103 protein-coding genes and 1 pseudogene (2 of these 104 cut by a window edge) are annotated in these 115,019 nt (G+C 70.8%); 62 read left to right on the top strand and 42 right to left on the bottom strand.

Annotated features, from left to right (window positions below):
• Both ACWD26_RS07080 and pgi read left to right on the top strand, forming a co-directional pair.
• Positions 1-661 (top strand): annotated as a pseudogene (locus ACWD26_RS07080) (MFS transporter); it begins 569 nt to the left of the window's first position.
• A gap of 70 nt (positions 662-731) precedes the next feature.
• Complete coding sequence (pgi, locus tag ACWD26_RS07075; RefSeq protein ID WP_451267062.1) at positions 732-2,387, top strand: glucose-6-phosphate isomerase; 1,656 nt, start codon at positions 732-734, stop codon at positions 2,385-2,387.
• Positions 2,388-2,442: 55 nt separating this feature from the next.
• Here the strand turns inward: pgi and fabG are convergent, their stop codons facing one another.
• From fabG to ACWD26_RS07005, 14 genes are all read right to left on the bottom strand, one after another.
• The gene (gene fabG, locus ACWD26_RS07070; RefSeq protein WP_451267060.1) at positions 2,443-3,159 is read right to left on the bottom strand and encodes a 3-oxoacyl-ACP reductase FabG; all 717 of its coding nucleotides are present in this window, start codon (positions 3,157-3,159) and stop codon (positions 2,443-2,445) included.
• Positions 3,156-4,775, bottom strand: a complete 1,620-nt coding sequence (locus ACWD26_RS07065) for an MFS transporter (protein ID WP_451267059.1) — start codon at positions 4,773-4,775, stop codon at positions 3,156-3,158. The genes fabG and ACWD26_RS07065 overlap by 4 nt, the downstream gene beginning before the upstream one ends.
• Entirely contained in the window at positions 4,772-6,268 is a 1,497-nt protein-coding gene (locus tag ACWD26_RS07060; protein WP_451267057.1) for a class-II fumarase/aspartase family protein, read from the bottom strand. The genes ACWD26_RS07065 and ACWD26_RS07060 overlap by 4 nt, the downstream gene beginning before the upstream one ends.
• Entirely contained in the window at positions 6,259-8,436 is a 2,178-nt protein-coding gene (locus tag ACWD26_RS07055; protein ID WP_451267055.1) for an FAD/NAD(P)-binding protein, read from the bottom strand. The genes ACWD26_RS07060 and ACWD26_RS07055 overlap by 10 nt, the downstream gene beginning before the upstream one ends.
• Positions 8,433-9,353: an NAD-dependent epimerase/dehydratase family protein gene (locus ACWD26_RS07050; protein WP_451267054.1), complete on the bottom strand. Its 921-nt coding sequence runs from the start codon at positions 9,351-9,353 to the stop codon at positions 8,433-8,435. Before ACWD26_RS07050 ends, ACWD26_RS07055 begins: the two co-directional genes overlap by 4 nt.
• A 3-nt stretch (positions 9,354-9,356) precedes the next feature.
• Entirely contained in the window at positions 9,357-9,911 is a 555-nt protein-coding gene (locus ACWD26_RS07045) for a hypothetical protein (protein ID WP_451267052.1), read from the bottom strand.
• Positions 9,908-11,629: a class I adenylate-forming enzyme family protein gene (locus tag ACWD26_RS07040; RefSeq protein ID WP_451267050.1), complete on the bottom strand. Its 1,722-nt coding sequence runs from the start codon at positions 11,627-11,629 to the stop codon at positions 9,908-9,910. Before ACWD26_RS07040 ends, ACWD26_RS07045 begins: the two co-directional genes overlap by 4 nt.
• Positions 11,616-12,563 carry a hypothetical protein gene (locus tag ACWD26_RS07035; protein ID WP_451267048.1) on the bottom strand — a complete coding sequence of 316 codons (948 nt, stop codon included), beginning with the start codon at positions 12,561-12,563 and terminating at the stop codon, positions 11,616-11,618. Before ACWD26_RS07035 ends, ACWD26_RS07040 begins: the two co-directional genes overlap by 14 nt.
• Positions 12,560-13,984: a beta-ketoacyl-[acyl-carrier-protein] synthase family protein gene (locus ACWD26_RS07030; protein ID WP_451267409.1), complete on the bottom strand. Its 1,425-nt coding sequence runs from the start codon at positions 13,982-13,984 to the stop codon at positions 12,560-12,562. Before ACWD26_RS07030 ends, ACWD26_RS07035 begins: the two co-directional genes overlap by 4 nt.
• A complete protein-coding gene (locus tag ACWD26_RS07025) occupies positions 13,974-14,315 on the bottom strand; it encodes an acyl carrier protein (protein ID WP_451267046.1) in 342 nt (113 codons plus the stop codon). The genes ACWD26_RS07030 and ACWD26_RS07025 overlap by 11 nt, the downstream gene beginning before the upstream one ends.
• Positions 14,312-14,587 carry an acyl carrier protein gene (locus tag ACWD26_RS07020; RefSeq protein ID WP_451267044.1) on the bottom strand — a complete coding sequence of 92 codons (276 nt, stop codon included), beginning with the start codon at positions 14,585-14,587 and terminating at the stop codon, positions 14,312-14,314. Before ACWD26_RS07020 ends, ACWD26_RS07025 begins: the two co-directional genes overlap by 4 nt.
• A gap of 72 nt (positions 14,588-14,659) precedes the next feature.
• Entirely contained in the window at positions 14,660-16,072 is a 1,413-nt protein-coding gene (locus ACWD26_RS07015; protein ID WP_451267042.1) for a class I adenylate-forming enzyme family protein, read from the bottom strand.
• A gap of 6 nt (positions 16,073-16,078) precedes the next feature.
• Positions 16,079-17,293 (bottom strand): 3-dehydroquinate synthase II family protein, encoded by a 1,215-nt coding sequence (locus ACWD26_RS07010; RefSeq protein ID WP_451267040.1) that lies wholly within the window; start codon positions 17,291-17,293, stop codon positions 16,079-16,081.
• Positions 17,290-18,129 (bottom strand): class I fructose-bisphosphate aldolase family protein, encoded by an 840-nt coding sequence (locus ACWD26_RS07005; RefSeq protein ID WP_451267038.1) that lies wholly within the window; start codon positions 18,127-18,129, stop codon positions 17,290-17,292. The genes ACWD26_RS07010 and ACWD26_RS07005 overlap by 4 nt, the downstream gene beginning before the upstream one ends.
• 506 nt (positions 18,130-18,635) lie before the next feature.
• Between ACWD26_RS07005 and ACWD26_RS07000 the strand changes: the two genes are divergently transcribed.
• Entirely contained in the window at positions 18,636-20,024 is a 1,389-nt protein-coding gene (locus tag ACWD26_RS07000; protein WP_451267036.1) for an MFS transporter, read from the top strand.
• 178 nt (positions 20,025-20,202) lie between these two features.
• Here the strand turns inward: ACWD26_RS07000 and pgl are convergent, their stop codons facing one another.
• Genes pgl through tkt form a run of 5 tightly spaced genes read right to left on the bottom strand, consistent with a single transcriptional unit; the run spans position 20,203 to position 27,060 of the window.
• Entirely contained in the window at positions 20,203-20,985 is a 783-nt protein-coding gene (gene pgl, locus ACWD26_RS06995) for a 6-phosphogluconolactonase (RefSeq protein WP_451267034.1), read from the bottom strand.
• The gene (gene opcA, locus ACWD26_RS06990; protein WP_451267032.1) at positions 20,982-22,295 is read right to left on the bottom strand and encodes a glucose-6-phosphate dehydrogenase assembly protein OpcA; all 1,314 of its coding nucleotides are present in this window, start codon (positions 22,293-22,295) and stop codon (positions 20,982-20,984) included. Before opcA ends, pgl begins: the two co-directional genes overlap by 4 nt.
• Complete coding sequence (gene zwf, locus ACWD26_RS06985) at positions 22,292-23,815, bottom strand: glucose-6-phosphate dehydrogenase (protein ID WP_451267030.1); 1,524 nt, start codon at positions 23,813-23,815, stop codon at positions 22,292-22,294. Before zwf ends, opcA begins: the two co-directional genes overlap by 4 nt.
• A gap of 5 nt (positions 23,816-23,820) precedes the next feature.
• Complete coding sequence (gene tal / locus ACWD26_RS06980; RefSeq protein WP_451267028.1) at positions 23,821-24,939, bottom strand: transaldolase; 1,119 nt, start codon at positions 24,937-24,939, stop codon at positions 23,821-23,823.
• A gap of 33 nt (positions 24,940-24,972) precedes the next feature.
• Entirely contained in the window at positions 24,973-27,060 is a 2,088-nt protein-coding gene (tkt, locus tag ACWD26_RS06975) for a transketolase (RefSeq protein ID WP_451267026.1), read from the bottom strand.
• Between the two features lie 374 nt (positions 27,061-27,434).
• Here tkt and ACWD26_RS06970 point away from each other — a divergent pair, with 374 nt between their 5' ends.
• The 4 genes from ACWD26_RS06970 (at position 27,435) to ACWD26_RS06955 (ending at position 30,869) form a co-directional block, all read left to right on the top strand.
• The gene (locus ACWD26_RS06970; RefSeq protein ID WP_451267024.1) at positions 27,435-28,391 is read left to right on the top strand and encodes a heme o synthase; all 957 of its coding nucleotides are present in this window, start codon (positions 27,435-27,437) and stop codon (positions 28,389-28,391) included.
• 174 nt (positions 28,392-28,565) lie between these two features.
• Positions 28,566-28,919: a hypothetical protein gene (locus ACWD26_RS06965; RefSeq protein WP_451267022.1), complete on the top strand. Its 354-nt coding sequence runs from the start codon at positions 28,566-28,568 to the stop codon at positions 28,917-28,919.
• A 57-nt stretch (positions 28,920-28,976) separates the two neighbouring features.
• Positions 28,977-30,083: an amidohydrolase family protein gene (locus ACWD26_RS06960; protein ID WP_451267020.1), complete on the top strand. Its 1,107-nt coding sequence runs from the start codon at positions 28,977-28,979 to the stop codon at positions 30,081-30,083.
• A gap of 18 nt (positions 30,084-30,101) precedes the next feature.
• Positions 30,102-30,869, top strand: coding sequence for a nucleotidyltransferase (locus tag ACWD26_RS06955; RefSeq protein ID WP_451267018.1), 768 nt, complete (start codon positions 30,102-30,104; stop codon positions 30,867-30,869).
• A gap of 1 nt (position 30,870) precedes the next feature.
• Here the strand turns inward: ACWD26_RS06955 and ACWD26_RS06950 are convergent, their stop codons facing one another.
• The 4 genes from ACWD26_RS06950 to ACWD26_RS06935 are packed head-to-tail and all read right to left on the bottom strand — an operon-like array spanning position 30,871 to position 34,485.
• The gene (locus ACWD26_RS06950; protein WP_451267016.1) at positions 30,871-31,881 is read right to left on the bottom strand and encodes a COX15/CtaA family protein; all 1,011 of its coding nucleotides are present in this window, start codon (positions 31,879-31,881) and stop codon (positions 30,871-30,873) included.
• A 60-nt stretch (positions 31,882-31,941) separates the two neighbouring features.
• On the bottom strand, positions 31,942-32,721 hold the full coding sequence (locus ACWD26_RS06945) for an ABC transporter permease (RefSeq protein ID WP_451267014.1): 780 nt from the start codon (positions 32,719-32,721) through the stop codon (positions 31,942-31,944).
• Complete coding sequence (locus ACWD26_RS06940) at positions 32,718-33,641, bottom strand: ABC transporter ATP-binding protein (RefSeq protein WP_451267012.1); 924 nt, start codon at positions 33,639-33,641, stop codon at positions 32,718-32,720. The genes ACWD26_RS06945 and ACWD26_RS06940 overlap by 4 nt, the downstream gene beginning before the upstream one ends.
• 10 nt (positions 33,642-33,651) lie before the next feature.
• Entirely contained in the window at positions 33,652-34,485 is an 834-nt protein-coding gene (locus ACWD26_RS06935) for an aminoglycoside N(3)-acetyltransferase (protein ID WP_451267010.1), read from the bottom strand.
• A 161-nt stretch (positions 34,486-34,646) separates the two neighbouring features.
• Between ACWD26_RS06935 and ACWD26_RS06930 the strand changes: the two genes are divergently transcribed.
• From ACWD26_RS06930 to ACWD26_RS06895, 8 genes are all read left to right on the top strand, one after another.
• A complete protein-coding gene (locus ACWD26_RS06930) occupies positions 34,647-35,378 on the top strand; it encodes a helix-turn-helix transcriptional regulator (protein ID WP_451267008.1) in 732 nt (243 codons plus the stop codon).
• Positions 35,375-36,799 carry a Fe-S cluster assembly protein SufB gene (sufB, locus tag ACWD26_RS06925; protein WP_033527159.1) on the top strand — a complete coding sequence of 475 codons (1,425 nt, stop codon included), beginning with the start codon at positions 35,375-35,377 and terminating at the stop codon, positions 36,797-36,799. The genes ACWD26_RS06930 and sufB overlap by 4 nt, the downstream gene beginning before the upstream one ends.
• Before the next feature lie 61 nt (positions 36,800-36,860).
• Positions 36,861-38,042, top strand: a complete 1,182-nt coding sequence (gene sufD / locus ACWD26_RS06920; protein WP_451267006.1) for a Fe-S cluster assembly protein SufD — start codon at positions 36,861-36,863, stop codon at positions 38,040-38,042.
• Positions 38,042-38,359 (top strand): bifunctional 3-phenylpropionate/cinnamic acid dioxygenase ferredoxin subunit, encoded by a 318-nt coding sequence (locus ACWD26_RS06915; protein ID WP_389430390.1) that lies wholly within the window; start codon positions 38,042-38,044, stop codon positions 38,357-38,359. Before sufD ends, ACWD26_RS06915 begins: the two co-directional genes overlap by 1 nt.
• Positions 38,360-38,366: 7 nt before the next feature.
• A complete protein-coding gene (gene sufC, locus ACWD26_RS06910; protein ID WP_086799345.1) occupies positions 38,367-39,131 on the top strand; it encodes a Fe-S cluster assembly ATPase SufC in 765 nt (254 codons plus the stop codon).
• Entirely contained in the window at positions 39,128-40,384 is a 1,257-nt protein-coding gene (locus ACWD26_RS06905) for a cysteine desulfurase (RefSeq protein ID WP_451267003.1), read from the top strand. The genes sufC and ACWD26_RS06905 overlap by 4 nt, the downstream gene beginning before the upstream one ends.
• 16 nt (positions 40,385-40,400) lie before the next feature.
• Positions 40,401-40,865 carry a Fe-S cluster assembly sulfur transfer protein SufU gene (sufU, locus tag ACWD26_RS06900; RefSeq protein WP_451267001.1) on the top strand — a complete coding sequence of 155 codons (465 nt, stop codon included), beginning with the start codon at positions 40,401-40,403 and terminating at the stop codon, positions 40,863-40,865.
• Positions 40,862-41,194 (top strand): metal-sulfur cluster assembly factor, encoded by a 333-nt coding sequence (locus tag ACWD26_RS06895; protein ID WP_020130530.1) that lies wholly within the window; start codon positions 40,862-40,864, stop codon positions 41,192-41,194. Before sufU ends, ACWD26_RS06895 begins: the two co-directional genes overlap by 4 nt.
• A 73-nt stretch (positions 41,195-41,267) precedes the next feature.
• Here the strand turns inward: ACWD26_RS06895 and ACWD26_RS06890 are convergent, their stop codons facing one another.
• Entirely contained in the window at positions 41,268-42,191 is a 924-nt protein-coding gene (locus tag ACWD26_RS06890; RefSeq protein ID WP_451266999.1) for an AbfB domain-containing protein, read from the bottom strand.
• A 294-nt stretch (positions 42,192-42,485) separates the two neighbouring features.
• Between ACWD26_RS06890 and ACWD26_RS06885 the strand changes: the two genes are divergently transcribed.
• The 8 genes from ACWD26_RS06885 (at position 42,486) to ACWD26_RS06850 (ending at position 48,527) form a co-directional block, all read left to right on the top strand.
• A complete protein-coding gene (locus ACWD26_RS06885; protein ID WP_451266997.1) occupies positions 42,486-42,806 on the top strand; it encodes a DMT family transporter in 321 nt (106 codons plus the stop codon).
• Positions 42,806-43,342 (top strand): TetR/AcrR family transcriptional regulator, encoded by a 537-nt coding sequence (locus tag ACWD26_RS06880; protein WP_451266995.1) that lies wholly within the window; start codon positions 42,806-42,808, stop codon positions 43,340-43,342. The genes ACWD26_RS06885 and ACWD26_RS06880 overlap by 1 nt, the downstream gene beginning before the upstream one ends.
• Before the next feature lie 122 nt (positions 43,343-43,464).
• A complete protein-coding gene (locus ACWD26_RS06875; protein WP_451266993.1) occupies positions 43,465-44,067 on the top strand; it encodes an RNA polymerase sigma factor in 603 nt (200 codons plus the stop codon).
• Position 44,068: 1 nt separating this feature from the next.
• A complete protein-coding gene (locus ACWD26_RS06870) occupies positions 44,069-45,070 on the top strand; it encodes a CU044_5270 family protein (RefSeq protein ID WP_451266991.1) in 1,002 nt (333 codons plus the stop codon).
• Positions 45,071-45,251: 181 nt separating this feature from the next.
• Positions 45,252-46,241, top strand: a complete 990-nt coding sequence (dapD, locus tag ACWD26_RS06865) for a 2,3,4,5-tetrahydropyridine-2,6-dicarboxylate N-succinyltransferase (protein WP_451266989.1) — start codon at positions 45,252-45,254, stop codon at positions 46,239-46,241.
• Between the two features lie 104 nt (positions 46,242-46,345).
• Complete coding sequence (locus tag ACWD26_RS06860) at positions 46,346-46,570, top strand: hypothetical protein (protein ID WP_451266987.1); 225 nt, start codon at positions 46,346-46,348, stop codon at positions 46,568-46,570.
• Between the two features lie 167 nt (positions 46,571-46,737).
• The gene (locus ACWD26_RS06855; protein ID WP_451266985.1) at positions 46,738-47,295 is read left to right on the top strand and encodes a SigE family RNA polymerase sigma factor; all 558 of its coding nucleotides are present in this window, start codon (positions 46,738-46,740) and stop codon (positions 47,293-47,295) included.
• The gene (locus ACWD26_RS06850) at positions 47,292-48,527 is read left to right on the top strand and encodes a WD40 repeat domain-containing protein (RefSeq protein WP_451266984.1); all 1,236 of its coding nucleotides are present in this window, start codon (positions 47,292-47,294) and stop codon (positions 48,525-48,527) included. Before ACWD26_RS06855 ends, ACWD26_RS06850 begins: the two co-directional genes overlap by 4 nt.
• Before the next feature lie 17 nt (positions 48,528-48,544).
• Here the strand turns inward: ACWD26_RS06850 and dapA are convergent, their stop codons facing one another.
• On the bottom strand, positions 48,545-49,444 hold the full coding sequence (gene dapA, locus ACWD26_RS06845; RefSeq protein WP_451266982.1) for a 4-hydroxy-tetrahydrodipicolinate synthase: 900 nt from the start codon (positions 49,442-49,444) through the stop codon (positions 48,545-48,547).
• A 385-nt stretch (positions 49,445-49,829) separates the two neighbouring features.
• Between dapA and ACWD26_RS06840 the strand changes: the two genes are divergently transcribed.
• The 3 genes from ACWD26_RS06840 to ACWD26_RS06830 are packed head-to-tail and all read left to right on the top strand — an operon-like array spanning position 49,830 to position 51,752.
• Positions 49,830-50,291 carry a phage holin family protein gene (locus ACWD26_RS06840; protein WP_451266980.1) on the top strand — a complete coding sequence of 154 codons (462 nt, stop codon included), beginning with the start codon at positions 49,830-49,832 and terminating at the stop codon, positions 50,289-50,291.
• Positions 50,288-50,551 carry a DUF3618 domain-containing protein gene (locus tag ACWD26_RS06835; RefSeq protein ID WP_451266978.1) on the top strand — a complete coding sequence of 88 codons (264 nt, stop codon included), beginning with the start codon at positions 50,288-50,290 and terminating at the stop codon, positions 50,549-50,551. Before ACWD26_RS06840 ends, ACWD26_RS06835 begins: the two co-directional genes overlap by 4 nt.
• 25 nt (positions 50,552-50,576) lie before the next feature.
• Entirely contained in the window at positions 50,577-51,752 is a 1,176-nt protein-coding gene (locus ACWD26_RS06830) for an amidinotransferase (RefSeq protein ID WP_451266976.1), read from the top strand.
• 112 nt (positions 51,753-51,864) lie between these two features.
• Here ACWD26_RS06830 and ACWD26_RS06825 read toward each other — a convergent pair whose 3' ends face one another.
• Positions 51,865-52,959 carry a YihY/virulence factor BrkB family protein gene (locus ACWD26_RS06825; protein WP_451266974.1) on the bottom strand — a complete coding sequence of 365 codons (1,095 nt, stop codon included), beginning with the start codon at positions 52,957-52,959 and terminating at the stop codon, positions 51,865-51,867.
• A 115-nt stretch (positions 52,960-53,074) separates the two neighbouring features.
• On the opposite strand from ACWD26_RS06825, the gene ACWD26_RS06820 reads away from it, so the two are divergent.
• The 3 genes from ACWD26_RS06820 (at position 53,075) to ACWD26_RS06810 (ending at position 55,243) form a co-directional block, all read left to right on the top strand.
• Entirely contained in the window at positions 53,075-53,782 is a 708-nt protein-coding gene (locus ACWD26_RS06820) for an antibiotic biosynthesis monooxygenase (RefSeq protein WP_451266972.1), read from the top strand.
• Positions 53,783-53,853: 71 nt separating this feature from the next.
• Complete coding sequence (locus tag ACWD26_RS06815) at positions 53,854-54,483, top strand: ArsR/SmtB family transcription factor (protein WP_451266970.1); 630 nt, start codon at positions 53,854-53,856, stop codon at positions 54,481-54,483.
• A gap of 16 nt (positions 54,484-54,499) precedes the next feature.
• Positions 54,500-55,243 carry an SRPBCC family protein gene (locus ACWD26_RS06810; RefSeq protein ID WP_451266968.1) on the top strand — a complete coding sequence of 248 codons (744 nt, stop codon included), beginning with the start codon at positions 54,500-54,502 and terminating at the stop codon, positions 55,241-55,243.
• A gap of 16 nt (positions 55,244-55,259) precedes the next feature.
• Here ACWD26_RS06810 and ACWD26_RS06805 read toward each other — a convergent pair whose 3' ends face one another.
• Positions 55,260-57,083, bottom strand: coding sequence for an endonuclease/exonuclease/phosphatase family protein (locus tag ACWD26_RS06805; RefSeq protein WP_451266966.1), 1,824 nt, complete (start codon positions 57,081-57,083; stop codon positions 55,260-55,262).
• A 485-nt stretch (positions 57,084-57,568) separates the two neighbouring features.
• Here ACWD26_RS06805 and ACWD26_RS06800 point away from each other — a divergent pair, with 485 nt between their 5' ends.
• From ACWD26_RS06800 to ACWD26_RS06780, 5 genes are all read left to right on the top strand, one after another.
• Positions 57,569-59,035: a hypothetical protein gene (locus tag ACWD26_RS06800; RefSeq protein WP_451266964.1), complete on the top strand. Its 1,467-nt coding sequence runs from the start codon at positions 57,569-57,571 to the stop codon at positions 59,033-59,035.
• 344 nt (positions 59,036-59,379) lie between these two features.
• Positions 59,380-60,858, top strand: a complete 1,479-nt coding sequence (locus ACWD26_RS06795) for an alkaline phosphatase PhoX (protein ID WP_451266962.1) — start codon at positions 59,380-59,382, stop codon at positions 60,856-60,858.
• 467 nt (positions 60,859-61,325) lie between these two features.
• Positions 61,326-62,909 carry a TROVE domain-containing protein gene (locus tag ACWD26_RS06790; RefSeq protein ID WP_451266960.1) on the top strand — a complete coding sequence of 528 codons (1,584 nt, stop codon included), beginning with the start codon at positions 61,326-61,328 and terminating at the stop codon, positions 62,907-62,909.
• Between the two features lie 121 nt (positions 62,910-63,030).
• Entirely contained in the window at positions 63,031-63,696 is a 666-nt protein-coding gene (locus ACWD26_RS06785) for a GntR family transcriptional regulator (RefSeq protein WP_451266958.1), read from the top strand.
• Between the two features lie 101 nt (positions 63,697-63,797).
• Entirely contained in the window at positions 63,798-64,817 is a 1,020-nt protein-coding gene (locus tag ACWD26_RS06780) for a 1-aminocyclopropane-1-carboxylate deaminase (protein WP_451266956.1), read from the top strand.
• Between the two features lie 274 nt (positions 64,818-65,091).
• Here ACWD26_RS06780 and ACWD26_RS06775 read toward each other — a convergent pair whose 3' ends face one another.
• The 8 genes from ACWD26_RS06775 to ACWD26_RS06740 form a co-directional block, all read right to left on the bottom strand.
• A complete protein-coding gene (locus ACWD26_RS06775) occupies positions 65,092-66,321 on the bottom strand; it encodes a TerD family protein (protein WP_451267407.1) in 1,230 nt (409 codons plus the stop codon).
• 110 nt (positions 66,322-66,431) lie between these two features.
• The gene (locus ACWD26_RS06770) at positions 66,432-67,316 is read right to left on the bottom strand and encodes a hypothetical protein (RefSeq protein ID WP_451266954.1); all 885 of its coding nucleotides are present in this window, start codon (positions 67,314-67,316) and stop codon (positions 66,432-66,434) included.
• A gap of 512 nt (positions 67,317-67,828) precedes the next feature.
• On the bottom strand, positions 67,829-68,818 hold the full coding sequence (locus ACWD26_RS06765) for a zinc-dependent alcohol dehydrogenase family protein (protein WP_451266952.1): 990 nt from the start codon (positions 68,816-68,818) through the stop codon (positions 67,829-67,831).
• Positions 68,815-69,675 (bottom strand): carbohydrate ABC transporter permease, encoded by an 861-nt coding sequence (locus ACWD26_RS06760; protein ID WP_451266950.1) that lies wholly within the window; start codon positions 69,673-69,675, stop codon positions 68,815-68,817. Before ACWD26_RS06760 ends, ACWD26_RS06765 begins: the two co-directional genes overlap by 4 nt.
• Positions 69,672-70,610, bottom strand: a complete 939-nt coding sequence (locus ACWD26_RS06755; protein ID WP_451266948.1) for a carbohydrate ABC transporter permease — start codon at positions 70,608-70,610, stop codon at positions 69,672-69,674. Before ACWD26_RS06755 ends, ACWD26_RS06760 begins: the two co-directional genes overlap by 4 nt.
• Positions 70,607-71,974 (bottom strand): ABC transporter substrate-binding protein, encoded by a 1,368-nt coding sequence (locus ACWD26_RS06750; protein WP_451266946.1) that lies wholly within the window; start codon positions 71,972-71,974, stop codon positions 70,607-70,609. The genes ACWD26_RS06755 and ACWD26_RS06750 overlap by 4 nt, the downstream gene beginning before the upstream one ends.
• A 78-nt stretch (positions 71,975-72,052) precedes the next feature.
• Positions 72,053-72,823, bottom strand: coding sequence for a DeoR/GlpR family DNA-binding transcription regulator (locus ACWD26_RS06745; protein WP_451266944.1), 771 nt, complete (start codon positions 72,821-72,823; stop codon positions 72,053-72,055).
• A gap of 294 nt (positions 72,824-73,117) precedes the next feature.
• Positions 73,118-73,927: an NAD-dependent epimerase/dehydratase family protein gene (locus ACWD26_RS06740; protein ID WP_451266941.1), complete on the bottom strand. Its 810-nt coding sequence runs from the start codon at positions 73,925-73,927 to the stop codon at positions 73,118-73,120.
• Positions 73,928-74,172: 245 nt separating this feature from the next.
• On the opposite strand from ACWD26_RS06740, the gene ACWD26_RS06735 reads away from it, so the two are divergent.
• On the top strand, positions 74,173-75,123 hold the full coding sequence (locus tag ACWD26_RS06735; protein WP_451266939.1) for a 5-dehydro-4-deoxyglucarate dehydratase: 951 nt from the start codon (positions 74,173-74,175) through the stop codon (positions 75,121-75,123).
• Positions 75,120-76,286: a hypothetical protein gene (locus ACWD26_RS06730; RefSeq protein ID WP_451266937.1), complete on the top strand. Its 1,167-nt coding sequence runs from the start codon at positions 75,120-75,122 to the stop codon at positions 76,284-76,286. Before ACWD26_RS06735 ends, ACWD26_RS06730 begins: the two co-directional genes overlap by 4 nt.
• Positions 76,287-76,345: 59 nt before the next feature.
• On the opposite strand, the gene ACWD26_RS06725 is transcribed toward ACWD26_RS06730, so the two are convergent.
• Complete coding sequence (locus tag ACWD26_RS06725; protein ID WP_451266935.1) at positions 76,346-77,569, bottom strand: MFS transporter; 1,224 nt, start codon at positions 77,567-77,569, stop codon at positions 76,346-76,348.
• 185 nt (positions 77,570-77,754) lie between these two features.
• On the opposite strand from ACWD26_RS06725, the gene ACWD26_RS06720 reads away from it, so the two are divergent.
• The 19 genes from ACWD26_RS06720 (at position 77,755) to ACWD26_RS06630 (ending at position 100,235) form a co-directional block, all read left to right on the top strand.
• A complete protein-coding gene (locus ACWD26_RS06720) occupies positions 77,755-78,348 on the top strand; it encodes a TIGR03086 family metal-binding protein (RefSeq protein ID WP_451267405.1) in 594 nt (197 codons plus the stop codon).
• Positions 78,349-78,457: 109 nt separating this feature from the next.
• Positions 78,458-79,207, top strand: coding sequence for an MBL fold metallo-hydrolase (locus ACWD26_RS06715; protein WP_451266933.1), 750 nt, complete (start codon positions 78,458-78,460; stop codon positions 79,205-79,207).
• A 171-nt stretch (positions 79,208-79,378) separates the two neighbouring features.
• Positions 79,379-80,050, top strand: coding sequence for a GntR family transcriptional regulator (locus ACWD26_RS06710; protein WP_451266931.1), 672 nt, complete (start codon positions 79,379-79,381; stop codon positions 80,048-80,050).
• A 158-nt stretch (positions 80,051-80,208) separates the two neighbouring features.
• Positions 80,209-81,120 carry a dihydrodipicolinate synthase family protein gene (locus ACWD26_RS06705; protein ID WP_451266929.1) on the top strand — a complete coding sequence of 304 codons (912 nt, stop codon included), beginning with the start codon at positions 80,209-80,211 and terminating at the stop codon, positions 81,118-81,120.
• Positions 81,121-81,197: 77 nt separating this feature from the next.
• Positions 81,198-82,919: an L-arabinonate dehydratase gene (gene araD / locus ACWD26_RS06700; protein ID WP_451267403.1), complete on the top strand. Its 1,722-nt coding sequence runs from the start codon at positions 81,198-81,200 to the stop codon at positions 82,917-82,919.
• Positions 82,920-83,112: 193 nt separating this feature from the next.
• Positions 83,113-84,069: a carbohydrate ABC transporter permease gene (locus ACWD26_RS06695; RefSeq protein WP_451266927.1), complete on the top strand. Its 957-nt coding sequence runs from the start codon at positions 83,113-83,115 to the stop codon at positions 84,067-84,069.
• Positions 84,066-84,968, top strand: a complete 903-nt coding sequence (locus ACWD26_RS06690; RefSeq protein ID WP_451266925.1) for a carbohydrate ABC transporter permease — start codon at positions 84,066-84,068, stop codon at positions 84,966-84,968. The genes ACWD26_RS06695 and ACWD26_RS06690 overlap by 4 nt, the downstream gene beginning before the upstream one ends.
• Complete coding sequence (locus ACWD26_RS06685) at positions 84,965-86,281, top strand: pectate lyase family protein (RefSeq protein WP_451266923.1); 1,317 nt, start codon at positions 84,965-84,967, stop codon at positions 86,279-86,281. The genes ACWD26_RS06690 and ACWD26_RS06685 overlap by 4 nt, the downstream gene beginning before the upstream one ends.
• A 5-nt stretch (positions 86,282-86,286) precedes the next feature.
• Complete coding sequence (locus ACWD26_RS06680) at positions 86,287-87,486, top strand: Gfo/Idh/MocA family protein (RefSeq protein ID WP_451267401.1); 1,200 nt, start codon at positions 86,287-86,289, stop codon at positions 87,484-87,486.
• Positions 87,486-88,331, top strand: a complete 846-nt coding sequence (locus tag ACWD26_RS06675; RefSeq protein ID WP_451266921.1) for a DUF6807 domain-containing protein — start codon at positions 87,486-87,488, stop codon at positions 88,329-88,331. The genes ACWD26_RS06680 and ACWD26_RS06675 overlap by 1 nt, the downstream gene beginning before the upstream one ends.
• Before the next feature lie 53 nt (positions 88,332-88,384).
• Positions 88,385-89,956 (top strand): family 43 glycosylhydrolase, encoded by a 1,572-nt coding sequence (locus tag ACWD26_RS06670; RefSeq protein ID WP_451267399.1) that lies wholly within the window; start codon positions 88,385-88,387, stop codon positions 89,954-89,956.
• 32 nt (positions 89,957-89,988) lie between these two features.
• On the top strand, positions 89,989-92,001 hold the full coding sequence (locus ACWD26_RS06665; protein WP_451266919.1) for a pectinesterase family protein: 2,013 nt from the start codon (positions 89,989-89,991) through the stop codon (positions 91,999-92,001).
• A gap of 76 nt (positions 92,002-92,077) precedes the next feature.
• A complete protein-coding gene (locus ACWD26_RS06660; RefSeq protein ID WP_451266917.1) occupies positions 92,078-93,424 on the top strand; it encodes an ABC transporter substrate-binding protein in 1,347 nt (448 codons plus the stop codon).
• A 137-nt stretch (positions 93,425-93,561) separates the two neighbouring features.
• Positions 93,562-94,368 carry a rhamnogalacturonan acetylesterase gene (locus ACWD26_RS06655; protein WP_451266915.1) on the top strand — a complete coding sequence of 269 codons (807 nt, stop codon included), beginning with the start codon at positions 93,562-93,564 and terminating at the stop codon, positions 94,366-94,368.
• A 119-nt stretch (positions 94,369-94,487) separates the two neighbouring features.
• The gene (locus ACWD26_RS06650) at positions 94,488-95,795 is read left to right on the top strand and encodes a pectate lyase family protein (RefSeq protein ID WP_451266913.1); all 1,308 of its coding nucleotides are present in this window, start codon (positions 94,488-94,490) and stop codon (positions 95,793-95,795) included.
• Positions 95,795-96,913, top strand: coding sequence for a pectinesterase family protein (locus tag ACWD26_RS06645; RefSeq protein WP_451266911.1), 1,119 nt, complete (start codon positions 95,795-95,797; stop codon positions 96,911-96,913). The genes ACWD26_RS06650 and ACWD26_RS06645 overlap by 1 nt, the downstream gene beginning before the upstream one ends.
• A 1-nt stretch (position 96,914) precedes the next feature.
• Entirely contained in the window at positions 96,915-97,943 is a 1,029-nt protein-coding gene (locus tag ACWD26_RS06640) for a pectinesterase family protein (RefSeq protein WP_451266909.1), read from the top strand.
• On the top strand, positions 97,930-99,087 hold the full coding sequence (locus ACWD26_RS06635) for a dienelactone hydrolase family protein (protein ID WP_451266907.1): 1,158 nt from the start codon (positions 97,930-97,932) through the stop codon (positions 99,085-99,087). The genes ACWD26_RS06640 and ACWD26_RS06635 overlap by 14 nt, the downstream gene beginning before the upstream one ends.
• 35 nt (positions 99,088-99,122) lie before the next feature.
• Positions 99,123-100,235 (top strand): right-handed parallel beta-helix repeat-containing protein, encoded by a 1,113-nt coding sequence (locus ACWD26_RS06630; protein WP_451266905.1) that lies wholly within the window; start codon positions 99,123-99,125, stop codon positions 100,233-100,235.
• A 5-nt stretch (positions 100,236-100,240) separates the two neighbouring features.
• Here the strand turns inward: ACWD26_RS06630 and ACWD26_RS06625 are convergent, their stop codons facing one another.
• On the bottom strand, positions 100,241-102,454 hold the full coding sequence (locus tag ACWD26_RS06625) for a family 43 glycosylhydrolase (RefSeq protein ID WP_451266903.1): 2,214 nt from the start codon (positions 102,452-102,454) through the stop codon (positions 100,241-100,243).
• A gap of 248 nt (positions 102,455-102,702) precedes the next feature.
• Here ACWD26_RS06625 and ACWD26_RS06620 point away from each other — a divergent pair, with 248 nt between their 5' ends.
• Positions 102,703-103,857, top strand: coding sequence for a right-handed parallel beta-helix repeat-containing protein (locus ACWD26_RS06620; RefSeq protein ID WP_451266901.1), 1,155 nt, complete (start codon positions 102,703-102,705; stop codon positions 103,855-103,857).
• Positions 103,858-104,175: 318 nt separating this feature from the next.
• On the opposite strand, the gene ACWD26_RS06615 is transcribed toward ACWD26_RS06620, so the two are convergent.
• From ACWD26_RS06615 to ACWD26_RS06605, 3 genes are all read right to left on the bottom strand, one after another.
• Positions 104,176-105,006 carry a pectate lyase gene (locus ACWD26_RS06615; RefSeq protein WP_451266899.1) on the bottom strand — a complete coding sequence of 277 codons (831 nt, stop codon included), beginning with the start codon at positions 105,004-105,006 and terminating at the stop codon, positions 104,176-104,178.
• Positions 105,007-105,090: 84 nt separating this feature from the next.
• Entirely contained in the window at positions 105,091-105,963 is an 873-nt protein-coding gene (locus ACWD26_RS06610; RefSeq protein ID WP_451266897.1) for a hypothetical protein, read from the bottom strand.
• Positions 105,960-106,565, bottom strand: a complete 606-nt coding sequence (locus tag ACWD26_RS06605) for a SigE family RNA polymerase sigma factor (protein WP_451266895.1) — start codon at positions 106,563-106,565, stop codon at positions 105,960-105,962. The genes ACWD26_RS06610 and ACWD26_RS06605 overlap by 4 nt, the downstream gene beginning before the upstream one ends.
• Before the next feature lie 269 nt (positions 106,566-106,834).
• Here ACWD26_RS06605 and ACWD26_RS06600 point away from each other — a divergent pair, with 269 nt between their 5' ends.
• Positions 106,835-108,286 carry an NCS2 family permease gene (locus tag ACWD26_RS06600; RefSeq protein ID WP_451266893.1) on the top strand — a complete coding sequence of 484 codons (1,452 nt, stop codon included), beginning with the start codon at positions 106,835-106,837 and terminating at the stop codon, positions 108,284-108,286.
• 75 nt (positions 108,287-108,361) lie between these two features.
• On the opposite strand, the gene ACWD26_RS06595 is transcribed toward ACWD26_RS06600, so the two are convergent.
• Positions 108,362-109,813 carry a peptidoglycan D,D-transpeptidase FtsI family protein gene (locus ACWD26_RS06595; protein WP_451266891.1) on the bottom strand — a complete coding sequence of 484 codons (1,452 nt, stop codon included), beginning with the start codon at positions 109,811-109,813 and terminating at the stop codon, positions 108,362-108,364.
• Positions 109,814-109,918: 105 nt separating this feature from the next.
• Complete coding sequence (locus tag ACWD26_RS06590; RefSeq protein WP_451266889.1) at positions 109,919-110,692, bottom strand: IclR family transcriptional regulator; 774 nt, start codon at positions 110,690-110,692, stop codon at positions 109,919-109,921.
• A 135-nt stretch (positions 110,693-110,827) separates the two neighbouring features.
• On the opposite strand from ACWD26_RS06590, the gene ACWD26_RS06585 reads away from it, so the two are divergent.
• From ACWD26_RS06585 to ACWD26_RS06565, 5 genes are all read left to right on the top strand, one after another.
• Complete coding sequence (locus tag ACWD26_RS06585) at positions 110,828-112,357, top strand: aldehyde dehydrogenase (NADP(+)) (RefSeq protein WP_451266887.1); 1,530 nt, start codon at positions 110,828-110,830, stop codon at positions 112,355-112,357.
• A gap of 127 nt (positions 112,358-112,484) precedes the next feature.
• A complete protein-coding gene (locus ACWD26_RS06580; RefSeq protein ID WP_451266885.1) occupies positions 112,485-113,093 on the top strand; it encodes a DUF1349 domain-containing protein in 609 nt (202 codons plus the stop codon).
• 217 nt (positions 113,094-113,310) lie between these two features.
• Entirely contained in the window at positions 113,311-113,835 is a 525-nt protein-coding gene (locus tag ACWD26_RS06575) for an N-acetyltransferase family protein (protein ID WP_451266883.1), read from the top strand.
• 79 nt (positions 113,836-113,914) lie between these two features.
• Positions 113,915-114,631: a DsbA family oxidoreductase gene (locus tag ACWD26_RS06570; RefSeq protein ID WP_451266881.1), complete on the top strand. Its 717-nt coding sequence runs from the start codon at positions 113,915-113,917 to the stop codon at positions 114,629-114,631.
• Between the two features lie 115 nt (positions 114,632-114,746).
• Positions 114,747-115,019 carry the 5' end (the start) of an aminotransferase class V-fold PLP-dependent enzyme gene (locus tag ACWD26_RS06565; RefSeq protein WP_451266879.1) on the top strand. The gene runs 777 nt beyond the window's last position, so the window shows 273 of its 1,050 coding nt (coding positions 1-273); its start codon is at positions 114,747-114,749; its stop codon lies beyond the right edge, outside the window.

Genomic DNA, 115,019 nt, shown 5'->3' with positions numbered 1-115,019 from the left:
CCCAGAGCCGCGGGCAGCACCCTGCGAGCAGAGACCGCCGCCGGGCTGCGGACGCTGTGGGGGGGACAAGGCGCTGCGCGGGCTGTGCGCCGCCACCGCGCTGTGCAATGTCGGCATGGGCGCCCTCATCGCCACGCTGGTGCTGCTGGTGACCGGCTGGCTGGACGCGGGCAACGCCGGGTTCGCGGCGGCGATGACCGCGTACACGGTCGGCAGCCTCGCCGGGGGAGTGGTGAACGGGCGGCTGGTGGCCCGCGCCGGCCAGGTGCGTGCCGTGCTGCTGGCCGGCGGGGTGCAGATCGGGGCGCTGCTCCTGATGGGCTCGGTGCGGAACCTCGCGGCGCTCGTGGTGAGCCTGGCCGTCTTCGGGGCCATGGGGATGGTGTGGAACGTCAACACCACGACCCTGATGCAACAGCGCGCCCCCGCCGCCATGCTCGGTCGCGTCAGCTCCGCCTTCCGGACCCTCGGCGTGGCCGGGGCACCCCTGGGGGCCCTGCTGGGCGGAGTCGTCGCCACGGCCTGGGGCCTGAACACCCCGGCGCTCCTCGCCGCGGCCTTCTTCGTCCTGTCCGTCACCGCGCTGATACCGGCGCTCAGGACGGACGTATCTGTTGTTGAGCCGGACGACGACACGGCGACAGCTCGTGTTCCGTCGTGATCAATTAGGTTGGGACCGGCAGCGGGGCAAGGTACGCAGGACCAGGTAGGAAAGAAGGCTGAAGTCCGAGATGAACGCAGAAAGCCGTACCAGGCTCAACCAGACGCCCGAGTGGACCGCGCTGGCCGAGCACCGGGAGCAGTTGGGGGATGTGCGACTGCGCGAGCTGTTCGCGGCCGACCCCGGGCGCGGTGCCGGGTACACGCTGGAGGTCGGCGATCTGCACGTCGACTACTCCAAGCACCTGGTCACCGACGAGACGCTGCGACTGCTGCGCGAGCTGGCCGCCGCGACCGACGTGTTCGGGCTGCGGGACGCCATGTTCCGCGGCGAGAAGATCAACACCACCGAGGACCGCGCCGTCCTGCACACCGCGCTGCGCGCCCCGCGTGACGCGGTGATCGAGGTCGACGGCGAGAACGTGGTGCCGGGTGTCCACGAGGTGCTCGACAAGATGGCCGGCTTCGCCGAGCGCGTTCGCTCCGGGGAGTGGACCGGGCACACGGGCCGGCGCATCAAGAACGTCGTCAACGTCGGCATCGGCGGCTCCGACCTGGGCCCGGCGATGGCGTACGAGGTGCTGCGCTCCTACACCGACCGCGACCTGACCGTCCGCTTCGTGTCGAACGTGGACGGGGCGGACCTGCACGAGGCGGTACGGGACCTGGACGCGGCGGAGACGCTGTTCGTCATCGCATCCAAGACGTTCACCACGATCGAGACGATCACCAACGCGACCTCCGCGCGCGACTGGCTGCTCACCGAACTGAAGGCCGGATCCGAGGCCGTCGCCAAGCACTTCGTGGCGCTGTCGACGAACGCGGAGAAGGTGTCGGACTTCGGTATCGACACGGCCAACATGTTCGAGTTCTGGGACTGGGTCGGCGGGCGGTACTCGTACGACTCGGCGATCGGGCTCTCGCTGATGATCGCTATCGGCCCCGACCGTTTCCGGGAGATGCTCGACGGGTTCCGTATCGTCGACGAGCACTTCCGTACGGCGCCCGCCGAATCCAATGTGCCGTTGCTGCTGGGCCTGTTGGGCATCTGGTACGGCAACTTCCATGACGCGCAGTCGCACGCGGTGCTGCCGTACAGCCACTACCTGTCCAAGTTCACGGCCTACCTGCAGCAGTTGGACATGGAGTCCAACGGCAAGTACGTGGGCCGGGACGGCGTGCCGGTGGAGTGGCAGACCGGGCCGGTGGTGTGGGGCACGCCGGGGACGAACGGGCAGCACGCGTACTACCAGCTGATCCACCAGGGCACGAAGCTGATCCCGGCGGACTTCATCGGCTTTGCCGAGCCGGTCGTCGAGCTCGGCGACCGGTTCAAGGCCCAGCACGATCTGCTGATGGCCAACTTCTTCGCGCAGACCCAGGCGCTGGCCTTCGGCAAGACCCCGGACGAGGTGCGGGCGGAGGGGGTCCCGGAGGAGCTGGTGCCGCACAAGACGTTCAAGGGGAACCACCCGACGACCACGATCCTGGCGAAGGAGCTGACCCCGTCGGTGCTGGGCCAGCTGATCGCGCTGTACGAGCACAAGGTGTTCGTCCAGGGCGCCGTCTGGAACATCGACTCCTTCGACCAGTGGGGCGTCGAGCTGGGCAAGGTCCTCGCCAAGCGCGTCGAGCCGGCGCTGACGGAGGGGGCCGAGGTGCCGGGGCTCGACGAGTCCACGAAGGCGCTGGTCGCCAAGTACCGGGAGCTGCGCGGGCGTAAGTAGCTGTGCGGGGTGGGGAAGCGGGCGGCCGCGCGACGTCCGCTTCCCCACCCGGGCTTCAGTGGCCCAGCCCGGCGCCGCCGTCGACCGGGATGACGGCGCCGCGGATGTAGCCGGCGCCGGCGAGGAAGACGACCGCGTCGGCGACCTCCTCGGGGGTGCCCAGGCGCCCGGCGGGGGTGGCCCGCAGCAGCTCGCGTCGCTGTTCCGGCGTGAGGGCGCGGCTCATGTCGGTCTCGGTGAGGCCGGGGGCGACGACGTTGCAGGTGATGTCGCGGGGACCGAGTTCCTGGGTCAGGGACCGGGCGAAGCCGACGAGGCCGGCCTTCGCCGCCGCGTAGTTGGTCTGGCCGGGGGCGCCGTGCAGGGCGGCCGTGGAGGAGATCAGCACGATACGGCCGTGGCCCGCGCGGAGCATGCCGCGCACCGCGCGCTGGGCGACGCGGAAGGCGCCGGTGAGGTTGGTGTCGATGACGGAGGTGAAGTCCGCCTCGGTCATCCGCACCAGCAGCCGGTCGTGAGTGGCGCCCGCGCCCGCGACCAGGACGGTGACCGGGCCGTGGGCCGCCTCGGCCTCCTTGAAGGCCCGGTCGACCTGTTGACCGTCCGTCACATCGCACCGTACGGCGAGGAATCCGTCGGAGGCGGGCGGCTCGGCACCGCGGTAGGTCACCGTGACCTGGTCCCCGGCCGCCGCGAAACGGCGGGCTATGGCCAGTCCGATGCCCCTGTTCCCGCCGGTGACGAAGACCGAGCGGGCCGTCGCCTGTGTCATCGTGCGTTCCCTTCCCCTGCCGGGTCCAACGGCCGTGTGTGCTGAGGTGAGCGTGTCCGTTCGTGGCTGTCGGGTGCCGCCCGGGTGCGCAGACCCACGACGGCCACGGCGAAACCGACGAAGGCCAGGGCGGCGACGGAGAGAGTGGCGGCGTACATGGCGTCGAGGAAGGCGCGGTCGGCCGTGGACGCCAGTTCGGGCACACGCAGGGAGTCGGCCAGTGAGCGGGCGGCTTCGGCGGAGGTGCGGACCTGCTCCTCGGCGGCCGGCGACAGGCCCCGCGCGGTGCCGGGCAGTTCGGCGTCGGCCATCCGGTCCCGGTAGACGGCGGACAGGATCGAGCCGGCCATCGCCACGCCGAGGGTGCCGCCGACCTGCCGGGTGACGCTGTTGACGGCGGAGCCGGCGCCCGCGAGCTGTGGGGGCACCCCGCGCATCATCACGGCGGTGACCGGGGTGCCGACCAGGCCCATGCCGAAGCCCTGGATCCACAGCAGCGCGGCGACGACCCACAGGGGGGTGCGCCCGTCGAGCCAGGCGTAGGCGACGTAGGTGGCGGCGGTGGCGAGGACGCCGGAGGCGACCGTCCAGCGGGCCGACAGCCGGCGGGCCAGCGCCGGAGAGGCCTGGCTGCCCAGGACGATGCCGACCGCGGCGGCGATCATGACGGTGCCCGCGTCGGCGGGGGAGAGGCCGCGAGGGCCCTGGAGATAGAAGGCCGCGTAGAACAGGTGACCGGCCAGCGCCATGAAGGCGATCAGCAGGACCACGCTCCCGGCCGTGAAGCCGGGCTGCCGGAAGAGCCGCAGATCCAGGCTGGGCGTCGCGGAGCGGCGCTGACCGGCGACGAAGACGGCCAGCACGACACCGCCGAGGACCAGCGGCAACAGCACGTGCGGGCCGTACCAGGTGCTGCCGCCGCCGAGCTCGATGACGCCGTAGACCACGCTGCCCAGCCCGAGCACCGACAGGGCGAGGCCCGGCAGATCGAGGACCCGGCGGCGGGAACCGCCCAGGTTCGGGACCACGGCCACGACCGCCAGCAGACACAGGGCGACGATCGGCACGTTGACCAGGAACACCGAGCCCCACCAGAAGTGGCTGAGCAGCGCCCCGCCGACGACCGGGCCGACGGCCACGCCGAGACCGCTCGACGAGCTCCAGATGGCGATCGCCCGGGTGCGCTTCTCCTCCGGGGTGCTCTGCACGATGACCGTCAGCGTCGCCGGCATCAGCAGTCCGCTGCCCGCGCCCATGAAGGCCCGCGCCACGATCAGCCACGCCGGGCTGTCCACGAACGCGCCCGCGCCGGAGGCCGCACCGATCAGCGCGAGCCCGGCGAGGAGTGTGTTCCGGGGGCCGTAGCGGTCGGCCAGCGCACCGCCCGCGAAGAGGGTGCCGGCGACGACCAGGGTGTAGGCGCTCGCCACCCACTCCAGTTCGCCGGGGGTCGCGCCCAGGCCCTTCACCGGGTCGGCGAGCGTGGTGACGGCGACATTGAGGATCGAGGTGTCCAGCCAGATCAGCATCTGCGCGCAGACCACGACCAGGAGGACGGGCCAGGAGCGCGTGGGTGCGGCGGACGCCTCTTCGGCCGGCCGGCTCACGGTGCTCATCGGGTGCCTCCGTCGTTCTCGCCGCCGCGCACGGCGGCCTCGTGAGCGCGTCCGTCCTCGCGTCCGCACACGTCTTCGTATCTGTGGAGAGCCCGGTCGATCAGCGCGTCGGCCGCGCCCGTGTAGCGGGCGGGGTCGAGCAGTTCCGACAGCCGGGCGGGGCCGAACCGGGCCGACAGCCCGGGAGCGGCGGTCAGCACCTCGCTCAGGGGGCGGCCGGTGTCGGCGGCCTCGGCCGAGGCGGTGGTCAGGAGCTTCTTCGCGTGGACCTTGCCGAGCACCGGGGCCAGAGCCACGGCCAGACGTTCGGTGACGATGGCGCCGCCGGTCAGTTCGAGGTTGGCCCGCATGCGCGTCGGGTGGACGATCAGGCCCTCCGCGAGTTCGACGGCGGTGTGCGAGGCGCCGCCCGCCAGCCGCAGCGCCTCCCGCAGCGGCTGCCACTCCGCGTGCCAGGCGCCGGCGGGCCGTTCGTCCTCGGCGAGCAGACACTGGGCCAGGACGAGGGCGTGCGCGGGGACCTGCCGCGCGGCCGACACGATCAGGGTGGCCAGGGCGGGGTTCCGTTTCTGCGGCATGGCCGAGGAGGCCCCGCGACCGGCACCCGTCGGCTCGGACACCTCACCGATCTCGGTACGGGACAACGTCTGCACATCCAGCGCGAACTTCCCGAGCGCGCCGGTGACGAGCTGGAGAACGGCCCCGAGTTCGGCGACCGGGGTACGGACGGTGTGCCAGGGGAGGCAGGGTTCGGCGAGGCCGAGGGCCGCGGAGAAGGGGCCGAGCAGTTCCAGCCCGCCTTCGTCGGCGGCGTCGCTGTCCCTTACGGCCACGTTTCCGCGGTCCACCACCGCGTACTCCCGATACGCGGCCAACGTCCCACCCGCTCCCCCCAACTGGGCCGGAAGCCCCGACGCCACCGCCCGCACCCGGACCGCCGCGTCGACGACCGACTCCAGCCATCCCGCGGCCTTCAGACCGAAGGTCGTCGGCACCGCGTGCTGGGCCAGGGTCCGTCCGGCCATCACGGTGTGACGGTGGCTGTCGGCCAGCGCGGCGAAGGCCGCACCGACCCGTGAGAGGTCCCGGCCGATCAGGTCGAGCACACGACGGCCGATCACCATGGCCGCCGAGTCCAGAACGTCCTGACTGGTGGACCCCCGGTGCACATACTCGGCCGCGGCCGGATCCTTCGCGGCGACGACCTCCGTGAAGACCGTCACCAGGGCGACCACCGGGTTGGCGGCGGCCCGGGCCGCGTGGGCCAGGGCGACCAGGTCCAGCCGTTCCGCACGGGCCGCCGCGGCGATCGTCTCCACCGCGCCGGCCGGTGTCAGCCCCACGGCGTGCTGGGCGCGTGCCAGCGCCACCTCGACGTCCAGCATGGCCTGCAGCCAGGCCTCGTCGGTCACCTCGGCCGCCACGGGCGTGCCCGCCCACGTGGGGGCGAGCAGGCCCGCGTCGGTGCCCACGGACATGGCGTTCACACGCATCTACTCCCTGTGCCTGATGTCTGACGCGCCGTCGGAACGACGGCGACCCCGTGGGCCCCGGGCTCCGCCCGAACGGCGGCGGTCTCGTGGTCCCCCGGCTCCGCCCGGAGCCCCAGCGCCGCCCGTGCGATCGCGTCCGAGTCCTCCAGCGTCACCGAGCCGACGCCGGGCCTGACACCGACCGCCGTCACCCAGCGGACGCCTTCCACCGGCACTCCGAAGGCGAACCGGCGTGGGTGCGGCCGGCCCGCCGCGTCCACCAGCCGGGGAGCGCCCTCGGTCACCGCCAGTCCGCCCGGCTCGTACACCGCGTCGCCGCCCGGCTCGTACACCGCGTCGCCGCCCGGCTCGTGCACCGCGTCGGCGCCCGGCTCGTACACCGCGTCGCCGCCCAGCCGGTACGGGCCGCACGCGCCGGCCGCGAGCAGCCCCCGCAGCAGCGGGTCGGCGCTCCGCCGCAGATCCACGGCGGGCAGCCGAGCCTCGATCAGGGCGTCGACCCGGACCGGCGGCTCGTCCACCAGCTCCGCGTCGACGAGGAAACCGCCCCGACCCGCTCCCTCGCGGCCGCCCTCGCCGGTGCGTTCGCCGCCGGGTGCCCAGGCCCGTACCCGCATCCCCGGGCCGAGCACATGCAGGACGTCCGCCTCGATCAGCGCAATCAACTGCTCGATACGGAAGGCGGGCGGGCCGATCGAGGTGAAGGCGTTCAACGGGGTGTACCAGCCGTCGAGTTCGGCGCGGTAGGACTCGCCGGAGACTCCGCCGTGGTCGACGACGAGCCGGATCTCGTTGCGCAGGTCCCGCAGGGCGTCCAGCGCGGCCTTCAGCGGCCCGTTCACGTTGCCGCGGCGGGCCTCGGTGACATCCCGCCGCAGATACGCCAGCAGCCACCGCCGGAAGCCGGCGCGGTCGGTGAACGTCCGCTCGCCGTAGGGCCGTTCGATCCGCGCCCAGTCCCACCGCTCACCGGGCGGGACGGCGTGACGGTCGAGCAGGGCGGCCTCCTCGCACACACCCGCCAGGCACGACCGTACGAACTCCTCGGCGGCCCCCGGGCCCCGGGCGGCGCGGATCCACGCCTCGTGGTAGACGGTCCGCACCTCGCGGTCGATCAGCGGCCAGAGGTCGTGGCGGAAGCCGAGAGGGCGTCCGGCGGTCACCCGGCCCCGCAGTGCGGCGATGACGTCCGGGGTCAGGAAGCGTGGCTCGTGGCGGCCGAGCGCGCCCTTCTCGTTCTCGCCCCGGGCGTGGTACGGGATGCCGCGCCGCGAACCGGCGTACAGCACGGGCTCGTTGCCGCTCGGGAGGTAGACGAGGCCGGACTCACCCTCCTTGAACGTGCCGCCGCGGCCCTCGGTGAGGAGGGCCAGGCAGTCGAAGAAGTTCAGGCCCAGCCCGCGCAGGGCGACCGGTGTGCCCGGCGCGATTCCGCTCAGGTCGGCGTCGGCCGGGTTGGCGGGGGCGAGGTAGGTGAGGCCGTGGCGCTCGGCGAAGGAGCACAGCGCGCGTTCCTCCGGGGACGGGACCAGCGCGCCGTGGCCGAGGGCCAGCACGACCGCGTCCAGATCGGCCAGACGGTCACCGTTCGCCAAGATCACGGTCTGGGAGCCGCCCTGGGCGACCTCGTCGACGTCGGCGTCGATGCCCATGCCCATGCCCATGCCGATGCCCATGCCGATGTCGTCGTGCAGCGCGACCGCCGTCGTCGCGTGCGTGTGGACTGTCACATGGGCTGGGGCAGTGCGTAAGAGGTGTCGGAAGATCCACTCCAGGTAATGGCCGTGGAACGCGCGGGTCGGATAGGTGTCGGGGCCGAGCCGCCGGGCCTCGTCCCGGGCCCGCGCGGGAAGCGCCTGGTCGATGGCCCCGTCGCGGACCGCGCACGCCCACTCGTACAGGCTGGGCCCCGGCACCGAAGGCCCCGCGCAGGCCACGCTGTCGTCGGTGAACAGGGTCACCTGGGAGGCGACCGTGTTCATCAGCAGCTGGCCCGGCTGGTCCGTACGCCAGACCGCCCCCGCACCCGGCGGATACGGATCGACCAGGTGCACCTCGACCGGCCGCACGACCCCGCCCGCGTTGGCACAGATCCGCTCCAGCACGGAGAGCCCGCGCGGGCCGGCGCCGACCACACAGACGGCGAGGGCACCGTCGGGGGTGGTCATTCCCGGCCCAGCCCGTCGCGCCAGCTCGGTCTCGTCGGCTTCCAGCCCAGCGCCGTACGGGCCCGGTCGTTGGCGGCGCCGTGCGCGGAGGTGAGCTGGTGGGCCATGAACCAGCCGAGGAGACGGGGCGCGAGAGCCGCCGGAACAGTACGCGGGGACGGGCCGGCGAGCATCCGCGCGAAGTGGGGCAGCCACTGCGCCGCGGGGGCCGGGTCGTCGTCCGTCACATGGAACACCCCGGTGGCGTCGGACTCGACGGCCGCCACAGCGGCTCCCACGGCGTCCTCGATGTGCAGGAACGACGTGATCCCCGAGCCACCGCCGGGCAGCGGGAGCCGTCCGGCCAGCACGGACTCGGCGGTCCCGCCGGTGCGGGCGTACGCGGTGCGGGGGCCGTACAGGGTGCCGTAGCGCAGCACCACGCCCTCCAGGCCGCCGCTCGTCACCAGCCGCTCCAACTCGGCGACGGCCCGTACCGTCGAGGCCCAGCCGGGGTCGGGGGCGTCGACGTACAGGGGCGCGTCCTCGTCGAGGACCGGTTCGCCGGCCGGGGCGGCGGCGAAGGCGATGGACTGGGCGACCAGCCGCCGCGCACCGGCCGCGCGGGCCGCCTCGATCAGATGGGCGGTGCCCTCGGTGCGCAGCCGCGCGGTGAGGCCGAACGCGCCCGGCGGGTCGTCGCGCAGCAGCCGCAGGGCCGACATCTGGTGGACGACCACCTCGGGCCGGGCGGCCGACACCGCCGACAGCACGGCCGCACGGTCGAGGGCGTCGGCGACCACGATCTCGTCCGCCTCGGGAGCCCGGGCCCGCGACCCCTGCCGTACCAGGGCACTCACCTGGTGGCCCCGCTCCCGCAGTGCGCCCACCAGCGGATGCCCGACCGCTCCGGTGGCCCCGGCGACAAGTACGCGCACGGCTCAGCCCTCCGCACCGTCGGCGACGGGTGCGGCGACCCGCATGAGCAGGCGGCACGCCTTGTCGCCGTCGCGCAGACAGCTCTCGGCCCGGTTCTCGGTCAGGGACACACCGAGCCCCTCGGACCAGCCGGCGTGGATGCCGGTGCACGGGCAGCGGTAGTCCTCCAGCGAACCCGCCATCCGGACCATGGTGACCGCGAAGTTCCGCCTCAGGGTGAGGACGATCAGATCGTCGTCCTCGACCTCGGTGGAGGCGTTGCGCAGCTCCGGCGGGAACATCCGGTCGCCGCACTCGTCGTAGCGGCGGCGCAGTTCCTCCAGGTCCTTGCGGCTGTCGCCGGTGTCCGGGAGCGGGCCGTACAGCCGCGCGACCCGCTGTCCGACGTGCAGGGCGACCTTCCGCATCGCCTCCGCGTTGATCTCGTTCGCGGCCTCCTGCCCGAACCGCGCGGCCACGCCCTGGTACCAGTTGGCGTCGTGCTGCCACCACAGCCGGTACGCCTCACTCGCCCGGGCGCGGTGGTTGACGCCGTCGGCGTCGGTGTGCGTGCTCATGCGTGCTGCTCCTTGGCGGCGATCGTGTCGGCCGTATCGGCGGCGAACCGGTCGCGCATCACTCGTTTCAGAACCTTGCCGGTGGCGCCCTTGGCCACGTCGTCGGGCTTCATCCGCAGGGCGCGGGTCACCGGCGGGAACCCGGCGGCCGTCAGCACGGCGTTGACCCGCTCGGTCCACTCCTCGTCGCCCTCATCGCCGAACTCATCGCTGTCCTCGCCCCCGCTGTCGTCCGCGAGCTGGAGCAGCGCGTACGCCTCGGCCTCGCCGTCGCCGTCCCAGTCCGCGCGTACGCCCTCGGGGGCGACCCCGACCACCGTGCAGTCGGCCAGTCCGGGCAGCTCCGCCAGGAGCAGTTCCTCGGTGCGGGTGCTGAAGACGATGCCGGCCGGGGTGCGGATGGCGTCCGGGGCCCGGTCGAGGTGGTAGAAGTTGCCGTCCTCGTCCTGGTGGGCGAGGTCACCGGTGAGCCAGTAGCCGCCGAGCCGCATCCGGTTCCAGGTCAGCGAGTCGTTCCAGTAACCAGGCGTCAGCGTGGGCGACTTGAGGCCCAGGCGGCCGATCTGCCCGGGCGGCAGCGGGGTGCCGTCCTCGGCCAGCACCGCGGCCTCGGCGAAGCTGATCGGCTTGCCCACGCAGCGGGAGTAGGCCGAGGTGTCCTTGGTGTGCCGGTTGTGGAAGACCGAGTAGCCCGCCTCCGACGAACCGAGCCCGTCCACGAAGACCGATCCCTCGACCCGGACGCGGCTGAGGTCCCGCCGGATCTCAAGACGGCTCCCGTGCCGCACGAGCGCCCGGATGTGCGCCTCGTGCGCCGCGTCCCCGGTGTTGAACCACACCTGCACGCTGGACAGGTCACGCGCCGTCAGATCCTCCGCCGCCATCTCGCCGAAGGTCCCGGCGAACGCCAGCACGGTCGTCGGCCGGAACTCCTCGACGGCGTCCAGCACATCCGTGCCGCGCTGGCTGGAGAGCAGCTTGATGTCGGTGCGCAGCAGCAGGCAGTACAGCAGGGTCGCCACCATCGCGTTGTGGGCGCCCGGCAGGCCCACCAGCGTGCGCTCCATGTCGGCGCCGGTGGAGAACCGCAGCCGGTGCAGTTGGGCGTACATCAGCGTCCGGTGCGTGTGCGGCACACCCTTGGGCAGCCCCGTGGTGCCGGACGAGTGGGAGATGAGCACGGGGTCGGTCGGGTCGTGCCGGTACGGGTACGACGGCGGAAGCGACGCGCGGTCCTGCGGCCGGATGTCGTCGGCGGTCACGCGGAAGCCGAGCCCGAGTCCGCTGTCGTGCCCGGTCAGCACCTCGTGGTGCGCCGCGTCCGTAAAGGCGCCCACCGCGCCCTGCCGGCGGATGTACTCCCGGGCGATCTCCGGCGCCAGATTGCCGTTGACGAACGACGGGATGGCGCCGAGCGACGTCAGCGCCAGGAAGTTCACCGCGAACTCGGCCGCGGAGTGGGAGTGGATGGCCACCGGGTCGCGCGGGCGCACGCCCCCGGCCGCGTACCAGCCCGCGTACGCCTCGACCACCTCGTACAGCTCCCCGAGCGTCAGTACGTTAGGTCGGCTGCCGTCCGGTGCCCGCCAGGTGCCGTCGGTCCGCAACACCGGCTCGTCGAGCGGGCGTTCGTACGCGCGCAGCCGTCGCAGGATGTTTCCGGCGCCGAGTTCGGTGTCGGAGCAGATCCGCGCCCGCTCCTGCCTACTGATGAGCATGGGTCTCCGTCTCGTTTCTTTCCGGGAGCCGTTCGGCACCGAGGAGGAAGGCCGTCGTGCGCGGTGCGGTGACCAGGAGGTGGGTGCCGCCGTCCTGCAGCAGGCGCCGGTGGGCGGCGGCCAGGTCGAACAGGCCCTGGACGCTGCCGGGGTGCGGGGCGCGGGGTGCGGCTTCGCCGTCGGCCTCCGCGCACCGCACGGTGACGGGGGCTCCGGTATCGGGGCGGGCGAGCAGGACCGCCACCGCCAGGGCGGCGGACTCGGGGAGGTCCGGGACCGGGAGGGCGCCGTCGGCGGAGAGTTCCCGGTGGACGGCGGCCAGCCGTTCGCCGCCGCCCAGCTCCACGCCGGCCACCAGGACCTGGTCCAGCTCCGGGTCCTCCAGGAGCAGATCCGCCATGGCCAGCAGCTCGGTCACCGGGTCGTCGAGGGTGGAGAGACTGAACATCTGCCCGGTGATCCCGAACTCCCGGCTGATGTGCCCCAGCACGGAGTTGGCGGTGGCCTGCATGAAGAGCAACGGGTTGTGGACCCGCCCGGAGACCACCCGCCGGCTCGCCAGATCGGCCGTGGTGGTGTCCCCCATCAGACTCGCCAGCGCGACGGCCGTACGGGAGCCGTCCCCAGGCCGCTCGGTCAGACACCGCGCGGCCACCTCGTACGCCAGCGGACTGAACGCCGACTCCACGAACCCGGGCAGCCGCGGCAGCGGGATGTCGCCCTCCCGCCCGGTCCCGTGGGTGGCGGTGGCGGTGGCGAGGACGCCGAGGGGAGAACGGAGGGGGGCCTTCTCCTTCGCCTCCACCGCGGCCTTGGGCGTGTTCTCCACCGCGGCCTTCGGCGTGTTCTCCGTCGCGGCCTTCAGCGTGTTCTCCGTCGTGTTCCCCGACTTGTTTCCCGTCGTGTTCCCCGACTTGTTGTCCGTCGTCGTCACGGCCGCTCCAGGACGAGTGCGGTGTTGGCGCCCCCGAAGGCGGCGTTGATGGTCAGGGCCCGGTGGAGGTCGGCCTCGCGAGGCTGGTTCGGTACGTAGTCCAGGTCGCACTCCGGGTCCGCCCGGGTGTAGCCGGCGGTGGGCGGCAGTACCCCGTCCATGAGGGCCAGCATGGTGATCACGAACTCCACGACACCGGCCGCCTCCAGAAGATGGCCGGTGGTGCTCTTGGTGGAGCTGACCGGTATCGACCCGGCCCGCTCGGGGAAGGCGGCGCGCAGCCCTCGGGTCTCGGCACCGTCGTTGTACTTGGTGCCGGTGCCATGGGCGTTGACATAGCCGAGGCTCGACCCGGCCGGGTCCCCGGCCAGCCGCAGCGCCTGCCGGGCCGCGCGGGCCAGGCCGACGCCCTCCGGGTGCGGCTGGGCGATGTGGTGGGCGTCGGTGGCCGCGCCCCAGCCGATCACGTTCGCCAGCGGCCGGGCCCCGCGCCGCCGCGCGTGCTCGGCGGACTCCAGTACGACGGCCGCGACGCCGTCGCCGAGCAGCAGTCCGCTGCGGTCGGCGCTGAACGGCCGCACCATCCCGTCACGGGACAGCGCCCGCCCCGAGTCGAACTTCCCGAACGTCTCCTCCTCCACCAGATAGCCGCCCGCGCACACCGCCACGTCGATCCGCCCGGAGGAGATCAGCCGACACGCGTGGATGATCGCGGCGGCGGAGGCGACACACGCGTTGGTGAAGGTCAGCCGGGGCCCGGTCAGCCCCAGGCCTCCGGCCAGCGTCTCGGCGAGGTACGCGGGCACGGCATCGGCGAGCCGGGCCGCTGCCACGAGGGCCGAGCCGGTGCGGAGCGCGTGCCCCGGACCGGCGCCCGCGAGCCCTCCGGCCTCCGCGAGCCCTCCGGCCTCCGCGAGCCCTCCGGCCTCGCCGAGCCGCCTGACCTGTACCTTGTGCGACCCGTCGCCGGAAGCGAACGGTGCCGGCGGCGCCGACGGCAACGGCTTCCGCCGTACGTCAGCCACCGCGCGCTGCGCGGCCGCCCCGTCCTGGGACGCGACGGCGCCACCGCTCCCGGAGGCCTCCGGCCGTGCCGTCGCGTCCCGCCAGTACCGCGTGATGCTCGTGCAGTCGCCCGCGATGCCCAGCAGTACCGCCGCCTCGGTGCCCGGCGGCAGTCCCGCCATGTCGAGGGCCTCTGTGCCGCACCGGGCCAGGGCGTGGCGCAGGGCCCAGTCCTCGATCGCGTCGGGGCCGTCGGGTTCGGCGCCGGCCATGGGCGTGCGGTACGGGCCGGTGTCGAAGCGGGTCGTGGGGGCGAAGGAGGGGACGCCCGCGAAGACACCGCGCCGGAGGGCGTCCGCGCCCGTGCCGAAGGCGGTGCGCACCCCGAACCCGGTCACCGTCACCTCACCGGTCAACGCGGTCACCCCCCTCCACCGCGGCGGCCCCGGCCCCGCTCAGGAACTCGGTGAGCCGCCGGAGCGAGGTCAGCCGTGCGATGTCCTCGTCGCCGGGCTCCACGACCAGGCCGTACCGCTCCTCCACCACATGCAGCAGCCACACCAGCCCGAGGGAGTCCAGGACCAGTTCGGCGTCCTCACCGAGGTCGTCGGGGATCCCGGGGAAGATCTTGCGGTCGGAAAGCAGTTCTCGGACGGTGTCGACGGTGATGACGGACGGCGCGGAGGCTTCCGTGACGGATGACGCGGTGGCTTCCCCGACCGACGGCGCGGAGGCTTCCGCGCTCATGCCTTCGCCCCGCGCCCGACGACCTCGGCGACGAGGCCGCCGAGGGTCAGGGAGGCCAGGGGCTCGATGTCGGTGTCCGGGATCTCCACGCCGAACCGCGACTCCAGCCGCAGCGTCAGCTCGATCAGGCTCAGGGAGTCCAGCTCCAGCCCGCCGACGGTCACCGGACTCTCGTCCGTGATGCCGTCGCGGCTCAGCAGGATGTTCATCTCGTCGATGACCGTGGTCAGGACGAACTCACGGATCTCGTCTTCCAGTACTGACGTGCTCATGATTCTCAGGGCTCCCGTGAAAGATTCAGTGCAAAGGTGTCCGCGCCCCGAGGAGCGCGGGGAACCGCGCGTTCAGCCGGCCGCACGCTCACGCAAGGTGGTCGCCTGGCGGACCAGCTTCCCGTTCGAGGTGCGGGGCAGGGACTCCAGCACCCGGACCACGCGGGGCAGCTTGTAGTCGGCCAGCCGCTCCCGGCACCAGCGCAGCAGCTCCTCCGCCGACGGGCGCTCGGCCCCGGCGGCGACAGCCACGTACGCCTCGGTCAGGTCCTCGTGGACCAGGACGGCCTGTTCGACGGCCGGGTGCGCGCGGAGTACGTGCTCGACCTCGGTGAGGTCGACCTTGAGGCCGCCGATGACGACGAGGGAGTCGGCGCGGCCGCGCACGGTGACCGTTCCGTCGGCGTCCACGGAGGCCCGGTCGCGGGTGTGCAGCCAGCCGTCCGTGTACTGGGTGCCGCCCGAGTCGAAGAGGTACGGCGACTCGGCGAGCGCGACGTCCAGTTCGCCCTTGTGCTCCCGGACCACGACACCCGGCGCGGGCCGGCCGACCGAGGGACGGAGTGTGCCGCCGACGTCGATGGCGACGATGCCGGTCTCGGTGGTGCCGTAGGCCTCGCCGACCCCGACGCCGTACCGTTCGGCGAACCGCGCGGCGACCTCCGGGGGCATCAGTTCGCCGCCGGAGACGGCGGTCCGCAGGTCGGGCAGGGCGGGGGGATCGATGGCGGCGGCGAGCAGTTCGTAGTGCATCGGTACCCCGAACAGCGTGGTGATCCGGTGGTCGGCAGAGGTCCGCAGGATGTCGCGGGCCGTGACCCGGGGCGCGAAGACGACGGAGACACCGGCCGCGAGCGAGTGCAGCAGCCCACCGAGGAGTCCGAAGCTGTGAGCCGTGGAGCTGAGCAGCAGCAGCCGGTCGCCCTCGCCCGGCATACCGGGGACCGCGCCGAACGCCTCGACCTCGGCGGCGATCGACCCGGCGGTCCTGCCGATCACCTTCGGCCGCCCGGTGGATCCCGAGCTGAACTGGACCAGCCGGTGTCCGCCCGTGGCCGGCCGCCCGGCCCTGCGGCACTCGGTGGCGACCTCGTACTCGGGCCGGAAGCCGAACGCCGCCCGGACGTTGGAGCCGGCCCGGACCATGAACTGCGGCCGGCAGGTGGCACAGAGGGCGTCCACCTCGGCGGGCTTCAGCCGGAAGTCGAAGAGCATCACCTGCGCGCCCAGCCGCCACAGCGCGAGCAGCACCTCGACCTGGGTGAAACTGGGCGGAGTCCGCAGTCCCACCGTGCTGCCGGGACCGATGTCGTAACCGGCGAACACGGCGGCCTGCTTGGCCACCCGCTCCCGCAACTCACCGCGCGTGACGGTCTCCTGCTGGTGCGTCAGATAGGGCAGGCCGTCGTCCCGCGCGTCGAACAGCCGCTGGACCAGGACACCCATCCCGTCCTCGCCGGCCGAGGCCGCCACGAGTTCGCCCATGAGGTCTCAGACCTCCTTGCAGAACTCGCCGATGGGCAGGCCCACATGGCGCTTGTCCTGGGCCAGATAACCGAGCAGCTCGTCGCCGGTCTGCAACTCGGTGACGTTGAGGACCTTGCCGCCCGGCCCGAGCACCCGTACGTGCCAGTCGTCCTGCACGGTCAGGCTGACCAGCCGCCCGTCCTCCGCGTGCGTCCGGATCTCCAGCAGCGGCCGTGACTCCAGCTTGGCCCGTCCGACCACCACGCGCCGGGTGCGCCCGTCGGCGCCGACCGCGAGCAGCGCGCTGCCGGAACCGACCTCGCTGAGGTAGTTGGTGCGGTTGTCGGGGCCCAGCGTGTACGAGTGCAGGGCACCGGCGTTGACCCGGAACGGCCGGGTCGGCATGTACGGCAGCGGGTGGGTCTCACTGCAGCAGAGCACGAAACCGGAGGAGTACGAGCCGACCAGGATGCCCTCGTCCTCCTCGAAGTGCGAGCAGGTGTCCACACAGACCCGGTCACCCAGCCCGACGTGCCGGATGCTCTCGACGGTCAGGGTGGACAGTTCCAGCTGCGGGGTCGTCGCCTCCAGCAGCCGGGCCAGCGCGAACACCTCGTCGGCGCTGCGCGGCGCGTACAGGATGCCGTCCGAGCCGCGTTCGAGGACGTCGAAGACGATGGCCGCCTCCTCCAGGTCCCCGACGACGGTCACCAGCTTGCCCTCGGCCGACTCGGCCGCCGCGAGCACGATCTCCAGCGGGATCTTCGTCGGGTCGGCGAAGTGGATCACCGTGTACGGCAGTGCCATCGCGCCCGCGCACGAGAGCTGAAGGGTGCGGTCGTCCCGTACGTCGACGAAGCCGGTGACGGGCGCAGCCGCGACCGGCGCACCGCCGGCGGCCCGGTTCTCCGCGGCGAGGGCGTCCAGCTCCTCCTGGGTGGTGAACTTCCGCAGCAGGAGGTCGATTCCGGCGCCGGCCAGGGCCTTGCCCTCGGGTTTGGCGTCGGCCGAGGCCTTGACCTCCCTGACTTCCTTGGCCTCCTTGTCGGCGGACTTCTTCGCGGGCGTGGCGGCCGGGGCTCCGCCGGCCAGCACCCGGGTCACGGTCGGAGGGAGCGTCCCCAGCAACTCGGCGTCGGCGGAAACCACCCCGGCCATCCGGGCGTGGACGGCCGCGTCCACCACCGCCTGGAGTTGCGGACGGGGGACTTCACGGAGATCGATCCACGCGAACCTCATGCGACACCTGCCACGATCGTCGAGTAGTGGGTATGGGGGGTAGGGGTAGCCATGCTCATGTCATCGGTGATTCCGTCGCCGCCGCCGTGCACCACCGCGGCGAGCCGGGAGACCAGGGAGGCGGGGGAGGGCGAGGAGAAGATCCGGCGGCCGACGGCCAGACCTTGGCAGCCCGCGGCCATCACGGCCTTGCCGTACTCGATGAGGTCGGAGCCGTCCGGTGGGCCGCCGGCCGCGAGGACGGGGATGGGGCTGTGGGCCACCACCTCGGCCATCCGGTCGAGCGGCAGGGCGACGGAGGTCTTCACCATGTCGGCGCCGAGGTCGGCGGCGACGTTCACGATGTGCGCGAGGAGCGCGGGATCGTGCGGGTTCTCGATCCGGGGGCCGCGCGGGTAGACCATCGCGATCAGCGGCATGCCCCAGGTGTCGCAGGAACGGGCCACCGCTCCCAGGTCGGCGAGCTGCCGGCCCTCGGTGTCCGAGCCGATGTTCACATGGACGCTGACCGCGTCCGCGCCGAGCGCCACGGCCTCCTCGACATCGCCGACCAGCACCTTCGCGTCCACATCGGCGGAACAGGCCGTACTGGCGCTGAGATGCACCACCAGCGCGCAGCCCTTGAGGACGTCCGGGTCGAGAGTGCGGGCCCGCCCTTTGTGGACGATGATCCCGTCGGCCCCACCGGCCACCAGTGCCCTCAGCAAATCTTCCCACTGTCCCGGAGGGGCGACCGGGCCGTCCGAGACGCTGTGGTCGAGCGGAATGAGCAAGTGCCGGTCGTCACCGGCCAGCGAAAGTCTTCTCCAACGTAATGGCTTGCCAGTTTTCAGCATGGGCAAAGCGCCTCCCCGGCTCTGAGGCCGCATTTCAGAAAATCGAACCGCGGCAACCCGGCTGCGGTCTCCATGTCCGAAAAACGATGGTCGTAAAACTTTCAAGTTCTGCCGGAGGTCAGCCTTCCGTGGGTGATCGGGTGTTGGCAAGCCGTGACCGTCAGCAAATTTTTATGCGGACAAAGGTATGAATATTGACAGCGGTTTGACAGGAACCACCGGGTTGACGCCGTGGAGGGATGGTGTTCGTGCCGTATTTTGCCGACCTGTCCCCACGCATAGCGTGATCGCACGCTTTAGTGCCGTTGTGTGGGTAAAGCGGGCGCTTTTCTTCCGTCGAAAGCATTCGGTGAAGTCGTCGGGGCATTCTTTCCGGGGCTTCCTTGTGGGAATCGAATTTCCCGGCCTAGGGTGACAGCGGCACTCCGGTTCGTGTTTCATGCGTGGCCGTCCCCCTCTGGGCCCGGACCATTCGTGTCCGGGCGTACCGGAAGTGAGCCCCCCCCATGCCCGAATCCCCGTCCAAGACCGTCACCGAGGCCGTGGGCGCCAGACCGGTCGCCTTACCCTCGTCACCGGCCGAGCCCGGAAAGGCGCCCAAGGTCGCCGCCGCCAGCCTCATCGGCACCACGATCGAGTACTACGACTTCGCCGTGTACGGCACGGCCTCCGCGCTCGTCCTGGGGCCGGCCTTCTTCCCCTCGGGCAACGCGACGGTCTCCTCCCTCGCCGCGTTCCTCACCTTCGCCGCAGCCTTCCTCTCCCGCCCCCTCGGCGTGGTGCTCTTCGGCACGATCGGCGACCGGCTGGGCCGCCGGAACGCCCTGGTCGCGTCCCTGCTGCTGATGGGCGTCGCAACGGTCGGCGTCGGCCTGCTGCCGACCTACGAGACCGCCGGACTCCTCGCCCCCGTGCTCCTGGTGACCCTCCGTCTGCTGCAAGGCGTCAGCATGGGCGGCGAGTGGGGTGGCGCGGTGCTCCTGGCCGCCGAGCACGCCCCACCCGGGCGCCGCGCGCTGTACGCGGCCGTCCCGAACGTGGGCCCCTCGCTCGGCTTCCTGCTCTCCAGCGCCGTCATCCTGCCCACCCTCAACATCGTGGGCCGCGACGGCTTCACCGACTGGGCCTGGCGCGTGCCGTTCCTGCTGAGCACGGTGCTCGTGGTGGTCGGGCTGTGGGTGCGTACGACGGTGTCGGAATCGCCGGTGTTCGACGCGGAGGTCCGCCGTACGACGACGGGCTCGGCGACGGCGTCCCGGGCGTACCCGGCGTCCCCGGTGTCGCGCTTCCCGCTCGGCACGCTCATCGCGCGGCACCCCGGCCGGCTGCTGCTCGGCACCGGGGCGGCGATCGGTGGCTCGGCCGTCTACTACCTGACGATCGTCTACAGCCTGTCCTACGGGCCGAAGGAACTCGGCATCCCGCAGAACACGATGCTCACCGCCGCGAGCGTCGGGGCGGCGGCAGGAATCGCCATCACGCTGCCCGTCGCCAGGCTCGCCGACCGGGTCGGACGCCGTCCTCTGATGCTGGCGGGCGCGGCTGGCTGCGTCGTCTGGGCCGTCCCCATGTACGCGTCCCTCAGCACGGGCAATGCCCTCGTCATCACCGGCGCGTACACCATCGGCCTCATGCTGCTCGCCCTGATGTTCTCCCCGGTGGCGGCGTTCCTCGCGGAGCTGTTCCCCGCGAGGCTGCGCTACACCGGCGCGTCGGCGGCGTTCATCCTCGCCAACACCCTGGGCGGGGGCTTCGCTCCGCTGGTCGCGACGTGGCTGAACAGCCAGTGGTCGTCGCCGCTGGTGCTCGGCTTCTACACGGGTGGGTTGTGCCTGGTCAGTCTGCTGTGTCTGTTGGCGCTGCCGGAGACCCGTGAGGACGACTTCGACGCCTAAAGGCTCGGGGATACCCGTTGGTTGGCGGGTGCGGGTGGGATGTGGTTGCTCGCGCAGTTCCCCGCGCCCCTGAAAGGCAGGGGGCTGCGCCCCCGCCTTTCAGCGGCCCGCAGGGCCGTGCAGGGGCGCGGGGAACTGCGCGACCAGCCCCCACCCACCCGCACCCGAAATCAATCCCTCAGGGCGAAGCCGGCGGATACAGCGAGCGCGGCAACTGCGACGCCGCTGCCGCGTCCAGCAGCCACAACGTCCGGGACCTGCCCTGCGCCCCCGCCGCCGGGGCCTGGATCTCACCGGCCCCGGACAGCGCGATGGCCGCGGCCCGTGCCTTGTCCTCACCGGCCGCGAGCAGCCACACCTCCCGCGCCGCCCGGATCGCCGGCAGCGTCAGCGTGACCCGCGTCGGCGGCGGCTTCGGCGCGCCATGCACCCCCACCACCGTCCGCTCGGTCTCCCGCACGGCCGGCAACTCGGGGAAGAGCGACGCCACATGGGTGTCCGGTCCCACCCCGAGCATCAGCACGTCGAACGTCGGCACCGAGCCGTGGTTCTCGGGCACCGCCGCCCGCGCCAGCTCCTCCGCGTACGCCGCGGCCGCCGCGTCGACATCGGTACCCCACGGCCCGTCCGACGCGGGCATGGCGTGCACCCGCTTCGGATCCACCGGCACCGAGTCCAGCAAGGCCTCCCGGGCCTGGGTGACATTGCGCTCCGGGTCGCCCTCGGGCAGGAACCGCTCGTCGCCCCACCACAGATCCAGCCGGCCCCAGTCGATCGCGTCCCGGGCGGGCGCCGCCGCCAGCGCGGCGAGCAGACCGTTGCCGTTGCGACCCCCCGTGAGGACGATCGAGGCGTGGCCCCGTGAGGCCTGCGCGTCCACGACCTTGGTGATCAGCCGAGCCGCCGCGGCCTGGGCCATCAGCTCCTTGTCGTGGTGCACGACCAACTGCGGCGTACTCATGGCGTGGTCGCCTTCTTCGCGGGCGGCATCTGCGCAGGAGTGGGCCGCTCGGCGTCACCGTCACCGTCACCGGCGGAACCGGCGGAACTGCCGGAACCGGCCGACCCCGACGGAGCCGCGGGCGGCAACGCCGGCGCGGCCGTCCGCGCCGGAGCGACGGCCGAACCGGGCTCGAAGCGGGAAGCCGATGCCGAACCAGAAGCGGACGCCGAAGCCGAGGAAGCCCCCGAAGCGGACGCCGAAGCCGAGGAAGCCCCCGAGGCGGACGCCGAACCCGAAGCGACCCCCGGCGCATCGGCCCCGCCGGCCGTCGCCGTCGCCGTCGCCGCCGTCAGCGCACTCCCCGACGTACTACCTGACACGCTCCCCGGCGCACTCCCCAACGCACCCCCCAACCGATCCACCCCGAACCGCAGCGCCGACGCATACGTGTCGTCCGGGTCGAGCCGCCGCAGCTCCTCCGCCAGCAGCTCGGACGTCTCGCGGCGCTTCAACGCCACTGCCCGGTCCGGCTGGTCCTCCAGCGTGAGAAGGGCGAGGCCGCCGTTGGGCCGGTACAGCCGGATGGGACCGGTGCTCGTCAGCATCCGCACCTCGTTGAGGCCGGGCCCGGACGACACCCCACGCCGTACATGCACATGGAGCCGGTCCGCCAGCCACATCGCCAGCAGCTCCACGCTCGGATTGTGCTGCTCGCCGTGCACCTCGGCGGAGATGACCTCGCACTCCACCTGGTCCAGCGCGGCGGCCAGCATCGAACGCCAGGGCGTGATGCGGGTCCACGCCAGATCCGTGTCGCCCGGCTCGTAGTTGTCGGCGCGGGTGCGCAGCTCCTCGATGGGCTTCTCGGCGGCGTAGCTGTCGGTGACCCGGCGCTGGGCGAGCGCGCCCAGCGGATCGCGGGCCGGGTCGAGCGGCGCGTTGACCGGCCACCACACCACGACGGGCGCGTCCGGCAGCAGCAGCGGAAGCACGACCGACTGGGCGTGGTCCGCGACCTCCCCGTACAGCCGCAGCACCACCGTCTCGCCGGTGCCGGCGTCCGCGCCCACCCGTACCTCGGCGTCGAGGCGGGACTTCGTACGGTCGCGCGGTGAGCGGGAGACGCGCTTGATCACCACGATCGTGCGCGAGGGGTGCTCTCGGGAGGCGTCGTTGGCGGACTTGAGCGCGTCGTACGCGTTCTCCTCGTCCGTCACGATGACCAGCGTGAGCACCATGCCGACGGCCGGGGTGCCTATCGCCCGGCGGGCCTTCACCAGCGCCTTGTTGATCTTGCTGGCCGTGGTGTCCGTGAGGTCTGTCTTCATGGCCGGCGCCAGCTCCGTCCGTCTCGTTCGAGCATCTGGTCCGCCTCGACGGGGCCCCAGGTGCCCGCCTGGTACTGCGCGGGCCTGCCGTGCTTGTCCCAGTACTCCTCGATCGGGTCGAGGATCTTCCAGGACAGCTCGACCTCCTCGGTGCGCGGGAAGAGGTTCGAGTCGCCGAGGAGGACGTCCAGGATGAGACGTTCGTACGCCTCGGGCGAGGACTCGGTGAAGGACTCGCCGTAGGCGAAGTCCATCGACACGTCCCGGATCTCCATCGAGGTGCCCGGCACCTTCGAACCGAAGCGGACCGTCACGCCCTCGTCCGGCTGGACGCGGATGACGATCGCGTTCTGGCCCAGCTCCTCGGTGGCGGTGGAGTCGAAGGGGGAGTGCGGGGCGCGCTGGAAGACGACCGCGATCTCGGTGACCCGGCGGCCGAGGCGCTTGCCCGTCCGCAGATAGAAGGGGACGCCCGCCCAGCGGCGGTTGTCGACCTCGACCTTGATCGCCGCGTACGTGTCGGTCTTCGACTTGCGGTCGATGCCGTCCTCTTCGAGGTAGCCGATGACCTTCTCGCCGCCCTGCCAGCCGGCCGCGTACTGCGCGAACACGGTGTCCCGGCCCAGGTCCTTCGGCAGCTTCACCGCGCCGAGCACCTTCGTCTTCTCGGCGGCGAGCGCGTCCGCGTCGAAGGAGGCGGGCTCCTCCATCGCGGTCAGCGCCATCAGCTGCAGCAGGTGGTTCTGGATGACGTCACGGGCGGCGCCGATACCGTCGTAGTAGCCCGCCCGGCCGCCGATGCCGATGTCCTCGGCCATCGTGATCTGCACGTGGTCGACGAAGGACCGGTTCCAGATCGGCTCGAACATCGTGTTGGCGAAGCGGAGCGCCAGGATGTTCTGGACGGTCTCCTTGCCCAGGTAGTGGTCGATGCGGAAGACCTGGTCCGGGGCGAAGACCTCCTCCACGGTCGCGTTGAGCTCCTCGGCCGACTCCAGATTGTGGCCGAAGGGCTTCTCGATGACCGCGCGCCGCCAGGAACCGCTCGACTGGTCCGCCAGACCGTGCTTCTTCAGCTGTTGGATGACGACCGGGAAGGCGGACGGCGGCACGGAGAGGTAGAAGGCGAAGTTGCCGCCGGTGCCCTGCGCCTTGTCCAGCTCCTCGATGGTGTCGCGCAGCCGCTCGAACGACTCGTCGTCGTCGAACGTGCCCTGGACGAACCGCATGCCCTGGATGAGCTGTTGCCAGACCTCCTCGCGGAAGGGCGTCCGGGCGTGCTCCTTGACCGCGTCGTGCACCTCCTGCGCGAAGTCCTCGTTCGCCCACTCACGGCGGGCGAAGCCGACGAGCGAGAAGCCCGGCGGCAGCAGTCCGCGGTTGGCGAGGTCGTACACGGCAGGCATCAGCTTTTTGCGTGACAGATCGCCTGTGACACCGAAGATGACCAGGCCCGACGGCCCCGCGATACGCGGGAGCCGTCGGTCCGCGGCGTCACGCAGCGGATTGCTGCTCGACAAGGTGTTCAGCCCTCCGAGGGTGCGAGGCGCTGAAGCTCCGCCTCGGTCGACTTGAGCAGGTCGTTCCAGGACGCCTCGAACTTCTCGACGCCCTCGTCCTCCAGCAGCTGGACGACCTCGTCGTACGAGATCCCGAGCTTCTCGACCGCGTCCAGCTCGGCGCGCGCCTGCTCGTACGTCCCGGCGACCGCGTTGCCGCGGATCTCACCGCTCTCGGCGGTGGCCTCCAGCGTGGCCTCCGGCATGGTGTTCACCGTGTTCGGCGCCACCAGCTCGTCGACGTACAGCGTGCTCTTGTACGCCGGGTCCTTCACACCGGTCGAGGCCCACAGCGGACGCTGCTTGTTGGCGCCCGCGCTCTCCAGGGCGCTCCAGCGGTCGCTCGCGAAGACCTCCTCGTACGCCTGGTAGGCGAGACGGGCGTTGGCGACACCGGCCTTGCCGCGGGCGGCCTTGGCCTCGTCGGTGCCGAGCGCGTCGAGACGCTTGTCGATCTCGGTGTCCACGCGGGACACGAAGAAGGACGCCACCGAGTGGATCTTCGACAGGTCCAGGCCGCGCTCCTTGGCCTTCTCCAGACCGGCCAGGTAGGCGTCCATGACCTGGCGGTAGCGCTCCAGCGAGAAGATCAGCGTGACGTTGACGCTGATACCGAGGCCGATGACCTCGGTGATGGCCGGCAGGCCGCCCATCGTCGCCGGGATCTTGATCAGCGTGTTGGGCCGGTCCACCAGCCAGGCCAGCTGCTTGGCCTCGGCGACCGTCGCCTTGGTGTTGTGCGCCAGGCGCGGGTCGACCTCGATGGAGACCCGGCCGTCCTGGCCGCCGGTCGCGTCGAACACCGGGCGCAGGATGTCGGCAGCGTCACGGACGTCCGCCGTCGTGATCATGCGGATGGCCTCTTCGACGGTGACCTTGCGGGCGGCGAGGTCGGAGACCTGCTGCTCGTAGCCGTCACCGCTGCTGATGGCCTTCTGGAAGATCGACGGGTTGGTGGTGACGCCCACGACGTGCTGCTGGTCGATCAGCTCGGCGAGGTTGCCGGACGTGATGCGCTTGCGCGACAGGTCGTCCAGCCAGATCGCGACGCCCTCCTCGGAGAGGCGCTTGAGTGCGTCTGTCATGGAATTACATCTCCTACGTGTCGTTTGTAAGCGTCAGCGCTGGGCAGCCGCGAGAGATTCCTGCGCGACCGCGGCCACGTTCTCGGCAGTGAAGCCGAACTCGCGGAAAAGGACCTTGCCGTCGGCCGAAGCGCCGAAGTGCTCCAGCGAAACGATGCGACCGGCGTCACCCACGTACCGGTGCCACGTCAGACCGATACCGGCCTCGACCGCGACACGCGCCTTGACGGACGGCGGAAGAACGCTGTCCCGGTACCCCTGGTCCTGCTCCTCGAACCACTCCACGGACGGCATGGACACCACCCGGGTGGGCACGCCCTGCGCCTGAAGCCGCTCGCGGGCCTCGACGGCCACGTGCACCTCGGAACCGGTGGCGATGAGAATGACCTGAGCGTCGCCGCCGTCGGCGTCGAACAGGACGTAACCACCCTTGGCGGCATCCTCGTTGGCCTCGTACGTCGGCACACCCTGACGCGTCAGCGCCAGACCGTGCGGGGCGCCCTTGCCGAACTCCTTGGTCCAGCGCTTGAGGATCTCGCGCCAGGCGATGGCGGTCTCGTTGGCGTCGGCCGGACGGACCACGTTCAGACCCGGGATGGCCCGCAGGGAGGCCAGGTGCTCCACCGGCTGGTGGGTCGGGCCGTCCTCGCCGAGACCGATGGAGTCGTGCGTCCACACGTACGTCACCGGCAGGTGCATCAGGGCCGACAGACGCACGGCGTTGCGCATGTAGTCGGAGAACACCAGGAACGTGCCGCCGTAGATACGGGTGTTGCCGTGCAGCGCGATGCCGTTCATCTCCGCGGCCATGGCGTGCTCACGGATACCGAAGTGGATCGTGCGGCCGTACGGGTCCGCCTCCGGCAGCGGGTTGTCCGCCGGCAGGAACGAACTCGTCTTGTCGATGGTGGTGTTGTTGGAGCCGGCGAGGTCGGCGGAGCCGCCCCACAGCTCGGGAATGACCGCGCCGAGCGCCTGCAGTACCTTGCCGGACGCGGCACGGGTGGCGACACCCTTGCCCGTCTCGAACTCCGGCAGGTGCGACTCCCAGCCCTCGGGCAGCTCGCCCGCGCTGATCCGGTCGAACTCGGCGGCGCGCTCGGCGTTGCCGTCGCGCCACTCCTGGAGCTGCTTGTCCCAGGCGGCCCGCGCCTCACGGCCACGCTCGCCGAGGGCACGCGTGTGCTCGATGACCTCGTCGGCGACCTCGAAGTCCTTCTCCGGGTCGAAGCCGAGGACCCGCTTGGTGGCGGCGACCTCGTCCGCGCCGAGCGCCGAGCCGTGCGCGGCCTCGGTGTTCTGCGCGTTCGGGGCGGGCCAGGCGATGATCGAGCGCATCGCGATGAACGACGGCTTGTCCGTGACGGCCTTCGCGGCCTCGATCGCCTCGAACAGCGCGGCCGGGTCGAGGTCGCCGTTCTCCTTCGGCTCGACGCGCTGCACATGCCAGCCGTACGCCTCGTACCGCTTGCACACGTCCTCGGAGACGGCCGTCTCGGTGTCACCCTCGATGGAGATGTGGTTGTCGTCCCACAGCAGCACGAGGTTGCCGAGCTTCTGGTGACCGGCCAGCGAGGACGCCTCGGCGGAGATGCCCTCCTGGAGGCAGCCGTCACCGGCGATCGCGAAGACATGGTGGTCGAACGGCGACTCGCCCTGCGGGGTCTCCGGGTCGAACAGACCGCGCTCGTAACGGGCGGCCATCGCCATGCCCACGGCGTTGGCGACACCCTGGCCCAGCGGCCCGGTCGTCGTCTCGACGCCCTTGGTGTGCCCGTACTCGGGGTGGCCCGGGGTCTTCGAACCCCAGGTGCGGAAGGCCTTCAGGTCCTCCAGCTCCAGGCCGAAGCCGCCCAGGTACAGCTGGATGTAGAGGGTCAAGGAGGAGTGGCCCGCGGACAGGACGAACCGGTCACGGCCCACCCAGTCGGGGTCGGCGGGGTCGTGGCGCATCACCTTCTGGAAGAGGGTGTACGCGGCGGGCGCGAGGCTCATCGCCGTACCCGGATGGCCGTTGCCAACCTTCTGTACGGCGTCGGCGGCCAGGACTCGGGCGGTGTCGACGGCCCGCTGGTCCAATTCGGTCCACGCGAGGTCTGTAGTGGTCGGCTTGGTGCTCACCCTGGGTCAGGGCTCCTCTCCACATGTCTCGTGCCGGTGTTCTTCACGGCACCGGCCGTTGTCGAGCCTACCCCCGTAGGAACGCGCGTTTTTTCGAGTCATTCCAGACTGCCGGGACTGTGTCCGGGCCGCCTCCCGACCGGCCATTCCGCATGGTGAGACCTGGGGGTTCCGCTGTTCGACATCTGAATACGGAGCCGCTCATCCGACTGCTCAACCGAAGTGTGTTCGGCTCGGCGCGGGGGCCCTGCCAACACGACCCGACCCCCTTGAAAGGCTGGCTCTGGGCAACGTCTACAGTGGCGTGGTACGCGCGAGCCGTCACGGGGAGTTCCCAACCGGAGGCTTGCTGGGAGTCTCTGTCAGGGGTGTGCGTGACGGCCGTCGAATCCCGTCCACCGGGAGTGCTTGGCGCGAGCAGCACGAGCAGCAGCCGGGGTCAGCGGCCGATCGGGGCCCGAGTCAAGGCGTTCGTGGCGCTCACGAAGCCGCGGATCATCGAACTGCTGCTGATCACCACGGTCCCGGTGATGTTCCTCGCGGAGCAGGGCGTCCCGGACCTCTGGCTGGTGCTCGCCACCTGCGTCGGCGGGTACCTCTCCGCGGGCGGCGCCAACGCGCTCAACATGTACATCGACCGCGACATCGACGCGCTCATGGAGCGCACCTCCCAGCGCCCTCTGGTCACCGGCATGGTCACCCCGCGTGAGGGCCTGGTCTTCGGCATCACCCTCGCGGTCATCGCCACGCTCTGGTTCGGCGTCCTCGTCAACTGGCTGTCGGCCTGGCTGTCGCTCGGGGCGCTCCTCTTCTACGTCGTCGTCTACACGATGATCCTCAAACGACGTACCTCCCAGAACATCGTCTGGGGCGGCATCGCCGGCTGCATGCCGGTCCTGATCGGCTGGTCCGCCGTCACGAACTCGATGTCGTGGGCGGCCGTCGTCCTCTTCCTCGTCATCTTCTTCTGGACCCCGCCGCACTACTGGCCCCTGTCCATGAAGGTGAAGGACGACTACGCCCGCGTGGGCGTCCCCATGCTCCCGGTCATCGCCTCCAACAAGGTCGTGGCCCGCCAGATCGTCCTCTACAGCTGGGTGATGGTCGCGGTCTCCCTGATGCTGACCCCGCTCGGCTACACGGGCTGGTTCTACACGACGGTCGCCCTGGTGACCGGCGGCTGGTGGCTCTGGGAGGCCCACGCCCTCCAGACCCGGGCGAAGAACGGCGCGACCGGCGGCAAGCTGAAGGAAATGCGCCTCTTCCACTGGTCGATCACCTACGTCTCCCTGCTGTTCGTGGCGGTGGCGGTGGACCCGTTCCTGCGCTGAGGCCGCGCCCGTAAGGGGCGCGGGGCTGTGTCTGACTTGCGGCTCCGCCGCGTGGGCGCGAGCAACCACGACGCCCCTGAAGGCACCCACTCGCCGCAACCGGCAACGGCGAGTGGCCAAGCCCACTGACCCCACCACCCCCGCGCGGCCCTACCCCTCGGTAGCATCCTGCCCATGGCAGACACCAAGCAGGTAGACGAGGCCAAGGCCGCCGCGAAGGCCGACCGCAGGGCGGCCAAGCTGGCGAAGCAGATCGGCGCTTTCGCGAAGGCACACCGCGGTGCCGAGGCCCAGGTCGCCTACATCGGCCAGCTCGGAGCACGGATCGTGCTCGTGGGCGGGGACGGCGGCTGGGGCGACCTCGTGGCCCCCACCTACGCCATCGCCGAGGAGGCCGTGAAGAAGGCCGGCGTCACCGTCCACGAGGACTTCGACGGGGAGTTCGCCGCCAAGGTGAGGACCGGCCCGTACGAGTGGACACGGATGGCCGGAATCCAGGTCGGCGGCCCCAGCAACAGCAACACCTGAGCCCGGCTCACCCGTTAGGCCTGTGGGAGCACACAGGTCCAGTCGCGGGAGTGCCGGATGATCGAAACGCCGTCCCTCGTGGACCAGTACTGCCACGGCGTACTGAGAACGGAACTGGGCCTCGGCACCTTCGAGGCCCACCTCGCCCGGAGCGAGGGCCCACCGGCGCCCGGCACCACCTTCTTCGACACCCAGACGGGCTTCGCCGTACGCCGCTGGTGCCCGCCCCTGCTGGGCCTGGAACCGCACTGCCCGCCCGCCCGCTATCTCGCCCGGCGCCGCGAACTGGGCGTACTGGAGGCGGGTCGCAGACTCCTGCGGGGCAGCGGCATCACCACCTACCTCGTCGACACCGGACTGCCCGGCGACCTCACCGGCCCGGGCGAGATGGCCTCCACGGGGGACGCGGACGCCCACGAGATCGTCCGCCTGGAACTCCTCGCCGAACAGGTCGCCGACACCTCCGGCACGGTCGAGTCCTTCCTGGCCAACCTCGCCGAGTCGGTGCACGCGGCGGCCGCCAACGCCGTCGCCTTCGCCTCGGTCGCGGGCGTACGGCACGGTCTGGCGCTCGCGCCCGAACCACCCGGCCCGGGAGAGGTGCGAGGCGCCGTCGGCCGCTGGCTCGCGCACCGGCCGGTCGGCGGGACGCTCACCGACCCGGTCCTGCTGCGCCATCTGCTGTGGATCGCCGTCGCCTCGGGCCGTCCCCTCCAGCTCCACGCCGGCCTCGGCGAACCGGGCCTGCGGATCGACCGCACCGACCCCGTCCTGCTCACCGACTTCGCCCGCGCCACGGCCGGCCTCGGCACCGACCTGGTCCTGCTGCACGGCTACCCGTACCACCGGCACGCGGCCCACCTCGCGGGCGTCTTCCCGCACGTCTACGCCGACCTGGGCGCAGAACTCGTCCGCACCGGCGCCGGGGCCACCGCCGTACTCGCCGAGGTCCTGGAACTCGCCCCCTTCGGCAAGCTCCTCTTCTCCAGCGGCGCCCACGGCCTGCCCGAGCTGCATGTGGTCGGGGCCCGGCTCTTCCAGGAGGCGCTGGCACGGGTGCTGGGGACCTGGGTGGCGGAGGGCGCCTGGTCACCGGCGGACGCGCAGCGCGTGGCCGGACTGATCGCGGCGGGGAACGCGCGGCGGGTGTACGGGCTGGAGTGAGCTGTGGAGACTGAGCGCATGACACCTGGCAACGCGACCGTCGGCTTACTCGGCCCGGACACCGACACCGAGGCCCTGGTCGAACGCTTCCTGGACGGACTCGGGGAACTCGCCCCGCTCGCCGTCTGGGCCCACGGCTCCCTGGGCGGGGGCGACTACCAGGAAGGCCGCAGCGACCTGGACCTGATCGCGGTCCTGGACGGTCCGGTCACGGCCCGGACGGCCTGGCGGGTGGCACGGCTCCACGCCCGTCTGCGCCACGAGCCGCTGGCGCCCCTGCTGCACTGCACCTATCTCACCCCCGGCACGGCGGACGACGCCGACCGCAAGCACCTCACCTGGGCACACGCGCACCTGTTCCGCCGTACGGTCACCCCCGTCACCCGGCGCGAACTGCACACCTTCGGCGTCGTCCTGCACGGCGAACCGCCCGAGGCGCTGCTCCCGCCGGTGTCGGACATCGAACTGGACGCCTTCGTCGTCCGCGATCAGCAGGAGTTCTGGCGCCCGGCGGTCGACAAGGCACACCTCTGGGAGCAGGACGTCTGGGTCAGCCTCGGCCTGCTCACCTTCGCCCGGGCCACCGCCACCCTGCGCGAGGGCCGTCTGATCACCAAGCGCGAGGCCCTGGACCTGCTGCCCGCGCTGGGGGCGCCCGCCGAGGTGGTCGAGGACATCAGGGGGCGCCGGTACGGAAAACCGACGGGGAAGGTGCCCCGCAGAGGCGAGCTGACCAGGGCGTACCTCGGCCCGGCGATCGACGGCCTCGTGGCGGCGTGCGGCTGACTCAGCCGTGTGCCGCGACCGGTGTCTCCGCCGCCGGAGCGGGCACGTCCACCTCGTCCGCCGGCCGCTCCCGCAGGGACAGCAGGACCCGGAGGGTGGCGATCCACACCAGGCAGGAGCCGAACATGTGGGCGCCGACCAGGATCTCGGGGAGGTCGGTGAAGTACTGGACGTAGCCGACGGCACCCTGCGCGAGGAGGATCAGGAACAGGTCGCGGGTGCGGTCCAGCGTCCCGCGTGGAGCGGCGACGGCCTTGAGGACGAACCACAGGGCGAAGGCCAGCGTCACCACGATCCAGGCCAGCACGGCGTGCAGCTTGGTGACGTTCTCCCAGTTCAGCGGGATGCGATAAACCTTGCTGGAGTCACCGGCGTGCGGGCCGGCGCCGGTGACGACCGTGCCCACCGCGATCAGCAGCAGCGTGACACCCACCAGGACCCACACCAGCTGCCGCACCGCCTGGCCGACCAGCGGACGCGGGGCGGAGTCGCTTTCACCGGTGCGGTGCCACATCACGGCGGCGACGGCGATGAGCAGCGTGGAGAGCATGAAGTGCGCGGCCACCGTGTACGGGTTGAGGCCGACCAGCACGACGATGCCGCCGAGCACCGCGTTGCTCATGACGACCCAGAACTGCGCCCAGCCCAGCCTGGTGAGGCCGCGCCGGTACGGCTTCTGGGAGCGCGCCGCGATGATCGCCCAGCCGACCGCCGCGCACAGCACGTACGTCAGCAGGCGGTTGCCGAACTCGATGTAGCCGTGCACGCCCATCGCGCGGGTGGCGGTGAGCGAGTCGTCGGTGCACTTGGGCCAGGTCGGGCAGCCAAGGCCCGACCCGGTGAGCCGTACGGCCCCGCCGGTCACCACGATGACCACCGCCATGACGAGGGCGGCGAGCGCCGCGCGCCGGACCGTTCTGGGGTCCGGGGTCCAGCGTTCGGCGATGAAGGCGAGCGGGTTGCGCGCAGCGGAGACGAGGTCGTCGCGGGTCACTTTCGGCACGCGCACCATGGTAGGCCCGCCGCTTGTGCACGCGTTCACGAGGGGTGCGACTCCGGCTGTGACCTGCGGTTACTCCCAGCGGAAGAACCGGGCGGCCGCGCCCAGCCCGAGCACCGCCCACACGGCGAGGATCCCGAGGTCGCCCCACGGCATCCCGGCGCCGTGCTGGAGGACGTCCCGCAGGCCCTCCGACAGGGCTGAGATCGGCAGCAGCCCGAGCACGCTCTGCGCAGCGTCCGGGAACTTGTCCAGCGGGACGACGACGCCACCGCCGACGAGCAGCAGCAGGAACACCAGGTTCGCCGCCGCCAGCGTCGCCTCCGCCTTCAGCGTGCCCGCCATCAGCAGCCCGAGACCCGAGAAGGCCGCCGTGCCGAGGACGAGGAGGAGCAGCACGGCCAAAGGGTTGCCGTGGGGGGACCAGCCCATCGCGAAGGCGATCACCGTGAGCAGGGCGACCTGCAGGACCTCCGTGACCAGCACGGACAGGGTCTTCGCGGTCATCAGGCCCCAGCGCGGCAGCGGCGAGACCGCCAGCCGCTTCAGGACGCCGTAGCGGCGCTCGAAGCCGGTGGCGATGGCCTGCCCGGTGAACGCCGTCGACATCACGGCGAGCGCGAGGATGCCGGGCGCCAGGAAGTCGACGGCCTTCCCCTCGCCCGTGTCGACGATGTCCACCGAGCCGAACAGCACCAGCAGCAGCGTCGGAATGACGACCGTCAGGAGCAGCTGCTCGCCGTTGCGCAGCAGCATCTTCGTCTCCAGGGCCGCCTGAACCCCGATCATGCGGGGCAGGGGGGCGGCGCCCGGCTTCGGCGCGTACGTACCGGTGGGTGTACCGGTGCTCATGAGCGCAACTCCTTGCCGGTCAACTCGAGAAAGACGTCTTCGAGGGTGTGCCGCTCCACCGAGATCCTGTCCGGCATCACCCCGTGCTGGGCGCACCAGGAGGTGACGGTCGCGAGGAGCTGCGGGTCGATCTTGCCGGTCACCCGGTAGACACCGGGCGTCAGTTCGATGGCGGTGGAGTCCGCCGGGAGGGCCTTCAGCAGGGACGCCACGTCGAGGGCCGGGCGCCCGGTGAAGCGCAGGGTGTTCTCGGCGCCCCCCCGGCACAGCTCCTCGGGCGAGCCCTGGGCCATGACCTTGCCGCCGTCGATGATCGCCACGTCGTCCGCGAGCTGTTCGGCCTCGTCCATGTAGTGCGTGGTGAGGATGACCGAGACACCGTCCCCGCGCAGGTCCCGTACGAGGTCCCAGGTCGCCCGGCGGGCCTGCGGGTCGAGGCCGGCGGTCGGCTCGTCGAGGAAGACCAGCTCGGGGCGACCGACCACGGCCATCGCGAGGGCGAGCCGCTGCTGCTGGCCGCCGGAGAGCCGCCGGTAGGTCGTACGGCCGCAGGAGCCGAGGCCCAGACGTTCGATGAGGGCGTCCACGTCGAGGGGGTGGGCGTGCAGCTTGGCCACGTGCCGCAGCATCTCGTCGGCGCGGGCACCGGAGTAGACCCCGCCGGACTGGAGCATCACGCCGATCCTGGGCCGCAGGGCCGCGGCCTCGCGGACCGGGTCGAGGCCGAGGACCGACACCGAGCCGGAGTCCGGCTTCCGGTAGCCCTCGCAGGTCTCGATCGTGGTCGTCTTGCCCGCGCCGTTGGGGCCGAGCACGGCGGTGACGCCCACGCGGGCCGTCAGGTCGAGGCCGTCCACCGCGGTCTTGTCGCCGTACCTCTTCACCAGGGCCCGGACCTGGACCACGGGGTCGCTTCGCATGGGCCCGAGTCTAGGTACGCGGCCGGGTGCCGAGAGGGGCGGGTCCGGAGATCTCCTCCTCACGGGGACGGTGCGTCGGGAGCCAGCGCTCGGCGTACGCCACCGCGTCGGCCACCGGGAACAGTCGTACGTCCGCCGCGCCCACCCTGGCCCGCGTGATCCCGTGGTCGCGCTCGAAGTCGTACCCCAGCTCGTCGAAGCGGTCCGAGTCGATCGACACCTCGGTCACCACCTCCCAGCCGTCGGGGCCGGGGCGGCCGACCTGGACCAGCGGCGCGGGGATCCGGTACTCGGCGAGGTGGAAGCTGGTGCACGAGTCGTACCCCGCGCCGAGCAGGAGCACCCGGGCGCCCGCCTTCTCCAGCCGGGCCAGGGGGCTGCGCTCGCCGAGGCGGCAGTCGGGGGCGTGGTCCGCGAGGATCGCCGCCGCGCCCGGGCCGACCCCCGCGAAGGACGTCTGCGGGTGCGCGCTGCGCAGGGCGCCCGGCCAGGTCCGTACCGTCTCCGGGATGACACCGACCCCCCGGGTGGGCGTGGTGCGCGGGTCGTAGGCGGGCATGGTCGTCCGGATCAGCTCCCACCACTCCTCGGGCACCGGCGGGTACGCCCACAGCGCCGGGTCCGAGAGCTGGCCGGTCTGGCTCGGGACGACCAGGGTGCCGTCCGGACCGAGGGCGTCGAGCAGCGCCTGGACGACCGTGACGGCGCCTCCCGAGACCCAGCCCAGCGCGCTGAGCGAGGAGTGCACGAGGAGGGTCTCGCCGGGCTCGACACCGACGGCGCGCAGGTCCGCCGCCAAGCCGGCGCGGGTGACAAGAGGGCCGGTGGGAGGGGTTGTCGACATGGTGTGGCAGTCTTCCGGAGCCGCCTGCGCCGCGCCACCCGTTTGATCGATCAATGATCGTTCTCGCAGGTCATCTTAGGTATGCCTAAGTGATGTACGGCACCGCTCACCCGTCCGGACGCGGCTTGCCCAGCTCTGAGGAATTACGCAACAATGGCGTTGTGAAAAACGTTGGCGAGGCTCCGCAGGAGGAACTCGCGACCGGGGAGCGGTCCACACGCAACCGGGTCGCGCGGTCCATCCTGTCCCACGGCCCGTCCACCGTGGCCGACCTCGCCGGGCGTCTGGGGCTGACCCAGGCGGCCGTCCGCCGGCACCTAGACGCACTGGTCGCCGACGATGTCGTGCAACCCCGCGAGCAGCGTGTCTACGGCGCGCGCACGCGCGGACGCCCGGCCAAGGTGTTCGCCCTGACGGACTGCGGGCGGGACGCCTTCGACCAGTCGTACGACAAGCTCGCGATGGACGCGCTCCGCTGGATCGCGGAACAGGAGGGCGGGGAGCAGGCGGTCGCCGCCTTCGCCCGCGCCCGGATCGCCGCCCAGGCCGGCACCTACCGCGCGGCCGTGGAGTCGGCGGCCCCCGAACAGCGGACTGAAGCCCTGGCCAAGGCCTTGAGTGTCGACGGGTACGCTGCAACGGCGCGCAGCGCCCCCCACCCCCACCAGGGTGAGCAGCTCTGCCAGCACCACTGCCCGGTAGCCCATGTCGCCGAGCGGTTCCCGCAGCTCTGCGAGGCCGAGACCGAGCTCTTCGCCGAACTGCTCGGTACGCACGTCCAGCGGCTGGCCACCATCGCCCACGGCGACGGCGTCTGCACGACGTTCATCCCCAGAATTCCCAAGACAGCCACCAACGCATCCGCAAGCACCGCCGGGAGGAACCCCGCATGACGCTCCCCATCGAGGAGACTGCCCACCCCGAACTCGAGGGTCTGGGCAACTACGAATACGGCTGGGCCGACTCCGACGTGGCCGGTGCCTCTGCCAAGCGTGGTATCAACGAGGACGTCGTCCGCGACATCTCCGCGAAGAAGAACGAGCCGGAGTGGATGACCAAGCTCCGTCTCAAGGGCCTGCGGCTCTTCGAGAAGAAGCCCATGCCGAACTGGGGCTCGGACCTGTCGGGCATCGACTTCGACAACATCAAGTACTTCGTGCGCTCCACGGAGAAGCAGGCGGAGTCCTGGGAGGACCTGCCCGAGGACATCAAGAACACGTACGACAAGCTCGGCATCCCCGAGGCGGAGAAGCAGCGCCTCGTCGCCGGTGTCGCGGCCCAGTACGAGTCCGAGGTCGTCTACCACCAGATCCGTGAGGACCTGGAGGAGCAGGGCGTCATCTTCCTGGACACCGACACGGCCCTGAAGGAGCACCCGGAGCTCTTCAAGGAGTACTTCGGCACGGTCATCCCGGTCGGCGACAACAAGTTCGCGTCGCTGAACACCGCGGTGTGGTCCGGCGGCTCCTTCATCTACGTGCCGAAGGGCGTGCACGTGGAGATCCCGCTCCAGGCCTACTTCCGTATCAACACGGAGAACATGGGCCAGTTCGAGCGGACGCTGATCATCGTCGACGAGGACGCCTACGTCCACTACGTCGAGGGCTGTACGGCGCCGATCTACAAGTCGGACTCCCTGCACTCCGCGGTGGTCGAGATCATCGTGAAGAAGGGCGCCCGCTGCCGCTACACGACCATCCAGAACTGGTCGAACAACGTCTACAACCTGGTCACCAAGCGCGCCGTGGCGTACGAGGGCGCGACCATGGAGTGGATCGACGGCAACATCGGCTCCAAGGTCACCATGAAGTACCCGGCCGTCTACCTGATGGGCGAGCACGCCAAGGGCGAGACCCTCTCCATCGCGTTCGCGGGCGAGGGCCAGCACCAGGACGCCGGCTCCAAGATGGTCCACATGGCGCCGAACACCTCCTCCAACATCGTCTCGAAGTCCGTGGCGCGTGGTGGCGGTCGTACGTCCTACCGCGGTCTCGTCGAGATCGGTGAGGGCGCCGCCGGATCCAAGTCGAACGTGCTGTGCGACGCGCTGCTCGTCGACACGATCTCCCGCTCGGACACGTACCCGTACGTCGACGTCCGCGAGGACGACGTGTCCATGGGCCACGAGGCGACCGTCTCCAAGGTCTCCGAGGACCAGCTCTTCTACCTGATGAGCCGTGGTCTGAGCGAGTTCGAGGCGATGGCGATGATCGTGCGCGGCTTCGTCGAGCCGATCGCGAAGGAACTGCCCATGGAGTACGCCCTCGAGCTCAACCGGCTGATCGAGCTGCAGATGGAAGGCGCGGTCGGCTAAGGCCCGCACTCCACCACCAGCTAGAGAAATCTGACGTAGGAAAGAGAGCAGACCGACAGCCATGGCTGAGGCTCAGAACATCCCCGTGGGGTCCACCACCGCGGGCCAGATCGCGGTGGCCGCCGAGTCGACCGTCGCCACGCGCATGAGCGCGCCCCCGTCGTTCGACGTGGCGGACTTCCCGGTCCCGCACGGTCGCGAGGAGGAGTGGCGGTTCACCCCGCTGGAGCGGCTGCGCGGACTGCACGACGGCACCGCCGTCGCCACCGGCGAGGGCCTGAAGGTCGCCGTCGAGGCGCCCGAGGGCGTCACGGTCGAGACCGTCGACCGCGACGACGCGCGCCTCGGCAGGGCGGGTGCCCCCGTGGACCGCGTCGCCGCCCAGGCCTACTCGGCGTTCGAGAAGGCCGGTGTGATCACCGTCCCCAAGGAGACGGTCCTCACCGAGCCGGTCCGGATCGCCGTGCACGGCGAGGGCGGCACCGCCTTCGCCCACCAGGTCATCGAGCTGGGAGCCTTCGCCGAGGCCGTCGTCGTCATCGACCACACCGGTGACGCCGTGCTCGCCGCCAACGTCGACTACGTCCTGGGCGACGGCGCCAAGCTGACCGTCGTCTCCGTCCAGGACTGGGACGACAAGGCCGTGCACGTGGCCCAGCACAACGCCCTCATCGGCCGGGACGCGAGCTTCAAGTCGGTCGTGGTCACCTTCGGCGGCGACGTCGTACGACTGCACCCGCGCGTCTCCTACGCCGGTACCGGCGGCGAGGCCGAGCTGTTCGGGCTGTACTTCACGGACGCCGGCCAGCACCAGGAGCACCGCCTCCTGGTCGACCACAACGTCCCGCACTGCAAGTCCAACGTCGTCTACAAGGGCGCGCTCCAGGGTGAGGGCGCCCACGCGGTGTGGATCGGCGACGTGCTCATCGAGGCCAAGGCCGAGGGCACGGACACGTACGAGATGAACCGCAACCTGGTGCTGACCGACGGCGCCCGTGTCGACTCCGTGCCGAACTTGGAGATCGAGACCGGCGAGATCGTAGGCGCCGGTCACGCGAGCGCGACCGGCCGTTTCGACGACGAGCAGCTCTTCTACCTGATGGCCCGCGGCATCCCGGCCGACGAGGCCCGTCGCCTGGTGGTCCGCGGCTTCTTCGCCGAGCTGGTCCAGCAGATCGGTGTCGACGACATCCAGGAACGCCTTCTCGCGAAGATCGACGAGGAGCTGGAGGCCACGGTCTGATGGCTTTCGTACGCGCCTGCGGGCTGAGCGAGCTGGAGGAGGGCACCCCGAAGCGGGTGGAACTCGACGGCACGCCGGTCTCGGTCGTACAGACCGAGGGCGAGGTGTTCGCCATCCACGACATCTGCTCCCACGCGAACGTCTCGCTCTCCGAGGGCGAGGTGGAGGACTGTCAGATCGAGTGCTGGCTGCACGGCTCCGCGTTCGACCTCCGCACCGGCAAGCCGTCCGGCCTTCCCGCGACGCGCCCCGTCCCCGTATACCCCGTAAAGATCGAAGGGGACGACGTGCTCGTCTCCCTCACCCAGGAGTCCTGAGGCACCCATGGCAACGCTTGAAATCCGAGACCTGCACGTCACCGTCGAGGCCGACAACGCCACGAAGGAGATCCTCAAGGGCGTCGACCTCACCGTGAAGCAGGGCGAGACGCACGCCATCATGGGCCCCAACGGCTCCGGCAAGTCGACCCTCGCCTACTCGCTCGCGGGTCACCCGAAGTACACGATCACCGGCGGCACCGTGCTGCTCGACGGCGAGGACGTCCTGGAGATGTCCGTCGACGAGCGCGCCCGCGCGGGCCTGTTCCTGGCGATGCAGTACCCGGTCGAGGTCCCCGGCGTCTCGGTCTCCAACTTCCTGCGCACCTCCGCCACCGCCATCCGCGGCGAGGCCCCCAAGCTGCGCACCTGGGTGAAGGAGGTCAAGGAGGCCATGCAGCGCCTCAACATGGACCCCTCCTTCGCCGAGCGCAACGTCAACGAGGGCTTCTCCGGCGGTGAGAAGAAGCGCCACGAGATCCTCCAGCTGGAGCTGCTCCGGCCGAAGGTCGCGATCCTCGACGAGACGGACTCCGGTCTGGACGTCGACGCGCTGCGCATCGTGTCGGAGGGTGTGAACCGCGTCCGCGAGACCGGCGAGGTCGGCACCCTGCTGATCACCCACTACACGCGCATCCTGCGCTACATCAAGCCCGACCACGTGCACGTGTTCGCGAACGGCCGTATCGCCGAGTCCGGCGGCCCGGAGCTCGCGGACCAGCTCGAGGCCGAGGGCTACGACAAGTACGTGAAGGGTGGCGCATCCGCGTGACACAGCTGCCGGGCCTCCTCGACACCGAGGCGATCCGCAAGGACTTCCCCATCCTGGACCGCCAGGTCCACGACGGCCGGAAGCTCGTGTACCTGGACAACGCGGCGACCTCGCAGAAGCCGCGCCAGGTGCTGGACGCCCTGAGCGAGTACTACGAGCGCTACAACGCCAACGTCCACCGCGGTGTGCATGTGCTCGCCGAGGAGGCCACGGCGCTGTACGAGGGTGCGCGGGACAAGGTCGCGTCCTTCATCAACGCGCCCAGCCGCGACGAGGTGATCTTCACCAAGAACGCCTCCGAGTCGCTGAACCTCGTGGCGAACATGCTCGGCTGGGCCGACGAGCCCTACCGGGTGGACTCCGAGACCGAGATCGTCATCACGGAGATGGAGCACCACTCCAACATCGTGCCGTGGCAGCTGCTGGCGCAGCGCACGGGCGCGAAGCTGAAGTGGTTCGGGCTCACCGACGACGGCCGCCTCGACCTCTCCAACATCGAGGAGGTCATCACCGAGAAGACGAAGATCGTCTCCTTCGTGCTGGTGTCCAACATCCTCGGCACCATCAACCCCGTCGAGGCGATAGTGCGCCGGGCGCAGGAGGTCGGCGCCCTGGTCTGTGTCGACGCCTCGCAGGCCGCGCCGCACATGCCGCTGGACGTCCAGGCCCTCCAGGCCGACTTCGTGGCCTTCACCGGCCACAAGATGTGCGGTCCGACCGGCATCGGCGTCCTCTGGGGCCGCCAGGAGCTCCTGGAGGACCTGCCCCCGTTCCTCGGCGGCGGCGAGATGATCGAGACGGTGTCGATGCACTCGTCGACGTACGCTCCCGCCCCGCACAAGTTCGAGGCGGGCACCCCGCCGATCGCCCAGGCGGTCGGTCTCGGCGCGGCGATCGACTATCTGAACTCGATCGGCATGGACAAGATCCTCGCCCATGAGCACGCGATCACCGAGTACGCGGTGAAGAAGCTCGGAGAGGTCCCGGACCTCCGGATCATCGGCCCCACCACGGCCGAGGACCGGGGCGCGGCGATCTCCTTCACGCTCGGCGACATCCACCCGCACGACGTGGGCCAGGTCCTCGACGAGCAGGGCATCGCGGTCCGGGTCGGTCACCACTGCGCCCGCCCGGTGTGCCTGCGGTACGGAATTCCCGCGACCACCCGAGCGTCGTTCTATCTGTACTCCACGCCGGCCGAGATCGACGCGTTGGTCGACGGCCTGGAGCACGTACGGAACTTCTTCGGCTGATGGGACGAGCGATCGCATGAAGCTGGACTCGATGTACCAGGAAGTCATCCTGGACCACTACAAGCACCCGCACGGGCGGGGCTTGCGGGATGGCGACGCCGAGGTGCACCACGTGAACCCGACGTGCGGCGACGAGATCACCCTGCGAGTGAAGTACGACGGCACGAGGATCCAGGACGTCTCGTACGAGGGCCAGGGCTGTTCGATCAGCCAGGCTTCGGCCTCCGTGCTGAACGATCTGCTGGTCGGCAAGGAGCTCTCGGACGCGCGGAAGATCCAGGAGACCTTCCTGGAGCTGATGCAGTCCAAGGGGAAGATCGAGCCGGACGACGCGATGGAGGAGGTGCTGGAGGACGCGGTCGCGTTCGCCGGTGTCTCCAAGTACCCCGCCCGGGTCAAGTGCGCCCTCCTCAGCTGGATGGCGTGGAAGGACGCGACGGCCCAGGCGCTGGGCGCCGACGCCGAAAGGAAGACGGCATGAGCGAGACCCTGGAGATGAAGCCGGCCTCCGAGGAGGAGGTCCGCGAGGCCCTGTACGACGTCGTCGACCCCGAGCTGGGCATCGACGTCGTCAACCTCGGCCTGATCTACGGCATCCACATCGACGACGCGAACATCGCGACGATCGACATGACCCTGACCTCCGCGGCCTGCCCGCTGACGGACGTCATCGAGGACCAGGCCAAGTCCGCCACGGACGGCCTGGTCAACGAACTGCGCATCAACTGGGTCTGGATGCCCCCGTGGGGCCCCGACAAGATCACCGACGACGGCCGCGAGCAGCTGAGGGCGCTCGGGTTCAACGTCTGAGACCTGCGACATGGGTGTGGCCCCTGGCGAACTCGCCAGGGGCCACACCCATGTCCGCGGTGGTGGCGCCCCGTCAGGAGAAGCCCTTCACCAGGTTGAACGTGGCATCCGCGTAGAAATAGCCGCTGTGTTCGGCCCGCTCCAGGCGGAGCTGGAAGTTGCGGTGGCGGACGAAGTGGCCGGGGTAGTTCACCGACTCCAGCATCACCGAACCCGAGTACCCGGAGCGCGGGCAGAAGGTGGCGTCCTGCTTGAAGAGGTGGGAGCCGTCGTTGCCGGCCGCGCGGAGCACGAAGTTCTGGTGGCGTACGTAGCGGCCGTCCGCCATGCGGAAGGAGTAACAGGAGGAGTTGGCGAGCCCGGAGACGACCTTGAAGGAGGAGTCCTCCCTGGTCTCGCTTCCGCTGCGGGAGCTCACCTGGTCCAGCTGGATCACACCGCTGCGCAGATGCCAGTAGCGGTCCGGGTGGTTGACGGAGCGTACGGACTTGCGGGAGGTGGACGGCGGCTTCTTCGCGGGCGGCGTCGCCTTCGTGGGCTTGGACGTCGGCTTGGCCCCGCCCTGCTGGCTCTCCGAGGAGTCGGAGTCCTCGGAGCCTCCGGGCGCGGCGGAGTCCTTTTCCTTGTCCGCGTCGCCCTTCGGGTCCTCCTCGGAGCCCTGCGGCTCCGACAGGCCGCTTCTGCCGTCCGGCGCGCTGGTCGCGGAGGGCGACTCGGGCGGGAGGGAGAGGGAGGGGAGGATCCGGTCGTCGTCGGCGGAGGTGGTACGGCCCTCGCGGTGTGACGCGTCGTCAGGCCCCGCGTCCTGCAGGGTGAGTGTGGTCACGCAGGAGGAGACGACGGCGAGAGCGAGGGCACCGGCCAGCCAGAGGCGGCGCGTGCCCGGTATGCGTGTGTCGTTCGGGGCGACACCCGTTTCCCACACCTTCGCGGATCTGAGCGCGGGAAGGTTGGGCGTGGTCTGGTCCGGATCAGGTCCGGGCTTTTTTGGCGGCATGCGCGGGTCCTTCGGCGTCGCCAAAGGCGGACGCGAATCGTCATGCGGATCGGGGAAGGTGGTACGTGTCACCCGTGTGTGAAAACCCTGGCGGTCGTCACACAATCGGGAGATTGACCGTTGAAACAGTAGTGGACCAAGTGGTGTGCGTGGAGCCCTTTCCGAGAGCGCTTCCATAACAGAACGGCCCCGAAAACAGGGCCTCTTGCTGCTCGTCGACGGTCAATTCCGTCCATAAGCGCGCCTGTACGGCTGATGTGTACAGGCGTACGCATCATGTGTACGATCGTACACATGGGATACCTGTTGCTCGCCGCCGCCATAGCCGCCGAGGTGGCGGCCACCACCGCCATGAAGTACAGCGAGGGCTTCAGCAAGCCGTGGCCGTCGCTGGTCACCGGCGTGGGCTACGTCGTCTCGTTCGTGCTGCTCGCCCAGGCGCTCAAGTCGATGTCGATCGGTACGGCGTACGCGATCTGGTCCGGGGTCGGCACCGCGACCGTCGCCGCGCTCGGGCTGGTGCTCTTCGGGGAGGGGCTGAGCTTCGCCAAGATCGCCGGGATCGTGCTGATCATCATGGGAGTGGTGGTGCTGAACCTGGGAGGCGCCCACTGATGGCCCGGCGCTACGACCCCGAGCGGCGGCAGCGGATCATCGACGCGGCGATCCGGGTCGTCGGGGAGAAGGGCATCGGCGGGCTGAGCCACCGCACGGTGGCCGCCGAGGCGGACGTACCGCTCGGCTCGACGACGTACCACTTCAAGGACCTCGACGACCTGCTGGTCGCCGCCCTGCGGCAGGCCAACGAGGGCTTCGCCAAGACCTTCCCCCTGCGCGGCGCCCTGGCGGACCCCGGCGGCGACCTCGCCGCCGACCTCGCCGCGCTGGCCGCCGAATGGTTCGCCGGCGGCCGCACGGGGCTGGAGGTGGAGTACGAGCTCTACCTCGCCGCCCTGCGCCGACCCGCCCTCCGGCCCGTCGCCGACGAATGGGGCCGCGGCTTCGCCGACTGCCTCGCCCACCGCACCGACCCCGTGACCGCACGGGCCCTGGTCGCGCTGATCGACGGGATCTGCCTGCAGGTGCTGCTGACGGGGGCCCCGTACGACGAGGAGTACGCGCGGGAGGTGCTGGCGCGCGTGATCCCCTGAGAGACCCTTGCCGGACGACTTCGCGCGAAGCGTGAACCTTCCTGGGGCCATCGGACAACAAGGGGTGACAGGAACACGGCGAGGAACGGGGGAGCGTCGGTGACGAGCGGGGGGAGAACCCGGTGAGCGGACCACCGCCACAGGCACGCACGGAGGACGACGCCGAGATCGTCGCCCGGTCGCTGGAACAACCGGAGCTGTTCGCACGGCTCTACGACCGCTACGCCCCGGACATCCACCGGTACGTCGCCCGGCGGCTCGGCGACTCCATGGCCGACGACATCACGGCCGACACCTTCCTCACGGCGTTCCGCATCCGCGCCCGCTACGACCTCGCCCATCCCAACGCCCGCCCCTGGCTGTACGGCATCGCCGGCAACCTCGTCGGCAAGCACCGCCGTACGGAGGTCCGGGCGCTCAAGGCGCTGGCCCGCACCGGACACGACCCGGTCGCCGCGTCCTGGAGCCAGACCTGGGTGGAGCGGACCGACAGCCGGGTGGCGGCGCAGGGACCGCTCGCCGGGGCGCTGGCGGCGCTGCCGGCCGGGGACCGGCACGTTCTGCTGCTCGTCGCCTGGGCCGACCTCAGCTACCAGGAGGTCGCCCAGGCCCTCGACATCCCCGTGGGAACCGTCCGCTCGCGGCTCAACCGCGCGCGGCGCAAGGTGCGTACGGCGCTCGGGGCCGATCCGGCGTTCGTGGCCGACGCGGCGGAGGTGGTCTGACATGGACGAGATGACCGAGGTACGGGGGCTGCGCGCCGGGGCGCCGGCCCCCGACCGTGCCCGTCTGGCCCCCGGCCGCGCCCGGCTGCTGGACGCGGCCCGGGCCGGCGGGCGGCGGCGCCGGGTGTGGGAGCGCCCCAGGTTCGTGATCGTGGGCGTCGCGGCGGCCGTGACCGCGGTGGCGGTGACCGCCTCGCTGCTGGTGGGCCGGGACGGCGACGCCCGCGAGCTGGCGACCACGGCGGCGCTGACCGAGGCTGACCTGAAGGGGATGAGCGCGGCGGAGCTGCTGGAACGGGCGGCAAGGGCGCTGGAGCGGGAGGCGCCGGTCGTGGAGCCGGGGGCGAAGCAGTGGATCTACACCAAGGAGGCGCTGGAAGGCTTCATCGCTCTGCAGAACCAGATGTCGGACGAGCCACCCTCCGGCGAGCGCTGGATCCGGTACGACGGCGGGGCGATGGCCTTCGAGGACGCCTCCCTCGACAAGCGGAAGCCCGAACTCTTCGTCACCGAAACGGACATGGAGAACGAGGCGGAGAACGGCACCGAGGAGGACGACGGACGCTCCCCGCGCGAGATGTACCGCCTTCTCGCCTCCCTGCCCGGCGACGCGCAAGGCGCGCTCCAGCTCCTCCGGAAGGAGAACGCGGTCGCCGACGACAAGGGCAGGGAGCAGTCGCACAACGACTACAAGGAGATCTCCGCCCTGCTCGGCGCCGACATCAAGCCGCCCGAGGGACTGGCGAGCCTGTACCGCGCGCTCGCGACGCTGCCCCACCTCGACGTGGTCGACCACATGGTCGAGGACGCGGCCGGGCGCCGGGCCGTCGGCCTGCGCTACAGCGGCAACGACACCGGGGACGAACGTGTCGAGCGCGAGTGGCTCATCGATCCGGAGACGTACGAGGTGCTCGGCCACCGGATGCTCGAGGACGGGAAGATGGCCACGGGCGAGGCGTTCGCCGTCGTCGCGATCGTGGACAAACCGGGGGAACGGGGCTGACACCCCGATGTGGTCCAGCGGCCCGCTCCACGGGGGTGGGCGGGCCGCTCCACGGGGTCGGCGGGTCGTTCCACGGGGGTGGGCGGGCCGCTCGGCACCGTATGTCCGCAAAGTGCCCGGCCCCTGAGACGCCCCCGCCACGGGTTGGCCCGTACCGCCTCCGGACGGTTAGGTTGCCCTCATGACCGACACGACTGCTCCTCGCACCACCGGCGCCGTGGCCGCCGGCCTCGCCACGATCGCCGCCGACGGCACCGTTCTCGACACCTGGTTCCCCGCGCCCGAGCTCACCGCCGAGCCGGGCCCCTCCGGCACCGAGCGGCTGACGGCCGAGCAGGCCGCGGAGCTGCTCGGCGGCGGCGCGACCGCCGCGATCGGTCAGGACACGCGCCGGGGCGTCGAGGTCGTCGCGGTCCGTACGGTCATCTCCTCGCTCGACGAGAAGCCGATCGACACGCACGACGCCTACCTGCGCCTCCACCTGCTCTCCCACCGCTTGGTCAAGCCGCACGGCCAGAGCCTGGACGGCATCTTCGGCCTCCTCGCCAACGTCGCCTGGACCTCGCTCGGCCCGGTCGCCGTGGACGACCTGGAGAAGGTCCGCCTCAACGCCCGCGCCGAGGGCCTGCACCTCCAGGTCACCTCCGTCGACAAGTTCCCGCGTATGACGGACTACGTGGCCCCCAAGGGCGTCCGGATCGCCGACGCCGACCGCGTCCGGCTCGGCGCGCACCTCGCCGAGGGCACCACGGTCATGCACGAGGGCTTCGTCAACTTCAACGCGGGCACCCTCGGCACGTCGATGGTCGAGGGCCGTATCTCCGCCGGTGTCGTCGTCGGCGACGGCTCGGACATCGGCGGCGGCGCCTCCACCATGGGCACGCTCTCCGGCGGCGGCAACGTCATCATCTCCATCGGCGAGCGCTGCCTGATCGGCGCCGAGGCGGGCGTCGGCATCGCCCTCGGCGACGAGTGCGTCGTCGAGGCCGGCCTCTACGTCACCGCCGGCACCCGGGTCACCATGCCCGACGGCCAGGTCGTCAAGGCCCGCGAACTCTCCGGCGCCTCGAACATCCTCTTCCGCCGCAACTCGGTCACCGGCACGGTCGAGGCCCGCCCGAACAACGCGGTCTGGGGCGGCCTGAACGAGATCCTGCACAGCCACAACTGACCCCGTAAGGGTTGCTCGGCGTGACCTTCTCGCGGTGCAGGCAGATGAACTGGTGGACACAGTGTCCGATCAGTGGCCGAACCGACGAAATGAGGGGCTGAGGGATGAGGAACGACCGGGCGAGGACCGCGGCGCGAGTGGTCACGGGGGTGCTGGCCACGGCGGTGGTGTGCTGGCTGCCGAGCGGGGCGGCGCACGCCGACGAGACCAACAAGGCCTCGCACAACGGTCCCCGGATCGGGCTCATCAACGTCGGGCAGGTCGACGACCCGATGGAGGACGTGCTGGAGCACACCCTGCTGTTCGGTGACGGGTACCGCTGGGGCTGATCCAGGGCGGTTCGACGACTCGGGGCCCGTACGCGCACGCGCGCGTACGGGCCCCGAACGCGTTCCCGGGATTTTTCTCCGCGTGATGGCATAGCCGCGTGCGGGTCCGCGCGTCACAAGGAACACAGGGGCGGGACACGGGGCCCGCCGGGGAAGAGAAGGTGACGATGGATGCCGCAGGGCAGGAGAGTTTCCGGGAGTTCGTGGCCGGGCGGTCGTCGGCGCTGCTGAAGACGGCCGTACTGCTGAGCGGCGGGGACCGGCACGCCGCCGAGGACCTGCTGCAGAACGCGCTGATCAAGGCGGCCGGCCGGTGGCAGCGGATCGACGAGCCGGAGGCGTACGTACGCCAGATCCTCTACCGGCAGCAGGTCAGCCGCTGGCGGCTGAAATGGCGGCGCCGGGAGCTGACCGTCGCCGAACCCCCGGAGAGCGGCGGTGCCGTGGACGGGGCGGCCGCGGTGGAGCTGCGGCTGGTGATGCGCGGGGCGCTGGCCCGGCTGACCGCCCGGCAGCGGACCATGCTCGTGCTCCGCTACTTCGAGGACCTCCCCGAGGGCGAGGTGGCCCGGATGCTCGGGTGCTCCGTCGGGACCGTCCGGTCCACGACCCACCGCTCGCTCGCCCGGCTGCGCGAGCTCGCGCCCGAGCTGGCCGCGCTCGGTCCCGCCGCGGCCGAGCAGCAGCCGTCCCGTGACTTCTCGCCCGTGGAGGTGCGTCCGTGAACGTCGATGAACTGGTGCGCGACGCCCTGCGGGAGCAGGCCACCGAACAACCGCCCCTGTCGCCGGGCTTCGCCGAGCGGGTGCTGACGGCCCGGCGCCGCCGTCGGACCCGTACCTTCGTGGCCGTCGCCGCGGCCACCGCCGCCCTGGTCGCCATCGCGGTGGCCGTGCCGTCGCTGGACTCCGGCAGGCACGAGACCCGGCTCGCGACCGAGAAGAACCACAGCGACATCATCGCCCACCCCGACCAGTCGCCGCCGCGCGACCTGATCGCGGCCGGGGACGTGGCGCTGGCCGCGTACTACACCTGGGACACCGTGATCACCAAGAAGAAGGACACGGCCGTCCGGCAGCGTTCCTACTGGGTCCTCGACCAGAAGACCGGCAAGTACGTCGCGGACTCCCGCTGGTCCATGGTCGCGGTCGCTCCCGGCATGCGGACCGCCGCCGTTCTGGAGAAGGATCTGCCTGCCGAGCGCATCGGACTCCTCGACCTGCTCACCGGCGAGGTCGAGCACTGGATCCCGGTGGACCGGGGCGTGGCGAGCGTGGAGTTCTCGTCCGACGGCGACAAGCTCGTCGCCACCACCTACAGCAAGAACCCCGACGTGCTGACCAAGGCGGCCAACGACGTCGACGGCGACGGCAAGAAGAACGACTTCATGCCGGAGTGGTCCAAGTCGTACCGGACCGGCTTCTACATCGTCGACGTCGACTCCGACAGGAGCCAGTGGAGCGCGGTCCCACCGGAGAAGGAGGACGACCACACGTTCTTCGCCAACTCCCGTCGTGACTTCTCCTTCAGCGGCGACGGCGAACTGGTCCGCTCCGGGCTGAGCACAGAACCGTACGACCAGTACTACGACCTGAAGGGCGACAAGGTCGACAAGCCGGCCGCCGAGAAGTACCTGACCTGGTCGGTACAGGCGCGGCTCTCTCCGAACGGCAAGCTCGCGGCCGGCGATTTCGCGGGCGGCGCCAAGACCACCGCCTCCGAGATCCTCGACCCCCGCACCGGCAAGCGGCTCCACAAGATCCCCGGACAGCAGCTGCTCGCCTGGGCCGACAATGAGCGGCTCGTCGCCTGGGACATCAAGGCCGGCGACAACGAGTTCCACAACCGCCTGGTGCTCGTCACCATCGGCAGCGACAGGACGGTCCCGCTCAGCGGCGCCCGCAAGGGCAACGACGGTGCCCCCGGGCGCTGGAACCCGGTCTTCGCCACCCGCTGACCGGCCGGCACCGGACCTCAGGCGGCGACCAGCCGCTCGTACGCCGCCAGCAGCCCGTCGGTCACCTCCTGACCGGCGGGCCGCAGCGGTGCCCGGACCGGGCCGCCGGGCAGCCCCAGCCGTCCCAGCAGGGCCTTCGCCGTGACGGTGCCGGGCAGGCCGGAGCCCATCATCAGCTCGGTGAGCCGGACGGTCGCCCGCTGCCGCCGGGCCGCCTCGGCGGTCTCACCGGCGTCGAAGGCGTCGATGACCGCCCGGAAGGGCCGGGGCGCCACGTTCGCGACCGTACCGATGTAGCCCGCGCCGCCGATCGCGTACAGCGCCAGGACGTACTCGTCGCAGCCCGTGTAGTACGCCAGCCCCGTCTCCGCCAGCACCTTCTGGGTGCCGAGGAGGTCGTACGCGCAGTCCTTCACGGCCACGATCCGGGGGTGGCCCGCGAGCCGGATCATGGTCTCCGGTTCGATGCGGGTGCCGGTGCGGCCGGGGATGTCGTACAGGGCGACGGGCAGTCCCGAGGCGTCGGCGAGCTCGCGGAAGTGGGCCTCGACCGCGTCCTGCGGGGGCCTGCTGTAGTACGGCGTCACCGCCAACAGGCCGTCCGCGCCCGCCTTCTCGGCCGCCAGCGCCAGCTCCACCGTGTGCCGGGTGTCGGCGGTGCCCACCCCCGCCACGATCGAGGCCCGGTCCCCGACCGCCGCGCGCACCGCGCGGATCAGCTCCGCCTTCTCCGTGTCCGTAGTCGTCGGTGACTCGCCCGTCGTCCCGGACAGCACCAGCCCGTCGCACCCCTCGGCCACCAGCCGGTCGGCGAGCAGCTGGGCCCCGTCGAGATCGAGTGCGCCGGACGGGGTGAAGGGCGTGATCATCGCGCAGAGGGCGCGGCCGAAGGGGGCGGGGCGGTGAGTGAGGGCCATGGGGGTAGTCTCGGCGGCCGTCATTGTGAAGCTCCACTTAATTCTTCTAAGAGGTATGTGGGAGCTTCCCTAAGAGGACGAGGATCGGGGGCGAGGGCCTACGGGCGCGGCCATCGGGCGCCCGTTCGTTGGTGCGACTGCGGCTTCCGCTACGCCCGTCAGCGGGTGCGGACCGCCACGGAGGGTGCCACGGCGGCCGGGTACGCCCGCTGATCCGGGGGTACCCGAGCTGGTGGCCGAGGCGGCGCTGCCCCAGGCGCGGCTGGACTGGTTCCAGAGCAGGCCGGCCAGGCTCGACGAGCGCGGGCCCGGGGCGCCGCCGCAGGGGTAGCGCGGGCCTGGCAGGGTACCCGGGGCGTCCCGATATGTGAGGAGGCGGGACACCGTGACCGGTACCACCGAGACCAGGCCCACACGATTCGCGCGCTCTGCGCGATCCGTGCGATCGGGGCCCGGCGAACACGACCACCACTCCGTGGGCGAGCTGGTCGGGCAGGCCACCGAACAGCTCTCCCTGCTCGTACGACAGGAAATGGCCCTCGCCAAGGAAGAGCTGGCGGAGAAGGGGCGGCGCGCGGGGCGCGGGGGCGGGCTCCTCGGCGCGGCCGGCGCCGTTGCCTATGTGGGGTTCATGACCCTCGCCGCCGCAGGGGTGGGGGCGCTGTCCCTGGTGCTGGACGTGTGGGCGGCCGCGCTCATCGTCATGGGCGTGCTGTTCGTGATCGCCGGCGTGCTGGCCGCGGTCGGCCGTGCGCAACTGCGCCGGGCGACCCCTCCGAGGCCGGAGCTGGCGCTCGACAGCGTCAAGGCGGACATGGACGAGATCAAGGGAAGGGCGCGGCGATGACGCACACATCCGGTACGTCCGATTCCTCCAGCAGGACCAACGGTTCGGTGGGCGCCAAGGGGCCCGACGAACTCCGGCGGCAGATCGAGGTGACCCGGGCGCAGCTCGGCGACACGGTCGAGGAACTGGCCGCCAAGGCCGATGTGAAGGCACGGGTGCACACCGCGTGGGACCGGGTCCCCCGGGAAGCGGTGGTCGTGGGTGGCGCGGGGGTGGCGGTCGTGGCCGCCGGGGTCCTCGTGTGGCGGCACTACCACTAGCCGGGCCTGAGGAGACGCATCGCTCATGGTGAGTCATGTGAGGTCGGAGCCCCCGGCCGCTGACGCCGCGCCCGCGCGTGCCGACGCCCCGGTCCCGACCGTCACCGCCCCGGAACCCCTTGCCTCGTCGCCGGTCTGCTCGCACAACGAGTGGGACCCGCTGGAGGAGATCGTCGTCGGCCGCCTCGACGGCGCGACGATCCCCTCCAGCCATCCGGTCGTGACCTGCAACGTCCCCCCGTGGGCGGCGCGACTGCAGGGTCTCGCGGCGGGCTTCAGGTATCCCCGCGTGATGATCGAGCGGGCGCGGGAGGAGCTCGACGAGTTCGTCGCCCTGCTGCGGTCGCTCGGCGTCACGGTCCGGCGCCCGGACCCGGTCGACCACCGGCGACGCTTCGGCACCCCCGACTGGTCCTCTCGCGGTTTCTGCAACACCTGCCCGCGCGACAGCATGCTCGTGATCGGCGACGAGATCATCGAGACACCGATGGCCTGGCCCTGCCGGTACTTCGAGACCCACTCCTATCGCGGGCTCCTCAAGGACTACTTCCGGCGCGGCGCCCGCTGGACGGCGGCACCCAAGCCCCAGCTCACGGACGAGCTGTTCGACGCGGACTTCCGGGTCCCGGAGCCGGGCGAGCCCATGCGCTACATCCTCACCGAGTTCGAGCCGGTGTTCGACGCGGCGGACTTCGTACGCGCGGGCCGCGACCTGTTCGTCACCCGGAGCAATGTCACCAACCGCATGGGCATCGACTGGCTGCGCCGCCATCTCGGACCGGGCTACCGCATCCATGAGATCGAGAGCCGCTGCCGTACGCCGATGCACATCGACACCACGTTCGTGCTGCTCGCCCCCGGCAAGGTGCTCGTCAACCCCGAGCACATCGATGTCGACCGGCTGCCCGCCGTCCTGGACTCGTGGGACGTCCTGATCGCCCCCGAGCCCGAGCCGATCGACGAGCGACTGCTCCGGATCACCTCGATGTGCGGCAAGTGGCTCAGCATGAACGTGCTCATGATCGACGAGAAGCGGGTCATCGCGGAGCGCCACCACACCGGCATGCTGCGTGCCCTGGAGAAGTGGGGGTTCGAGCCGATCCCGTGCGACCTGCTGCACTACGCGCCGTTCGGCGGCTCGTTCCACTGCGCGACCCTCGACATCCGCCGCCGGGGCCCCCTGCGGTCGTACGTCGACTGAGCGCGCGCTGCGGTCGTACGTCGATTGAGCGCGCGCTGCGGTCGTACGTCGACTGAGCGCGTGTCCGTGCGTGCGTCAAGCCGGCTGACCGCGCGTCCGTGCGAGATGCGCGTCAGCCGGCCTGGCCCATGTCCCCCGACGTGCGCCTGCGGGCCTCGCGCAGTGCCCGCAGCCGGGGCGGCCAGGTGCGGGTGTCGCGGGGTTCGACGTAGGGCTCGTCGGTGGGGGAGCGGCCCTCGGTGATGGCGCGTTCCCGGGAGAGTTCCGCGTCGAATTCCAGGCCGAGCAGGATCGCCAGGTTGGTGAGCCAGAGCCAGACGAGGAAGACGACGGCGCCGGCGAGGGTGCCGTAGGTCTTGTTGTACGAGCCGAAGTTGGCGGCGTAGACGGCGAAGCCCGCGGACGCGGCGAGCCAGATGAGGGTGGCGAGGACACCGCCCGGGCTGACCCAACGGAAGCCCCGGCCGCGGACGTTGGGGGCGGCCCAGTAGAGCAGCGCGATCATCACGGTCACCAGCACCAGCAGGACCGGCCACTTGGCGATGTCCCACAGCGCGATGGCCGCGTCGCCGAGCCCGATCGTCGTGCCGGCGCGCTCGGCCAGCGGACCGGTGAACACCACGATCATCGCGCTCGCCGCCAGCATCAGCATCAACACCAGCGTCAGGGCGATCCGCAGGGGCGTCAGCATCCACACCGGGCGGCCCTCCGGCAGGTCGTACACCGCGTTGGACGTACGGATGAACGCGGCCACGTAGCCCGACGCCGACCACACCGCCGCCAGCAGGCCGACGATCGCCAGCACCCCGCCCGTACCGCCGCTGTCGCCCAGCTGGACGACCGCGTCCCGCAGGATGTCCCGCGCGGGGCCGGGCGCCAGGTCGCCGATGTTGTCCAGGAGCCGGTCGGTCACTCGCTGTCCGACGACCCCGAGCATCGACACCAGCACCAGCAGCGCGGGGAACAGCGAGAGGACGCCGTAGTACGTCAACGCGGCCGCTCGGTCCGACAGTTCGTCGTCCTGGAACTCCTTGACCGTGCGCTTCACCACCGCCCACCACGAACGCCTCGGCAGCCCGGTGGGGCCGTCCGCCCCGGTCCGCTTCCCGCTCCCCGCCCCGGTCCGCTTCCCGCTCCCCGCCCCGGTCCCCGCCTCGGTTTCCGATCCCGTCCCCACCCGCTCGGCCTCGGGCCGCTTCTCGTCCATGACCGGGCGGGTCTCCCGAATCCGGGCCCCGAATCGCGCACTTGACCTGAATCTTGGTTGAGGTTGAAAGGTGGTCGGTGCAAGGGCACCGAGCACCGAATCCTGGGAGAGCGTCATGACCCGTCGTACGGACAGCCACCCCGTCCTCGACCGCCCCGAAGTCGGGGCGCCCTTCTTCAGCACCTGGCAGGTGGGCACGCCCGAACGGCAGCGACGGACCGTCGAGGCCATCGCCGACACCTGGGAGCGTCGACCCTGGCCCACGGAAGGGCTGTTGGGGTACTACGTCTACACGGCGGAGGACGGCTCCGGCCTGCTGCACTACTCGCAGTGGGCCGACGAGCTGGCGTACGAAGCCTTCGTCCGGACGCGTCGGCAGGAGCGCAACGACGCCATCGACACCGCCGTGCCGGGGATCGAACGGGTGGCGCTCGGCCGCTACCGGCACTACCGCGGCCTCAGGCGAGAAGACCGGGCGGCCCGGGTGCCGGGGTGCGTCGTGATCGTCGACGTCGAGTTCGACGGGCCCGACCCGGCGCGGCAGCGGGCCTGGGTGGACGCCGTCGAGGAGGCGCTGGCCACCGAGCCGACCCCGCGCCCCGGCGGTATCTCCGCCCACTTCCACCTCAGCACCGACGGCACCCGCGTCCTCAACTACGCCGAGTGGGAGAGCGCCCGGCACCACATCGACGCCCTCACCGCGCCCGGGGACGGCGTCGGCTCGCCCTCGGCGCTCTGGCAGCGCGTGCAGACCTGGCCCGGGCTGACGAGGAACGGCTCGGTCACCCGCTACGAGTACGCGCTCGGCCTCGTCCCGCACTGACCCGCTGCCGCGCGCTCACCGAAAACTAAAACCGTCTGGACAAAAAAAGTATTCGGTGAGAGAGTGAAGCCATGTTGGACGTCACCGTGATCGAGGACCCGGAGGCCGCGGCGGTCTCGCTGGACCCCGTACGGGCCCGGCTGCTGGCCGAGCTGGCGGCGGGACCCGCGTCGGCCACCATGCTGGCCGGAAAGGTCGGGCTGCCGCGGCAGAAGGTGAACTACCACCTCAAGGCCCTGGAGAAGCACGGCCTGGTCGAGCTGGCGGGGGAGCGCCGCAAGGGCAATGTCACCGAGCGGCTGATGCGGGCGACCGCCGCGTCGTACGTGATCTCGCCGCTCGCGCTCGCCGCCGTGCAGCCGGACCCGGACCGCTTCCGGGACCAGCTCTCCGCGCGCTGGCTGCTCGCGCTCGGTGCTCGGCTGGTCCGGGACGTCGGGACGCTGATCACGGGGGCGGCCAAGGCCCGCAAACGGCTCGCGACCTACGCGCTCGACGGCGAGGTCACCTTCGCCTCGGCCGCCGACCGGGCCGCGTTCGTCCAGGAGCTGACCGCCGGGGTGAGCGCGCTCATCCGCAAGTACGACGCCCCCGACGCCGACGGCGGCCGAGGCCACCGGATCGTCGTCGCCCTACACCCGACGGTCAGGCCCACGGCCGGACCCACGCTCGAGAACCCCGCCCCCGCACTGGATCAGTAGTACTCAGGAGCCCACCATGTCCAAGGAATTCGAGATCGCCCGAGAGTTCGAGGTCGACGCCACGCCCGAGCAGGTGTGGGAGGCCGTCACCGCCGGGACCGGCGGGTGGCTGTGGCCGATGGAGGCACCCGAGCCGCGGGTCGGCGGCAAGGGGCCGTTCGGCTCCGAGGTCGTCGCGTGGAATCCGCCGCACCGCTACACCAACCGCGTCGAGGACGTCGAGGGCATCTCCGAACAGACCCTCAACCAGCTGGACTACACGATCGAACCGCGCGACGAGGGCCGCCGGGCCTGGGTGCGGTACGTGCACAGCGGGATCTTCGTCGACGACTGGGACAACCAGTACGACGGCGCCGCCAAGCACACCGAGTTCTATCTGCACACCCTGCGCCAGTACCTGACGCGCTTCGCGGGCCGGCGGATCACCGCGTTCGCCACCTTCGACGGGCCCGAGACGTCCGGGACCCCCGACGCGCTCATCACCGTCGCACGGGCCCTCGGCCTCACGGACGACACCGCCGAAGGAGCGCGCGTCCAGGCCAAGGGCCCCGACGGACAGCTCCTCGACGCCGTGGTCGACTACCGCAACCCGTACTTCATCGGCCTGCGCACCGACGACGCCCTCATCCGCTTCTTCGGCCGCAACCACTGGGGCTACCGCGTCGGCATGAGCGTCCACGACTTCGCGCCGGGCGCCGACGCCAAGGCGGACGAGACCGCCTGGCAGGGCTGGCTGAACGGCGTGTTCAGCCAGCCCTGAGAACCACCGCCGACGGTTACGGCCTGAACCGCAGCACCTGCGGGTCGTGGTCGCTGATCTGGTCGTTGAACTCCGAGTTGACGTGCACGCTGTCGTACGTGAACTCGCAGGAGCGCCGGATCGAGGGGCTGATCAGGATCTGGTCGAGGACCTGGGCGTTGCCCTGGAAGACGTACGAGTAACGCTCGCTCTTCGGCAGCGACTTGAACGCCGACCACAGGGCGCCGTCGTCCTCCAGCAGCTCGGCGGTGCGGGAGAACTCGAAGTCGTTGATGTCGCCGAGGGCGATGACGTCCGCGTTCCTCTCCTTCGCCAGGATCTCCTTGACGAAGGCGTTCACGGCGGTCGCCTGGAGGTGGCGCTGGGTCTCCGAGCCACGCGCCGGCGGCTGGAACTCCGAGTGCAGCGCCTGGTCACCGCCCTTGGACGCGAAGTGGTTCGCGATCACGAAGACGGACTTGCCGCGGAAGGAGAACTCGCCGACGAGCGGCTTGCGGCTGTTCGTCCAGGCGGCGTTCGCCGGGTCGATCCGGCCGGGGGAGACCGTCAACCGCGCCTTGCCGTACGCCTTGGTCACCCCGACGGCGGTCGTGGCGTCGCCGCCCGCGCGGTCGGTGAAGGAGACCCGCTCGGGGTTGAACAGGAAGACCTGGCGGATGTTGCCGCCGGGCTCCCCGCCGTCCGCGAGGTTCACCGGGTCGATGGACCGCCACTCGTACGCCGGGCCACCGGCCGCCGCGATCGCGTCGACCAGCTTCTTCACCGTCTGGTCGGCGGCGACCGTACCGTCGTTGGTGGCGCCGTTGTTGTCCTGGATCTCCTCCAGGGCCACGATGTCGGGCGACCGCAGGTTGTGCGTGATCGCGGCCGCGTGGTCCGCGAAGGAGGCGTCCGAGGGGTCCAGGTTCTCGACGTTGTACGTCGCCACCGCGAGCTCGCCGCGCGCCTGCTTACGGGTCGTCTCGCGCTCCAGGCCACCCTGCTCCAGGGTGCCGAGCTGGTTGGCGACGAGCGTGTAGCCGCCGAACTGGTTGTAGTCCAGCGGGCCGGCCGTGGTGCCCTTCAGCACATCACCGACGTTCGCCTTCGGGAAGTCGGCGACCGCGCCCAGCGACTGGATCTGCAGCCGACCGGTGTTCTGCGAGGTGTAGGAGCCGTACACCGTGCCGCCGCGGCGGCTGGCGTTCTCCCGGGGCTTCACCGTGACCCACAGCTCGGTGAACGGGTCGGTGGCGCCCACCACGCGGGTGTCGGCGACCTGGACGTTCATGCCCTCCAGCGACTCGTAGCGGTCCAGGGCGTAGGTGGCCGGGGCGAGCGTGAGCCCGTCGATGGAGCCGCCGGCGGCGGGGTCGCCGGCCGGGGCGTACCTGCCGGGCACGGACCCCGCGTCGACGACGGTCGCGGCCGGGACGGTGTTGCCCGTGGAGACCACCGTGATCGTCGGGCGGGTGATCTGCGTCACGGACTGGTTTCCGGACGAAGTGCCGCCCGGCACGAACTCGGAGACCGTGCCCGAGACCGTCACCGCGTCGCCCACCGAGACCGTCGGCCGGGAGCTGGTGAAGACGAAGACGCCCTCGCTCGTGGCCGGGTCGGCGTCCGCCCGGGTGTCCTGGATCCAGAAGCCGCGCGAACCGTAGGTGCGTACGCCCGTGACGATTCCCTCGACCCCGGTCACCTGCTGTCCGGCGAGCGGGGACGTCCGGGTGGTGCCCTGGATGTCGTGGATGCGTATGGACTCCGCCTCGGCGGGCGAGGTCAGGACCATGGTGGAGACCGTGGAGCAGATGGCGGCGACGGTCAGCGCGCCGATGCGCGCGGTTCTCTTGCTCGACAAGGAGATCCCTCCGGGGACGTACGTGTGCGCCGGGACGAGGGTGGACGGGGGGTGGCATGCGACCGGTGGGGCGGTGCGACGCGCGTAGACCTCCGACGGACTCCGACGGTCGCGCCTGTGGGCGGCCCCGGGATCACCCCAGGGCTACCCGTGAGTTTCTACGCGCGTCAATCTCGTGCCTGGTCAGGCCAGTTGTCAAGGTTTCAGCCACCCCCAACTCCTGACAGGTACATGAACCGGGCGGCATGGGTGGAAATCCGTCTAGGCTGAGCGGCTGCGTACTCGTACGGGTGCCGGGCGTGATCGGACCCCGTGATTGGCTCGTACTCGTAGGAGTAGGCGTACGCGCACTCGTACCTGTGCTCGTACGTGTTTCCGCACGCGCGGGCCGGCCGCGTACGCATACCGATACGCATACCGATACGCACACCGAACAGCATCGCCCGCCACCGTCGTCACCGCTCGTTCCGAGGAGATCCCCGCCGATGTCAGACAGCTCGCCACTGCCGCCGGTGCGGCTTCTCCCCGTAGCGGAGCTGGCGCGCGAGGCGCTCGCCACACCGCTGCTCTCGCGCGCCGCACGGCTCGCCCGCTGGGCCGGACCGGACACGCGTGTGGGCACCGGGGGCGAACTCGTCGACGAGCAACTGCCCGCGGCCGCCGAGGCGCTCGGGCTCACCGGCGAAGGCCACGACGGTGACGACGCGGCGGCCTCGGCCAGCGAGGCCTGGCGGGTCGCCGTGGACACCGGCCTCGTCGAGATCGTGGACGAGGAGGAGGGAACGGTCGCCGCCGGTGAGGAGCTGGCGCTCCTCACCTCCGGCGGGCCGCAGGACGTGCTCGGCATCTGGCTCACGGCCCTGGAGACCGCCCTCGCCGACGCGAGCGTGCCCGACCTCGACGGGCTCGTCGACGCCATGGACTCCGGCGGCGAGATCGACTTCTCCGAGCTGGACTGGGACCCCGAGGCCGAGGCGGAGTTCCTCGACGGGGTGCTCGGCAACCTCTACCTCCTCACCGTCAGCGAGGAGGGCCCCGGCGACGGACCGGTGCCGCTGCCCGCCCTCGCCGCGTCGATGATCGTCCCCGACGACATGGGCGAGCCCACCAACGACGTGCTGGAACAGGTGTCGGACGCGATGATGCGGCTCGACGACCAGTTCCGCGTGCTGGAGCCGGTCGGGCTGGTCGAGTACCAGCCCGTCGACGAGGCGCTGATGACGGACGCGGAGGACGCCGTCGCCGCCGAGGGGCCGGGTTCGCCCGGCATCGACGACACCGATGTCACCCGCTACGGCATGGTCCGGCTCACCCCGCTCGGCCTCTACGGGCTGCGGGCACGGTTCCAGGAGGCGGGCGTGTCCGCGCCCGCGGTCGGGGACCTCGTCGACAAGGGCGCGGACGTGTTGCTGGACGGCACCGCCGGGTTCCCGCCGGCGGCGGCCCAGGCCGAGACCGAGCAGTGGCTCGCGCGCCGCGAGTCGCTGGACGCGGCGCGGGAGCTGCTCGCGGCCGCCCGTGGCTCCGACGCGGGCGCCCCGCTGCGGCGGCTGCGCTGCCAGCAGGCGCTGTCCCTCGTCGGCCCCGTGGCCGAGCCGGCCCTCCGGGAGGTCCTCGACGACCCCGAGCTGGGCGGACTCGCGCGGGTCTGGCTGACCGAGCGCGGCGCCCTGGACGTGCCCGCGCCGTCCGAGGCCATGGTCTTCTGGCTGACCATCGACACGGTCGCCGCGCAGCTGGCGGCCGAGGGGAACTCCGCTGAGCTGCGGGCGCTGGTGGAGGGGCTGGCCGCCCAGCACGGCGGGTTCTTCGCGGCGGCCTGGCGGGTGGACCATCCGGCCACGCCGGATGTGCTGGAGGCGATGGGGAGGATCCACCCCGACAAGAAGGTGGCGAAGGAGGCCCGCAAGGCGGCGTTCAAGGCGCGGTCGCACATGGGGCCGGGCGCGTAGCGCGTGGGGCGGGGCGCCTGATAACTCGGGGGTGCGGGTTCGTTGGCGGGTGCGGGTGGTGTGTGGTTGCTCGCGCAGTTCCCCGCGCCCCTCAAAAAGCAGGGGCTGCACCCCGTGCTTTTTGCTTTTAGGGGCGCGGGGAACTGCGCGAGAAGCCCCACTCACCCGCACCCGCCAACGAACCCGCACCCCCGAGCTCTCCTGCGCAAGGGGGCGGCGGTTCACCGAAGCCACGTGGCTCGCTTCTCCCGGCGTTCAACCCGCGTTCAGCCACGGACGGGACAGTTCGGGCGCACCACACGGGTCCGTCCCCCACGGTCATCCCACCGCACGCAGGAGACAGCATGTCGCTCACCCGCAGGGACTTCGCCAGACGATCCGCGGTCACCGGAGCCGGTGTCGCGCTGGCCGGCAGCGTAGGGGCACTCGCCACCGCACCGAACGCCCTCGCGTCGACGGACGCGGACCTCGAGACCGACGACGACACCGCGACCGGCGACGGCACCGAGCGCGGGGCGGACCGCCACGACCGTGTCGGCTACGGGCCCCTCGTCCCCGACCCCGACGGCATCCTCGCGCTGCCCGCCGGATTCAAGTACCGGATCATCACCTACAGCGGCAGGACCAAGCTGGAGTCGGGCGAGTACACGCCCTCCAACCACGACGGCACGGCCACCTTCGCCGGCCCGCGCGGTGCCACGCTCCTCGTCAACAACCACGAGCTCAAGGGCCCCCGCGCCAACTGGAAGTACCCGGTGCCGCTCACCGAGGGCCTCGTCTACGACCCGGCCGCGTCCGGCGGCTGCACGGTCGTCGAGGTCCGCCGCGACGGCCAGGTCGCCGAGTGGGTCGGCATCGCCGGCACCTCCACCAACTGCGCGGGCGGCAGCACCCCGTGGGGCACCTGGCTGACCTGCGAGGAGAACTCCGACAAGGCCGGCGTCAACGGCATGACCAAGGACCACGGCTACGTCTTCGAGGTCGACCCCATCGACCGGCGCGCCAACCGCGACCCCAAGCCGCTGAAGTTCTTCGGCCGCTACGACCACGAGGCCGTCGTCATCGACCCCAAGCGCGGCCACGCCTACCTCACCGAGGACGCCGCGAACCCCAACGGCCTCTTCTTCCGCTGGACCCCGCCGAAGGGCTTCGAGTACGGCCCCCGCAAGTTCCGTGAACTCGCCGACGACGCCGGCGTCCTCCAGGCGCCCAGGTGCTTCGACTCCGGCGGCAAGTTCGTCGACGACCTCTCCCGCGCCACGAGGATCGGCACGGTCTACGGCGTCGACTGGGTCGACGTCCCCGACCGCGACGCCAGGACCGTCGCCGTCCGCAAGCAGTTCGGCACCGACGAGATCACCCGCGCCCGCAAGCTGGAAGGCATGTGGTGGGGCGACGGCGGCGCGTACATCGTCTCCTCGTACGCCCGCGCGGAGAGCCCCGGCGCCGCGCACGACGGCCAGGTCTGGTTCTACGACCCCAAGCGCCGCACCCTGACCCTGAAGGTCCTGCTCGGCGTCAACCCCGACCCGTCCGCCGACGGCGCCTTCGACGGCCCCGACAACATCACCGTCTCCCCGTACGGCGGCATCATCCTCGCCGAGGACGGCGAAGGCGTCTCGCACCTCTTCGGCGCCACCGACAGCGGCCGTACGTACCCCATCGCCCGCAACGAACTCAACGTCGGCACCGAAGAGGAGCCGGAATACAGCGAGTTCTGCGGAGTCACCTTCTCGCCCGACGGGAAGACCCTCTACGCCAACATCCAGACCCCGGGCATCCTGCTCGCCATCACCGGTCCCTGGAAGCGGCAGAAGCGGTAATTAATTCGTTCGCCCGCCCGCGGTACGCCTCCTAGAGTGATGCACGTCCAGGTGCGAAGGCAGGACCTACTTCCACTGATAATGGGGCGGCCGCGGGTTCGAGTCCCGCCACCGGTACCAACATGCCGGTGTAGCTCAGGGGTTAGAGCACCTACGTCGGTTCCGCCGGCTTCGATCTCTGGACACCTGGAACTTCACGCACCTCCCGGTGCGATTCGATCTCGGGAGGCGCGGCAGATGGTGGGTGCCCGGTGCGCAGGCAGCGGATACTTCGGGGACTGGTGGGGAAAACTCCTCGTGCGGGTTCGAATCCCGTCATCGACTTCGGGTCGGTGTGGCGGAACGGCAGACGCGCCAGTGATAAGCAACCGCCGCCGAATTCGACCTCGGTCACCTTCCATGTGCCGCGCCTCCCCCTGAACAAGCATTCCACGCACGAAGTGCTGAAGAATTCGGGGGAATTCACCATGGCGCGATTCAACACCAAGGCCGCCAAGGCGCGGCCCACCTCGCGGGTCACCGCGACGGGGCGTGTGCTCCGTACGTACGAGGGCGGCCGAGGACGTGAGCGGGACGAGCGTTCCGAGCTGTTCCTGCTGTCGATCGCCAACTTCGTCGCGCAGAAGGCGTTCTACGAGAGCGCCGAGGACCGGGACGACCGGTTCGCCGAGCTCGTGCGCCGGCTCGCCGTCAGCGACCCGGCGTGGACGGCCGGCCTGCTCGGCTGGCTGCGCGGCGAGGGCAATCTCCGTACGGCCTCGATCGTGGGCGCCGCCGAGTACGTGAAGGCACGGCTCGACGCGGGCGTCACCGACGGGCCCACCAACCGCCAGGTCGTCGACTCGGTGCTGCGGCGCCCGGACGAGCCCGGCGAGCTGCTCGCCTACTGGACCTCGCGCTACGGCCGCAACATCCCCAAGCCCGTGAAGCGGGGCGTCGCCGACGCCGTACGCCGGCTCTACAGCGCCAAGTCGCTGCTGAAGTACGACACGGCGTCCAAGGGCTACCGCTTCGGCGACATCCTCAACCTGGTGCACGCGGCACCGGACCCGGACAAGCCGTGGCAGGGCGACCTGTTCCAGTACGCCCTCGACCGGCGCCACAACCCGGACACGGCGGTCGTGCCCAGGTCGCTGCCCGTGCTCGCGGCCCACCGCGACCTGATGGAGCTGCGGCCCGCGAAGCGACGCCGGGTCGTCACCGGTGCGGGCGGCGCCCAGCGCCTCGCGGACGCGGGTATCACCTGGGAGGCGCTGGCCGGCTGGCTGCAGGGGCCGATGGACAAGGCGGCCTGGGAGGCCGTCATTCCGTCCATGGGCACCATGGCCCTCGTCCGCAACCTGCGGAACTTCGACGAGGCGGGCGTCTGCGACGAGGTCGCGGCGCGGGTGGCGGCGAGGATCAGTGACCCGGCGGAGGTCGCGCGGTCGCGGCAGTTCCCGTTCCGCTACCTCTCGGCGTACCGGCACGCGCCGTCGCTGCGGTGGTCGTACCCGCTGGAGCAGGCGCTCGGGCACTCGCTGGCCAACGTGCCCGCGCTGCCCGGCCGGACCCTGGTCCTGGTCGACCGCTCGGGCTCGATGTTCTACTCGCGGCTGACCGACCGCTCCTCCCTCACCTACGCCGACGCGGCGGCGATCTTCGGCACGGCGCTCGCGCTGCGGGCGGCGGACGCGGACCTCGTCGAGTTCGGGAGCACGAGCAGGGCGGTGAAGTTCAGGGCGGGGGAGTCGGTGCTGAAGATCATCGGCCGGTTCGGCGACCTGGGCGGCACCGACACCACCGAGGCCGTCCGCCGGCACTACCGGAAGCACGACCGGGTGCTGATCGTCACCGACGAGCAGGCCACCTACAGCCACTACGGCGACCCGACCGCGCAGGTCCCGGCCGATGTGCCGGTCTACACCTGGAACCTCGCCGGGTACCGGGCGGGCCACGGCCCCTCCGGCAAGGCGAACCGCCACACCTTCGGCGGCCTCTCGGACGCGGCCTTCCGGATGGTTCCGCTGCTGGAGGCGGCACGGGACGCCGACTGGCCGTGGACCGGCTGAAGCGTGGCCGTCCGCCGTCGGCCTGCGGCTGATGGACGGGGGTGAGTGTGGCCCGTATCCCAGTGGGGGTACGGGCCACACTCTTGTTCGCGTCCTGTGCTGACATCTAACATTTCAGTTCATGGAGGCCATACGACCGGTGAACCGCACCCTGCTCAGGGACCGCGCCTACCAAGCGATTCGCGACGCCATCGTGGCCGGGGAGATCGAACCCGGCGCGGCGGTGCGGGACGCCGAGTTCGCGGACCTGCTGGGGCTGTCCCGGGCGCCGGTGCGGGAGGCCTTCTCCCGGCTGGTGGACGAGGGGCTCCTGGAGAGCAAGCCGCAGAGCTACACCCGCGTGACCGCCGTCGTGGCCGCCGATGTGCGGGACGCGGCGGCCGTCGTCGGCGCCATGCACGAACTCGTCACCCGGGCCGCGGTGCCCCGGCTGTTCGCGGCGGACGTCGAGACGATGCGCTCGGCCAACGAGCGGTTCGCGGCGGCCGTCCACGCGGGCGACGTCGACGCCGCCCTGGTCGCCGACGACGAACTGCACGACGTCCTCGTCCGGGTGAGCGGCAACCGCGCGGCCGCCGCCACCGTCGCCCGCTACACCCCGCTCATCCGCCGGCTGGAGCGACGGCGCTTCGGCGAGGGCGGCAACTGCCGCTCGGCCGGCCTGCACGACCAGCTGATCGAGGCCTGCGCGGCCGGTGACACCGAAGAGGCGGTCCGCGTCACGGCGGAGATCTGGCGCGGGCTCGCGGCACTCGCCGACGACCCCGTCGACGAAGCGGGCCACTGACCCACGCGCTCCACCGCGCCGCGCTCCGCTGCGCCACGCCCCACCGGCAGCCACCGCACCCCACCCCACCCCACCGCAGTCCACTCCACCCGGGAGAACCCGTGTCTCTTGCTTCCTTCGAGCGCTACCCGCTCCTCTTCGGGCCTTCCCCGGTCCACCCCCTGGAGCGTCTGACCGCCCACCTCGGCGGCGCCTCCGTCTGGGCCAAGCGCGAGGACTGCAACTCCGGCATCGCGTACGGCGGCAACAAGACCCGCAAGCTGGAGTACCTCGTCGCCGACGCGCTCGCCCAGGGGTGCGACACCCTCGTCTCCATCGGCGGCGTCCAGTCCAACCACACCCGCCAGGTCGCCGCCGTCGCCGCCCACGCAGGGCTCAAGTGCGTGCTGGTGCAGGAGAGTTGGGTCGACTGGCCGGACGCCGTGTACGACAAGGTCGGCAACATCCTCATCAGCCGGCTCGCCGGCGCCGACGTACGGCTCGTCCGGGCCGGCTTCGGCATCGGCTTCAAGGAGAGCTGGGAATTGGCCCTCAGGGAGGTCGAGGAGAGCGGCGGCAAGCCGTACGCCATCCCGGCCGGCGCCTCCGACCACCCACTCGGCGGCCTCGGCTTCGCGGGCTGGGCGTACGAAGTGGCCGAGCAGGAGCGGGAGTCGGGCGTCTTCTTCGACACCGTGATCGTGTGCTCGGTGACCGGCTCCACCCAGGCCGGCATGGTCGCCGGCTTCGCCGCCCTGGAGGAGGCGGGCGGACGGCCGCGCCGGGTCATCGGCATCGACGCCTCGGCCAAGCCGGACACCACCCGTGAACAGATCGCCCGGATCGCCCACAACACCGGACAACTCATCGGTGTCAAGCGGGAGTTGACGGTCGCCGACGTGGAGCTGGACGAGCGCTACCACGCCGGGATCTACGGCGTCCCGGACGACGCCACCCTCGTGGCGATGCAGCTCGCGGCGCGCACCGAGGGCATGGTCACCGACCCCGTGTACGAGGGGAAGTCGATGGCCGGGATGATCGACCTGATCGAGCGCGGCGAGATCGGGCCGGAGTCCACCGTCCTGTACGCCCATCTCGGCGGGCAGCCCGCGCTGAACGCGTACAGCGGGGTCATCCAGTGACGGGCACGCCGGTCCGGGACTGACCCGGACACCGGCTCCTGCCGCACCCCGCGCCTGGCCGAATACGCCGAATTCGCCGAATACAGTGCACAGCGTGTGGGCGGACGATCAGCAAGAGATCGACCCGGGTACGAAGGAGCGGGTGCTGGAGGCGGCCGAGCAGCGCGGCCGGCAGGTCGCGGTGTGGGACACCCGGACGTGCGGCTGTTGCGCCGGGCACGCGCCGGGCGGCCTTCCTCGGACGGGGCGCCCGGCGTCGCGTACGTGGATGCCCTCAGAGTGCCTGGGCCGCCGGCTTCACCATCCCCCTGACCGTGCGGGACTTCACGAAGTCGCCCATGGCGGTCATCTCCCACTCGCCGGAGAACTGCTTGATCAGCTTGGCCATCATCACGCCGGTCTGGGCCTCGGCGTTGGTGAGGTCGAATCGGACCAGCTCCTCGCCGGTCGCGGCGTCGAGGAGGCGGCAGTAGGCCTTGGCGACCTCGGTGAACTTCTGCCCGGAGAAGGAGTTGACGGTGAAGACCAGTCCCGTGACGTCCTGGGGGAGCCGTCCGAGATCGACGACGATCACCTCGTCGTCGCCTCCGCCCTCACCCGTGAGGTTGTCACCGGAGTGCTTGATCGCGCCGTTGACGATGGACAGCTTGCCGAAGTAGCAGCTGTCGATGTGGTTGCGCTGCGGGCCGTACGCGATGACCGACGCGTCCAGGTCGATGTCCTTGCCCCGGTACGCCGGCTCCCAGCCGAGGCCCATCTTGACCTGGGAGAGCAGCGGGCGGCCGCCCTTGACCAGGGAGACCGTCTGGTTCTTCTGGAGGCTGACGCGCCCCTTGTCCAGGTTGATCTTCCCGGCGCCGGGGGCTGGGGCGGCGGGCGCGGCCGGGGGAGTCGGGGGTGCCGGGGGCGCTGTGACGCGCGGGTCCACGGACGGGGCGGGCGGGGCCGCCGGGGGCTGCATGGCGGGGGCGGGCGGCGCGACGGGGGCGGATTGGGCCGGGGCCGGGGCGGGCTCCTCCACTGTGACGCCGAAGTCCGTCGCGATCCCCGCGAGGCCGTTCGCGTATCCCTGGCCGACCGCGCGGGCCTTCCAGGCGCCGTTGCGCAGATAGATCTCCACGATCACCAGCGCCGTCTCCGTGCCCAGCTGCGGCGGGGTGAACGTGGAGATCACCGAGCCGTCGGCCGCGTTGCGGATCGTCGCCGTCGGTTCGATGCCCTGGAAGGTCTGGCCGGCCGCGTCCGGGCTCGCCGTGACGACGATCTTCTCGATGCCCGGGGGGACGGCCGTCGTGTCGACCGTGATCGAGTCGGGGGTCGTACCGCCGCCGGAGCGGTATGTCACGCCCGGGCCGTTCGGCTGGTTGTAGAAGATGAAATCGTCGTCCGAGCGCACCTTGCCGTCGGCGGTGAGCAGCAGGCCCGACACGTCGAGCCGCACGGGCGCGGCGACGTCCACCGCGACGCGGGTGGCGGGCAGCGGGATGTTCGAGCCGGGGGTCATAGCGGTCATGCCCGGTGAACGATTCAAGCCGCTTTACCGTTCCCTTACCGACCGGCTTGGGGCCGAGTGGGTGGGGCCGGTGAGGTGAGGTGCCCTCGAAGGGGCGCCCGCTACCGCACCCCGGGCGTGAGTTCGATGCGCACGCCGTCGCCCTCTCTGAGGATGTAGACGTGGTCGGTCCGGGCCTGCCAGCCGATGGGCACGGCGTAGTAGCGCCCGGCACGCTCCACGATGAGCCGCAGGCCCTCGTAGCGGTGGCGGAGGTGGACGCCCTCACCGAGGTCCCGGTACCGGAGCCCGGGCGTCCGTGAGGAGAGGCCCAGTGGCTGGGCGCTGTGGACCACCAGACCGGTGCGCAGGATCACTTCGCGAGCGTCGTTCCTGGCGTTCCGTTCGCCGAGCTGGCCGGAGACCAGGGTGATCGCCCAGAGCAGGAACAGCCCGGCGGCGAGAACCAGCAAAGCCGTCTCCCACGGACTTCCCGGGCGGCCCGGGCCGGTGTTCCGTACCACGCCGAGCAGCAGGCCGAAGCCGACGAGGAGGGGGCCGGCCCAGCGGTACGGCAGGAGCACCTGCCACTGCCACCACAGGACGAGGAGGAGCAGGCCCGTGGCCACCACGACCGGATAGTGGCGGGCCACAGCCGATACGCCTCGGACGGCGCCGTGCACCAGCCCGCCGTGGAGTTCCCGCCATGGTCGCTGTCCGGCGGCCGCGACGACCAGGAGCAGTGCGGCGGCGCCCACCAGGACCGGGAAGGTGACCAGGTGCAGGCTGTGCAGGACGAACTCACCGAAACCGAAGCCGAGCGCGAAGGGGGAGAGGTGGAAGTGCCCGTAATACGCGCCGGTGTAGATCACCCCCACGTAGAACATCAGCGCGGCGATGAACGACGCCTGCGCGACCACGATGTTGATCAGCGCGGTCGGGGACGTCAGGGGTGCCTGCTCCGTGTGCTCGAGCCGCTCCGAAGGGCGCGGGGCCGGTTCGTTCACGTACCGTCCGGTGAGGGCGGGCACGCGGGGTCACCGGGGCAGGTTGGTGCAGGCGTCTCCGATGGGGTGACGCCAGGGCCGTTCGTCTTCGACGGGCGCGTGTTCGACGGCACGAGGTCAGGCGGAGGAACCGGCTCACCGCCGTGGGAGGGAGAGCTACCGGACGGCGACAGCGACGGAGACGAAGACAGCGACGGCGACGGAGAAGGCGATGAGAGGGTGGGGCTGGGCCGCGAAGGAGTGGTGGTCGTCTCGGGGTCGTCGGACTCTCCTTCCGACCCGCACGACACGAGCAGTCCGAGGACTGCCGCGCACACGCTCAAGCGGGCCGTCAAGCCAGGGCCGTACCTCATGCCGCTCCCCGCGTCGGTCTCCGTGTCTCCGTGTCCTGCCGGTGCAGGCAGCAGGGAGCGTAGTTCCGCGCTTGCCCGTCGCCGGGGGACCCGCCCGGAGCAGTGGGGTCATCACCACTCGACCGGAGCATCGGATGTACCGCACCGGGCGGGACACGGTCAGGGAAGTACGACGATCTTGCGGCCGATCCCCGCGGCGAACTGGTCCAGGGCCTGGGGGTAGCTGTCCAGTGGCAGGCGGTCGCTGATGAAGACGTCCGGGGCGAGGACGCCGTTCGCGAACAGTTCCGCCGCTCGTTCGAAGCTGTGCAGGACGGCCATCGAGCCGGTGATGGTGATCTCCTGGTTGTAGATGCGGTACGGGTCGATCGTGACCCGGGTCGCGTAGTCCGCCACGCCGAACTGCAGGAACGTACCGGCCTTGGCCACCCTCCCCAGCCCGTCCTGGATCGCCGCCGCGTTGCCCGTCGCGTCCACGACGACGTCCCAGCCCTGGGGGCGGTCCAGTTCGTCGGGACCGGCGGCGGACGCCGAGACGCCCAGGCGTCGGGCGGTCTCCAGCCGGGAGGGGTTCACGTCGACCACGTCCACACTCGCCGCGCCCGTCCGCTTCGCGAGCTCCAGCATCATCAGGCCCATCGTCCCCGACCCGTAGATCAGGACGTGGGCGCCGAGGCGGGAGCGGAGGACGTCGTACCCCCGTACCGCGCAGGACAGCGGTTCCACCAGCGCCGCGTCCTGCGTGCGGACGTGGTCCGGCAGCCGTACGCAGTTCGCCACCGGTGCCACCGCGTACTGCGCCGCACCCCCCGCCGTCGTGACCCCGATCGCGGCCCACCGTTCGCACAGGTTGTTGTGGCCTGTACGGCAGTACCGGCACTCGTGGCAGTACAGGGACGGGTCGACGGCCACGCGGTCGCCGATGGACAGTTCGGTGACCTGGCCGCCCACCCCGACCACCTCGCCCGCGAACTCGTGTCCCGGCACGATCGGCAGCTCGGGGGCGAACTCGCCCTGGAGGATGTGCAGATCGGTCCCGCACAGACCGCACGCGGCGACCTCGACGACGACCTCGCGGGGGCCCGGTGCCGGGTCCGGGACCTCGGCGACGACGGCCTTGCCCACGGACTCGATGACGGCGGCCTTCATTTGACGGCTCCCAAGGAGAGGCCCTGGACCAGCTTGTCCTGGGCGGCGAACCCCGCGGCGAGCACCGGCAGGGAGATGACGAGGGACGCGGCGCACACCTTGGCCAGGAACAGGCCCTGGCTGGTGATGAAACCGGTCAGGAAGACGGGGGCGGTCTCGGCGACGACGCCCGTCAGCACCCTCGCGAACAGCAGTTCGTTCCAGCTGAAGATGAAGCAGATGAGGGCGGTGGCGGCGATCCCGGGGGCCGCGATCGGGGCGACCACACGTGCCAGGACCGTCGGCAGACGGGCGCCGTCCAGTTGCGCGGCCTCGATCACCGCCACCGGGACCTCCGCCAGGAAGGACTGCATCATCCACACGGCGATCGGCAGGTTCATGGAGGTGTAGAGGAGGACCAGGAGCCAGATGTTGTCCAGCAGGCCCGTGTCCTTCGCGAAGAGGTAGATGGGGAGAAGGCCCGCCACCACCGGCAGCATCTTCGTCGAGAGGAAGAAGAACAGGACGTCCGTCCACTTCTTCACCGGCCGGATCGACAGTGCGTGCGCCGCCGGGAAGGCCAGCAGGAGGACGAGCAGCGTCGACGCCAGGGACGCCACCGTCGAGTTGATCAGGGCCGGCCAGGGGCTGGCCCCGCCGTCCACGCCGAAGAACTCGCGGTAGCCGTCGAGGGTCAACGCCGCCGCGAAGGACGGGGGGTTGGTCGCCGCGTCCGGCTCCGAGTGGAAGGACGTCAGGGCCATCCAGGCGATGGGCAGGAAGAACAGCAGGCCGAGCAGCCAGGCGGCCACGCCGAGGCCCGCGCCACGGGCCCGCCCGCCACGCACCGGACGTAGAGTCGTCGTCGTGTCGCTCATCCGCGCGACACCTCCTCGCGGAACAGCGACGACACCACGCGCAGGGCGAACGTCGCGATGATGATCGAGCCGATGACGACCAGGACCCCGGCGGCCGAGGCGAGGCCGTTCTCGTGGGCCTGGTAGAAGGTCTGGTAGACGGCGTAGGGGAGGTTCGCCGTGCCGAGGCCGCCGGACGTGATCGTGAAGACCGCGTCGAAGTTCTGGACGATGTAGATCGAGCCCAGCAGGGCGCCCAGTTCGAGATAGCGGCGCAGATGCGGGAGTGTCAGATGGCGGAAGATCTGCCAGTCGCTCGCGCCGTCCACCTTCGCCGCCTCGATCTGCTGATGGTCCCGGGACTGCAGCCCGGCGAGCAGGATCAGCATCATGAACGGCGTCCACTGCCACACCAGGGAGGCCTCGACCGCGAGCAGCGGGGTCTCGGAGATCCAGTCCGGCTGGGGGCCGCCCACATAGTGCAACAGGCCGTTGAACAGGCCGTATTCGGGGTTGTAGAGCACATGCTTCCAGAGCAGGGCCGCCGCCACCGGGACGACCAGGAAGGGGGCGATGAGGAGGGTGCGGACGATGCCCCGGCCCCGGAACCTCCGGTCGAGCAGCAGGGCGAGGAGGAGGCCCAGGACCAGGCTGGCCAGGACCACGGCGACCGTCAGCAGGATCGTCGTCCACACCGAGCGGCGCAGGTCGGGGTCGGTGAGGACCTCGCCGTAGTTGGCGAAGCCGGTGAAGGCGCGGGCGTCGGGGTAGAGGGAGTTCCAGTCGAAGAAGGAGATCACCAGCGTGGCCACGAACGGGAGTTGGGTCACGGCGATCATGAAGATCAGGGCGGGGAGGAGCGGGGCGCGGGTGGCCCAGGCGCGCAGTCGGGCGTTCGGTGTCCCTCGCGTGCGTACGGGGGTCGCCGCCATCGGCGCTGTCGTGGTCGCGGTCATCGTCCCTCGTACTCCTCGGAGATCTGCTCGGCGAGCGCCTGCGATTTCTTCAGGGCCGACTCGACGGACTGGCGTCCGGCGATGGCCGCGCTGATCTCCAGGGAGACCTTGGTGCCGAGGTCGGTGAACTCGGGGATGCCGACGAACTGGATGCCGGGCGCGGGGCGCGGCTGCACACCCGGATCGGTGGGCCGGGCGCCCTCGATGGCCTCACGGGTCATCTCCTGGAAGGCGGCGGCCTCCTGGCGGTAGTCCGGGTTCGCGTACGTCGACTCGCGCTTGCCGGCCGGGACGTTGGACCAGCCGATCTCGTCGCCGACCAGCTCCTCGTACTCCTTGCTGGACGCCCAGGACACGAACTTCCAGGCCTTGTCCGGGTTCCGGGAGGCCTGCTGGATGCCCCAGGCCCAGGTGTAGAGCCAGCCCGAGGACTCGGTCTTCTCGACCGGTGCCGGTGCGTAGCCGATCCTGCCCTTCACCGGGGAGTCGGCGGCCTCCAGGGACCCGGCGGCGGACGTGGCGTCGTACCACATGGCCACCTTGCCCTGGGTCATGTTGTTGAGGCACTCGGCGAAGCCGGCCTGGGCTGCGCCTGATTCGCCGTGCTCGCGCACGAGGTCCACGTAGAACCTGGTCGCCCGCTCGAACTCGGGGGAGTCGAGACGGGCCTTCCAGTCCTTGTCGAACCAGGTGCCGCCGAAGGTGTTCACGACGGTGGTGAGGGGTGCCATGACCTCGCCCCAGCCCGGCAGGCCGCGCAGACAGATGCCCTTCATGCCCTCCTCGGCCCCGTCCGCCCTCGCGGCGAGGTCGGCGACCTGCCGCCAGGTGGGGTGCTCGGGCATGGTGAGGCCCTGCTCGGCGAAGACGTCCTTGCGGTACATCAGGAAGGACGACTCGCCGTAGAACGGCTCCCCGTAGAGCTTGCCGTCGTCGCCGGTCAGGGACTGCCGCATCGGCTTCAGGACGTCCTGCTGGTCGAAGGCCGGGTCCTTCGCGACGTACGGGTCCAGCTCCTCCAGCCAGCCGTTGCGGGCGTAGATGGGTATCTCGTAGTTGCTGAGCGTGGCCACGTCGTACTGGCCCGCCTGGTTGGCGAAGTCCTGGCTGATCTTGTCGCGGACGTCGTTCTCCGGCAGCACGGTGAAGTTCACCCTGATGCCGGTCTCCTTGGTGAAGTGCGCGGCCGTGAGCTTCTGCAGCTCCTGCATCTGGGGGTTGTTGACCATCAGCACGTTGATGGCGTCGCCGCCGGATCCCGCCCCGCCCGCTCCGGTCCAGCAGCCGGAGAGAAGCGGGGCGAGCAGCGTCCCTGCGGCGACCGCGGCGAGTGCGCGCGGCCTCCGTCGGCTCGGGATTCGCATGGATCACTCCTGGACGTATGGGGAGATAAGGGGTGGTGCGCGGCATGGAAGGGCTGTGGAGTCGGTCGGTTGTGTCGGTCAGACTCGGATGACCTGAGGCCCCAGCAGTGAGTACCTGTGGGCCTCGGAGGTCGGCAGCAGCGTGCTCGTGACGATCGCGTCCAGGTCGCTCACCTCGGTGAACCGGCAGAAACTGACCGCGCCGAACTTGGTGTGGACGCCCGCGAAGACCGTGCGCCGGGAGGCGCGGACGGCCTGGGCCTTGACCTCGCTGACGGCCGGGTCGGGGGTGGTGAGGCCGTGCTCGCGGGTGATGCCGTTGGCGCCGATGTACGCCAGGTCGATGACGAAGCCGGCGAGCATCTTCGTCGTCCAGTGGTCGACGGTCGCGAGGGTGCCGGGGCGCACCCGGCCGCCGAGCAGCAGCACGGTGGTGTTGCCGGCCTCCGCGAGCGCGCCCGCGGTGGCGAGGGAGGCGGTGACGACGGTCAGCGGCCGGTCCCGGGGCAGTGCCTCGGCGATGAGCTGCGGGGTGAAGCCCTCGTCGACGAAGACTGTCTCGGCGTCGCCCAGCAGCTCGGCCGCGGCGGCGGCGATGCGGCGTTTCTCGGGTACGTGGCTGGTGGCGCGGAAGGCGAGCGTCGTCTCGAACCCGGCGCTCTCCACGGGGTACGCGCCGCCGTGCGTACGCCGGACCAGCCCGTGGTCCTCCAGGGCGCGCAGATCACGCCGTACGGTCTCCTTGGCGACGCCCAGGGCGAGGGCGAGTTCGGCGACGTCGACCGCGCCCGTGCGGCGGGCGGCCCTGACGATCTCGCGTTGCCTTTCTTCCGCGCTCATGGCCGACACCTGCTCTCCCTCGCCGTAGTGCTGCCCGTTCGGGCCCGGGTGGGGGCCTCGGTGGCAGTTCTACAGCGGGTGCGCGGCACTGACCAGGTCTGTTGCGGGTCCGATGATGCCCGTCCCTGACCGTTTCGCCCGGCCGCCGCCCGTCGCGGACCTGGGGCGGAGGTGAGATCGGGCAACGGGCGTGCCCGAACAAGGGAGCGGGCGGGCCCGTTCGGTGCCCGCCCGCTCCTTCCGCACGACGTACGGCCCTCGTTTCCCGTACGACGCACGAACCCTTGGTCTCGCCGGTACGGGTCAGTACGGCCAGATCGGCGGGTCGCTCACGAAGTGGCCGCCCAGGTTGGCGTGGGCCATGTTCTCCGGGTCGAGTTCGCCCTGTTCGGCGATGAGCTTCTCGGCGTACGGCTCGGAGTCGTCCTGGGGCTCGTAGCCGAGGGCGCGGGCCGTGGAGAGGTCCCACCACAGGCGGGTGTTGGCGGAGGAGCCGTAGACGACGGTGTGGCCGACGTGCTCGGCGGTCAGGGCCGCGTGGAAGAGGCGGGCGCCGTCGGCCGGGCTCATCCAGAGCGAGAGCATGCGGACACTGGTCGGCTCGGGGAAGCAGGAGCCGATGCGGACGGAGACGGTCTCCAGGCCGTACTTGTCCCAGTAGAGCTGGGCCAGGTCCTCGCCGAAGGACTTGGACAGGCCGTAGAAGGTGTCGGGGCGGTGCGGGGTGTCGATCGGGATCAGCGGGTCGTCCGCGAGCGGGCGGGGGGTGAAGCCGACCGCGTGGTTGGAGGAGGCGAAGACGATCCGGCGCACGCCCTCCTCGCGGGCGGCCTCGTACAGGTTGTACGTCCCCTCGATGTTCGCCTTCAGGATCTTCTCGAAGGAGGCTTCCAGGGAGATGCCCGCGAGGTGGATGATCGCGTCGACGCCCCGTACGGCCTCGCGCAGGGCCTCCTTGTCGGCGAGGTCGGCCGTGATCGCGTCCGGCTCGCCCTCGACGGGCAGCAGGTCCAGAAGGCGCAGCTCGTAGCCGTGGGCCGGCAGCAGCTCCCGCATCAGGGTGCCGAGTCCACCGGCGGCGCCGGTGAGCAGAACGGTGCGGGGAGCGGGCATCCGTGGATCTCCTTGCATCGCCAACCGTGCACATGGGCGTCCGACATTCACATTCATGGACACGCTAGGGAGTGCGGTGGCGTGCGTCAAGTGGGGCGCGGAGGCGGGAAATCGCTGGTGCGGTGGGGGTTACCCGGCTTGACCGGCCCCAAGGGGGCGCCTTAGCGTGCTGCTGTTCAGAAATGTAAACACTGATCAGCGATATGGACTCGCGCTGTGACTTTGACTCGGACTTGGGAGCGCCCGTGACGTCAGCCCCTCTCGCCGCCCGGCTCAGGGTCCCCAGCGGACCACTGTTCTTCCCCGTCACGGCGTACGCGCCGGACGGCACGGTCGACCTCGACGCCTGTCGCGCGCACGTCCGCCAGGGGGTCGAGGCCGGGGCCGCCGCGGTCTTCGTCTGCTGCGGCACCGGCGAGTTCCACGCGCTCACGCCCGAGGAGTTCCAGGAGTGCGTACGGGCCGCCGTCACGGAGACGGCCGGCCGGGTGCCCGTCGTGGCCGGCGCGGGCTACGGCACCGCCCTCGCCGTGCGCTACGCCCGACTCGCCGAGGAGGCCGGCGCGGACGGCCTGCTCGCCATGCCGCCCTACCTCGTCGTGGCCGCCCAGGAAGGGCTGCTGCGCCACTACCGGGAACTCGCCGCCGCGACCTCCCTCCCCGTCATCGTCTACCAGCGCGACAACGCCGTGTTCACGCCCGAGACGGTGGTCGAACTGGCCCGCACGGAAGGGATCGTGGGCCTCAAGGACGGCGTCGGCGATCTGGACCTGATGACGCGGATCGTGAGTGCGGTACGGAGCGAAGTACCGAATGACTTCCTGTACTTCAACGGCCTGCCGACCGCCGAGCTGACCCAGCCCGCGTACCGGGGCGTCGGGGTGGACCTGTACTCGTCGGCCGTCTTCTGCTTCGTACCGGAGATCGCCCTCGCGTTCCACCGGGCGCTCGAAGCCGGTGATCGTGCGATCGTGGAACGGCTGCTCGACGGGTTCTACCGGCCCTTCGTCGAACTCCGCGCCCGGGGTCGCGGCTATGCCGTGTCGCTGGTCAAGGCCGGGGTACGGCTACGGGGACTGGACGTGGGAGAGGTACGGCCGCCGCTGCACGAGCCGGCCGAGGAACACGTCAAGCGGCTGGGCGAGTTGATCGAGCGCGGATACGCGCTGCTGGAAGAGTGCCAGGAGGTCAAGTGAAGGCGTCGACGTTCGTCTACCCGTGGGACGTCAACGGGGATCCGGCCGCCGCGGAGCGCATCGCGGGACTGGGCGTACGGCAGGTGACGCTCGCCTCCGCGTACCACTCCACGCGTGCGCTCACCCCCCGCCACCCCCGGCAGCGCATCGTCACCGCCGAGCACGCGGCCGTGCTGTACCCGCCGGGGGCGCGGTGGGAGGGCCGTACGCTGCGGCCGTATCCGGCGGGGCAGTGGGCGCCCGGCGACGCTTTCGGGGAGGCCGCGACGGCGCTCGCGCACGCCGGTCTCGAGGTCCACTCCTGGGTCGTACTCGCGCACAACTCCCGTCTGGGCGCCGAGCATCCCTCGACCTCGGTGGTCAACGCGTACGGGGACCGGTATCCGTGGGCGCCGTGCGTCGCACAGCCCGCCACACGCGAGTACCTCGTCGACCTGGCCGTGGAGGCGGCGGTCCGCCCGGGGGCGCGGGGGACGGAGCTTGAATCGCTGGGCTGGTACGGGATCTCCCACCTGCACGCCCACGACAAGACGGGCGGGGTCGGGCTCGGCGACGCCGGGCAGTACCTGATGTCGCTGTGCTTCTGCGCGACCTGCCGCGACGGGTACGCCGGGGCCGGGCAGGACCCCGACGAGCTGGCGGGCACCGTGCGGGAGGCGCTGGAGCCGTCGTGGCGGGGCGAGGCCGTCGACGAGGGCTGGCCGGCGGTCGAGAAGCTGCTCGGCGCGGAGCGGGCGGCGGGGACGCGGGTGTGGCGCGACGCGATCGCGCGGTCGCTGCAGGAAGCGGCCGTCGGCGCCGTGCGGGCCGCCGCGCCCCCGGGCTTCCAGATCCTGCTGCACTCGGACCCGGTGACGTACCACTGCGGGGCGAACCCCGGGGTCGACCCGGCGCACATCCTGGGTGTGGCCGACGGCGTCGTGGTGCCGTGCGCGGGCGGACCCGGGCTGCTGCCCGCGTTCGCGGAGGCCGGGGCGGAGGGGGCGGTGCTGGCCGCCAACTTCGGCATCGTGTCCGGGATGGGCGGCAGCCCGGTGACGCTGGCCGAGGACGCCGGCCGGGCGGCGGAACTGGGGGCGACGGAACTCCGGCTGTACCACGCGGGGTTGGCGTCGGACCAGGATCTGGCGGCGGTGCGGGAGGCGTTGACGGCGGTGGGGTGAGGCGAGGGCCCACCCGACCGCCGAGGCCGCGCCGTGGGGCCGCGGTGCCGTCGGGTTGTTCAGCGGTGACGCAGCAGTCCGGCCGCTGTGAGGAGGAACGCGGCTCCGACCGTGGCCAGAAGCGCCCCGAGGCCGAGCACGTCCACCACCCCCGCCCCGATCGCCGTGCCGATCGCCGTCGGGGCGAAGAGCAGGGTGTGGGCGGTGGCCGTGGTGCGGCCCAGGAGGCCGGACGGGGTCGCGCTCTGGACCGCTGTGAGCGTGGCCGTCAGGACGCAGGGCAGACCGACGCCGATCGCCGCGCTGCAGGCCAGGGCGAGGATGTCGTTCGGGACCGCGCGGAGGGCCACTGCCGACCCCGTCAGCGCGATCCCGTACGCCGCGAAGGGGAGTTCGCCCAGGCGGCGTAGGAGAGGGCCCGTGATCAGGCCGATGGCGATCGAGCCGGTGCCCTGGGCGACGTGGAGGAGGCCGGTGTACGCGGGGGAGTGGCCGAGGGACTCGACCACCGCGTAGATCAGGGCACCGTTCACGCCGGAGAGCAGCATGGTCGTGCCGCCGGCCAGGACCAGGGGGCGTAGGCGCTTGTCGGCGAGGAGGCGGCGGGCGCCTTCGGCCGTGCGGGCGCGCAGGCCCGGGGTGCGCTGTTCAGCGGCGTGGGGCTCAGGCTCCCCCGCACGCTCCCGCACCCGCACCAACCCGTACAACCCCGCCGCCGCGACGAACGTGGCCGCGTCCAACAGCGCCACCGTCGCCCCGCCGTACGCCGTGTACAGCCCCGCCCCCACCAGCGGGGCCACCAGCTTCATGCTCTCGTTGGCGGTCATGCGCAGCCCGTTGAAGTCGCCGAGGAGGGACTTGTCGACGGCCGTGGTGACCAGGGCCGACTCGGTCGCGTCGTGGACCACGCCGGCCGCGCCGTAGACGAGGAGGACCGCGTAGAGGAGCCACAGGTCGCCCGGGGCGTCGACGGTCAAGAGGGTGGGCAGGAGCGCGGCCAGGGCGAGGTTGGTCGTGACGAGGAGGGCGCGGCGGTGGAGGCGGTCCGCCAGGGTCCCCAGCAGGGGGCCGGCGAGGAGCGGGGCCCACAGGGCGAACGTGCACAGCGCCGCCAGCGCGTCCGAGCCGGTGAGGTCCTTGACCCAGATGCCCGCGACCAGCCACATCGCCGACGAACCCAGGCCCGAGACCACCACTCCGGCCAGGTACAGCCCCGCGTCGCGGTCCCCGAGGACCCGCCTCGCCGCCCATGTCGTCCGTGGCGTCCGTGTCGTGGATGTCATGGCTGGTGATCGTGGTGCTAAGGCCCCGTCGCGGGGATCGGGCGGATGCCCTAGGAATCGTCGCCGGGACAGGTGGGTGCGTGGCGGGAGATGAGTTCTCGGGACGCCGAGGGTCTACCGAACAGAGGAGACCCGCCGTGGGCGAACCACCGCCCCGGCACGCCGTCCCGTCCGAGGAGCACCGCATGACCGACCACGGCTCGACCCTGCTCGACCTCACCCCCCAGACCCGGATCGTCGCCCGTCTCGCCCAGGCCGTCCGTGACGACCAGCTCTCCGGTCCCACCCCCTGTCCGGAGTACGCCGTGCGCCATCTCCTCGGGCATCTGCTCGGGCTGGCCGTCGCCTTCCGGGACGCGGGGCGCAAGGATCTGGGGGAGACGACGGACACCGACCCGCAGGCGGCCGTGCCGGACATCGGGCCGGGCTGGCGGGAGGCGCTGCCGCAGGTGCTCGTCGAGCTCGGTGCGGCCTGGCGGGACCCGGCCGCGTGGACGGGGGAGACCAGGGCGGGCGGGGTGTCGCTGCCGGGGGCCGTCGCCGGTGCCGTGGCGGCGGACGAGCTGATCGTGCACGGCTGGGACCTCGCCCGGGCGACCGGGCAGGCGTACGAATCCGATCCGGCGGTTCTCGCGGCGACGCACTCCTTCCTCGCCGCCTCGGTGGACGACCCCGGGCGCGGCGAGATCTTCGGCCCCGTGGTATCCGTGCCGGACGACGCGCCGCTGCTGGACCGGGTGATCGGTTTGAGCGGACGTGATCCCTTCTGGAAGCCCTGAGGCTCCAGGAGCCCGAAGTTCGTAGGGTTCCGCAAGCCGTGGGAGCGTCCATGAGACAGAACGTGCGAACGCGGCGCGCGCCCCCGCCCGCGTCCGTACGCTCCCGAACATGCCCCTGAGCCTCACCGTCCTCGGCACCGCCTCACCGCACCCCGGCCCCGGTCGGCCCGCCTCCGGCTATCTGCTGCGCGGCGGGGGTGCCGAGATATGGGTGGACGCGGGGTTCGGTACGTTCGCCGAGTTGCAGCGGCACACGGATCCCACCCGGCTCACGGCGATCTGGATCTCCCATCTGCACGCGGACCACAGTGCCGATCTGGTGGCCGCCATGTACGGGTTCGCGTACGGCGGCCTCACCCTGCCCGCGCCGCTGCCCGTCTACGCGCCCGGCGACTGCGCGGAGCGCCTCGCGGGGTTCTTCGGGCGGCCGGACACGACCTTCCTGAGCGGGGTGTTCGACTTCCGTCCCCTGTACGACGGCCACACCGTCCGGCACTGGAACCTCAGCCTCACCGCCCGGGCCGTCGTACACGACGTGGAGGCGTACGGGCTGCGCGCCGAGTGTCAGGGGCGGGTGTTCGCGTACTCGGGGGACAGCGGTCCGTGCGAGGCGCTGACCTCGCTCGCGGGCAGCGCCGACCTGTTCCTGTGCGAGGCGGACGTCGACGCGCATCGCGATGGCGAACCCCGGGTGCATCTCACGCCGGAGGAAGCCGGGACGTACGCCAAGGGCGCGAGCCGGCTGCTGATCACGCATGTGGGGCCCACGCTCACCCCGGAGGGGGCCACCGGGCGAGCGGCCGTCGTCTTCGGCGGTCCCACCGAGAGCGCGCGTGAGGGCGACACCAAGATCGTCTGACCGTCCGCGCCAAGATCATGTGACGGCGAGCACATCTTCTTCTGTCAGAAGCATTGACGAAACCCGGGGCCGCTTCTACCGTCAACGCGTCGTACTTCGTACGTCATATATGAGACGCGATATGGGAGATCCCATACGTGAGATCGCATACGTGAGATCCGAGAGGCGCGCATGACCTCTGTGCCCATGCCGATCCCGTCCCGCACGCAGTTCGTGCTGGAGGGGATCAAACACCGCATCCTCACCGGGCAGCTGACGCCCGGTCAGGCCCTGGTCGAGACCGAGCTGGCCGCGCAGTTCGGGGTGTCCAAGACGCCCGTGCGCGAGGCGCTGAAGACGCTGGCCGGCACCGGCCTCGTCGTGATGAGCCAGTACAAGGGCGTCACGGTGCGCATGGTGGACGCGGACATGGCGCGCGAGGTCTATGACGTACGGCTGCTCCTGGAGCCGGAGGCCCTGCGGCGCTCGGTGCGCCGCGGCGCCCCTTGGGACGCGGCGAGCGACGCGCTGGCCAGGGCCGACGAGGCCACGGACACCGCCGAACGGTCGCTGGCCAACCGGGAGTTCCACCGCGCGCTGTACGTACCGTGCGGCAATCCGCTGCTCGGCCGGATGCTCGACGAGGTGCGCGACCAGGCCGCCCTGGTCTCGGCCGTCGCCTGGGCCGCCGACCCCTCCTGGGAGCGGGAGGCCGCCGAGCACCGGGAGATCCTGCGGCTCGCCCTCGACGGCGACGCCGACGGCGCGGCCGCCGCCCTGCACGCGCACATCGCCTCCTTCGTCGAGCGGGCCTTCCCCGAGGCCCGCGCCGCCGACGGGGCACAGAACGCCCGCACGGCCTAGGGCGCTCCGCAGGAGGTAGGGCGCCCGCGAGACCCGAAGACCCGCACGGCCCGCGAAGCCCGGCAAGCCCCGGAGTCCACGAGGCCCGGTGGGTCGCGCAGCCCAGGAGGCCGCGCGGCCCCCACCGCCTCCGCAGTCCTCGAAGAGGAAGGTCATCAATGAGCAGCGTGACGTTCGAGACCCAACGGACGGCCCTGGCCGACGTGGTGGCCATCCCGGTGACGCCGTTCGCCGAGGACGGCACCGTCGACCAGGGCGCCCACCGGGCCCTGCTGCGTCGGCTGCTCGACGGCGGGATCACCACCCTCACCCCGAACGGCAACACCGGCGAGTTCTACGCCCTCACCCCCGAAGAGCGCCGCCTGGTCACCGAGTTGACGATGGACGAGGTCGGCGACCGGGCCGTGATCCTGGTCGGCGTCGGGCACGACATACCGACGGCCATCGCCTCCGCCGAGCACGCCCGCGAGATCGGCGCGCAGATGGTGATGGTCCATCAGCCCGTTCACCCCTACGTCTCGCAGAGCGGCTGGGTCGACTACCACGGGGCGATCGCGGAGGCCGTGCCCGAGCTGGGCGTGGTGCCCTACATCCGCAACGCACAGCTCACCGGCGACCGGCTCGCCGAGCTCGCCGACGCCTGCCCGAACGTGATCGGGGTCAAATACGCCGTCCCGGACGCCGCGCGCTTCGCCGCCTTCGCCCGCGACGCCGGCCTGGAGCGCTTCGTCTGGGTGGCCGGGCTCGCCGAACCGTACGCACCCTCGTACTTCTCTGCCGGTGCCACCGGCTTCACCTCGGGGCTGGTGAACGTCGCCCCGGCCGTCTCGCTGAACATGATCGAAGCGCTTCGATCGGGTGACTTCCCGGCCGCCATGAAGGTCTGGGAGCAGATCCGCCGCTTCGAGGAGCTGCGCGCCGCCAACGGCTCCGCCAACAACGTCACCGTCGTCAAGGAGGCCCTCGCCTCCCTCGGCCTCTGCCGCCGCGACGTCCGGGCCCCCAGCAGGCAACTGCCCGAGGACGAACGCGCCGAGGTCGCCGCCATAGCCGCCGGGTGGTCGATATGAACAAGCCGGTCGAAGGCACGAACAAGCCGGTCGAAGGCACGAACAAGCCGGTCGAAGACATGAAGAAGCCGGTCGCCATGAAGAAGCCGGAACAACTCAGAAGCCACCAGTGGTACGGCACCGACGGCCTGCGCTCCTTCAGCCACCGGGCCCGTACCCGGCAGCTCGGCTACCTCCCCGAGGAGCACCTCGGCAAGCCGGTCATCGCGATCCTCAACACCTGGTCGGACATCAACCCCTGTCATGTGCACCTCCGGGATCGCGCACAGGCGGTCAAGCGAGGGGTGTGGCAGGCCGGAGGCTTCCCACTGGAGTTCCCGGTCTCGACCCTCTCCGAGACCTTCCAGAAGCCGACCCCCATGCTCTACCGCAACATGCTCGCGATGGAGACCGAGGAGCTGCTCCGCTCGTACCCGGTCGACGGGGCCGTGCTGATGGGCGGCTGCGACAAGTCGACGCCGGCGCTGCTGATGGGCGCGGCGAGCGTCGACCTCCCCACCGTCTTCGTGCCCGCCGGGCCCATGCTGCCGGGGCACTGGCGCAACGAGGTCCTCGGCTCCGGCACCGACATGTGGAAGTACTGGGACGACAAGCGCGCCGGCCTGATCGGCGACTGCGAGATGACCGAGCTGGAGTCCGGTCTCGCGCGCTCGCCGGGGCACTGCATGACGATGGGTACGGCGTCCACGCTCACCGCCGCCGCCGAGGCGCTGGGGGTCACGGTCCCGGGCGCGTCCAGCATCCCGGCCGTCGACTCCGGGCACGACCGCATGGCCGCGGCGGCCGGACTCAGGATCGTCGAACTGGTCCACACGGACCGCAAGTTGAACGACATCCTGACCGCCGAGGCCTTCGAGGACGCCGTGACCACCGTCCTCGGACTCGGCGGGTCCACCAACGCGGTCATCCACCTCATCGCCATGGCCGGCCGCGCGGGCGTCAAGCTCACCCTCGACGACTTCGACCGCATCGCCCGTACGGTCCCGGTGCTGGCCAACGTCCGGCCCGGCGGCCGGACGTACCTGATGGAGGACTTCCACTTCGCGGGCGGCCTGCCCGGTTTCCTGTCCCGGATCACCGACCTGCTCCACCTGGACCGGCCGACCGTCTCGTACGACACGATGCGCGAGCAACTCGACGGCGCGCTCGTGCACAACGACGACGTGATCCGCACCCGGGACAACCCGGTCGCCACCGAGGGCGGCGTCGCCGTCCTGCGCGGCAACCTCTGCCCGGACGGCGCGGTCATCAAGCACATCTCGGCCGAGCCGCACCTGCTCAAGCACACCGGTCCGGCGGTCGTCTTCGACGACTACAGGACCATGCAGCGGACCATCAACGACCCGTCCCTCGGCATCACCGCCGACAGTGTCCTGGTGCTGCGCAACGCCGGGCCCAAGGGCGGGCCGGGCATGCCCGAGTACGGGATGCTGCCCATCCCCGACCACCTGCTGAAGCAGGGCGTACGGGACATGGTGCGGATCTCCGACGCCCGGATGAGCGGGACGAGCTACGGCGCCTGCGCGCTGCACGTGGCGCCGGAGTCGTACGTCGGCGGGCCCCTCGCCCTCGTACGCACCGGCGACTCGATCACCCTCGACGTCGAGGCCCGCACCCTCCAACTCAACGTGGACGACGAGGAGTTGGAGCGCCGTCGAGCGGAGTGGACCCCACCGCCCACCCGCTACGAGCGCGGCTACGGCGCCCTCTACAACGACCAGATCACCCAGGCCGACACCGGCTGCGACTTCGAGTTCCTGGCCAGACCGGGCAAGGTCCCGGACCCGTACGCGGGGTGAACAACTCGACCGACCCGAGGCCCAGGTCTTTTAGGGGCGCGGGGAACTGCGCGAACAACCCCAACGCACCCGCACCCGCCACTCCACCGCAAGTGGCACCCCGTACCGCGCGATCCAGCACACCCCTGCACATCGAGAAAGCGCTTCCTGCACGACAACGCACCACGACGTACCCAGAAACGGAGCCCCAGTCATGGCCCAAGCCGCAGCCGTGGCGAAACCGCCCGCGCCGCCCCGGCGGAGCCGTGCGCGGAGCCGTGCGCGCCGTGTCTCCGCGACCCCGCGCAGGCTGCCGTACCTGCTGATCGCCCCGGCCGCCCTGCTCATGCTGGGCTTCATCGCCTACCCGGTCATCAGCGTCTTCTACTACAGCCTGCAGAACTACAACCCCACGAAACCCTGGCGGAACGGCTTCGCCGGCTTCGACAACTTCGTCCACGCCTTCACCGAGGACCCCCTGTTCTGGGACACCCTCGTGTTCAGCGCCAAGTGGGTGATCGTCGAGGTCTCGCTGCAGCTGCTGTTCGGTCTCGCCCTCGCGCTGATCGTCAACCAGACGTTCGTCGGACGAGCCCTCGGCCGCGCGCTGGTCTTCTCGCCCTGGGCCGTCTCCGGTGTGCTGACCTCCGCGATCTGGGTGCTCCTCTACAACTCCCAGACCGGCATCACCCGTTACCTCGCGGACATGGGCATCGGTGAGTACGGCACCAGCTGGCTCTCCGACACCTCCACCGTCTTCTCGGCGGCGATCGTCGCCGACCTGTGGCGCGGTGTCCCCTTCTTCGCGATCCTCATCCTCGCCGACCTCCAGTCCATCTCGAAGGACCTGTACGAGGCCGCCGAGGTCGACGGCGCCAGCCGCGTCCGGCAGTTCCTGCACATCACGCTGCCGCACCTGAAGGACGCGATCATCCTCTCCACGCTGCTTCGCGCGGTGTGGGAGTTCAACAACGTCGACCTGCTCTACACCCTGACGGGCGGCGGACCGGCCGGAGTGACCACGACCCTCCCGCTGTACATCGCCAACACCTCCGTCGACGCCCACAACTTCGGCTACGCGTCCGCCCTGACCACGGTCGCGTTCGTGATCCTGCTCTTCTGCTCGATGGTCTATCTGCGGCTGAGCAAGTTCGGAGGCGAGTCCAAGTGATCACCAAGGACGCCGAGAGGACCGTACCGGTGACGTCCGCGCCCGCGGCCGAGGAGCCCCCGCAGCGGCCCGGCAAGACCCGCCGCGCCTGGGACGAGGTGCCGCGCTGGCAGATCTATCTGCCGCTGGGGGTCTACCTGGTCTTCACCCTCGTCCCCTTCTACTGGATCCTGCTCTTCGCGCTCCGCAAGCCCGGCTCGACCTCGCTCGTGCCCTGGCCCATCACCTTCGAGCACTTCGAGAAGGTGTGGAACGAGCGCAGCTTCGGGGTCTATTTCCAGAACAGCGTCCTGGTCGGTGTCGTGACGCTGGTGATGACCACGCTGGTCGCCCTGGCCGGCGGCTACGCCCTCGCCCGCTTCGACTTCAAGATCAAGCGCGGGTTCATGCTGGCGCTGCTGTGCTCCCAGTTCGTCCCGGGCGCGCTGCTCCTCGTCCCGCTGTTCCAGATCTTCGCCGAGCTGCGGATGATCAACTCGCTCGGCAGTGTCATCCTCGCCGAGACGGTCTTCCAACTGCCGCTGTCGATCATCCTGATCAGCAACTTCATCAAGAACGTGCCGTATTCGCTGGAGGAAGCGGCCTGGGTCGACGGCTGCAACCGGTTCACCGCCTTCCGGGTGGTCGTGCTGCCGCTGCTGCGGCCCGGTCTGATCGCCGTCGGTTCCTTCGCCTTCGTGCACTCCTGGAACCACTTCCTGTTCGCCCTGATGTTCCTCAACAACCAGGCCAAGCAGACCATCCCGGTCGGCCTGAACACGCTGCTGAGTGCGGACAGCGTCGACCTGGGCGCACTGGCGGCCGGCGGCATCATCGCCGCCGTCCCGGTGGTCATCGTCTTCGCCTTCATCCAGAAGTGGCTCATCACGGGCTTCAGCGCCGGGGCGGTGAAGGGATGAGACTCCAGGGACTCGCCAAGCGGAGGGGTGTACAACTGCTCGCCCTGGCGGGGGCATTGGGCTTCACGCTCACCACCCCGGCCGGGGCCGGGTCCCGGGACATCAGCCGGGACACGCTCGCGGCGGACGACGGCTGGGCCGCGGCCGACGGTGGTACCACGGGGGGTTCCACCGCCGACGACGCCCATGTCTTCACCGTACGCACCCGGAGCGAGCTGGTCCGCGCGCTCGACGGCGGCAGCGCCACCCCCAAGATCATCCGGATCGCGGGGACCATCGACGCCAACACCGGCGACGACGGCCGGCGGCTCGACTGCGCCGACTACGCGACCGACGGCTACGACCTGAAGGAGTACCTGGCCGCGTACGACCCGCGCACCTGGGGTTCCGCCAAGCCCGGCGGCCCCCAGGAGGAGGCCCGACAGGCGTCGGCGGCGAAGCAGGCCGAGCGGGTGGAGCTGGCCGTCGGCTCCCACACCACGATCGTCGGCCTCAAGGGCGCGGTCCTCAAGGGCGCCAGCCTCCAGCTCAAGGGCGCGGACAACGTGATCATCCGCAATCTCGAACTCCGCGACGCCTACGACTGCTTCCCCGTCTGGCAGCCCAACACCGGCGGCCTCGGCGACTGGAAGACGGCGTACGACAACATCTGGGTGCGCGGCTCCAGCCACGTCTGGATCGACCACGTCACCGTCACCGACAAGGGCCACTACGACGAGGACGAGCCGACGTACTTCGGCCGCAACTACCTCCGCCACGACGGCCTGCTCGACATCACCAACGCGTCCGACCTGGTCACCGTCTCCTGGAGCCGCTTCGCCGACCACGACAAGGGCATCCTCATCGGCAACGGCGACACGGCCACCGCCGACCGGGGCAGGCTCCGGGTGACGCTGCACCACAACCAGTTCGAGAACGTCGTCCAGCGCGCGCCGCGCGTCCGCTTCGGGCAGGTGCACCTCTACAACAACCGCTACGTCGTCCCGGCCCGCGCCCACGACTACCGCTACTCCCTGGGCGTCTCCACCGAGTCCGCCGTGTACGCGGAGAACAACGCGTTCACCACGCCCGGGCACGTCGAGGTCGCCGACCTGGTGAAGAGCTGGAACGGCACCGCCCTGCACCAGACGGGCACCCTCTTCAACGGCTATCCGGTGGATCTCCTGGCCATCCACAACGCCTACAACTCCGGCAGCGAGCGTGATCTCACGGCCGACGTGGGCTGGACGCCTACCCTGCACCAGAAGATCGACAGCGCCGGGAAGGCCGACCGAGAGGTGGCACGCGGCGCGGGCGCAGGGAGGATCCGATGACCCCGATGAACCCGATGAACCAGAAGAACCCGCACACCACCTCGTACGGCACCCCGCTGCCGCTCGTCCTCGCGGGCGCCCGGGGCCACGGCCGCTGGCACCTGGAGAACATCCGCCGTCTCGCGGACAAGGGCATCGTCCGGCTCGCCGGCATCTGCGAGCTGACCCCGCTGGGCGCGGACGAGATCCCGGACGGCCTCGGCACGCCCGAGCAGTCCGCCGACTTCGGGGCGCTCCTCGACTCCACGGGCGCGGCGATCGCGGTGATCTGCACCCCGATCCCCACCCACACCGACCTGGCCCTGACGGCGGCCGAACGGGGCGTCCACGTCCTGCTGGAGAAGCCGCCGGCCCCGTCGTACGCCGAGTTCCGCCGGATGGCGGAGGGGGTGACCGCCGCCGGAGTGGTCTGCCAGATCGGCTTCCAGTCGCTGGGCTCGCACGCCGTGCCCGCGATCCGGAAGATGGTCGCGGACGGCCTGATCGGCGAGGTCGTCGGCATCGGCGGCGCCGGGGCCTGGGCCCGCGCCGAGGCGTACTACCGGCGGGCCCCCTGGGCGGGCAAGCGGCGCATGAACGGCGTCGACGTGATCGACGGGGCGCTCACCAACCCCCTCGCGCACGCCGTCGCCACCGGGTTCGCGCTCGGTGGCGCCCCCCGCGCCGAGGACGTCACCGCCATCGAGACCGAGCTGCTGCGCGCCAACGACATCGAGTCCGACGACACCTCGTGCGTGCGGATCACCACCGCCGACGGCGGCCGGATCACCGTCGCGGCCACGCTGTGCGCCGAGGACCCGGACGAGCCGTACAACGTCGTCCACGGCACCAGCGGCCGGATCACCTACTGGTACAAGCAGGACCGCGTGCTCGTCCAGCGGGCCGGACACGGCCCGGAGGAGATCGAGTACGGCCGTACCGACCTGCTGGAGAACCTCGTCGACCATCTCGTCGACGGCACCGACCTGCTCGTCCCGCCGGAGGTGACCGGCGCGTTCATGAAGGTCGTCGAGGCGATCCGCACCGCCCCGGACCCGATCGCGCTGCCGGCCGGTGCCTGGCACCTGCTGCCCGAGGAGGACCGCCGGGTCGTCGACGGCATCGACGGCCTCGTCGCGGCAGCCGCCGACAACCTCGCCCTCTACTCCGAACTCGGCGCCCCCTGGGCGCTTCCCGAAACACCGGCGAAAGAGGTGAGCACCTGATGACGACCGACGAGTCCCTGGTCCTGCGTGTGGCCGGCCGCCCGGTGGGCCGTTACCTCACCCGGCCCGAACTGCCGGACCGGCTCTCCCCGCGCCCCTGTCTGCATCCCGTCACCACCCTGTCCGGTACGGCGGTCACCGAGCTGAGCCCCGCCGACCACCTCCACCACCTCGGCGTCGGTGTCGCCGTTCCCGACGTCGAGGGGCACAACTTCTGGGGCGGGCGGACCTATGTCCGTGACCAGGGACCGACCGAGCTCGACAACCACGGCTCCCAGCGCCACACCGCCTTCCAGCTGCGCGACCCCGACGGCTTCGTCGAGGAGCTGCGCTGGGTGGCGTCCGGCCGGGAGCTGCTGCGCGAGCGCCGCACGGTCGCGGCCACCGAACTGACGGACACCGCCTGGGCGTTGGACTTCACCTTCTCGCTCACCAACATCACCGACGCCCCGGTGTCGATCGGCAGCCCCGCCACCAACGGCCGGCCCGGCGCCGCGTACGGCGGCTTCTTCTGGCGGGCCCGCAAGGAGGCCGCGGCACCCCGTGTCTTCACCGCCGACGCGGAGGGTGAGTCGGAGGTCCACGGCAGCCGCGCCGACTGGCTCGCCCTGGTCGGCGGCGCCTGGACGCTCGTCTTCGCGGGCGCCACGGAGACCACCCGCCGCGACCCGTGGTTCGTGCGCGCCGACGAGTACCCGGGCGTCGGCTCCTCCCTCGCCCCCACCGACCGCCTCCCGATCGAGCCGGGCGGGACGGCCGTACGCCGGGTCGTCACCGTCGTCGCCGACGGCAGCCTCGACCGGGGCGAGGCGGCGGCCCTCGTCCGCAAGGCGGTGAGCCCGTGAGCGAGATATCCGGAGCCACGGCCGGTGCGCCCGCCACGGCCGGTGCGCCCGTCATGGCCGGTGCTTCCGTCACCGCCTCCGCGCCCGCCTTCTCAGCGGACCTGGGCGACGGGACGTACCGCAATCCGATCCTCGACGCCGACTGGTCCGACCCCGATGTCCTGCGCGTGGCCGACGACTTCTATATGACCGCCTCCAGCTTCGGCCGGGCCCCGGGCCTTCCCCTGCTCCACTCCCGGGACCTTGTCAACTGGACGCTCGTCGGCCACGCGCTCCCCCTCCTCGAACCGGCCGCCGAGTTCAAGGTCCCGCGCCACGACTGCGGGGTGTGGGCGCCCTCGCTGTGCCACTTCGACGACCGGTTCTGGATCTTCTGGGGCGACCCCGACCACGGCATCTACCAGGTCAACGCCCCGGGAATCAGGGGCCCTTGGACCCGCCCGCACCTGGTCAAGGAGGGCAAGGGACTCATCGACCCCTGCCCGCTGTGGGACGAGGAGACCGGCGAGGCGTACCTCGTGCACGCCTGGGCCAAGTCCCGCTCCGGGATCAAGAACCGGCTCACCGGGCACCGGATGCGGCCGGACGGCACCGGAGTGCTCGACGAGGGCAAGGTCGTCGTCGACGCGGACCGGCTCCCCGGCTGGTTCACCCTGGAAGGGCCCAAGCTCTACCACCACGACGGCTGGTACTGGATCTTCGCCCCCGCCGGGGGAGTGGAGACCGGCTGGCAGGGCGTCTTCCGCTCCCGCGAGTTCTTCGGCCCGTACGAGGAGCGGATCGTCCTGGAGCAGAAGGACACCGACGTCAACGGGCCGCACCAGGGCGGCTGGGTGCGCACGGCGGCCGACGAGGACTGGTTCCTGCACTTTCAGCAGCGCGGCGCCTACGGCAGGGTCGTCCATCTCCAGCCGATGCGCTGGGGCTCGGACGGCTGGCCCGTGCTCGGCGACGAGGGCGCCCCCGTCGCCGTACACCGCAAGCCGGAGCTGCCGCCGCAGCCGCCGGCCGCGCCCGCCACCGACGACGACTTCCCCGGCGGCCGCTTCGGACGCCAGTGGCAGTGGACCGCGAACCCCCAGGACGGCTGGGCCACCCAGCACTCCGGGGACGGGCTGCGGCTCACGTGCGTGCGCTCCGTGCACGCGCACGACCTGCGAAAACTGGCGAATGTGCTCACACAGCGGCTGCCGGGGATCCCCGCCGTCATCGAGGTCGAACTGAGTCTCGACAGCGAGGATCCGGGGGCGCGGGCGGGGCTCGCCGTGCTCGGGGACGCGTTCCGCTGGATCGGGCTCCAGCGGGGCGCCGACGGGAGCGTGCACCTCGTCCACCGGTTCGCCGAGACCGTCGCCGACCGGGAACGGGACGCCGGCCATCCGCGCCCGGCACCCGAGGGGCGCGCCCGGCTGCGCATCGAGACCCGGGCCGGGGCCCGCTGCCACTTCTCCTACGACGTGGGGGAGGGGTGGGAGCCCTCGGGACAGGTCTTCGCCGCCACCCCCTGGCGCTGGGTCGGCGCCCTGCTCGGCCTCTTCGCGGTCGCGCCCACCGGCGGGGGACACGCCGGGGCGGCCACGTTCACGCAGTTCCGGATCACCGCCACGAGAACCACGACCGCCTGACCCCGGTCTTCGTACGCCTGTTGGGAGCCGCAATGACGCACCTCCGTAGCAAGCGCTTGCCGCATCGAGGGAGAACCTACGCCGCCGTCACCGCCCTGATCGCCTCGTTCGTCGTCGGCGCGTTCACCCCGGCGGAGGCCGCCGCGTTCACCCCGGCGGAGCCCGCGGAACCGGTGGCGACGACCTCGACCCCCCGATGGGGCGACAAGCCCCACGGTTTCGCCTCCCTCGACGGCGGCACCACCGGCGGCGCGGGCGGCAAGGTCGTGACCGTCACCGACCAGCCCTCGCTGGTCAAGTACGCGTCCGCCGAGGAGCCGTACATCATCCGGGTGGCCGGCGCGATCGACGTCGAGCCCTTCGGCTCGGACATCGTCGTGACCTCCGACAAGACGATCATCGGCGTCGGTGACACCGGCGAGATCGTCCACGGGGAACTGCACCTCAACCCCGGTACCAGCAACGTCATCATCCGCAACCTGACGATCCGGGACTCCTACGTCGAGGGCGACTGGGACGGCAAGACGACCGACTTCGACGCGATCCAGATGGACACCGTCGACCACGTCTGGATCGACCACAACCGCTTCGAGCACATGGGTGACGGACTGCTCGACATCCGCAAGGACAGCCGGTACGTCACCGTCTCCTACAACCAGTTCAAGAACCACAACAAGGCCCTCGGCATCGGCTGGACCACCAACGTCCAGACCGAGATCACCATCGACCACAACTGGTTCACCGGCACCAAACAGCGCAATCCTTCGGCGGACAACTGCGCCTACGCGCACCTCTACAACAACTACCTCTCCGCGCAGGTGGCCGACGGCGACCCCGTGTGGACGTACGGGAACTGGGCGCGCGGCAGGACCAGGATGGTCATCGAGAACAGCTACTACCGGGACGTCCAGCACCCCTACCAGGCCGATGCCACCGCCGAGCTGGTGCAGCGCGGGTCGATCCTGAAGAACGTCACCGGACGCCGGGAGGCGTGGGGTACGGCCTTCGAGCCGAAGGACTTCTACGACTACCGGCTCGACCCGGCCGCCGCCGTCCCCGCCCTGGTCACGCGCTTCTCCGGCCCGCAGAAGAAGATCGGCACGAACACGGTGCTGAACGTCCCCGGTGACTACCCGACCGTGCAGACCGCCGTGGACGCGGTGCCCGCCGGCAACGACGGCACCGTCACCCTCCGCATCGCGCCCGGCGTCCACCGCGCGAAGGTCCTCATCCCCGCGAACAAGCCCGACTTGGTGCTGCAGGGGACTGGACAGGACCGCTCGGACACCGTCATCGTCTACGACACGCCCGCCGCGAACGGCGGCTCCAACGGCAGCGCCACCGTGCGGATCCTCGCCAGTGACGTGACCGCCCGCAACCTCACCTTCAGCAACGACTTCGACGAGGCCGCGCACGAGCTGAACGGCGAGCAGGCGCTGGCGGTGAAGACGACCGGCGACCGGATCGTCTTCGAGAACACGGCCTTCCTGGGCAACCAGGACACCCTGATGACCGACAGCCCCAGGCTCGACGTCATCAGCCGCGTCTACATCCGCGACTCGTACATCGAGGGCGATGTCGACTTCATCTACGGCCGCGCCACGACCGTCATCGAGCGGTCGCTGATCAGGGCGCTCAGCCGTGGCTCGGACAGCAACAACGGCTACATCACGGCCGCCTCGACCTGGAAGGACAACCCCTACGGCTTCCTGATCACCAGGTCGAAGGTCGTCAGCGACGCGCCTGCCGGGACCTACCACCTGGGCCGTCCCTGGCACCCCGGCGGCGAGCCGAACGCCGTCGCCCAGGTGCTCTTCCGCGACACGGAGCTGCCCGCCGCGATCAAGTCGTCGCCGTGGACCGACATGAGCGGCTTCTCGTGGAAGGACGCGCGGTTCACGGAGTACCGCACCTACGGGCCGGGCGCCGGTGCGACCGCCGACCGTCCGCAGCTCTCCCCCGCGGACGCCTCGGCCTACACGGTCGCCAAGTACCTCGCCGGGACGGACGGTTGGGCGCCGCACCTCGGGCGCGCCGGCCGCTGACCGAAGCCCCGGCGACAGAGAGAACAGACCCCCCACAACTTCATAACCCTCGTATCCAGAAGAAGAGAGCCGTTCAATGAAGATCAGCAATCGCAGAAGCAGGCGTGCCGCCGCGGCCATCGCCCTGGGATCCGTACTCGCGCTGACCGCCACCGCCTGTGGTGACGACGGCAGTGGCGCGGGCGGCGACAAGGGCTCCGAGGGCAGCGGCAAGGGCGAGGTCGTCTTCTGGGACAACAACGGCGGTGTCCGGACCGACATCTGGAAGGAGATCATCGCCGACTTCGAGAAGGCCAACCCGGAGATCAAGGTCGAGTACGTCGGGATCGCCTCCACCGAGTACCAGTCCAAGGTCGACACCGCCATCCAGGGCGGCGGTCTCCCGGACGTCGGCGGTGTCGGCGCGGCCATGGCCGCCGGGTTCGCCGCGCAGGGCGCCCTGGAGCCGCTCGACGACCGGCTCTCCAAGTCCTCCCTGGGCGGCAAGCTCAACGAGTCGATGGTCGAGTCGCTGAAGTCCGCCGGCGGCGGCGACGCCCTGTACTCGATCCCGACCTCCGCCAACAACGGTGTCCTCTACTACCGCACCGACCTGTTCAAGGAGGCGGGCCTGGCGGAGCCCACCGACTGGGACAAGTTCTACGAGGCCGCCGAGAAGCTCACCGACAAGGGCAAGAACAAGTTCGGCTACACCATCCGCGGTGGCGCCGGCTCCATCGCCCAGGCGCTGGACGCGATGTACGGGCAGTCCGGCATCACCTCGTTCTGGGACGCGAGCGGTGAGAAGACCACCGTCAACGACCCGAAGAACGTCGAGGCCCTGGAGAAGTACGTCGGCCTCTACAAGAAGGTCACCCCCGCGGCCGACCTCAACAACGACTTCACCAAGATGGTCGCGCAGTTCGACTCCGGCACGATCGGGATGCTGAACCACAACCTGGGGTCGTACCAGGACCATGTGAAGGCGTTCGGCGACAAGTTCCGGGGCATCCCCCAGCCGACCGGGCCCGGCGGCAAGCGGGTCCAGGTGTCCAACCCCGTCGACGGGCTCGGCATGTTCAAGAGCTCGAAGAACAAGGAAGCCGCCTGGAAGTTCATCGAGTTCGCGACCTCGCACGAGGAGAACTCCAAGTTCAACAAGTCCGCCGGACAGGTGCCGTCGAACAACGACGCCGCCAAGGACGCGTGGATCTCCGAGGCGGAGCCGACGAAGCTGGCCGCCGCCGCGCTGACCGACGGGTCGACGACGATCGTGCAGCTGCCGTACTACCTGCCGGACTGGAACACGATCTCCAAGGCCGACAACGAGCCGGCCTTCCAGAAGGTGATGGACGGGCAGAGCACGGCGAAGGAGTTCCTGGACTCGCTGGCCGACCAGCTGAACAAGGCGCAGGCCGAGTGGAACGAGCAGAAGAAGGGCTGAGGGTCCGGTCCGGTTCGACTGTGGCCGGCTGTGGGTTGTTGTGGCTGGTCGCGCCCACGCGGCGGAGCCGCACATGTCACAGCCCCGCGCCCCTGAAGGGGCGCGGGGGTACCCCCTGCTGAGAAAGGCACCCGCACGTGTCACTCACCCGTAGACAGGTCACCAGCGCGGCTCTCGCCGCCGTTCCGCTCGCCGCCACCGCCACCGGGCCCGCGTCCGCCGCCGTGTCGTCCGGCGGGCCCCGGCGTGAGCGCACCCTCTACATCGCCGGTGACTCCACCGCCGCGCAGAAGTACGCCGACGCCGCGCCCGAGACGGGGTGGGGGATGGCGCTCCCGTTCTTCCTCAGGAAGGGGCTGGCGGTCTCCAACCACGCCGTGAACGGGCGTAGTTCGAAGAGCTTCATCGACGAGGGGCGCCTGGACGTCATCCTCGGAGCCATTCGGCCCGGGGACTTCCTGGTCATCCAGTTCGGGCACAACGACTCCAAGATCGCCGATCCCACGCGGTACACCGAGCCGTGGACGACGTACCAGGACCATCTGCGCCAGTACATCGACGGTGCGCGGGCGCGGGGGGCGCGGCCGGTGCTCGCCACCTCCGTCGAGCGGAGGAAGTTCGACGCGGCGGGCAACGCCGTGGCGACCCACGGCGACTATCCGGCGTCGGCGATCGCTCTCGCCGCCGAAGAGGGTGTCGCGCTCCTCGACATCCAGGCGCTGTCCATCGCGCTGTGGCAGAAGCTCGGGGTCGAGGAGACCAAGAAGTACTTCAACTGGACCGAGACCGAGCAGGACAACACGCACTTCAATCCGCCGGGGGCCATCGCCGTGGCCCGGCTCGTCGCGGGTGAGTTGTCGCGCGGGCGGGTTCTTTCACCGAGGGACGTTCGTCGTCTGGGCGAAGAGGTCCCCGACTCCTGGATCACGTGGCCCGAGGCGTAGCGCCGCACTTGTAGGCCGGTTTATGGCTGCGGGCCCGTTCGTGGCTGGTCGCGCAGTTCCCCACGCCCCTGACGGGGCGCCACCTCCCCCCTTCTTTCGCTTCGAAAGGAACCGCATTCATGCGTCCTCGTATCTGGCATGCCCATGTCATGACATCCGTTGTCGGCTGCACCGCTCTGGTGCTCGGTGTCACCGGGACCGGAGCGGCCTCTGCCGCCCAGCGTGACCTCGGTCGGCAGGTTCTCGGCGCCGGTGACGGCTGGGGCTCGGCGGAGGGTGGTACGACCGGTGGCTCGGCCGCCGACGCCGAGCACATCTACACCGTGACCACCTGGGCCCAGTTCAAGGCCGCGCTGAAGGACGGCGGCGACGCACCGAAGATCATCAAGGTCAAGGGGATGATCGACGCCGTCTCCGAGGGCTGCGAGGCCTTCGTCACCGGCGGCTACGACCTCCAGCAGTACCTCAAGGACTACGACCCGGCCGTCTACGGCAACGACGAGGTCGCCAAGGGCCCGCAGGAGGACGCGCGGGTCGCGTCCATGGCCAACCAGGACTCGGCGATCAAGGCCCACATCCCGAGCAACACCACCATCGTCGGCGTCGGCAAGAACTCCGGCATCCTCGGCGGCAGCATCCAGATCAAGGACGTCTCGAACGTCATCATGCGCAACCTCACCATCGAGGCCCCGCTCGACTGCTTCCCCAAGTGGGACCCGACCGACGACAACAACACCGGCAACTGGAACTCCGAGTACGACACCGTGGTCGTCTACAACACCCACCATGTGTGGCTCGACCACAACACGTTCACCGACGGGCGCTACCCCGACAGCGAGCGGCCGGTCTACTTCGGCAAGGTCTTCCAGCAGCACGACGGGCTGACGGACATCGTGCGCGGCTCCAACTACGTGACCGTGTCCTGGAACCGCTACGAGAACCACGACAAGAACATGCTGATCGGGAACGGCGACGGCCTCGCCGCCATCGACGCCGGCAAGCTCAAGGTCACCATGCACCACAACCGCTTCGAGGGCATCCTCCAGCGCTCCCCGCGCGTGCGGTTCGGTCAGGTCGACGTCTACAACAACCACTACATCGTGACCGAGGAGCAGAAGGACGACTACTACATCTTCGGTGTCGGCATCTCCTCGCAGCTCCACGCCAGCGACAACGCGATCTCGCTGCCGGCCGGCGCCAGCGTCGGCAAGGCCCTGAAGAAGTGGAACGAGTCCCCGCTCACCGCCGAGAACAACTACGTCAACGGCAGGCTGACGGATCTCATCGCCGTCCACAACGCCGAGATCCCCTCGGAGATCCTGCGGTCCGGAGCCGGCTGGACGCCCACCCTGCGGACCAAGGTCGACAAGCCGCGCGCCGTGCCGGGCATCGTCGCCAAGAACGCCGGTGTCGGAAAGGTCTGCTGATGACCGACCAGCACAGGGGCCTCAGCAGACGCTCGTTCGTCGTCGCCGGTGTGGGGGCCGCGCTCGCCCTGGGGGCCGCGCCGTCGGCGCATGCCGCCCGTGGGCGTTCCCCCTTCGGCCGGTACGGCTCTCCCGCCGCCCGGCTCGACGAGCGGACCCTGTACGTGGACGCCGGCGGCGCCGGTGACTTCACCACCGTCCAGGCCGCCGTGACCGCCGCGAGCACCAGCGGGTACACCCTCGTCATCGCGCCGGGCGTCTACCGCGGGACCGTCGCCGTCGGCGTCGCCCGTACGCAGATGACCTGGATCGGCGCCTCCGGCCGCGCGCGGGACGTCGTGGTCGTCCACGACAACGCGGCCGGTACGCCGAAGCCCGGCGGCGGCACCTACGGCACCACCGGGTCGGCCACGACCCTGGTGCAGGCCGACGGGTTCACCGCGCGGGACATCACCTTCGCCAACGACTGGCTGCGCGCCGACCACCCCGGGATCAGCGGCACCCAGGCCGTCGCCATCAAGGTGCAGGGCGACCGGTCGGCGTTCGTGCGCTGCCGGTTCCTCGGGCACCAGGACACCCTGTACGCCGACTCGATGGCCCTCGGCACCTTCGCCCGGCAGTACTTCCGCGACTGCTACGCCGAAGGGGACGTGGACTTCGTCTTCGGGCGGGCCACGGCCGTGTTCGAACGCTGCCACTTCCACACCCTGACCAGGACCGACCTGACGTCCGCCCCGTACGGGTTCGTGTTCGCGCCCTCCACCGCGGGCGCCAACCCACGCGGCTACCTGGTGACCCGGAGCCGGATCACCAGCGAGGCCCCGGACGCCTACTACAAGCTGGCTCGCCCCTGGGTGCCCAGCTCGGACACCACCGCCCGGCCCATGCTCACCGTGCGCGAGACCCGCCTCGGTGCCGGGATCGACGCTGTCGCTCCCTACACCAACATGTCGTCGGGCTTCCCCTGGCAGGACCAGCGGTTCGCCGAGTACCGGAACACCGGACCGGGCGCCGTCGTCTCCGTCCCGGAGAACCGGCCCCAACTCACGGCCGCGGAAGCCGAGTCGGCCACCCGCGAGGCGTACCTCGGCGACTGGACTCCGTGGGAGAGGTGCTGAGATGCGCCGGCGCACACTGCTCACCGGGATCGCCGGCGGCCTCGTGGCCGCCGGCGCGGCCCCCGCCCTGGCCCATGGCCGCCGGGTCCTGCACGTCCGGCCCGGCGGTTCCGTCCAGGCCGCCGTGGACGCCGTCACCGGCCCCGGGTGGACGATCGTCGTCCACCCGGGTACGTACCGCGAGGTCGTCGACATCCCCGCGGACAAGGGTGAGTTGACCCTGCGCGGCGCGTCCCGCGACGCGCGTGCCGCCGTCGTCGTCTTCGACCGCGCCAACGGCACCCCCAGGCCCGAGGGCGGCACCTACGGCACCGCGGGCTCCGCCACCCTCACCTCGGCGGCGCCCGGCCTGACCGTACGCGACGTGACCCTCGCCAACGACTGGCTGCGCGCCGACCACCCCGACATCACCGGGACCCAGGCGGTCGCCGCGTACGTCACCGGGGACCGGTCGCACTTCGAGAACGTCCGGTTCCTCGCCCACCAGGACACCCTCTTCGCGGACACCACCGCGCTCGACGCCTTCGACCGGCAGTACTACCGGCGCTGCTACATCGAGGGCGACGTGGACTTCGTCTTCGGGCGGGCCCGGGCCGTCTTCGACTCCTGCCACTTCCACACCCTCCAGCGGGACGTGTCCTTCACCCCCAAGGGCATGGTCTTCGCGCCCGCCACCGCCCGCGCCAACCCCTACGGCTTCCTCGCCCTGCACGGCCGGATCACCTCCGGCGCGGAGGACGCGGCCTACAAGATCGCCCGCCCCTGGGTGCCCTCGTACGAGACGACCGCCTGGCCCTCGCTCGTCGTCCGGGACACCTGGATCGGCCCCGGCATCGACGCCGTCGAGCCCTACACCAACATGCGTGAGGCCTACCCCTGGCAGACCATGCGCTTTCGCGAGTACGCCAACTCCGGGCCGGGCGCGGCCGTTTCGGTGCCGGAGAACCGGCCCCAGCTGACGGCCGCCGAAGCGCGGGAGCACACACGGCGGACGTATCTGGGGGACTGGAGGCCCTATGGCCGCCGGTGATCCGGTGGGGCGTCGCGCCTTCGTGGTGGGCGCGGGGGCGGCCGCCCTCTTCGGCGGCGTCGGATCCGCCGAGGCGGCGGCGCCCCTGGAAGGCGCCCTCCCCGGCTTCCACCCCCTCCTCAAGGAGGAGCTCCGCTTCCCGCTCGCCTGGGGGACCTCACCGATCCGCGACTTCCGCACCTGGCGGCGGGCCGCCCGCGCGAAGGTCGAGGAGCATCTCCTCGTCGAGCGGGACCACACCCCCTACGCGCCCGAGTTCGGCGGGCAGCGGGCCGAAGGCGACGGCTGTACCCGCGAGTTGGTGACCTTCTCCCCCACCCGGTACGGCCGGGTCCGGGGCGCCCTGCTCACCCCGCACGGCACCGGGCCCTTCCCCGCCGTCCTCCTCCTGCACGACCACGGCGCCAAGTTCGACATCGGGAAGGAGAAGCTGGTCAGGCCCTGGTACGACGACACCCGGCTGACCTCCGCGCAAGGATGGGCCGACCGGTACTTCAGCGGGCGGTTCGTCGGCGACGAACTCGCCCGGCGCGGCTACGTCGTCCTCGCCGTGGACGCGCTCGGCTGGGGCGACCGCGGACCGGTCACCTACGACGAGCAGCAGGCGCTCGCGAGCAACCTCTACAACCTGGGCTCGTCGCTCGCCGGGCTCATGGCCAGGGAGGACGTCCGCGCGGCGGCCTTCCTGGCCGGCCTCGACCGGGTGGACCGGCGCCGGGTCGCCGCCCTCGGCTTCTCCATGGGCGCCTTCCGGGCCTGGCAGACGGCCGCGCTCAGCGACGACATCGCGGCCGCCGCGAGCGTGTGCTGGATGACCGGCCTCAAGGAGGTCATGGTCCCCGGCAACAACATCCTGCGCGGCCAGTCCTCCTTCCACATGCTCCACCCCGGGCTCGCCCGGCACCTGGACTTCCCCGACGTGGCGAGCATCGGCGCCCCCAAGCCGATGTTCTTCCTGAGCGGCGGCCTCGACCCGCTGTTCCCCGCCGACGGCGTCCGCGTGGCCCACGACAAGCTGCGCGCCGTCTGGCGGTCCCGCCACGCCGAGGAGCGGTTGCGGCTGAGGACCTGGCCGGACCTCGGCCATGTGTTTACCGCGCCCCAGCAGGACGAGGTCCTCGACTGGCTCGATGCCGTCCTGTGAACCACCCCACCCGCACGAGAAAGGAACCGCTCTCCATGTCTCGTCGTACCACTCTGGCCCTGGGCACCGCCCTGGCCCTCGGCGCCGGTCTGGCCGTGCTCCCCACCCAGGCGCACGCCGCGACCGTGGTCGTCAGCAACTCCACCGACCTGTCCAACGCCCTCAAGAACGCCACCGCGGGCACCGTCATCCAGGTGCGCGGCGGCACGTACTACCCGACGGCGACCCTCCAGTCCACGGCGAACGGCACCTCGTCCAGCCGGATACACCTCCAGCCGTACGGCTCCGAGACCGTGAAGATCGACGGCTCGAACCTCCCCGACGGCGACTGGATCTTCAAGCTGACCGCCGACTACTGGACCGTCTCCGGCATCACCTTCCAGAACTCCCCGGACAGCGCGGTCGTCTGCCAGTCCTGCGCCTCCACGGTCTGGGACAACATCAAGACCATCAACGGCGGCGACTCCGGCTTCACGCTCACCGGCGACAGCACCACCAACAACACCGTCCGGAACATCGACTCCTACGGTCACTACGACGCGGCCACCCACGGCGAGAACGCCGACGGCATCGCCGTGAAGTTCGGCTCCGGCAGCGGCAACCTCATCACCGGCGCCCGCCTCTACAACAACTCGGACGACGGCCTGGACTTCTGGTCCTTCTCCTCGCCCGTCACCGTCGAGCACACCTGGGCGATGGGCAACGGCAAGAACCGCTGGGGCGACTCCGCCTTCGCGGGCGACGGCAACGGCTACAAGCTGGGCGGCGACGGCGAGGTGGTCGCCCATGTCATCAACAACTCGGCCGCCTGGGACAACGCCGGCAACGGCTTCACCGAGAACAGCAACAAGGGCGCCATCGTCATCAACCGCACCACCGCCTACGCCAACGCCAAGTGGGGCTACTACTTCGCCACCGGCGCGGCCCGCCTCGGCAAGAACCTGGCGGTCCGCAACGGCTCCGGCTCGGTGAACAAGGGCTCGTCGGTGGTGTCGTCCGGCAACAACTGGGACTCCGGCATCGCCACGCCCTCCTTCCGCTCCACCGACGCCTCCTCGACGTACAACGCCCGTTCGTCGAGCGGCACACTGCCCGCGACCACCTTCCTGACCACGGGCAGCACGACGATCGGCGCGACGATGAACTGAGCCGGTTACCGCCTGACCGGCCTGATCGACTCCAGGGTCGGCACCACCGGCTCGATCGTCCCGTCGGCCGCGAACTCCATACGGTCGATGGTCGTCTCCCGGTGCGTGCCGTCCCCGCCGGACTTGCCGGGGCCGTTGAGGGCGAACCGGTGGTAGACGATGTACCAGTCGTCCGTGCCGGGCACGTTCACCACCGAGTGGTGGCCGGTCGCCTTGATGCCGTACTCGGGACGCTTGGACAGGATCGTGTCCCGCTTGGTCCAGGGGCCGAGCGGGGACGGCCCGGTCGCGTATGCCACGTGGTAGTTCTCGCTGCGCGTGTCGTCCTCGGACCACATGAAGTAGTAGGTGCCCTTGCGCTTGATCACGAAGGCGCCCTCCCGGAAGTTGTCCGGGGTGATGTCCTTCACCTCGGCCGCGTCGAACGACACCATGTCGTCGTTCAGCGGCACGACGTACCCGTGCATGTTGCCCCAGTACAGATACGCCTGCCCGTCGTCGTCGACGAAGACCGACGGGTCGATCGCCTGGCCGCTGAACTGCCCCTTGGCGACGAGGGGTTTGCCGAGGGCGTCCTTGAACGGGCCGGCGGGGGAGTCCGCGACGGCCACGCCGATGTTCCCCTCGGCGCAGAAGTAGAAGTAGTACCTGCCGTCGCGCTCGGCGATCGCCGGGGCCCAGGCGTTCTTGTCGGCCCAGGTCACGTCGGGGCCCAGGTCGAGGATCAGGCCGTGGTCCTTCCAATGGACCAGGTCCTTCGACGAGAACGCCTTGAACCGCGTGCCGCTCCAGCCGGGGAAACCGTCGGTCGTCGGGTAGATCCAGTAGCGGCCGTTCATGTACTTGACGTCGGGGTCGGCGTAGAGGCCCGGCAGGACCGGGCTGCGGGTGGGCACCGCCTCGACCGTCCAGACGCGTTTCGTGCCGTCGGCCGCCTTGACCGTGTACTTCTGCGGCTTGCGGAAGTCGCGTCGCGTGCCCGACCTCGGGGTCACCGTCGCGCCCTCACCGACCCAGAGCTTCGGCGCGAGCCGCGAGAGGTCGGTGGCGGGCTCCATCGGCAGGACGACCTTCGACGCGTCCTCCGTGACGATCGCGTAGCCCTCCTGGTCCTTCGCCGTCACGTCCACGACCGAGGTGGGGTTCACCGGATACGCGGCCAGCAGCCGGTCGTACTCCTTCTGCGTCACCGGGATGACCGTGCCGTGCCGAGGGCTCGCGGGCAGCTGGTAGTTCGTGGACGGGGTCCACTTCCCCGAGTCGAGGTCGGTCGTCTCGAAGGGGAGGTAGCCCCGGCCGCCGTACTCGTCGATGAACAGGTACCACTTCTCCTCGGTGTTCGACTTGAACACCGTCGGCCCCTCACCCCGGTCCATGGCGCCGTCGCCGATGCAGTCCGCGACGAAGTCGTACGTCGTCGAGGTCAGCGAGGCCGACTTCTCACCGGTGATGAACTTGGCGCAGGGGCTGGAGGAGGCGGGGTCCCGCTCGTCCTTGGTGTAGCGGTAGTACGTGCCGTCGTGCTTGACGACCGTGGAGTCGATGACCGAGTAGCCGGGGTCGTTCCAGACCTTCGGCTCACTGAAGGTGCGGAAGTCCTTCGTCGTCGCGTACAGCATCTTGTTGTACGTCGAGCCGGTGTGGTCCGGGTCGTCGTCGGCGTACAGCTTCGACGCCCAGAAGACGACGAACTCGCCGAGGCTGTCGTCCCAGTAGGCCTCCGGCGCCCAGGTGTTGCCCGCGTTGTCGGGCGAGACCTTCACCAGGCGCTGGTCGGTCCAGTTCACCAGGTCGGTGGATTCCCAGACCATGATCGACTTGCTGCCGTGTCTCTGGACCTGGTCCCAACTACCGCTGCTGTTCCGGTACATGCGCAGATCGGTCGCGATCATGTAGAACTTGTCGCCCTCGGGGGAGCGGATCACGAACGGGTCGCGCAGGCCCTTCTCGCCGATGGTCGAGGTGAGGACCGGCTTGCCGGAGTTCAGCTCCCGCCAGTGCAGCGCGTCGTTGCCACGGCTGAGGGCGTAGCGGATCTGCTCGCCGTCGGCGGTGCCCTCGCCGGTGAAGTAGGCGAAGAGATAACCGGCGTACTTGGATTTCTTCACGGGTTGCTCCGAGACCTTCGCGGGGGACTGGGCCGTGCCCGGTGGGGCCGCCAGGAGGCTGAGGAAGAGTGCCAGGAGGGGAAGCAGGAGCGTACGGGCGGTGGGGCGCATGACACATCCTGTGAGAGTCTGGTGGATTCTGTTGGCTGAGCTGCCCTCGGAGTCTCATCAGTGGGGTTCGGCGCGTCAATCGGTGTGCGTGTGAAGAGTCCGAGCGAAACTTTCGAACGATTTCGCAGGGGCACGGCAACCCTTTCCCGCCGGGTGGCGACCAGTGATCAGAAGCGGGTCGGGGCGGCCCCTCCGGCCCGCTTCGTTCCTTGTCTCCCCGAGACCCGTCCCCTGCGAAAGGAACACCCGTGCGTCAGACCAATGGACGCCATCGAAGAACCCGCACCCTGTCGATCGCGGCCGCGGTGTCCGTCGCCGCGGGGGCGGGCGGCGTCCACCTCGGCCTCTCGATCGACGGCGCCCGGGCCGCGGCCACCACGGTCACCGTCTCCAGCACCGCCCAGCTGGAGTCGGCCGTCGCGAGCGCCACCGCCGGTACGACCATCCAGGTGCGTGGTGGCACCTACCACCCGGCGAAGACGCTGAAGTCCACGGCGAACGGCACCACCTCGGCCCGCATCACGCTCACCGCGTACGGCAGCGAGAAGGTCAGGATCGACGGGTCCAAGCTCGCCGCCGGCTCCTGGCTCGCCGGGATCTACGGCGACCACTGGACCGTCTCGGGGATCACCTTCCAGAACTCTCCGGCCCAGGGCTTCGTCGCCACGTCGTCCGTCGGCGGGATCTTCGAGAACCTCGTCACCGCGAACAACGGCGACTCCGGGTTCACGCTGCGCGGCGACGGCACGACGAACAACCTCGTGCGGAATCTCGACAGTCACGGCAACTACGACGCCGCGAACCACGGCCAGAACGCCGACGGCATCGCCGTGAAGTTCGGCTCAGGCACGGGCAACAAGATCACCGGCGCGCGCCTGTACAACAACGCGGATGACGGGCTCGACCTCTGGCAGTTCTCCTCGCCCGTCACCATCGAGCACTCCTGGGCCTTCGGCAACGGCAGGAACCGCTGGAACGACTCCGCGTTCGAAGGCAACGGCAACGGGTTCAAGCTGGGCGGGGGAGGGGTCGTTGTCGCGCACTCCGTCAACAACAACGCGGCCTGGGACAACACGCTGCACGGGTTCACCGAGAACTCCAACACCGGGGCGATGCTGCTCAACCGGAACACCACGTACGGCAACAAGTCGAACGGGTTCTATTTCGCCACGGGTAGGGCGAGGTTGGCGCGGAACCTGGCGGTGGGGGACGGAACGGGCAAGGCGAAGCTGGGGTCGTCCACGGTGTCGGCCGCGAACAACTGGGACAGCGGGGTGACCGCGCCGGCCTTCAGGTCGACGGACGCGGCGACCGCGTATGCCGCTCGGCAGGCGAACGGGTCATTGCCGGCCACGACGTTTCTGACCACGGGCTCCACGGCTGTCGGCTCGACGATGGACTGATCTGCCGCGCAGGGATCGTGGGGAGCCGCGGGTCGTCTGTGGCCGGCCGCGCGGTGCCCGCGCCCCTCTGGGGGGCCAGCACCTGAAAGGCGCCCCCCGCCGGTCGTCACCGGCGGGGGGCGTTGTGTGTGCCGACCCGAGGGGGGCTCTGGTCGGCACCTGCTGCCGGCCGAGGGGGGCTCAGGCCGGCAGGTCCATGTTGATCTTCAGGACGTCGTACTCACCGGTGTTCGACTTCCACGCACTGGTAGGGACGCCGTAGGTGAACGTGTGGTTGTTCCCCCGGCCAGCCGAAGCCGGGGACTGCCGGATCCTGGGCTACTTGTACGTGAGGGCGGATGACGGGAACTTGCAGGTGGTTCCGTCCGCGCCCACGCCGATCTGGGTCGGCTCCTTGCCCGAGCTGTTGCCCTTGAAGCGCACGCAGGTCTTGACCTTCTTCTTCGCGTCGCCGTGGATGCGGATCTTCGACAGCGTCGCGGTGTCACCGTAGTTGGCGTTCACGCCGACGATCGCCTTCAGGGGCGCCACGACGTCGATGTCGCTCAGCACGATCGTGCGCTTGTACTGCTTCTTGCAGTTGCCGCAGGAGCGCACCAGCTTGCCGGAGTCCTGCACCCGGAACCCGGTGATGTTGAGCCTCCCGGCGCCGTTGAACTGGAAGACCTTGTCCGAGGCCTTCTTCGCGCCGCCGCCGACGACCTTGTACACGGCCTTCGGCGACTTGCCCTTGAAGCTGGCGGCGTCCTCGCCGACGTCCAGCCACCACACGTTCTTCAGCGTGCAGCTGCCCTTGCAGTGCACCCCGTCCGCCCCCGGCACACCGATGATCACGTTCTTCAGCACGGCGCCGTCCGCCAGCTCGAAGATCGGGTCCTGGCCCTCGTCCTGGCTGCCGGAGCCGAGCGCGCCCTTGCCGGAGAACTTCTTCAGCTTGCCGTCGTAGGTGCCCTTCACCTTGATCGTCGAGGAGACGGCCTTGCTGCCCTTGGCCGTCGGCCAGGTCGCCGCGGCGCCGGCGGTGGACAGCAGCGACGCCGTGACGATCGCCCCGCCGGTGAGGGCGAGGGCGGCCACCGAGCCGATCACGGCCCGCCGGCCGGTGACCCGACGGCGGTGCCGGACGCGCTGTTCTGCAGGTGCGGTCATGTACCCGATTCCTCGCTGGTGGTGACTGTTGCGCCTACTGGTCGCCACCGGTGGGGAAAGGGTTGCCGCGCCCACAGATCTTTTTTACGAATCACCCTCGTCCGAGGAGTCGTTGTCGCCGTGGTCCTCGAAGTCGCCCGCCACCGCCAGGTCTTCCCCGCCGGCCGTCGCCGTCATCGCGTAGCGGTCGTCGCCCGCGTCGCGCCCGCCGCGCTCGTGGTTGTACTGCCCCGCGAAGACGAACTCGCCCTTCGGGACCGTACGGCCGTCCTTGAGCGTCCAGGTGTAGACCAGGAAGCCGTCGTCTTCCTCGACCGTGAGGTCGAAGTCCTGCTCGGGCAGCGAACGCCACGCCCCGGCCGAGGAGACCCCGCCGGTCTGGGCGATCCGCAACTGGACGGTCAGCTCGGTGAGTTGCCCGCTCGTCTTCAGGGTGAGATTGCTCTGCGCCCAGAAGTCGTTGCTGTGCGGGTCGACCGAGCCGTCCGACCAGAGCGGGCCGTCCTCCTCGTTCCCCGAGGTGGGCAGCTCCGGCGCGGTCGTGTCCTTGGTGGACGGGCTCTTCGACGGGGTCGAGCCGGGCTTCTTCCGCTGCTCGCCGCCGGTGCTCGGGCTCGGGTCGTCGGGGTGGACCGGGGCCCGGCTCGTGGCGGCCGGGGAGTCGGCCGGGGTCGGGGAGACCACGACGGTCCCGCGGTCGGCCGGCGGTGCCTCCTCGCCCTTCACCGCGGAGGCGACCGCGTAACCGCCGACCGCGAGCACACCCGCGACACCGGCGGTGGCGGTGACCACCCGCACCCAGCCCCACAGCGGCGGCCGGGTCGCCTCGCGGCTCCGGCGCTTCTCGGGGGTGGCCATGCCGCGCTCGATCCGGGCCAGGATGCGGGCGCGGTCGGGCTCGTGCGCCTCGGCCGACTCGCGCAGCCGGGCACGCAGCTCCTCGTGCACGTCCCTCATCGGTCCCTTCCTCCGCCACTGCCCGGCGCGGCCGCACCGGTCACACTCGCGCCCGTCACGCCCGCGCCCGTGATGCCGGCGTGCATCCGCCGAGGCGCCTCCTCGGTGCCGAGCAGCTTCTGCAACTCGGCCATCCCCTTGGACGTCTGGCTCTTCACCGTACCGACCGAGACGCCGAGGGCGAGCGCCGTGTCCTTCTCCGAGAGGTCGAAGGCGTGCCGCAGGACCACGCACGCCCGCTTGCGGAACGGCAGTCTGCGCAGCGCCGACTGGACGTCGACCACGCCGGGCACATCGGGATTCTCGGTCTTCTCCTCGCGCTGCGACCAGAACAGCGTGATCCTGCGGCGCTCGCGGACCGCGCTGCGGATCCGGGTGCGGGCCAGATTGGCGACGACACCCCGGGCGTAGGCCACCGGATGGTCCGCCGCCCGGACCCGGTCCCAGCGGTGCCACATCGCGAGCAGCGCGTCCGCGGCCAGGTCGTCGGCGGCGTCGGCCTCACCGGTCAACAGATGGGCCAGGCGGGACAGTTCGGCATAGTGACGTTCGAAGAAGGCGTGGAACTCCACGGAGGCTGCGTCGTCGACGACAGTGCCCACGGGGACCTCTCTTCTCGCTGCGGCCACAGCAGCCGAGCCGGCTGGCTGTGCGTGTCATGTGAATGACATGTGCTCGTCCGGGGTCGACCCCCGACGAGATCCGGAAGAGTAGCAGTGATCGTGAAAGGGGTTCGTACGCGGCTTCGAACGCCGTCTTGCAGGGAGAACTCCGATTCCGTAACACGGGGAAAACCCGAATCGGGTTCATCGGGGGAACAATCCAGCCAGCATCCGCGCGTAGTTCACGCATGTCACTAGGAGCACCGTTCATGTCCGACGCACAGAAGGTGGCCGACCGTCCCGGAGCCGAGCCACCCGGGGCGAACAGCGTCGATCGCTTCTTCAGGATCACCGCCCGTGGGTCCACCTTCGCCCGGGAGACACGCGGCGGCTTCGCCACGTTCTTCACGATGGCGTACATCCTTGTCCTGAATCCCATCATCCTCGGCAGCGCCAAGGACAAGTACGGCCACACCCTCGACGGCGCCGAACTCGTCACCGCCACCGCCCTCGTGGCCGCCGTGATGACGATCATCATGGGCGTCGGAGGAAACCTTCCTCTCGCGCTCGCCGCCGGCCTCGGCCTCAACGCGGTCGTCGCCTTCCAGATAGCCCCGCTGATGAGCTGGTCCGACGCGATGGGCCTGGTCGTCCTCGAAGGCCTGCTGATCTGCGTCCTGGTGGTCACGGGCCTGCGCGAGGCCGTCATGCACGCCATTCCACAGCCGCTCAAGCAGGCGATCAGCGTCGGCATCGGCCTGTTCATCGCCTTCATCGGCTTCGTCGACGCCGGGTTCGTCAGCCGCATCCCGGACATCGCGAACACCACCGTCCCGGTCCAGCTGGGCGCCACCGGATCGCTGTCCGGCTGGCCCATCCTGGTCTTCTGTCTCGGTGTCCTGCTGACCATCGCGCTGCTCGCCCGCAAGGTGAAGGGCGCGATCCTGATCAGCATCCTGACGATGACGGTCGTTGCGATCGTGATCAACTCGGTGGCCGACATCAAGAGCTGGGGCCTGACCACCCCGAAGGCCCCCGACGACATCGTGGCCGCCCCCGAGTTCGGACTGATCGGCGACTTCAGTCTCTTCGGCTCGTTCGGCGAGACCACGGTCATCACGGTCGTCCTGCTGATCTTCACGCTGCTGCTGTCGGACTTCTTCGACACCATGGGCACGGTCGTCGGCATCACCGCCGAGGCGGGCCTGCTGGACGAGGAGGGCAAGGTCCCGAACCTCGGCCGGGTCCTCCTCATCGACGGCGCGGCGGCCGTCGCGGGCGGCGCCTCCTCCTCGTCCTCCGCGACCTCCTACATCGAGTCCGCGGCCGGCGTCGGCGAAGGCGCCCGCACCGGCTTCTCCAACCTGATCACCGGCGGCCTCTTCGCGGTGGCGCTCTTCCTCACGCCGCTGCTGACCATCGTCCCCATGCAGGCCGCCGCCCCCGCGCTCGTCGCCGTCGGCTTCCTGATGATGACCCAGGTCAAGAACATCGACTGGGACAGGTACGAGATCGCGATCCCCGCGTTCCTCACCATCGCCGTCATGCCGTTCACCTACTCCATCACCAACGGCATCGGCGCCGGCTTCCTCGCCTTCGTCCTGATCAAGACGGTCCTCGGCAAGGCCAAGGAGGTCCACTGGCTGCTGTGGGGCACCTCGGCGCTGTTCCTGGTCTACTTCGCGATCAACCCGGTGCAGCAGCTGTTCGGGGTGAAGTGACAGTGCGTACGTGCTGAGAACGAAGGGCCGCCCTCCGGGGGGAGTGAGGGCGGCCCTTCCTCTTCAGGTGGTCCTTCAGTCCTTCAACGCCGCCTCCATCACGGCCTTCGCGATCGGCGCGGCCAACCCGTTGCCGCTGACCTCCGAGCGCGCCGCGTTCGACTGCTCGACGACGACCGCGACAGCGACCTCCTTGCCGTCGGCCTTCCCGTACGACGTGAACCAGGCGTACGGCGTCTTGCTGTTGTTCTCGCCGTGCTGGGCCGTCCCGGTCTTGCCGCCCACGGTCGCGCCCGGGATCCGGGCGTTGGTGCCCGTACCGTCCTCGACGACCGTCTGCATCGCCGACTGCAACTGCTCGGCGGTGCCGGAGCTCATGATCTCCTCGGTGCCCGCCTCGGCGTCGTAGTCCTCCAGCACGTCCCCACCGCCGTTGGTGATCTGCGACACCATGTGCGGCGAGACCAGCTTGCCGCCGTTGGCGATCGCCGCCGACACCATGGCCATCTGGAGCGGCGTCGCGGTGACGTCGTACTGGCCGATGCCCGTCAGGGCCGTGGAGGGCCTGTTCATGTCCGACGGATAGACGCTCTCGTACGCCCGCACCGGCACGTCCTGCGTCTTGTCGTTGAAGCCGAACTTCTCGGCCGTCGCCTGCACCTTGTCCTGCCCGAGGTCGACGGCCATCTTCGCGAAGACGTTGTTGCACGAGTACTGCAGCGCCGTACGGATCGTGGCGTTCTCGCAGGGCGCGCTCGGATTCTCGTTCGACAACCGCGTGGTCGAGTCGGGCAGGGTGTACGGGTCCGGGCTGTCGGTCCTCGTGTCCACCGATCCGTACAGCCCGTCCTCCAGCGCGGCGGCGGCCACGACCAGCTTGAACGTCGACCCCGGCGGCAGCGGCTGGCGCAGCGCCCGGTTGGTCAGCGGCTTGTCAGGGTCCGCGTTGAGCCTCTTCCAGGCCGTACCGGCGGTGTTGGCGTCGGTGAGCGAGGACGGGTCGTACGACGGGGTCGACACCACCGCGAGGATCTTCCCGGTGGCCGGGTCGATCGCGACGGCCGCGCCCTTGGTGTCGCCGAGCGCGTCGAACGCCGCCTTCTGCACGGCCGGGTCGATCGTGGTGATCACGTTGCCCGGGTCGGCCCGCTTGTCGGTGACCGTGTCCATCACGGTCTTCAGCCGGAGGTCCGTGCCGTTGAGCAGGTCCTGGTAGATGCCCTCCAGCTGCGTCGGCGCGTACGCCTGCGAGGCATAGCCCGTCACCGCCGCGTACAGCTCGCCGTCCGTGTACGTGCGCTTGTACGCGAGGTCGCTGCCCTTCGTGCGGGCCGAGCCGGTGATCGCGTCGCCGGCCACGATGATGTTCCCGAGCGGGGCCGCGTACGTCCTGATCGCGTTGCGCCGGTTGTTCTTGTTGTCCGCGAGCGCCGTGCCGTCGTAGAACTGCACCCAGGTCGCCCTCACCAGCAGGGCGAGCACGAGCAGCAGGGTGAAGACGGCGGAGCGCCTGATCGTCTTGTTCATCGCATTCGGAAGGACGAGCCGGATGCGATCAATCGTTCCCTTCGCCCGGTTTTCTCATGGGGTCTTCATGAAACCGGGGTTGCCACCGGGCCGTCCCGGGGCGGGTCAGAGCCTTCGCGTCGCCAGCGTCAGCCGGTCGCGCGCGTCGAAGAGGGCGTCCTTGACCAGTTGTTCGTGGGCGGGGGTCAGCCGGGCCACCGGGACCGAGCAGCTGATGGCGTCGCGGGCCGGTGTGCGGTACGGGATCGCCACGCCGAAGCAGCGCAGCCCGAGCGTGTTCTCCTCGCGGTCGACGGAGAAGCCCTGCTCACGGATCTGGTGCAGTTCCTCGATGAGCTGCTCGCGGTCGATGATCGTGTTCTCCGTGAGCGCCGGGAGGGTCTCCGGGAGCATCTTGCGGACCTGCTCGTCGGTGCAGGTCGCCAGCAGCGCCTTGCCGAGCGAGGTGGAGTGGGCGGGCAGCCGGCGGCCGACGCGGGTGAAGGGGCGCAGATAGTGCTGCGACTGGCGGGTGGCCAGATAGACGACGTTCGTGCCGTCGAGGCGGGCCAGGTGGATCGTCTCCGTCGTGTCGTCCGACAGCCGGTCCAGCGTCGGCCGGGCCAGCGCCACCACCTCGTCGCCGTCGATGTACGAGGTGCCGACGAGGAGTGCCCGGACGCCGATGCCGTACCGCGTGCCCGTCGCGTCCGTCTCGACCCAGCCCAGCTCCACGAGGGTGCGCAGCAGCATGTACAGACTCGACTTGGGGTATCCGACGGCCTCCTGGACCGCCGCCAGGGAGTGCATACCGGGGCGTCCGGCGAAGTATTCGAGCAGCTCAACGGTCCGTACCGCCGACTTGACCTGTGCTCCGCCGCCCGTCTCGACTGCCGACATCGCCCTTGACCCCTATCGTTCGACGGGAAATAGTCTCAGACAGCATATTCATCATCAGAGACAGCGTTCAGCATATCGAACGAGCCTGGTGAATGGACCCAGAAACACGCTCAGGAATACGTGGAGGAACCCCCGGTGGCAGCAGCACCAGTCTGGAGTGTCGACCCCCGAACCGGGAAGCAGCGCGAGCAGGTTGCGGTGGAGGCCACAGCCCAGGAGGTGGACGCCGCTGTCCGCGCGGCGCACGCCGCCCGTGCTTCCCTGGCCGATCGCACCGTCCGCTCGGCCTTCCTGCGCACGGCCGCCGACCAGCTTCAGGCGGCCAAGGACCAGCTCGTCGAGGTCGCCGACGCCGAGACCGCGCTCGGCCCGGTCCGGCTCACGGGCGAGCTCGCCCGCACCTGCTACCAGCTGCGGGCCTTCGCCGACATCGTGGACGAGGGCGCGTTCCTCGACGTGGTGATCAACCACCCCGACGACACCGCCACCCCGCCCATCCCCGACCTGCGCCGCTACAAGGTCCCGCTGGGCGTCGTCGCGGTCTACTCGGCCTCCAACTTCCCCTTCGCCTTCTCCGTTTCCGGCGGCGACACGGCGAGCGCGCTGGCCGCCGGGTGCCCGGTGGTCGTCAAGGCCCACCCCGACCACCCGGCCCTGTCCGAGCTGGTCGCGATCGTGCTGCGCCGGGCCGCCGCCGAGCACGGCATCCCCGAGGGCGTCCTCGGCCTCGTCCACGGCTTCGAGGCGGGCGTCGAGCTGGTCAAGCACCCGCTCGTCACCGCCGCCGGCTTCACCGGTTCCGTACGCGGCGGCCGGGCCCTCTTCGACGCGGCGGCCGCCCGGCCGGTGCCGATCCCGTTCCACGGCGAGCTGGGCTCCCTGAACCCCGTCCTGATCACCGAGGCCGCCGCCGCCGAGCGCGCGGAGGCCATCGGCACCGGCCTCGCCGGGTCGATGACCCTCGGGGTCGGCCAGTTCTGTGTGAAGCCGGGCCTGGTGCTGGCGCCCGCCGGTGACGCCGGTGACCGGCTGCTGAAGTCGCTCACCGACGCGGTCAGCGACGTCGACTCCGGGGTCCTGCTGGACCACCGGATGCGGGACAACTTCCTCGCCGGTGTCGCCGAGCGCGCCGAGCTGCCGGACGTGGAGTCGCCGGTGACCGCCGGCGCGGGCGGCGAGCACACCGTCAGCCCCGGTTTCCTGACCGTCCCCGCCGCCAAGCTGGCGGCCGAGGGCGAGCACGACCTGCTCCTGGAGGAGTGCTTCGGACCGCTCACGGTCGTGGCGCGCTACGAGGACGAGGACGAGGCCAAGTCGGTGCTGTCCCGTCTGCCGGGCAACCTCACCGCGACGGTGCACGTGTCGGGTGAGGAGGCGGCCGAGGGCGGGCGCGGACCGGAGCTGCTGGCCGAGCTGACGCCGCTGGCCGGGCGCGTGCTCGTGAACGGCTGGCCGACGGGTGTGGCCGTGGCCGCGGCCCAGCACCACGGCGGTCCCTACCCGGCCACCACGTCGACGTCCACGTCGGTGGGCGGCACGGCCATCGAGCGGTGGCTGCGACCGGTCGCCTACCAGGGGGCGCCCGAGGCGCTGCTTCCGCCGGAGCTGCGGGACGACAACCCGCTGGGGCTGCCGCGTCGGTTCAACGGCGTTCTGGAGCGGTAGCGCTCCGCGCGGGGCCCCGTTGGGGTTCGGTTCGTTTCGGGCTGCGCGGGCGGCTGTGGTCGCCCGCGCGGTTCCCCGCGCCCCCAAAGGCCTGCTGTCGTGGGTCGGGAGCTGCGAGAATCCCCCAATGGACCTCGAAATCCCCGAACTCCCGTTCCCTCTCCGTACCTACGGCCCCGATGGGCACTGGTCGTACGAGGACGGGGTGCTCACCGGGTGGGCCGGGGCTCGGCAGGACCGGTTCGTGCCGCCCACCGGTGAGGGACTGGATCCCGCTTCGGACGCGCCCCGGCTGCTGGGGGCGCCGGAGGGGGACTTCCAGCTGATAGCCCGCGTCACCGTCGGCTTCGCCGCCGGGTTCGACGCGGGCGTGCTCTATGTGCACGTGGGGGAACGGGCCTGGGCGAAGCTGTGCCTGGAGTACTCGCCGGACGTGCCGACCGTGTGCACGGTGGTCACCCGGGGGTACTCGGACGACGCCAACTCCTTCACCGTGGAGGGCAGTTCGGTATGGCTACGGGTCAGCCGCACCGGCCGGGCCTTCGCCTTCCACGCCTCCCGCGACGGCAAGCAGTGGACCTTCGTCCGCCTCTTCACCCTCGCCGGCGAGCGGGAGAGCGGAGCCGCCCTCGTCGGCTTCATGACCCAGTCCCCGATGGGCGAGGGCTGCGTGGTGACGTACGACGAGCTCGATTTCCGCCCCACCTGGCCGAACGACCTGAGAAACGGCAGCTGAGCGCCCCGTCGCCGGCGCGTCCCCTGGGATGGGGCGGATGGCTGAGCGCCCCGTCAGGGGCGCGGGGAACTGCGCGACAAGCCCCCACCGTCCCGCAGACGCAGGCGCACGCAAGCGGGGGTCGAAGGGGCGCAGCCCCTGGGGATGGGACGGGTAGGGGCGGCGGGGGCGAAAAACTCCCGGGAACCGCTCCGCCGCCCGCCGCGTCCTCCCCGACATGATCAAGGACCGTGTGACCCGAGTCACAGGCGCGCGCGTGATCAGAACCGCGCTCCCCGCCGAGGCCCCGGCCATCACCGCACTGCACACCCGCGCCCGCGCGACGTACCACCCGGACGGCGCCCCCGACGCCGCCCCCGACGACGCCACGGACTGGCTCGCCTCCTGGCGGCGGGCCATCGAACGCCCCGACGGCCACGTCCTGTGCGCCGTGGAGCACGGCCGCATCACAGCCGTCGCCTCCTTCCGCACGGCAGACGGCGCGCCCGCCGACACCGTGCACCTGGCGCAGTTCCACGTCGACCCCGACCGATGGCGCCGGGGCACCGGCCGCGCCCTGCACGCGGCCTGCGAGGAGGAGTGGCGGGCGGACGGCAAGCGCACGGCGGGCCTCTCCGTCCCTGTGGACAACCACCGGGCACGGGCCTTCTACGCGGGTCTGGGCTGGAGCCCCGATCCGCACAGCCCGCCCGCCCCGGGTGACCGTCACCTTCTGCTCACTTTCACGGTGACCGGGGAATGAGCCGGGCTGCTTGAACGTTCATCGACCGTAGAAGCGGAGGGCGTCTCCGTACCCGTACGACCTGGAGAGAGCTGACACCATGCGCGTCGAGATCTGGAGCGACATCGCCTGCCCCTGGTGCTACGTGGGCAAGGCCCGCTTCGAGAAGGCGCTCGCGGCCTTCCCGCACCGCGACGGCGTCGAGGTGGTGCACCGCTCCTTCGAGCTCGACCCGGGCCGGGCCAAGGACGACATCCAGCCGGTCCTCACCATGCTGACCAAGAAGTACGGGATGAGTCAGGCGCAGGCCCAGGCCGGCGAGCACAACCTCCGCGAGCAGGCCGCCGCCGAGGGGCTCGCCTACCGGGCCGAGGGCCGCGACCACGGCAGCACCTTCGACATGCACCGCCTGCTGCACTTCGCCAAGGAGCAGGGCCGGCAGAGCGAGCTGCTGCAGGCCTTCTACCGGGCGAACTTCGCCGAGGAGCGGTCCGTGTACGCGGACGCCGATGCGTATCTGATCGAGCTGGCCGTCGAGGCGGGGCTCGACGAGGAGGCCGCGCGCAAGGTGCTGGCCGACCCGGCCGCGTACGCCGACGCCGTCCGCGCCGATGAGCGGGAGGCCTCGGAGCTGGGCGCGAACGGGGTGCCCTTCTTCGTGCTGGACCGGAAGTACGGGGTTTCCGGGGCGCAGCCCGCCGAGGTGTTCGAGAAGGCTCTCGCCCAGGCGTGGGGGGAGAGGCCGGCGCCGTTGAAGGTCGTGGCGGCGGAGGGCGCGGAGGCTTGCGGGCCGGATGGATGTGCCGTGCCTCAGTAGTCACCCCTTGAGGGGCGCCGCGGTCCAGGTCGGCAGGGATGTATAAGCGGCACTTGGGGAAAGCACGCGAAACATCTCAATGGACGTGGGGTCCGTGCGGCCCCACAGTGGTCTCATGGAAACCTTCGAGAGCCTCGTCCGGACCGAGTTCGCCCCGAAGAACACCTATCTGAACACCGCCAGCACCGGGCTGTTGCCCGCCCGGGCGGTCGACGCGCTGAAGGCCGGTGCCGAGTCGGTGGCGGCCGGGCGGCCACAGGACATGTTCGCCGACGTGGAGGCCGCGCGGGCGGCCTTCGGCCGGATCGTCGGGGTGCCGGACCGCCGCGTGGCGGCCGGCGCCTCGGTCGCCGTCTACAGCGGGCTGATTGCCGCCTCGCTGCCCGAG

The organism is Streptomyces sp. NPDC002787 (assembly GCF_053592095.1).
The sequence above is the reverse complement of the archived record's forward strand: the minus strand, read 5'-3'. Positions and strand labels throughout refer to the sequence as shown.

Coding starts and splice junctions, on each gene's coding strand:
- pgi (WP_451267062.1), top strand. CDS start 732: ATGAACGCAGAAAGCCGTACCAGGCTCAACCAGACGCCCGAGTGGACC.
- fabG (WP_451267060.1), bottom strand. CDS start 3,159: ATGACACAGGCGACGGCCCGCTCGGTCTTCGTCACCGGCGGGAACAGG.
- ACWD26_RS07065 (WP_451267059.1), bottom strand. CDS start 4,775: ATGAGCACCGTGAGCCGGCCGGCCGAAGAGGCGTCCGCCGCACCCACG.
- ACWD26_RS07060 (WP_451267057.1), bottom strand. CDS start 6,268: ATGCGTGTGAACGCCATGTCCGTGGGCACCGACGCGGGCCTGCTCGCC.
- ACWD26_RS07055 (WP_451267055.1), bottom strand. CDS start 8,436: ATGACCACCCCCGACGGTGCCCTCGCCGTCTGTGTGGTCGGCGCCGGC.
- ACWD26_RS07045 (WP_451267052.1), bottom strand. CDS start 9,911: ATGAGCACGCACACCGACGCCGACGGCGTCAACCACCGCGCCCGGGCG.
- ACWD26_RS07040 (WP_451267050.1), bottom strand. CDS start 11,629: ATGCTCATCAGTAGGCAGGAGCGGGCGCGGATCTGCTCCGACACCGAA.
- ACWD26_RS07025 (WP_451267046.1), bottom strand. CDS start 14,315: ATGAGCGCGGAAGCCTCCGCGCCGTCGGTCGGGGAAGCCACCGCGTCA.
- ACWD26_RS07020 (WP_451267044.1), bottom strand. CDS start 14,587: ATGAGCACGTCAGTACTGGAAGACGAGATCCGTGAGTTCGTCCTGACC.
- ACWD26_RS07015 (WP_451267042.1), bottom strand. CDS start 16,072: ATGGGCGAACTCGTGGCGGCCTCGGCCGGCGAGGACGGGATGGGTGTC.
- ACWD26_RS07010 (WP_451267040.1), bottom strand. CDS start 17,293: ATGAGGTTCGCGTGGATCGATCTCCGTGAAGTCCCCCGTCCGCAACTC.
- ACWD26_RS07005 (WP_451267038.1), bottom strand. CDS start 18,129: ATGCTGAAAACTGGCAAGCCATTACGTTGGAGAAGACTTTCGCTGGCC.
- ACWD26_RS07000 (WP_451267036.1), top strand. CDS start 18,636: ATGCCCGAATCCCCGTCCAAGACCGTCACCGAGGCCGTGGGCGCCAGA.
- pgl (WP_451267034.1), bottom strand. CDS start 20,985: ATGAGTACGCCGCAGTTGGTCGTGCACCACGACAAGGAGCTGATGGCC.
- opcA (WP_451267032.1), bottom strand. CDS start 22,295: ATGAAGACAGACCTCACGGACACCACGGCCAGCAAGATCAACAAGGCG.
- tal (WP_451267028.1), bottom strand. CDS start 24,939: ATGACAGACGCACTCAAGCGCCTCTCCGAGGAGGGCGTCGCGATCTGG.
- ACWD26_RS06965 (WP_451267022.1), top strand. CDS start 28,566: ATGGCAGACACCAAGCAGGTAGACGAGGCCAAGGCCGCCGCGAAGGCC.
- ACWD26_RS06960 (WP_451267020.1), top strand. CDS start 28,977: ATGATCGAAACGCCGTCCCTCGTGGACCAGTACTGCCACGGCGTACTG.
- ACWD26_RS06955 (WP_451267018.1), top strand. CDS start 30,102: ATGACACCTGGCAACGCGACCGTCGGCTTACTCGGCCCGGACACCGAC.
- ACWD26_RS06950 (WP_451267016.1), bottom strand. CDS start 31,881: ATGGTGCGCGTGCCGAAAGTGACCCGCGACGACCTCGTCTCCGCTGCG.
- ACWD26_RS06945 (WP_451267014.1), bottom strand. CDS start 32,721: ATGAGCACCGGTACACCCACCGGTACGTACGCGCCGAAGCCGGGCGCC.
- ACWD26_RS06940 (WP_451267012.1), bottom strand. CDS start 33,641: ATGCGAAGCGACCCCGTGGTCCAGGTCCGGGCCCTGGTGAAGAGGTAC.
- ACWD26_RS06935 (WP_451267010.1), bottom strand. CDS start 34,485: ATGTCGACAACCCCTCCCACCGGCCCTCTTGTCACCCGCGCCGGCTTG.
- sufB (WP_033527159.1), top strand. CDS start 35,375: ATGACGCTCCCCATCGAGGAGACTGCCCACCCCGAACTCGAGGGTCTG.
- sufD (WP_451267006.1), top strand. CDS start 36,861: ATGGCTGAGGCTCAGAACATCCCCGTGGGGTCCACCACCGCGGGCCAG.
- ACWD26_RS06915 (WP_389430390.1), top strand. CDS start 38,042: ATGGCTTTCGTACGCGCCTGCGGGCTGAGCGAGCTGGAGGAGGGCACC.
- sufC (WP_086799345.1), top strand. CDS start 38,367: ATGGCAACGCTTGAAATCCGAGACCTGCACGTCACCGTCGAGGCCGAC.
- sufU (WP_451267001.1), top strand. CDS start 40,401: ATGAAGCTGGACTCGATGTACCAGGAAGTCATCCTGGACCACTACAAG.
- ACWD26_RS06895 (WP_020130530.1), top strand. CDS start 40,862: ATGAGCGAGACCCTGGAGATGAAGCCGGCCTCCGAGGAGGAGGTCCGC.
- ACWD26_RS06890 (WP_451266999.1), bottom strand. CDS start 42,191: ATGCCGCCAAAAAAGCCCGGACCTGATCCGGACCAGACCACGCCCAAC.
- ACWD26_RS06885 (WP_451266997.1), top strand. CDS start 42,486: ATGGGATACCTGTTGCTCGCCGCCGCCATAGCCGCCGAGGTGGCGGCC.
- ACWD26_RS06880 (WP_451266995.1), top strand. CDS start 42,806: ATGGCCCGGCGCTACGACCCCGAGCGGCGGCAGCGGATCATCGACGCG.
- ACWD26_RS06870 (WP_451266991.1), top strand. CDS start 44,069: ATGGACGAGATGACCGAGGTACGGGGGCTGCGCGCCGGGGCGCCGGCC.
- dapD (WP_451266989.1), top strand. CDS start 45,252: ATGACCGACACGACTGCTCCTCGCACCACCGGCGCCGTGGCCGCCGGC.
- ACWD26_RS06860 (WP_451266987.1), top strand. CDS start 46,346: ATGAGGAACGACCGGGCGAGGACCGCGGCGCGAGTGGTCACGGGGGTG.
- ACWD26_RS06855 (WP_451266985.1), top strand. CDS start 46,738: ATGGATGCCGCAGGGCAGGAGAGTTTCCGGGAGTTCGTGGCCGGGCGG.
- dapA (WP_451266982.1), bottom strand. CDS start 49,444: ATGGCCCTCACTCACCGCCCCGCCCCCTTCGGCCGCGCCCTCTGCGCG.
- ACWD26_RS06835 (WP_451266978.1), top strand. CDS start 50,288: ATGACGCACACATCCGGTACGTCCGATTCCTCCAGCAGGACCAACGGT.
- ACWD26_RS06830 (WP_451266976.1), top strand. CDS start 50,577: ATGGTGAGTCATGTGAGGTCGGAGCCCCCGGCCGCTGACGCCGCGCCC.
- ACWD26_RS06825 (WP_451266974.1), bottom strand. CDS start 52,959: ATGGACGAGAAGCGGCCCGAGGCCGAGCGGGTGGGGACGGGATCGGAA.
- ACWD26_RS06820 (WP_451266972.1), top strand. CDS start 53,075: ATGACCCGTCGTACGGACAGCCACCCCGTCCTCGACCGCCCCGAAGTC.
- ACWD26_RS06815 (WP_451266970.1), top strand. CDS start 53,854: ATGTTGGACGTCACCGTGATCGAGGACCCGGAGGCCGCGGCGGTCTCG.
- ACWD26_RS06810 (WP_451266968.1), top strand. CDS start 54,500: ATGTCCAAGGAATTCGAGATCGCCCGAGAGTTCGAGGTCGACGCCACG.
- ACWD26_RS06800 (WP_451266964.1), top strand. CDS start 57,569: ATGTCAGACAGCTCGCCACTGCCGCCGGTGCGGCTTCTCCCCGTAGCG.
- ACWD26_RS06795 (WP_451266962.1), top strand. CDS start 59,380: ATGTCGCTCACCCGCAGGGACTTCGCCAGACGATCCGCGGTCACCGGA.
- ACWD26_RS06790 (WP_451266960.1), top strand. CDS start 61,326: ATGGCGCGATTCAACACCAAGGCCGCCAAGGCGCGGCCCACCTCGCGG.
- ACWD26_RS06785 (WP_451266958.1), top strand. CDS start 63,031: ATGGAGGCCATACGACCGGTGAACCGCACCCTGCTCAGGGACCGCGCC.
- ACWD26_RS06775 (WP_451267407.1), bottom strand. CDS start 66,321: ATGACCCCCGGCTCGAACATCCCGCTGCCCGCCACCCGCGTCGCGGTG.
- ACWD26_RS06765 (WP_451266952.1), bottom strand. CDS start 68,818: ATGAAGGCCGCCGTCATCGAGTCCGTGGGCAAGGCCGTCGTCGCCGAG.
- ACWD26_RS06760 (WP_451266950.1), bottom strand. CDS start 69,675: ATGAGCGACACGACGACGACTCTACGTCCGGTGCGTGGCGGGCGGGCC.
- ACWD26_RS06755 (WP_451266948.1), bottom strand. CDS start 70,610: ATGACCGCGACCACGACAGCGCCGATGGCGGCGACCCCCGTACGCACG.
- ACWD26_RS06750 (WP_451266946.1), bottom strand. CDS start 71,974: ATGCGAATCCCGAGCCGACGGAGGCCGCGCGCACTCGCCGCGGTCGCC.
- ACWD26_RS06740 (WP_451266941.1), bottom strand. CDS start 73,927: ATGCCCGCTCCCCGCACCGTTCTGCTCACCGGCGCCGCCGGTGGACTC.
- ACWD26_RS06725 (WP_451266935.1), bottom strand. CDS start 77,569: ATGACATCCACGACACGGACGCCACGGACGACATGGGCGGCGAGGCGG.
- ACWD26_RS06720 (WP_451267405.1), top strand. CDS start 77,755: ATGACCGACCACGGCTCGACCCTGCTCGACCTCACCCCCCAGACCCGG.
- ACWD26_RS06715 (WP_451266933.1), top strand. CDS start 78,458: ATGCCCCTGAGCCTCACCGTCCTCGGCACCGCCTCACCGCACCCCGGC.
- ACWD26_RS06710 (WP_451266931.1), top strand. CDS start 79,379: ATGACCTCTGTGCCCATGCCGATCCCGTCCCGCACGCAGTTCGTGCTG.
- ACWD26_RS06705 (WP_451266929.1), top strand. CDS start 80,209: ATGAGCAGCGTGACGTTCGAGACCCAACGGACGGCCCTGGCCGACGTG.
- araD (WP_451267403.1), top strand. CDS start 81,198: ATGAAGAAGCCGGAACAACTCAGAAGCCACCAGTGGTACGGCACCGAC.
- ACWD26_RS06695 (WP_451266927.1), top strand. CDS start 83,113: ATGGCCCAAGCCGCAGCCGTGGCGAAACCGCCCGCGCCGCCCCGGCGG.
- ACWD26_RS06685 (WP_451266923.1), top strand. CDS start 84,965: ATGAGACTCCAGGGACTCGCCAAGCGGAGGGGTGTACAACTGCTCGCC.
- ACWD26_RS06680 (WP_451267401.1), top strand. CDS start 86,287: ATGAACCCGATGAACCAGAAGAACCCGCACACCACCTCGTACGGCACC.
- ACWD26_RS06675 (WP_451266921.1), top strand. CDS start 87,486: ATGACGACCGACGAGTCCCTGGTCCTGCGTGTGGCCGGCCGCCCGGTG.
- ACWD26_RS06670 (WP_451267399.1), top strand. CDS start 88,385: ATGGCCGGTGCTTCCGTCACCGCCTCCGCGCCCGCCTTCTCAGCGGAC.
- ACWD26_RS06665 (WP_451266919.1), top strand. CDS start 89,989: ATGACGCACCTCCGTAGCAAGCGCTTGCCGCATCGAGGGAGAACCTAC.
- ACWD26_RS06660 (WP_451266917.1), top strand. CDS start 92,078: ATGAAGATCAGCAATCGCAGAAGCAGGCGTGCCGCCGCGGCCATCGCC.
- ACWD26_RS06650 (WP_451266913.1), top strand. CDS start 94,488: ATGCGTCCTCGTATCTGGCATGCCCATGTCATGACATCCGTTGTCGGC.
- ACWD26_RS06645 (WP_451266911.1), top strand. CDS start 95,795: ATGACCGACCAGCACAGGGGCCTCAGCAGACGCTCGTTCGTCGTCGCC.
- ACWD26_RS06640 (WP_451266909.1), top strand. CDS start 96,915: ATGCGCCGGCGCACACTGCTCACCGGGATCGCCGGCGGCCTCGTGGCC.
- ACWD26_RS06635 (WP_451266907.1), top strand. CDS start 97,930: ATGGCCGCCGGTGATCCGGTGGGGCGTCGCGCCTTCGTGGTGGGCGCG.
- ACWD26_RS06630 (WP_451266905.1), top strand. CDS start 99,123: ATGTCTCGTCGTACCACTCTGGCCCTGGGCACCGCCCTGGCCCTCGGC.
- ACWD26_RS06625 (WP_451266903.1), bottom strand. CDS start 102,454: ATGCGCCCCACCGCCCGTACGCTCCTGCTTCCCCTCCTGGCACTCTTC.
- ACWD26_RS06615 (WP_451266899.1), bottom strand. CDS start 105,006: ATGACCGCACCTGCAGAACAGCGCGTCCGGCACCGCCGTCGGGTCACC.
- ACWD26_RS06610 (WP_451266897.1), bottom strand. CDS start 105,963: ATGAGGGACGTGCACGAGGAGCTGCGTGCCCGGCTGCGCGAGTCGGCC.
- ACWD26_RS06600 (WP_451266893.1), top strand. CDS start 106,835: ATGTCCGACGCACAGAAGGTGGCCGACCGTCCCGGAGCCGAGCCACCC.
- ACWD26_RS06595 (WP_451266891.1), bottom strand. CDS start 109,813: ATGAACAAGACGATCAGGCGCTCCGCCGTCTTCACCCTGCTGCTCGTG.
- ACWD26_RS06590 (WP_451266889.1), bottom strand. CDS start 110,692: ATGTCGGCAGTCGAGACGGGCGGCGGAGCACAGGTCAAGTCGGCGGTA.
- ACWD26_RS06580 (WP_451266885.1), top strand. CDS start 112,485: ATGGACCTCGAAATCCCCGAACTCCCGTTCCCTCTCCGTACCTACGGC.
- ACWD26_RS06575 (WP_451266883.1), top strand. CDS start 113,311: ATGATCAAGGACCGTGTGACCCGAGTCACAGGCGCGCGCGTGATCAGA.
- ACWD26_RS06570 (WP_451266881.1), top strand. CDS start 113,915: ATGCGCGTCGAGATCTGGAGCGACATCGCCTGCCCCTGGTGCTACGTG.